We start from the raw sequence: 112204 nt of genomic DNA, 5'->3' as shown, positions 1-112204 counted from the left end.
CGGGCGATCGGTCGCCCCTCTCCGGCGCTGCCGAAGCCCGAGACGACCTGCGGCGAGTGCTGTCTGCCGGCGGGGCACCCGGTGACGACATCATCGACCGGCTGATCCTTCCTCTCGTCGAGCGCGCGGTGCCGGAGTGGCAGACGACCATGGACGCCGTGCTCGGCCTCCCCGAGATCAGTGACAGAATCGCGATCTCCGGCGGCGTGATCGCGGTCGGCACGCGTCTCGCCGCGATCGATCCGCGCATCGTCGCCGCGGGACTCTTCGCCGGCAGCTACGTGCCCCGGGCCACGTTCGACGACGCCCGCCGCGTCACGGTCCCGGTGCACGTGCTGCTGCAGTGGGACGACGAGGGCAACGACCGCCAGCTGGCGCTCGAGCTCTTCGACGCGATCGGGTCGACCGAGAAGACCCTTTTGGCGAACATAGGAGGGCACACCGGCGTTCCCGAGTCGGCGGGAGAGGACGCGGGACGGTTCTTCGCGCGGCACCTGCTGCCGTGAGAGGTGGAGGCGATCAGGCGGACATCGTTCGAATCGCCTCGCGGAGCAGCTGAACGGTCTGCGGACCGCCGTGCCCTTCGTCGGGGATCTGGACCAGATCGCTCGCCGGCCACGCGCGATGCAGATCGAACGGCACGGACATGCTGGAGCTGAGGTCTCGACGGCCGTGCACCATGAATCCTGGGATAGTCGCGAGCCGGTCGATGTGCTCCATGATGCCGGCGTCACCGAGGAAGCCGTGATGCGACCAGTAGTGCAGGATGAGCGTCGCGAGCTCGAGGCGTTTGCGCGGGTCCTCCCACCGCGGGTCGGGCACGAAATTCGGATCGAGCGACCCGTGCGTGTTCTCCCAGTGCCCCCAGGCGATCGCCGCGCGGTCCCGCACTCCCGGCGCAGGATCGGTGATGGCGCGGTAAAGAGCGTCGATCACGCGTTCGGAAGGGCGCGGAGCGGCCGCAGTCTCGAGTCGAGCCCACTCATCCGGGAACACTCGTCGCAGGTCCTGCGTGATCCACTCGACCTCTGACCGACTCGTCGTCGTGACGGCGCCGAGCGCGAGCCCGATGACGCGCTCAGGATGCAGCTCGGCGTAAGCGAGAGCGAGCGTGGAGCCCCAGGAGAGCCCCACCACGATCCATCGATCGAATCCGGCGTGCGCACGAAGCGCCTCGATGTCGTCGATCAACGTCTGAGTGTCGTTGTGCGCGAGCGCGCTGAGGTCGTCGGCGGCAGAAGGCGTGCTGCGCCCGCATCCCCGCTGATCGAAGGCAACAACGGTGTGCAGATCGGGGTCGAAGAAGGTGCGGTAGAAGTCGGAGATGCCAGAACCGGGCCCGCCATGGAGGAACACCGCGGGCGTGCGACCGTGTCCGAACTGCTCCCAGTACACGCGTACCCGTCCGGGCCGTTCGAGAAGGCCCTGTGTCGTCGCAGTCATGTCGTCGAGGCTAACGGTCGAGGGAGCGTCGGACGTATGACGATCGCCGCGAGATCAGTGATCGATCAGAACGGCGATGCGTGATCGCGGGAACCCCGAACTCCGCCCGAGCCTGTCAACCCCGTACGGCGTCGGACGCACACGCCCTAGCGTCACGCCATGTCAGCAGATCAGCGGGACGTCACCGCAGCCACCTCCCGGGCGGAGGACGGGTCCATCCGGGCGAGCGAACATGCGCGCGCGGGGTATTCGAAGCGCAATCTCTGGTCGGGATCCCTCTTCGGCGTCGGTCTCGTGGCATTCATCGACGAGGCCGTCTTCCACCAGCTGCTGCACTGGCATCACTTCTACGACCTTTCGACGACGGACATCGGACTCGTCTCCGACGGGTTCTTCCACGCGCTGAGCTGGTTCGCGACGATCGCCGGGCTCTTCCTGCTCGCCGATCTGCGACGCCGAGGGGCGTTCTGGCAGCTGCGCTGGTGGGGCGGTGTGCTGCTCGGGGCGGGAGCCTTCCAGCTCTACGACGGGCTCATCCAGCACAAGGTGCTGGGAATCCACCAGATCCGCTACGTTCCCGACCTCCTCGTGTACGACGTCACCTGGGGCATCGTCGCGGTACTCCTCCTCGCCGCCGGCGGCATCCTCACCGCCCGCACGCGTCGCAGCCGCATCTCGGTCGGGTGACCGTGCACGACCACTCCTCGGGGGCGGGGATCAGCTCGGACGTCATCCTCGCCCTCCCGTTCGCATTCGCCCTCGTCTTCTATGCCGCATGCGCGCTGGTGCAGTGGCGCCGCGGCCGGCCGTGGCCCTGGCAGCGCAGCGCCGCGTGGACGGCGGGAATCGTCGCGGCGGCGTCCGGCTTCATCGGGCCGGTCGCGGCGGCATCCCACGACGACTTCGTCGCACACATGTGGACGCATCTCCTGGTCGGCATGGCGGCGCCGCTGCTGCTCGTGCTCGGCGCGCCGATCACGCTGATCCTGCGGTCGATCGACGTCGGCGCCGCTCGACGCCTCTCGCGGGCCCTGAGAAGTTGGCCCGCTCGCTTCTTCACCGCCCCCGTGACGGCCGCGATCCTCACCATCGGCGGGATGTGGATGCTGTACGCCACCCCGCTGTACGCCGAGATGCAGGGCAGCGTCCTGGTGCACCTCGCGATCATGACGCATCTCCTCGTGGCCGGCTATCTCTTCACCGCGGCGATCATTCCCGTCGATCCGGCGCCGCATCGCGCCGGCTTCGCACTCCGGACGGTGGTGATGATCGTCGCGCTCGCGGCCCACGGCATCCTGGCGAAGACCCTTTACGCCCATCCCCCGGAGGGGGTGAGCACCGTCGACGCGCAGGCGGGGACCCAGCTGATGTTCTACGCGGGAGACGTCATCGACGCGGCGATCATCGTCATCCTCTGCGCGCAGTGGTACCGCGCGTCGGGGAGGGACCTGCGGCGGGCCGCGCGACGTTCGACGGTCGACGGTCACCGACCGCGAGTGCACGTCCATACAGCTGAGCGGGGCACCTACTCCCGGGGGTCGCGCTCCACTTCAGCCGGAACGTGATCAGGGAAGTCCGTTCCTCCGATGCCGCCCGGCCCGTAGAACGCCTCGACGAACTGCCGCGCATGCACCTCGAGCTCCGACCTCAGGATCCGGCCGGAGGTCGCCCCGATCGTGAATCCGTAGGTCCCGCCGGCCGGGCCGTTGAGCCACGTGAAGTCGTAGCTCGGTCCTCCGTCGGGTTGGCGTCGGTCGCCGACTCGAAACACCTCGCCCCTGACGACCACCTCGAACGGCTCCATCCCGCGATCTTAGGCTTTCGGTCCTCCAGCTGATCAGACCGCAGTGCATGGCAGGTGCGACGAGGAGCCGGCGATAGGCTCCGCTCATGACCATCCCGCACGACCCCGCGACGGGGACGGACGTGCCACCGCCGCCGTCGCCTGACGTCCGGCGGGCGTGGGACTGGCTTCCCGCGCAGGTCTTCGCCACCGGTCTCTCCACGTTCGTCGCGTGCGCGCTGTGGATGTCGATGTCCGATCTGTACTCGGAGGGTCTGCAGGTGGTCGGCCTCGGCCTGGGCGCGAGCGTGATCACGATCGCGGCGTTCCTCCTCGGCCTCCCGCTTCGTATCGCACCGCCGTTGCGTCGATGGTGGTTGCGCCACGGAATATGGCCGGTGATCGTGTTCCTGCTGGGTGCGGGCGGTCTCGCGGCGTCGTACGTCGTGGGTGACGCCGGGGCGTTCCATGTGCCCGCCGACGACATGTTCCCCGAGGCGAACGGCTACCAGCCGGACGGCCGCATCTTCATCCCGTCGCTGGCCGTCCTGGCTTTCGCGGCGATGCACCTGCTTCCGCCACGACGCCGCTTCCCGAACACCTTCTGAAGGGTCCGACCCCACGGAAGTTAATCCGGCGGGCGGTTGAGCTTTCCCGAGGGCATGCGGAACCCTTCTTGGCGCCCGCGTTGCCAAGTCTCGTAGAACCTGTCGTCAGGTCTTGGAAGCTAGCCGTACGTCACGGGTCGGTCCTCTTACAAGATACGCACGGTTCGCGTCGCTGCATCTTCTTGTGCTCACGTGAGACAGAATCGCGAGCAGCTCTCCACGCGCCGCCCGCAAGCTGGCGCCGCTCGCGACTGTCACGCGGAATGAAACGTGATGTCCGTGGTGCGGCATACGATTCGGATATTGCACTTCGAGGCCGAGCGGAGACCCTGATGCTGCTGAACTTCCAGACGCTCCCGTGCGCGTGTGGCGGCACCCGCATCCTCGGAGCGGCATGCCCGGACTGCGGCCGGACGCCACGCAGTGGCGAGGTCAACCGGTGGGTCGTGCACCGGCGGTCGGGTCTTACCCGCGTCGACGCGCTCCTCGAAGTGGAGCCCGACACCGCCGGGCACTCTGCCGACGACTGGAGGCCTACACTCAAGTCATCGCCGACTCGTCTAGTTGACGAGCTGCTCGCCGCGCTGATCGCCGCACTCTCCGACTTCTCTACCGCTCCGACATCAGAACCGGCCGTCAACGCTCTCGCAGACTCAATCAGAACAGTGCGCACCGCCCGCCACCATGCACTCCTCGCGGCACGACTGCGCCCGGGAACAGGGACGTGGACGGCCGCAGCAGAATCGATGACCCGCATCGATCGCGTGTGGGACGCGTATCGGGACGCGCTGACCGCAGACACCATGCTCGACGCGCAACAGCACGCCCGTCGCGCCCAAGGCATCCTGGACACGGTGCGAGGTCCGCTCACGGAAATGGCGGAACTGGAAGCGTTCGTGGGCGTCCTCAACGATGACTCGCTTTCCATCCCTGAGCGCATGTTCGCCGCCCTCAGCGCACGATACCCACACGTCACCCTCCCCCAGCTACCCGCCTACGGGATCTCCGCAACAGAGCGGGACCTCAACATCGCCGTAGGCACCAACTCCGGCATGTCTTACCTGCTGCTTCAGCCGATCGCCCGCGCGACGTTGAACCCCGATGTATTTCGGTCGAAGATCCTTCACGCCTCCGACGCCCTCACCCGCACCTCTCGTTTGCGTGAGATCGCAGGGATGGACGACGCCGTGCAAGCCCTCGCGGACACGTACCGGCTGATGGTGGAAGCGGCCATCGCATTCACCGCGATCCTTGCGGTAGAGAACGACGAGCGTGCCATCGCTCGCAGGTTCGGGAAACTGGCCAGCGAGATCTACGAAGCCTCCGCCCCCGTGCTCGCCTGGTACCGGCTGATGACAACCGACCGCACAGGCAGCGACACGTTCAACCGGGTCGCCGCCGAGGACGCGACGAAGCTCGCCGCGGACCTCCAAAAGGGACCCCTCGCTGCCGTGTTCGATGATGCAGCCCGATATCTTCGCCACGCGCCCGTCCACGGGCGAGCACTCGAGTTCGACCCGGATACCGGCGTCTTCATGATCACCCTCAAGTCTCACCGTGAGGTCGTCGCTCGGGCCGACTTCATCGACCGCGTGTACGCGTTCATGGAGACGGTGTTCGCGAGCACGTGGGCTCTGGGGAACGCGATCGATGTCGCTGGCATCGACGTCACCCTCAGCGACAGCGACGCCCTCTATATGGGGTTTACTCCGCTCGTACTCACCGCACTTGCCTTACCTGCCGCCGGTGACCTGACTGTCGTTGACCACAGCGAGGTGGACGACGGGTGGACGTTTCATATCGACGCGCGTGTGGACCTGCTCACCCCCGCACTGGTCGCCGCGGGCAATGCCGTCGGGCAGGTCGGCGAGATCCGACTCCTCGGAACCACCACCGAATCCATCCTCACCGTGCACTTGACTGACTTCTGGGCGTGGCAACGCGCTGAGGGTCACGCCCTGCAGATGAACGTCCTCGCGTTCAAAGCCAGTGCCGAACGTGACGGCCGCAGCATGCTTGAGCGCTCTGACGTCCAGTTCATGCTCGCCGTGTTCGGCATCGCTCTGATGGAGGGGGACGTGCGCACCATCATGCACCTACGACGCCTTCGAACCTGGGCACGCGAACGGGGATGGGCCGACGAGTCCACCCTCGCGGACCAGATCATCGCCACCCTCCGCGGCTCCACCCCAGCGGAACTGACCGCACGCCTTGTTCATCTCGCCCGCACCAGCACACAACCCCGCCTGCCGAGCACCCGTGCGGTGAGGGTCCTCGTCCCCCATAGACATGAGGGCGACCTCGCTCCGCGTCATAAAGTTCCGTGACCAAACCGTTGCATTCGTTATCTCGCCGTTATAGAGTGATCGCACGGTGAATGTTTGCTGTGGCATCCACCTCATGTGATTGCAGGACACTCTTGGTGCAAGGGACAAGGGCCGGTCGGGAGCCTCTCCGACCGGCCCTTTACTGTTGCCGTACTCTTTTCCCATGACCGATCGCAAGCTCGCCCTCGAGGCCTGGGAGAGCCTGTTCCGAGCGCAGCACGAGCTGTTCACCGAGATGAACGCCGACTTCGACCACTCCGACCTCGGGCAGGCCGAGTACGACGTGCTCCTCACGGTCACCCGCTCCCCCGACATGTCGGCGCGGCTGCGCGACGTCACCGCCAACATGCTCATCAGCCAGCCGAGCGTGTCCCGGCTCGTCGATCGCATGGTCAGCCGCGGCCTGGTCGAGAAGTGCCCCGATCCCGAAGACGGTCGCGGTGCGCTGATCCGGGCGACGGATGCCGGGGCCAGGGCTTTCCGCAGCGTCGCCACCGTGCACGGCCGGTCGATCGCCTCTCGGATGTCGGTGCTCGACGACGAAGAGCTGCGCACCCTGCGCGACCTGGCGCAGAAGCTCCGCGGGCGCTGACGCGCAGCATCCGCCCTTCGCCGCCGCGCGTCTCGCGGCATCCGCTTGCCGTCGTGCCCGCATGTAACGCAGGAGATCTCGCGTAACGAAGCCCCATGGGGGCCTGAGCTCCTTCATTACGTGCGATCTCCTCCGCAACCGCCCGAGACGAACCGCAACCGTCCCCAGGGGAATTCTCCCCGCGCGGTCACGAGCCGGTTTCTGGCATGGTGGAACCGAGTCCCGGCATCTCGCGCCGGGACCGCGGACCACCCCCTCGGGGGGACCAGGGAGGTCATCCATGGAGCTCGCCGGAATCGTCGGCATCCTCGTCATCGTCGGGATCGCGGTCGTCGCCGCCGTCGTCATCCTGCTCATCCTGCTGCTGTTCGCACGCAGCTGGATCAAGGTCGCTCGGGCTGACGAGGCACTCGTTATCTCGGGTCGCAAGCAGAAGGTCGCACGCGCTGTCATCGGCACCGACGGCACGACGCGCGATGAGATGTCGGAATCGCCCGTCACCGTCATCGTGAACGGCAAGTCGCTCGTCAACCCGATCACGCAGCGCCACGAGATCATCTCGCTGCGCTCGCGCCAGGTGTCGCTGAACGCCGAAGCGCAGTCGCTCGACAGCGTCACGCTCAACGTCGACGGCGTCGCGATCGTGAAGATCGGCTCCGACCCGATCCTCGTCCGCCGCGCCGCCGAGCGATTCGCCTCGCAGGACAAGGCGATCGAGCAGTTCACCACCGAACAGCTCGAAGGCGCCCTGCGCGGCATCGTCGCGACGCTCTCCGTCGTCGAGCTCATGCGCGAGCGCAAGAAGTTCTCCGACCAGATCGCTGCGGACGTCTCGCAGGAGCTCGCCGAACAGGGTTTGATCCTCGACTCGTTCCAGATCAAGGGCATCACCGACAAGGTCGGCTACATCCAGTCACTGGGTGCTCCCGAGATCCAGGCGAAGCGCCAGTCGGCCGAGATCTCGCAGACGAACGCCGACCGCGCGATCAACCAGAAGAACATCGCCAACCAGGAAGCCAACCTGGTCGAGCAGACCGCTCTCGACACCAACACGGCCAACGCCAACGCCGGCATCGGCCGTGCGCGTGCCGAGGCGGAGCAGGCCGAGCAGCTCGCCCGCGCCCAGGCGGAGCAGGCCGTGCTGCAGCAGCAGGCCGAGAACCGGCAGGCGCAGCTCGACGCCGACGTCAAGCGCGTCGCCGACGCGCAGCGGTACGAGGCCGAGACCCGCGCCCAGGCCGAGCTGTACACGCGCGAGCGTGCGGCGGAGGCCGCCGCGATCGAGCAGGTGAAGCAGGCCGAGGCCCGCACCCGCATCGCCGAGCAGCAGGCCCAGGCCGACAAGGCGAAGGCCGACGGTGAAGCGGCGGCCGCGATCGCCCGCGCGACCGGTGAGGCCGACGCGCTGCGCGCTCAGGCCGAGGCCGAGTCCGAGGCGCGTCGTCTGCGCGCGAACGCCGAGGCCGATGCGATCCGCGCCGAGGGTGAAGCGCGAGCCGCCGCCGTCGAGGCCGAGGCGAAGGCCATCGCGTCGAACCAGGACGCCTTCCTCTCGCAGCGCGTGCTCGAGACCCTGCCTGCCATCATGGCCGAGTTCGCGAAGGGCTACTCGACGATCGGCAGCGTCTCGATCATCGGCGGCTCCGGCGACGGCGCCTCCGACCTCGTGGGCGCCGACAGCGCCAAGGCGCTGAAGTCGGTGTTCGACAGCGTCAGCTCCGCCACCGGACTCGATCTCGCGTCGATCATCCAGGGCCAGGCCGTCGGGCGCGGTATCGGCGAGGGGGTGGCCGCGGCATCCTCTCCCGCTCCCGCCAAGCGCGAGCCGAAGCCCACCACGCCTCCGCCGCCCGCACCGCCGGCTCCCGCCGCGGAGTAACAGCACAGAACAGCGGATGCCGCGGCCGAACCGGTCGCGGCATCCGCTGTTCCGTGGGGTGTCGGTGCGTCACTTCCGGGGCCGACACGAGCACCCACCCCCCTGCACCGCGGAACAGCTCGACGCGGCAGACTGGACGGGTGACCGCCGCCTTCGACCTCGCCGCCATCGGCGCGGGACTGTCGTTCGCGGAGGCTCTCGGCGACCTGTCGCATGCTCTCGACGGCAGTCAGGCCGTCGTCGTGAGCGCCCCGCCCGGCACGGGCAAGACGACGCTCGCGCCGCCGTTGCTGGCGAACCGGTCGGCCGGACGCGTCATCGTGACCCAACCGCGCCGCGTCGCCGCTCGCGCTGCCGCCCGCCGCCTCGCACAGCTCGACGGCTCGGCTCTCGGCGACCGCGTCGGGTTCACGGTGCGCGGCGAGCGCACGGTCGGCCGGTCGGCCCGGATCGAGTTCGTCACGGCCGGGGTGCTGCTGCGACGGATGCTCGACGACCCCGGGCTCGACGGAGTGGATGCCGTGATCCTCGACGAGGTCCATGAGCGGGCCCTCGAGACCGATCTGCTGATCGGTCTGCTCTCCGAGGTGCGCGAGCTGCGCGACGATCTCTCGGTCGTGGCGATGTCGGCCACCCTCGACGCCGGGCGCTTCGCCGCCGTCCTCGGCACGGACGACGCGCCCGCTCCGATCGTCGACCACGACGTGCCCGCTTTTCCGCTCACCGAGCGCTGGGCGCCGAGCGCCGCGCCCCGTCTCGACGAGCGTGGTGTCACGTGGCCGTTCCTCGACCACATCGCGAACACCGCGGCGTCCGCAGCCCGCGACCTCCGCCGCGACGACCCTTCGGCCGACGTACTCGTCTTCGCACCGGGCGCCCGCGAGGTGAGGGAGATCGCCCGTCGCATCACCGCCTCCGCTGACGGGTTCGACGTGCGTGAACTGCACGGACAGATCCCGGCGGCCGAGCAGGATGCCGTGATCCGCGGCCGCACGTCAGGCGATCCGCCGCGGATCATCGTCACGACCTCGCTCGCCGAGTCGTCGCTCACCGTGCCCGGGGTGCGACTCGTGGTCGACAGCTGCCTCGCACGGCATCCGCAGCGCGACGCCGCGCGGGGCATGACCGGGCTGGTCACGACCGCCGCACCCCGCTCGTCCTGCGTGCAACGCGCCGGACGCGCCACGCGTCAGGGCCCCGGGACTGTGGTCCGCTGCGTCGACGAGCGCACCTACGCCGCCGCACCTGCCCGCCCCGCACCCGAGATCGCCGTCGCCGACCTCGCCGATGCCGCGCTGCTGCTCGCCTGCTGGGGAGCGCCGGGCGGGGCAGGCCTGCGGATGGTCGACCGACCGCCGGCCGACGGACTCGCCGAGGCGGTTACGGTGCTGCGGGGCCTCGGCGCTCTCGACGACGACGGTCGCGCCACCGACGAGGGACGCGCGCTCGCCCGAATACCGACCGACCCGCGTCTCGCTCGGGCGCTCCGCGACGGCAGCCCGCTGGTCGGTGCGCGCCTCGCCGCCGAAGTGGTCGCGCTGCTCGGCGGCGACCTGCGCGTCCCCGACGCCGACGTCGCACAGGCCCTGATCGCACTGCGCGGCGGCCGCACGCCGGATTCCCGCCGCTGGCGCAGCGATGCGGACCGCTTCGAACGGCTGGTGTCGCCGACACCCGGCATCCGCTCCGATCTCGACGGCATCGGTCTGGTGATCGCCCTCGCCTTCCCCGAGCGCATCGCGCAGCGCGTGGAGCGCACGGCCGACGGTGCGACGTTCCTGCTCGCGTCGGGAACCCGCGCGGGCGTGCGGGGTGCTCTCGCCGCGACCGAGTGGATCGCGGTCGCCGACGTGGCTCGCGCCTCGGGGCGCGCGGCGGCCGGCTCGGGCGCGATGGTGCGAGCCGCGGCCTCGCTCAGCGAATCCCAGCGCGAGATCGCCGCGAGCCACCTCATGACCGATCGCGTCGAGGCCGAGTTCGTCGGCGGCCGGGTACAGGCGCGACGGGAACGGCGCATCGGTGCGATCCTGCGGTCATCGGCACCGGTCCGGCCGTCGGTGGATGAGGGGCGGGATGCCGTGCGCCGAGCACTCCGCCGCGACGGGCTCGCGGTGTTCACCTTGTCGGAGGCGGCCGACACTCTGCGCCGTCGTCTGGCCCTCCTGCATCGGGAGCTCGGCGATCCCTGGCCGGATGTGTCGGATGCCGGACTGCTCGCGTCCCTCGACGCCTGGCTCGCGTCCGAGCTCGACGCGCTCGCGGGCGGAACTCCCGCCGGCCGGATCGACCTCGCGAACGCGCTGCGGCGGCTGCTTCCGTGGCCGGCGGCGACCCGGTTCGACGACCTCGCGCCGGAGCGCCTGGAGGTTCCGACCGGATCCCGCATCCGCATCGAGTACCCTCCGATCGACGACGACACCGCCCGCCCGGTCGTCGCCGTGAAACTGCAGGAGTGCTTCGGGTGGGCCGAGACGCCGCGACTCGTCGACGGCCGAGTCCCGGTGCTGTTTCACCTGCTCTCCCCCGCCGGTCGTCCGCTCGCCGTGACCGACGACCTGGCGTCGTTCTGGTCGGGGCCGTATGCGCAGGTGCGCGCCGAGATGCGCGGACGGTATCCGAAGCATCCGTGGCCGGAGGACCCGTGGGCCGCCGCTCCGACGCGGTGGACGAAGAACCGCGCTGCGCGCGAGTCAGGGTAGGGCTTTTCGGAACCGGCGCCGAGATGCATGCTCGAAGACCGGATGCATGCCCGACGGCCCCGTCACGACATGCATCTGCGCACCGGGCATGCACACGGGCGAGGAGCCGGGCCGCGAGGCTACGGCGTCCGACGGCGCAGGGTGAGCGATGCGAGCACCAGCGCACCGACGCCGAAGGCGACCACGACGAGGAGCGGCCGGTACACGTCCCAGCCCTCGTCTCCGGCGGCGACCGCGTTGATGGTGTCGATCGCGTAGCTGAGCGGCAGCCAGTCCGAGACCGCGTGGAGCACGTCGGGCATCTGATCGCGCGGCATGAACAGACCGCCGAGGATGATCTGCGGAAAAACCAGCAGCGGCATGAACTGCACCGCCTGGAACTCCGTCTGTGCGAACGCGCTCGCGAGCAGTCCGAGCGCCGTGCCGAGAAGGGCGTCGACGACAGCGACGAGACCCAATTGCCACAGCTCGCCGTCGATGTCGAGCCCGCACACCCCCACCGCGAACGACACCGTGATGACTGCCTGCAGCAGGGCCATGAGTCCGAAGGCGAGAGCGTATCCCAGGATGAAGTCGGCCTTGTCGAGCGGAGTCGTCATGAGCCGTTCGAGCGTCCCCGACCGCCGTTCCCGCAGCGTGGTGATCGACGTGATGAGGAACATCACGATGAAGGGGAACAGTGCGAGGATCGCCCCGCCGAACTGGTCGAACACGCCGTCCTGGTCGCTGAACAGCCATGCGAACAGGCCGACCAGCAGGCTCGGTGCGACGAGCATGAGCGCGATAGACCGCGGATCGTGGCGCAGCTGACTCAGCACGCGGCCGGCAGTCGCCAGCATCCTGCGTCCGTTCACTCCCCCGCCTCCCGTCGCTCGCGTCGAGTCGTCGGATGCCGCGGGGCGACGTGCGCGCGATCGTCCCTCTCGATCAGGGCGAGGAACGCCGCGTCGGGGTCGTTCGTGCCGGTGTCGTCGAGCAGCGCGGTCGGCGTCGTGTCGGCGACGATGCGACCCGACCGCATGAGCAGCAGACGGTCGCAGCGGATCGCCTCGTCCATCACATGGCTCGACACGATCATCGTCACGCCGCGCTCGGCGAGTTCGCGGAACAGCTGCCACAGTTCCACCCGCAGCACCGGATCGAGTCCGACAGTCGGCTCGTCGAGCACGATGAGCTCCGGCGAGCCGATGAGGGCCATCGCGAGCGAGACGCGTGTCGCCTGTCCGCCGCTCAGCGACTCGACGAGCTGCGAGCGCTGCGCCTCGAGCCCGACGTCCGCGAGCACGCGGTCGACGTCGGTCTTCGTCGCACCGAGTACGCGCGCCATATACGACAGGTTCTGCCGAACCGTCAGGTCGCCGTACACCGCGCCGCCCTGGATGCCGTAGGCGACGCGATGGCGCAACGTCCGCGAGCCGCCGGGTTCGCCCAGCACGGTCACCGTCCCCGAGCTGATGCGCTGGACTCCCACGATCGACCGCATCAGCGTGGTCTTGCCGCATCCGGACGGACCGAGCAACCCCGTGATCTGTCCACGAGGGATCGTCAGGTCGATGCCGTCGAACACCGTCGTGCTGCCGCGTCGCACGTGCAACCCTGCGACCTCGACCGCCGCTTCACCCGTCATGCGATGACTATGCTCCTGGCACCCCGACCCGGTCAACGGCCCGCGCGCCGGTCACCCGAGCAGATGTCGCAAATAGCGCGGCGGGTCCTGCAGGAACGACCGCCAGTGGTTCACGAGTTCCAGGTCCCGCCAGTCCGCCGAACGGATGCCCCACTCCCCGACCTCGAGGATCTTCGCCCCCGGCAGCGCAGCCAGCACCGGCGAGTGCGTCGCGCACAGCACCTGTCCGCCCTCGTCGACGATGCGCTGCAGCACCGCGATCAGGGCGAGCGTGGACTGGAACGACAGCGCGGCCTCGGGCTCGTCGAGGCAGTAGAAGCCCGGTTCGTCGAAGCGGCTCTCGAGCAGCGCGAGGAAGGATTCTCCGTGACTCATCTCGTGGAAGGGCACATCGGGCGCCCTCGTCGACGGGTTGTCTTCGAGGTACGTGTAGAACGAGTGCATCGTCTCGGCGCGCAGGAAGAAGCCCCAGCGGTTCGACCCGACTCCTCGCTGGAGCCGGAGCCATTCCGAGAGGGGAGACTCGGTCGGTCGCGTCGTGTGTCTGGCCTGCCGCGATCCTCCCTCGGGCGAGAGGCCGTACGCGACGGCGATCCCCTCCACGACCGTCGACTTGCCGCTGCCGTTCTCTCCGACGAGGAACGTCACCCCGGGGTCGAGATCGATGCCCTCGCGGAGCACCTGCGCCACCGCCGGGATGCTCGTGGGCCAGCGACCGTCGGGCTCGGGCGCGAACTCGTTCGGCCGCACCGCGACGATCGGCTGCTCACGCCTGCGCCTGCTGCCCGGCGCCCAGATCGACTCCATGCCCCCGACGCTACGTGCTGCGGCGGACATCAGCATCCTTCGCCTCGCCGCCCCCCCCATCTGCATGCCGTCCGCCCACCTGCATGCCAGGATCGGCCCATCCGGCCTGCACCCGTGTTCTCGGCATGCAAGCGGGCGCACGAAGCGCTCGCTCAGCACTCGATGACGTTGACCGCGAGGCCGCCCTCGCTGGTCTCCTTGTACTTCGTGGACATGTCCATGCCGGTCTGCCGCATCGTCTCGACGACCGCGTCGAGCGACACGTAATGACTGCCGTCGCCTCGCAGCGCGAGCCGTGCGGCGGTCACGGCGGTCGAGGCGGCGATCGCGTTGCGCTCGATGCACGGGATCTGCACGAGTCCGGCGATCGGGTCGCACGTGAGGCCGAGGTGGTGCTCCATCGCGATCTCGGCGGCGTTCTCGATCTGCCGGTTCGTGCCGCCCATGACGGCGGTGAGCCCGCCGGCAGCCATCGCGCATGCCGACCCGACCTCGGCCTGGCAACCGCCCTCGGCGCCCGAGATCGACGCGTTGGCCTTGAACAGCGAGCCCAGCGCCGTGGCGGTGAGCAGGAACCGACGGATGCCGCGTCGACGGTTCGCCTCGGCGACCGCGTCGGGGTCTTCGATCGCTCCGACCGCGACGAGTGACGCCTCGGCGCCGAAGCCGAGCAGGGCGCTGCCGACGAGTTCGCCGTAGGGTGTGACGGCGTTGCCCGCGCCGAGGCCGGAATCGGCGAGGAACCGCCACCAGTACATCGCGACGGCGGGGAGGATGCCGGCCGCACCGTTCGTCGGAGCCGTGACGACGCGTCCGCCTGCGGCGTTCTCCTCGTTCACCGCGAGCGCGAAGGCACCCAGCCATTCACCCGGGAGCTCGCGGTGCCCCTCGGATTCGACCTCTTCGAGCTGCTCCCTGATCAGGTTCGCCCGCCGCTTCACCTTGAGGATGCCGGGCAGGATGCCGTCGCTGTGGAGCCCCGCGTCGACGCAGCCCGACATCGCGTCCCAGATGGCGTCGAGTCCCGCCGCGACCTCCTCCTCGCTGCGCATCGCCGTCTCGTTGAGCCGCGCGACCTCGGCGATCGAGAGGCCGTACTCGTCGCACAGCGCCAGCAGCGATGCCGCGTCGGCGTAGGAGTAGGGCAGCGGGGCGGTGGCGAGCTTCGCGTCCTCCCCGTCGCGGCGGATGAAGCCTCCGCCGACCGAGTAGTAGGTCTCCTCAGCGACGGTCGAGCCCGCGGCATCCCAGGCCGTGATCGTCATCGCATTCGGGTGACCGGGCAGGCGCGTGCGCGGGGCGAACACGATGTCGTCCTTCGCGAACGCCACCTCGTGCGTGCCGTCGAGCAGCAGGCCGCCGCCCTCGGGAAAGTCCGTCCAGGCCGAACGCACGGCAGCCGGATCGCAGGTCTCGGGTTCGAGTCCGCGGAGCCCGGCGACGACGGCATCCGGCGTGCCGTGGCCGATGCCGGTGGCGCCGAGCGAGCCGAACAGGGTGCAGCCGACGCGGGCGACGCGGTCGATCGCGCCGGTGGCCGTGAGCCGCCTGGCGAACTCCAGAGCTGCCCTCATCGGCCCGACCGTATGGGAGCTGGAGGGTCCCACTCCGATGGAGAAGAGGTCGAAGGCCGAGACGTACGCTGTCACCCGTCCAGCGTACGTCGTCGGGCGGATGCGGTCGTCAAGCCCCTTCCCGCGGCGGCGAGCCCGGGGCATCCTGAATCCGTCCACCCACGCGAAAGGGATGATCATGAGCGACACCACACCCGAGCAGGACCCGGCCGCCGACCTCGACGGCGAGGCGCAGGCGCCGACCCCGACCCCGACGTCCGACGTCCCGGGCGAGTTCACCGCGACCGGTCCCTCCGTCGAGACTCCGACTCAGGGTGCGGGCGACGAGAACGCCACCGAAGGCCAGGCCGAGACCCCCGAGCAGGCGGAGTCTCCCGAGGACGCCGACCCCGAAGAGGTGCCGAGCACCGAGGAGCTGGAGGAGCCCAGCACCGAGAAGTCCCCCGGCGAGGAGCCGAAGGCTCCGAAGCGCGACGACCCCGAGCCCGACCACCAGGCGGTCGGGATCGGGGTCATCGACGGTCCGCAGACGGACCAGGACGACTGAGGCGGCTCCTACCCCACCTCGACGCCCGCGTTCCGGTCGCGAATCGTGCCGCCCCGAGGGCGCGGAGACGGCGCGAAGTGCGACCGGAACGAGCGTTGGCGACTACTCGACGAGCTTTCCCGTCGTGTCGACGTCGCGCATGAGCTCGGCGATCTCGTCGGGGATCGGCGGGATCTGCTCGTGCGTCACGCCCGTCTCGGGGCTCCACACGAGGTTGACCTGCAGCGTCGGGTCGGTGTCGGGGTAGTCGCTGCGGTTGTGGCATCCGCGGGTCTCACGCCGCTCGAGTGCCGCCTCCAGCGTGGCCCGCGCCGCGATCGCCGACGCCTTGAGGTCGAACGCGTGCGCGAGGTCCTGGAACCCGGCGATGTCGGGGTGGATGCCGATGTCCTCCATCCGCCCCTCGATCATGTCGAGGTCGGCAAGGCCCGCACGCAGACCCTCCTCCGACCGCACCACGCCCGCGTGCTCCGTCATCGTGTTGCGGATCGCCCGCTGCAGGGCGCGGACGTTCTCGTGGCCGTCGGCCGCGAGCAGGTCGTCGATCTCGGCGCGCGCCCGCGCCACGGCATCCGCCGACCGCCTCTGCGCGTCGAGACCCGCCGCGTGCGCCATCGCGGCCTGGCCGACGATGCGCCCGTACACGAGCAGCTCGATGAGCGAGTTGCCGCCGAGGCGGTTGGCGCCGTGCAGTCCGCTCGACGCCTCGCCGATCGCGTAGAGGCCGTCGACGTCGGTCTGGTGATCCTCCGAGCGCACCCACACGCCGCCCATCGAGTAGTGCGCAGTGGGCGCGATCTCGATCGGCTGGGCGGTGATGTCGAGCATCTGCAGCTCCATCATCGTCTGATAGACGCGCGGCAGACGGGTCATGATCGTCTCGCGTGGCAGGTGGGACACGTCGAGCCAGACGCCGCCGTTCTCGGTGCCGCGCCCCTCGGCGATCTCGGTGAAGGCGGCGAGCGCGACGCGGTCGCGGGTCGACAGCTCCATGCGCTCGGGGTCGTACTTCTCCATGAACCGCTCGCCGAGCGCGTTGCGCAGGATGCCGCCCTCGCCGCGCGCGGCCTCCGAGATCAGGGTGCCCGCCGCGTTCTCGGGCTCGAGGATGCCGGAAGGGTGGAACTGCACGAGCTCGGGGTCGCGCAGCCGCGCGCCGGCCTCGACCGCGAGGCGGAACGAGTCGCCGGTGTTCTCGTCGCGACGGGAGGAGGTGCGTCGCCAGATGCGGTTGTGACCGCCCGCGGCGAGGATCACGGCATCCGCGTGGATGAGGTAGCGCGTACCGTCGGCCTGGTCGAAGCCGTAGGCGCCGAACACGACGTTGTCTCTCACGAGGAGCCGCGTGATGTAGACGTTGTCGAGGATCGGCACCTCGAGCTGCTCGGCCTTCGCGACGAGAGTGCGCTGGATCTCGAGGCCGGTGTAGTCACCAGCGAAGGCGGTGCGGCGGAAGGTGTGCGCGCCGAAGAACCGCTGCGAGATGCGACCGTCGTCCTCGCGGGCGAAGTCCATTCCCCAGCGCTCGAGATCGCGGATGCCGCGCTCGGCGCCCTGCGTCACGATCTCGACCGTGTGCGGGTTGGCGAGCAGATAGCTCTCCTTGATCGTGTCGGCGGCGTGCTGCTGCCAGGTGTCGTCGGCGTCCATGGTGCCGAGCGCGGCGTTGATGCCGCCGGCCGCGAGCGAGGTGTGCGCGTCCTGACGCGGACGCTTGCCGACGGCGAGGACGTCGATGCCGTGCTCGGCCACCTCGATCGCCGCGCGCAGGCCGGATCCACCGGTCCCGATGACGAGGACCGTGGTGGAGATCTGCCGTTCGCGTGTGCTCATGCTCTCCACGCTAAGGAGGCGACCCTCATACCGTCCAATGCATAGTTCCACTGGTTTCGATAGACTGCGGGAATGAACCTGGAGCAGCTCCGCGGTTTCGTCGAGGTCGCCCGTCTCGGTCACTTCACGCGCGCCTCCGAGCACCTCCACCTTGCGCAGCCGTCGCTGAGTCGGCAGATCTCGACACTCGAACGCGAGCTCGGCGCCGAGCTGTTCCACCGCGCGCGGGGTCACATCGCCCTCACCTCAGCGGGAGAGGCGCTGCTCCCCCGCGCGCAGCGGATGCTGTCGGAGGCCGAGGCGATCCGCGAGGAGATGGGCGAACTCGTCGGGCTCAGACGCGGACGGGTGCGGCTCGGCGCGCCGCCCACCCTCTGCATCAGCCTCGTGGCCGAGGCGATCAGCTCCTTCCACGCCGCGCACCCCGGCGTCGACCTGCACCTCGACGAGAGCGGATCGCGGCTGCTCGTCGAACAGCTCGCCGTCGGCGCCGTCGACATCGCGCTGATCACCGAGTCGGAGGGGCCGCCGCCGTCGGGATTCAGCCTCAGCCGGATGCCGCTGCTCACCGAGGAGCTGGTGGTCGTCTCCGCGGCATCGCAGCCCCCGGTCGCGGTGACCCCCGCGATCGGGCTCGAGCACCTCGCGACCCTGCCGCTCATCGCGCTCGACGAGACCTACGAGCTGCGCGCGACGACGGATGCCGCCTTCCGGTCGGCCGGACTCACGCCGACCCACGTGCTCGAGGGCGCGGAGATGGATGCTCTGCTCCGCTTCGTCGAACGCGGAGTGGGCGTCGCGGTCGTGCCGGCCATGGTGCTGCTCGATCAGCCGGCGCTGCGGTCGGTGCGCCTGACCCACCCGATGATGCGGCGCACCGTGAGCCTGGCGCACCGCGCCGACGTCACCCCGGCGGTCGCCGTGGCCGCGATGCGCCAGGTGATCGTCGCCACAGCCGCCGAGGTCGCGCGCCGCGACCCCGCGATCACGAGCCTGCTCGACTGACGGCATCCTCTCCGCGACCGACCTGCAGGTCGAGAACCCGGATGCAGGGCGGGAAACCGTGTTCCGGCCCTGCATCCGCGCATCGGACCGACAGCTGGGTTCGGTCAGGCGAGCTCGTCGCGGAGGAGCGCAGCGCCCGCGCTGAGCGCGCTCAGCTTGCCGAGGGCCGCCGCACGCGGCAGCGGTGCCATGCCGCAGTTCGTGCTCGGCACGAGCTTGTCGGCATCCACGTAGGCGAGGGCCTCGCGCAGCACGTCGGCGACCTGCTCGGGCGTCTCGACGGTGTCGCTCGCGACATCGATCGCGCCGAGCATGACATTCTTCCCTCGGATGAGCTCGATGAGATCGAGGGGCACGTGCGAGTGCGCCCGCTCCAACGAGACCGTGTCGATGATCGACTTCCGCAGCAGCGGGAACGACTCCTCGTACTGACGCCACTCCGGTCCGAGCGTGGCCTTCCAGTCGGTGTTCGCCTTGATGCCGTAGCCGTAGCAGATGTGCACGACGGTCTCGGCGCGCAGGCCCTCCGCCGCGCGCTCCAGCGCCGCGACACCCCAGTCCTTCAGCTCGTCGAAGAAGACGTTGAAGGCGGGCTCGTCGAACTGGATGACGTCGACGCCGGCTGCCTCCAGCTCCCGCGCCTCCTGGTTGAGGATGGTCGCGAACTCCCACGCGAGCTTCTCGCGGCTGCGGTAGTGCCGGTCGGCCAGCGTGTCGATCATCGTCATCGGCCCGGGCAGCGCCCACTTGATGCGCCGATCGGTCTGCGCGCGGAGGAATCGCGCGTCGTCGACGAACACCGGCTTCTCGCGGCTCACCGCTCCGACGACGGTCGGCACGCTCGCGTCGTACCGGTCGCGGATGCGCACGGTCTCGCGCCGGTCGAAGTCCACGCCGCTGAGGTGCTCGATGAACGTGGTCACGAAGTGCTGGCGGGTCTGCTCGCCGTCGCTGATGATGTCGATGCCCCGGCGGGACTGCTCCTGCACGGCAGCGCGCAGAGCATCCTGCTTCCCTTCGGCGAGCGCATCGCCCTCGAGCTTCCAGGGCGACCAGAGGGTCTCGGGCTGCGCGAGCCACGAGGGCTTGGGAAGGCTGCCGACGATGGAGGTGGGGAGGAGCTTGTTCTCGGCGCTCACGCGGCCACCACCGGCTGCGAGACCTCGGTCACACGACCCGACGCCCACTGCGCCAGCAGCTCGCCGTGCGGTGCGATGAAGTGCTCCTGCGTGTGCTTCCCCTGGGCGAGCGCGAGGCGGCTGCGCTCCTCGCGGTCGTACCCGATGCGGGTCTTCGAGAAATCCTGCTGGTCGAGCGTCGGACGGTACACGCTCGCGGCGGCGGAGTTCGCGTTGTAGATCTCCGGACGGTAGATCTTCTGGAACGTCTCCATCGTGGCGATCGTGCCGATCAGCTGCAGGGGCGAGTAGTCGCCCAGCAGGTCGCCCTCGAAGTAGAAGGCGAGGGGTGCGACGCTGCCCGGAGGCATGAAGTAGCGCACGGTCAGGCCCATCTTCCCGAAGTAGGCGTCGGTGAGGGAGCCGTCGTCATCCTGCACGTACTCGACGCCGAGGATCGGGTGGTGGTTCTCGGTGCGGCGATACTCCTTGCTCGTCGAGACGCTGATGCAGATCACCGGCGAGGTCGTGAAGCGCTCGCGGTATGCCGTGGAGGCGAGGAAGCTCCGGAACAGCTTGCCGTGCAGGTCGCCGAAGTCGTCGGGAACCGTGAACCTGCCCGCCGCCTCCGCCGCGGCGGGGAGCAGGATGCTGAAGTCGTAGTCGCGCACGTAGGACGAGAAGTTGTTCCCCACGATCCCGTGATGGCGAACGCCTGTCGATCGGTCGACGATCGTGATGTCGAGCACTTCGAGCAGCGGGAACCGCTCGTCGTCACCTCCGTCGGCGAACTCGAGCGCCGCCGAGATGATGTCGAGCTCGAGCGTGTAGCGGTCCCTCGTCGGGTTGTCCCAGTGCGCGAGGTCGTTGAACCGACGGTCGATCATCGTCAGGGCGTTGCGGAGGTTCTCCTGACGGTGCTCGCCGCGGGCGAGGTTGGCGAAGTTCGTGGTGATGCGCGAGTCGGCGGACGGCGAGTAGTCCTCGTCGAAGCGCGTGGTGGTGATGTGGAACGTGAAGTCGTTCGCCATGAGCGGCCCATCTGTCAGAAGTCGGTAGCTCCATGGTGCAGTCGGATCGGACATATCGGGTAACTACCCCGAGCTATGCCGGGGTATAGTCTCCAGCTATGGCACGGGCATCCAGCGGCATCACGCTGCAGCAGCTCCACTACTTCGTCGAGGTCGCCGCGGAGGGGTCCATCAGCGCCGCCGCCGATCTCCTCTACGTGTCGCAGCCGACCATGTCCGCCGCGATGAAGGACCTCGAGGCGCGGGCTGGCCGCTCCCTCCTCCTCCGCTCGGCCCGCGGCGTCACCCTCACGGCCGACGGGGCCGAGTTCCTCGGGTACGCGCGACAGGTCACGGAGCAGGTCGCGCTGCTCGAGCAGCGCTACCTCGGCCGGCCGCCGTCTCGGCGCCTGCTCGGGGTCTCGGCGCAGCACTACTCCTTCGTGATCGACGCGTTCGTGCGGATGGTGAAGGCGAGCGGCGCGGCCGAGTACGAGTTCTCCCTCCGCGAGACGCGGACGTGGGACATCATCGAAGACGTCCGGACGCTGCGCAGCGAACTCGGCATCCTCTACCGCAACGACTTCAACCGCAGCGTCATCGACAAGCTGCTGCGCGACTCGGGCCTTGCGTTCCGCCCGCTCTTCCTCGCCGACCCGCACATCTTCATCTCGCGCAAGAACCCGCTCGCCGCGCGCGACCGGGTGACCCTCGACGACCTGGCCGGCCTCCCCCGCCTCACCTTCGATCAGGGCGCGAACAACTCGTTCTACTTCGCCGAGGAGATCCTGTCGACCCTGTCGAGCGCGCGGGAGATCCGGGTGTCGGACCGCGCGACCATCTTCAACCTCATGATCGGCCTCGACGGGTACACGATCTCGACCGGAATCATCAGCGACGACCTCGATCCCGAGATCGTCGCCATCCCGCTCGACGTCGACGAACGCATCGAGATCGGCTGGATCGGCCACTCCGCGATCCCGCTCACGGAGCAGGCGCAGCGCTACCTCGACGAGCTGCGCGCGGTCGTCGCCGGCTTCGGAGTCGAACTCCTCGGCTGAAGCGAGGCCTCCCGCCGGCGCGAGAGATCAGAAACGCACGGGAAGCAGGCGCTTCCCATGCGTTTCTGATCTCTCACCGCGGGATCCCCAGCGGGTCACGCCTCGACGGACACCTTCTTCGCCTCGGCCTTCGCCTGAGCGCGTGCCACGATGCGTCCGCGCACCGCGAGCACGAGGACGATGGCCAGGATCGCGTACAGGGCGATCGAGATCGGCCCCTGCACGAGCACCGAGAAGTCGCCGTTCGCGCTCATCGCGGCATCCCGCAGGCTGGTCTCGGCGAGCGGTCCGAGCACCATGCCGATGATGAGCGGTGCGAGCGGGTAGTCCAGCGCCCGCATGAGGAACCCGAGCAGCCCGATGCCCAGCAGCATGAGCAGGTCGAACACCGAGCCGCTCGTCGCGTAGATGCCGAGTGCGCAGAAGAGCGTGATCCCGGCGTACAGGTACGGACGCGGGATCAGCAGCAGCTTCGCCCACAGCATCGCGAACGGGAGGTTCAGGATGAGCAGAACGATCATCGCGATGAAGAAGCTCGCCAGCAGGGCCCACACGAGTTCGGGCGCGCGCTCGAACAGCAGCGGTCCGGGCTGCAGGCCGTACTGGCGGAAGGCGGCGAGCATGATGGCGGCGGTCGCCGAGATCGGCAGCCCCAGGGCGAGCAGGGCTCCCATCGCCATGCTCGTGGTCGAGTTGCCCGCGGCTTCGGGGGCCGCCAGACCGCGGATCGCTCCCGTGCCGAAGCTCGGGTGCGCTCGACGCGCGTCGAGCCTCTTCTCGAGCCCGAACGCCAGGAAGGTCGGGATCTCAGAGCCGCCCGCCGGCACGACGCCGAACGGCAGGCCGATCGCCGTGCCGCGGAACCACGCGGGAGTCGCTTCTTTGAACTCGGCCCGGCTGAGCCACGGCCGTCCGGACGGCTTGATGAGTGCCTTGTCCTTCATGTGCCGCTCGAGGCAGGCGACGTAGATGACCTCGCCGAGCGCGAGGATCGCCACGGTCACGGTGACGAGCGAGACGCCGTCGAAGAGGTTCGGCGATCCCATGGTGAAGCGCGGAGCTCCCGAGACGCCGTCGACGCCGATCACGGCGATGCCGAGGCCGATGAACAGCGAGGTCAGCCCCTTGATCACGTTGTCGGTGACGACCGACGAGGTGGCGACGAAGGCGAACACGGCGAGCGCGAAGAACTCGGCCGGTCCGAACCGGCTCGAGAAGTCGGCCAGCGCCGGAGCCAGGAAGACCACGACGATCGATCCGACGAAGCCGCCGATGAAGGCGCCGATCGCGGCGGTCGCGAGGGCTTGGGCCGCCCGTCCGCTGCGGGCCATCTTGTGGCCCTCGATCGTCGAGGCGATCGCCGACGCCTGGCCAGGGGTGTTCATGAGGATGCCCATGGTGGAGTCGCCGAAGAGACCGCCGAAGTACACGCCGGCGAACATGATGAACGCGGCCGTCGGTTCGAGCGAGAAGGTGACCGGCAGCAGCAGGGCCACCGCCATCGAGGAGCCGAGGCCCGGCATCACGCCGACCGCGGTGCCGAGCAGGCATCCGATCAGCACCCAGACCAGGTTCTGCCAGGTGAGGGCTCCGGCGAAGCCCTCCGCGAGAAGCTGCAGCGCGTCCATGTCAGAACCCCCATCCGAGAATGCCCGAGGGCAGAGACATGCCGAGCGCCATGTCGAACGCGATGTACGAGAGCGAGCTCACGGTCAGACCGACTACGAGGCTGAACAGCCAGCGGGTCGAGCCGAAGCCGCGGGCGATGCACCAGAACAGGAGCCCTGCGGCGATGATCCAGCCGAGGATGTTCAGCACGAGCGCGAAGACGAGGAACGAGCCCACCACCCAGGCGAGGGACTCCACGTCGACGCGGACCGTGCGGGGCACGGTCGCCTCCTCGGGCGCGGAAGCGGATGCCGGCGCGGCCGGCGACGCGCCCGGCGACGCCGAGACGGATGCGGCGGCGTGCGCCGCCGAGACGGATGCCGTGGCGTCGCCCTCCGCGCGATGCTCGCGCACGGCACCGACGGCGAGCACCGCGGCGAAGAGGTAGAGCCCGGCCGTGATCAGCGACGGGAAGAACTGCGGGCCGGGGAAGGCTGTCCCCTCCGGGACCTGCATCGTGAGGATGCCCACGAGCAGGTACGTCGCGAACGCGATGAGCACGGCCGGCATGGTGAGGTTCTTCAGCAGCGCCGCCGCCCGTCCTGGGCCTGCCCCGAACGCCAGCCGCTGCCCGACGACCGCGGACACCGCTGTCGGATTGCTCGATGACATCACAGCCCCATCTCTTCGTACAGCTGCTCGATGCGGGAGTGCTCGTCCGCGAGGAACGCGTCGAGGTCCTCCCCCGTGATGACCCGTTCGGTCCAGTGGTAGCGGTCGATCGCGTCCTGCCACTCCGGCGTCTCGATCGACTCGGTGATCAGGTCGCGCAGTCCGTCGACCTGATCCTCGTCGAGCCCTGCCGGCGCGGCGAGCATGCGCCAGTTGGTGAGCGAGACGTCGTAGCCCTGCTCCGCGGCCGTCGGGATGTCGATGCCGTCGACCGGCTCCTCTGCGACGAGGGCGAGTACCCGCAGACGCCCGGACTCGATCTGGTCGATGTTGTCGGGATAGCCGCCGGCCGCCGCCTGGGCCGTGCCGTTGAGGAGGGCCTGGATCGCCTCACCTCCGCCGTCCGACGAGATGTACGTCGTGTCGAGGGGGTCGATGCCCGCGCTGAGCGCGAGATCGGTCACGACGAGCTGGTCGAACGAGCCGCCGCCGGTCCAGGGGATGCCCTTCGGGTCCGCCTTCCACGCCTCGACGAGGTCGTCGAGCGTCTCGTACGGCGAGTCGGCCGGCACCACGATCACGTCGTACTCCTCGACGACCACCGCGAGCGGGGTCACGTCGTCGAGCGTCGCCGCTGAGCCGAACTGGATCGTCGCCGCCATGAGGCCGGTGCCTCCGACGAGGAGGTTGTTCGGCTGCCCTTCGAGCACCGAGACGTTGCCGAGGGCGATCGTGCCGCCGGCGCCCGGCATGTTCACGACCTGGACGTTGTTGACGAGCCCGTTCGCCTTCTGCGCCTGCTGCAGCTCGCGAGCCACTCCGTCCCATCCTCCGCCGGCCGCGGCCGGCGCGATGATGGTCATCGACGCGTGGATGTCCTGGCCGGCCGCAGCCGACGTGATGGATCCGAACGCGGCGATGCCGATCGCCGCAGCGGCGATCGTGCCGCCTATGACGCGGGGCAGGACCCGCATTCCCGATGGACTCGTCGCCATCATCGCCTCCTCATGCGGACATCGTTGTCGCCGCAAGACGGTTATTAGGATGGCAAGGGTCCGAGCCCGCGTCGCGTGCGCTCGGCTTTGTGCTCATAGATGCTCATGACGCTCAGAGACGAGCGGCGGAGGGCGATCCCGCGACGGAGAGGTGGTCGAGATGAGTGGCATCGGCGGCGCCCGCGCCGTACGTCTCGGCGTGCTCCTGCTGCCCAGCGTCATCGTGCTCGCCGCCGTCGGAGTGACGGCGGGGGTCGCGATCACGGCGCAGGAGCGCAGCATCCGCGCCGCCACGGCCGACCGCGTGCACGAGGTCGCTGCGAGCCTCGCCGTGCTGCCCGAGGTGCGCCGGACCCTGGAGTCGACGGTCGACAGCGGCGACGACGACGATCTGGCCGACGCGAGCGACCTCTCCGCCGCGACGGAGGAGCTGCAGCCGCTCGCCGACATCGTCGGGCAGGCGGCCGGGGTCTACTACGTGGTCATCACCGACGACGAGGGGGTGCGGATCACGCATCCCCTGCCAGAGGAGCGCGGAGTGCAGGTGTCGACCACGAACGAGTCGGTGCTCGCGGGCGAGGAGTTCCTCGGCACCGAGACCGGGCCGTCCGGCCGCTCGTTGCGCGCCAAGGTCCCCGTTCACGGCGACGGCGACCGGGTCATCGGCATGGTGGCGGTCGGCGTGCTGGAATCGAGTCTCTCGGCGCAGCGCGACGAGGCCCTCGGCGACCTCCTGCCGTGGATCATCGGGGCGCTCGTCGTGGGAACCCTCGCGAGCTCCGCCGTCGGCGCGGCGATCGAACGGCGCTTCCGCCGTCTCGACGAGCAGGCGGCCGAGCATGAACACGTGCGGCGCACCGCCACCGCCCTGCAGGAGCAGTCGCACGAGTTCAGCACCCGGCTGCACGTGATCCACGGGCTCATCTCGCACGGCGATACCGACGACGCACTCGCGTACATCGACGGCATCGTGCCCGTGCTCACCTCCGAGCGCCCGGCGGTCGGCGGTGCCGCGGTCATGGGCGCGGCGATCGAGGCGGTGCAGAATGAGCTCACGGCTGTGGGCGCACGGCTGGAGCTCGACGTCGACGACGACATCGCGATCGACGAGGGCGTGCTGCTGGTCATCGCGAACCTCTGCCGCAACGCGGGCGAGGCCGGCGCGCAACGGGTGCGATGCACCCTGAAGGAGCGCGGACGCACCCTGGTCGGCTCGGTCGAGGACGACGGACCGGGCATCGACCCCGCCGACGTCGAGCGCGTGTTCGCGCGCGGCTACTCGTCGAAGGCGGATCGCTCGGTCGGCGGTCGCGGCATCGGTCTCGACCTCGTGCGTCGCACGGTGGTGGCGCGCGGTGGCGCGATCGAGGTGGGGCGCTCGTCGCTCGGCGGCGCGCGCTTCGACTTCGAGATGGATGCCGCGCGATGAGCAGCATCCGCGTTCTCGTGGTCGACGACGACCCCGGCGCTCGTGCGCTGCACGGTCGGTTCATCGCCGAGACTCCCGGATTCGAGCTGGTGGGCACGGCCGGCACGGGTACCGCGGCACTCGCTCAGATCACCGACGACGTCGATCTGCTGCTGCTCGACATGCGCCTGCCCGACATCAGCGGCGTGGAGGTGCTGCACCGGCTCCGCGCCTTCGGCGCAGCCGGCCCGGACGTCCTCGTGATCAGCTCATCGCGCGACCAGGTGACGGTTCGGCAGGCGCTCGCGGCTCACGTCGTCGGGTATCTCATCAAGCCCTTCACGCAGGACGTGCTGCGCCGTCGCCTGGAGGAGTACGCCGCCCGACGCAGCGCTCGCCACGGCGACGAGCACGACCGGCCGCTCGCGCAGGGCGAGGTCGACCGACTGCTCGCCACCGGGACCATCCGACTGGGCGACCGCGCGCCCGAGCGATCCTCCACGCCCCCGCGAGAACGATCGGGCGGGCTGCCGAAGGGACTCGCGGAGATCACGCTGGCGCGCGTGATCGCGGCTCTCGACCCAGTGATCTCCCGGTCGGCATCCGACATCGCGGCGGCCTGCTCGCTCTCGCGCGCGACGGCGCGCCGTTACCTCGACCACCTCGTCGCGACGGGCGTGATCGACCTCGCGCACCGGTACGGCAAGCGCGGGCGCCCGCAGGTGCTCTACCGCCTCGCACCTTCGCCCGACGCGTGACGGCGGTCGTGGAAGAACCGGGGATGCAGAAATCCCCGCCGCAGATGCGACGGGGATTTCCGAGTGATGTGCGCCCGAAGGGACTCGAACCCCTAACCTTCTGATCCGTAGTCAGATGCTCTATCCATTGAGCTACGGGCGCTCCTGGACCGCTCAGCGGGCCGTAGAACAGCTTATAGCAGTCGTCAGGTGATTGCGAATCGAGGGGTCACTCGGCGCGTTCGGCGACCTTCTCCTGCTTCTTCTTCCGCTTCGCGCGGGCGCGCTGCTGCGACGAGAGGGCCTGCAGGTCGACGAGCCGCAGTGCCTGCATGCGCGCGTCGCGCATGCGCTCGTAGTCGGGGTCGTGATCGGGGCGCATGCCCTCGACGCGCAGACGACGGTCGAGGTTGTGGCGCACGTCCGACCAGGCCGCCGCGCGCGCCTCTTCGACGATCGCGCTCAGCGCCGCCTCGTCTTCCATCATCTCGCGGAGCCTGGTCGCGACGCCGTGCGACTGCTTCGCGCGACGACGCAGGTTGCGCACGTCTCGGTCGCGGTAGTCGTGAGTGCCGGACGGATCGGAGTGGCGCCCGCGGGCGCGTTTGCGGAGGGCGGTGAGGTTCTCCTCCGCCTCTTCCGACTCCTCGGCCATCGCCCGCAGCGCCTCGCGCGCGTCGGCGATGTACTTCTGCGTGTCGAACACGCCGCCCTCGGCGATCGTGCCGATGAGGATGTGGTTCTTCACGGCGAGGCGCGCCGCAGCGGTCGCGATCGCGACGCCTTCGGCGATGGCATCCGCAGTTCGTCCCACCGGTTCCTCCTCCCTTCGAGCGTACCGGTTTCACCCCTCGCGGCGGTCGGTCAGAATGGAGCGGAGCCCGGTCGCGCGACCCTCGTCGCGCGTACCGGTCCCGATCGGTGGAGGGCCGGAGGCGAGGATGCGACAGGGAGCCGTGGGCGCCGTGCGGCTCGTCGAGCGCGACGGCGTCCGCCTCGTGGAGAAGCGGATGGCGGACGCCGAGCGGCACCGCACCGAGGTCCGCGCGCTGCAGGCGCTGTCGCACATCGACGGCCTGCCGGCACCCGAGCTCGTCGAGGACGGGCCGGGTGCGATCCTCATGACGGAGATGCCGGGACGGCGCCTCGACGACGTCGACGCGGAGACCCGCCTCGCCGGGCTCAGGGCCTCGGCATCTCTCCTCCGCCGGCTGCACTCGGTCACCGCACCCGCAGGTCTCGCCCCGCGCCCCGACGATGAGGCTGTCATCGCCCGCTATCGAGGCTCCGACGCTCCGCCGCTGCCCCTCGTGATCCCGCGATCGTCGGGGCGGGTCTTCTGCCATGGCGACTGGACCGACGGCAACCTCCTCTCCGCCCAGGGCCGGATCACCGGGATCGTCGACTGGGAGGCAGCGCACGTCGGCGACCCGCTCCGCGAGCTGTCGCGCGCCGCCTGGGGCGCAGGCCGCAAGGACCCGCGATCGTCCGCGGCGCTGATCGACGCCTACGGGGCGGATGCCGACGAGGTTCACCGGTGGGACGCGATCCACGCCGCCGAGCTGTGGCTCTGGTTCGCCGAGGCAGGCCCACCCGAGTACCTCGCGCAGCTCACCGCCGAGTTGCGCGAGTGGGACTGCTGACTCAGCGCACCACGCCGACCCAGATGCCGGCGGCCCACGCCTGCTGGTCGCCGTTGCAGCCCACGGATCCCGGATACCCGCGCACGACGGCCATGCAGTTGGCGAGGAACTCCGGGTCGCCGCCGAACAGGGCGTCGTATGACCCGGAGGCGTTGAGCGAGCCCCACACCTGGAACTGGTAGATGTGCGCGAGCTCGTGCGCCATAGCCCAGTTCAGTCGGTCCGCGCTCCATCCGGCGATGTCGCCGCGGTACTTGATGTACCCGTTGCTGTTGGCGCAGGCGGGCGCCGTGCCACCCGCGCACGACGACGATTCGTACAGGCCGACCCCTGCTCCGCCGACTCTGTCGAGCGCGGCGCGCACGCGCGCGTAGCCGTCGGGTCCGCTCGACGACCAGGCGGGCCCCGTCGGGCGGGCGTATTGCGCCGCCTGCCACGTCGACACCTCCTCGCCCACCTTCTCGGCGAGCGCATGCACGGTCGCAGTCGCGGCGACGACCACCGCCGGGTCGGACCTCTCGGCGAGCACCGTCTGCTGCGCGGACTGCGCCGCCGCCCTGTGCGCGGCGGTGTCGACCTTGCCCTCGGCCGCACTGATCGCCGCGCTCAGCGACGCGATCTTTTGCACGAAGGCCGGACGCACCTCGAGCACCGCTGCGCGGTCGGCGGTGTCGCGTTCGGCGGCCTCGACCTGCCCCTGCAGGTGGTCGGTGCGCATCTGCGCGTCGTTCGTCTGCTGAGCGATCTTCCGCAGCTCGGCGACGGCCTCGCCCCGAGCGTCGTCGAGCGCGTCCGCCCGGCCGACGACGCCGGCCGCGAGCAGGACGGCGGCCACGACCGTGACCGAGAACACGCGGCGCAGCATCACGGGAGGAAGCCCGTGGAGTCGGTGAGCTGTGCGTCCTGCTCGGCGATCAACGCGCGCAGGCTCGTGAGCTGCTCAGCGAGATCGTGATTCGCGGCCCGAGCGGCGTCGAGATCCTCCTCGGCCCGCACGACCGCGGCCCTCACCTCGGCGAGCGCGGCGACACGTTGCTGGTCTGCGACCACGACGATCACCGCTCCACCGACGAGCAGCAGCCCTCCGACCACGACCGCGAGTCTGCGCATATCGCTCCCCAGACACGACGCACTTCCGGAACGATTCCGTACGCACAATATATCCAGGCGGATGGGCCCCGACTAGCCGATCGCGTGCGGCGCTGCACTGCGGAACCGTCGCAGTCTCAGACTGTTCAGCACGACGAAGACACTGGAGAACGCCATGGCGGCTCCGGCGAGCATCGGGTTCAGCAGTCCGAGCGCCGCGAGCGGGATCGCCGCGACGTTGTACGCGAGTGCCCAGAACAGGTTGCCGCGGATGATCGCGAGGGTGCGCCGCGCGAGACGGATCGCGTCGACCGTGCCCCACAGATCCCCGCGCACCAGGGTGAGATCCGACGCCTCGATCGCGGCATCCGTTCCCGTGCCCATGGCGATGCCGAGGTCGGATGCGGCGAGCGCGGCCGCATCGTTGACACCGTCACCCACCATCGCCACGACCTTCCCCTGCTGCTGCAGCGCCTCGACCTCGGCGACCTTCTGCTCCGGAAGCACGCCGGCGCGCACGGCACGGATGCCGACCTCCGCCGCCACGGCGTCAGCGGCGCGCCGGTTGTCGCCGGTGAGCAGCACGGGCTCGAGACCGAGGGAGCGCAGGGCGATGATCGCCTCGCGGGCATCGGGCTTCACGGCATCGGACACGACGAGCACTCCGCGGGCGCGGCCGTTCCAGGCGACCACGACAGCGGTGTGCGCACGACGCTCGGCGTCCTCGAAGGCGTCGAGCAGGGGACCGTCGAGCGACACCGACGCACCGGAGAGGACCCCGGACCGACCGACCGTGACCGGCACGCCGTCGACGAGGCCGGCGACGCCGCGTCCCTGGATGCTGCGGAATTCGCTGACAGCCGGAAGGTCGCCGAAGCGCTCCACCGCCCCGCGCACGATCGCTGCTGCGACGGGATGCTCCGAGGCGTCCTCCAGAGCAGCGGCGACGCGCAGCACCTGGGCCGCGTCCTCGCCGTCCGCCGGGATGACGTCGACGAGGGTCATGCGTCCGCTCGTCACGGTGCCGGTCTTGTCGAGCACGACCGTGTCGACACGGCGGGTCGACTCGAGCACCTCCGGTCCCTTGATGAGCACGCCGAGCTGCGCACCGCGTCCGGTGCCGACGAGCAGCGCCATCGGCGTGGCGAGCCCGAGCGCGCACGGGCACGCGATGATCAGCACGGCGACGGCCGCCGTGAACGCGGCGGCCACTCCTCCGCCGCCGATCAGCCAGCCGACGAGCGTCACGGCGGCGATCGCGAACACGATGGGCACGAACACAGACGAGAGCCGGTCGGCGAGACGCTGCGCCTCGGCCTTGCCGGACTGGGCTTGCTCGACGAGCCGCGCCATGCGCGCGAGCTGCGTGTCGGCCCCGACCCTGGTGGCGGTGACGGCCAGGCGTCCGCCGACGTTCACGGTCGCGCCGGTGACCGCATCACCCGCGCGCACCTCGACCGGCACGGACTCGCCCGTGAGCATCGACGCGTCGACGGCCGACGATCCCTCGCGCACGATTCCGTCGGTCGCGATCTTCTCGCCCGGCCGCACGACGAACACGTCGCCGACGACGAGGTGAACCAGCGGCATCCGCTCCTCCGCCCCGTCCCGGAGCACGGAGACGTCCTTCGCGCCGAGCTCGCCGAGCGCACGCAGAGCCGCCCCGGCGGTGCGCTTCGAGCGCTGCTCGAGGAAACGTCCGAGCAGCAGGAACATCGTGACGCCCGCGGCCACCTCGAGGTAGATGGTCCCGAGGCCGTCACCGCGCTCGATCGCGAACCGGAACGGATGCGTCATACCCCACATCCCCGCTGTGCCGAAGACGAGCGCGTACAGCGACCACAGGAACGCCGCCGAGACGCCCACCGAGATCAGCGTGTCCATGGTGACGGTGCGGTGGCGGGCGTTGAGCACAGCTGCGCGGTGGAACGGCCACGCCGCCCACGTGACCACCGGGACCGCGAGCGCGAGCGACGCCCACTGCCAGCCGGGGAACTGCAGCGCCTCGACCATCGCCATCGCGATGACCGGCACCGCGAGAGCCACGGCCACGATGAGCCGTCGGCGCAGCAGGACGTACGCCGGGTCGATCTCGTCGGGCGCGGTCTCGCGCGGCAGTGCCGCGGTGTAGCCGGTGCGCACCACCTCGGAGATGAGGTCGTCGGCGACCACGTCTCCCGCGACCTCGACGTGCGCCTTCTCGGTCGCGTAATTGACGGATGCCGTCACGCCGTCGATCCGGTTGAGACGCTTCTCGATGCGCGCGGCGCACGACGCGCACGTCATGCCTCCGATCTCGAGATCGTACGAGGCGAGCTGCTCGCTCATGGAGCGGATCAGGCGCGCGCGGCGCTGTACCCGGCCTCGTCGACGGCGGCCAGCACGGCGGCGTCGTCGAGCGGGGACTCGGAGGCGATGACGAGGCGACCCGATGCGGCGCTGACGTCGATGGCGCTGACGCCCGGCAGCTTCGAGACCTCGCTGCGCACGGATCCCTCGCAGTGCCCGCACGTCATCCCGGTCACGGTGTAGGTGGTCGTGGTCATGTCGATCCTTTCGTCGATGACATCTCCACTATACCCCCCAGGGGTATGCGAGGGGTCGCGATCAGACGGATTCGGCTCGGACTTCGAGGCGGCGCGCAGCGGACGCCACCGCGCTCGCGGTGTGCTGCGGGATCAGCACGCGCAGCGCCTCGGCATCCTGCGCCTCGACCGCTTCGAGGATCACCCGGTGCTCCTCGGCCGTCTCCACGAGGTCGTCGTGCTGGCCGAAGAGCCATTTCAGACGGGTCGCGAAGACGCCGACGAACTCGCCGATCATGTGGTTCCCCGCGAGGTGCGCCGCGACCTCGTGGAAGAGACTCGCCGCGATGCGCGCGCCCTCCACGTCACCGGCCTCGGCCGCGGCGAGCTCCTGCTCATAGACCGAGCGGAGCCGAGCGTGCCCTTCCGGCCGGCCCCGTTGCGCGGCGAAGACGAAGATCATCGTCTCGATCGCCTCGCGCACCTCTCCGTAATCCTGGAGATCCTGCCGCGAGAACTCACGCACGACCGCCCAGGTGCGCGGACGCGCCACGACGACCCCCTCGGAGACGAGCGTGCGGATCGCTTCGCGGACGGGGAGCCGAGAGACATTGAGATCCGCCGCGATGTCACGCTCGACGAGCCGCGATCCCGGGGGTCGCCGGCCCAAGACGATGTCCTCGCGCAGAATGCGCGTCACTCTCACCGACTCGAGTTCGCCGGCAGCCCCCACCTCCGCCATATCGGGATTGTCTCATCCGCGTGCCGGAGGGACAAGTTTGGTATCCCACCTTGCGCGGACATCGAGATCAGGGCAGGCGGTTCGCGATTGCGAGGTTCGCTCGCAGCTCGTCGGCGTTCTGGCGCACCACGTAGGCGGGGCGGTCGCGCTCGACGCGCCACGACTCGCTGAGCGGGCCGATGTTCACGGTGTCGAAGCCGAGCTCGTCGTAGAACCGGGTGACGAAGTCCACGGCATCCGCGTCGTCGCCGGCCGTTGCGAGGGCGCGACGGTTCGCCGTCCCCGCCGGAGCGCCGTCGGTCGTGATGTCGCGGGCCATGATGTGGTTGAACGCCTTCGCGATGCGCGAGGTGGGCAGCTGACGCTGCAGGAGCTCGGACGTGGTGGTCTCACCCTTGTCGAGCTCGTCGATGTGCCCGTCGCGCTCGAAGTAGTAGTTGTTCGTGTCGAGGACGATCTTGCCCGCCAACTCGTCGACGGGAAGGTCGTCGATCCGACCGAGCGGGATCGTGACCACTGCGACGTCGGCCGCCGCGGCCGCCTCGGGGGCGGTCGCCGCACGCGCCCTGTCACCCAGCTCCGCGATGAGAGGGGCAAGCGTCTCCGGCCCGCGCGAGTTCGCGATCACGACGTCGTAGCCGTGCGCCACCGCCGCTCGCGCGACCTGGCTGCCGATGTGTCCTGCACCGATGATTCCGAGAGTGGTCATGTCAGGGTCAACGTGTCGCGGCGAGGCCTATTCCGCGATGGAGAGCAGATACCTCTCCTCGACGCGTCGATAGCCGAGCCCTTCGTACAGGGCGATCGCGCCCGCATTCGCGCCGAACACGTGCAGCCCGACCGAATTCGCTCCGTGGTCTCGCGCCACCTGCTCGGCTGCGAGCATCAGTTCGCGCCCGTATCCCTTGCGCCGCTGGGACTCGGCGACCTCGATGTCGAGGATGAAGGCGTGCGGGCGACCACCCCTGCTGCGGAGGCCGACCCAGAGGATGCCGACCTCCTCGCCGTCGACCGTGGCAGTGAAGAGCTCCTGGCCCTCGGTCGCCACGCCGTCTGACAGCTCCTGGGCCATCTGCCGGTGCGACTCGACGCGGGCATCCTCGAGCGAGTACCGCCCCGAGGCGGCGAGTTCCTCGGCGAATGCGGATTCGGATGCCGCGGCGAACGACGGGTAGCGCTCGGCCGTCATCGGCTCGACCTGCACCGTGGACCCGCGCTCGCGGTCGGGCAGCGGCTCGAGCAGCATCTGGACCGATGCGCACGCGAATCCGCGCCCCTCGATGAACTCGCGGCTCACGGCGTCGGTCGAGTGCACCGAGATGCTGAGCCGGTCGACGCTGTGCCCGCGTCCCATCTCGACGAGGGCCGTGAACAGCGCGTCCTGGTGAGCAACCGTGGGCCTCCGTGAGAACGACAGATCGATGACCATCAGGATGCCGGAGATCGCGGCGAGCCACACCGTGCCCAGGTCCCGGTCGTCGTCGCGGATCGAGAGGATCACCGATGTCTGCGTGTCGGCTCCGTCGGGAAGGAGCTGATCGAGGAAGGCGTCAGCGTGCGCGACCGCGTCGTCGCCGACCAGCATCCCCGACTCCTGCCGAAGGGCGATGAGACGCCCCCTCGTCGCCGACCGCCAGTCGTCGAAGCGGTCGGGGTCGAGCGGCGTCAGCGAGAGGGCCATGCTCCCATCCTGCACCCGGGCGCTGTCGGTCTCGACGGCGCCGGCGTCAGCCCTTCTGCAGGGCGTCCTCGGCCGCGACCCACGCGAGCATCGCGCACTTCACCCGCGCGACGTAGCGCGAGACCCCACCGAGCGCCGCGGCATCACCGAGAAGCTCCTCATCCGGCTCGATCTTCCCGCGCGAGCGCATCGCCGTGCGGAACGCGTCGATCCGCACCTCGAGCTCCTGGACGGTGAGCCCTTCGGCGAGTTCGGCGAGCAGGGATGCCGACGCCTGCGAGATCGCGCAGCCGTGCCCTTCCCAGGCGATCGCCTCGACGCTGCCGTCGGCCGCGCGGTGCACCTGCAGGGTGACCTCGTCACCGCAGGTGGGGTTGATCTGGTGCGACTGCGCGGCGATCTCGTCGCGCAGTCCGAACCCGTGCGGCGTGCGCGAGTGGTCGAGAATGAGCTCCTGGTACAGGTTCTGCAGGTCGCTCATGCGCCCCTCCGGAAGAAGTCGATGGCTCCGGCGACGCCGGCGATGACGGCATCCACCTCGTCCTCGGTCGTGTAGAGATAGGTGCTCGCCCTGGTCGACGACGTGACGCCGAGTCGGCGGTGCAGCGGCTGCGCGCAGTGGTGGCCCACGCGCACGGCGATGCCGAGGTCGTCGAGGTACTGGCCGACGTCGTGCGAATGGATGCCGTCGACGTCGAAGCTCGCGAGGCCCACCCGCGGCAGGTCGATGCCGGCACCGAGCACTCGCACACCCTCGATCGCCGTGAGTCCGTCGACCAGGCGGCGGCCGAAGGCCGCCTCGTGCGCGGCGATGCGCGGCATCCCCACCGCGGAGAGGTAGTCGATCGCGGCGGCGAGCGCCACGGCCTGAGACACCCGCTGCGTCCCCGCCTCGAAGCGCTGCGGCGGCGGCAGGTACTCGGCCTCGGTCGTCGTGACGGTCGTGATCATCGATCCGCCGGTCAGGAAGGGCGGGAGCGCCTCGAGCAGCTCGCGGCGCCCGTAGAGCGCGCCGATGCCCGATGGGCCCAGCATCTTATGGCCCGACAGCACGGCGAAGTCGACGTCGAGCGCGCGCACGTCGAGCGGCAGGTGTGGCGCCGACTGGCACGCGTCGAGCAGCACGAGGGCGCCGGCTCGGCGGGCCATGGCCACGAGTTCGTCCACCGGGTTGATCACGCCGAGCACGTTCGACACGTGAGTGACGGCGACCAGGCGGGTGCGCTCGCCGATCAGCTCGGCGGCGGCGTCGAGCCGCAGCGCGCCGTCGTCGTCGAGCGGGATGACGCGCAGAGTCGCCCCCGTGCGAGCAGCCAGCTCCTGCCACGGGATGAGGTTCGCGTGATGCTCCATCTCGGTGGTGACGATCTCGTCGCCGGGGCCGATGCGGAAGCGCTCGGCGGCCGCTCCCCCGCGACCCAGTGATGCGTTCGAGATGCCATACGCGACGAGGTTGATGGCCTCGGTCGCGTTGGAGGTCCAGACGATCTCGCCCTCGTCGGCGCCGATGAAACGGGCGACCGTCGCACGAGCATCCTCGAAGACCTCGGTCGCCTCGGCGGCCAGGGTGTGCGCCCCGCGGTGCACGGCCGCGTTGAGCGTCGTCGCGAACTCCCGTTCGGCGTCGAGCACCGCGAGCGGGCGCTGCGATGTGGCACCGGAGTCGAGGTAGGCGAGCGGGTGCCCGTTCACCTCGACACCCAGGATCGGGAAGTCCTCGCGCAGGCGCCGCACCTCGGCATCCGTCAGCGGGGTGTCCGTCGCCGGGGCGATCACGTCGGAGGCAGAGGTCGAGCTCATCCTTCTAGCTTCTCATCCGGGGCCGTCGCGCGGGTCGCGCACTAGGCTCGCACCATGCTCAGCGCCGACACCCTCGCGACGTTCGTCGTCGCCGCGTTCATCATGGTCGTGATCCCCGGTCCGACCGTGCTGTTCACGATCGGGCGAGCGATGGCGCTCGGCCGGGCCGGCGGCTTTCTCAGCATCCTCGGCACCGCTCTCGGATCGGTCGTGCTCGTCGTGGCCGTCGCACTCGGCGTCGGCACGGTGATCGCGCAATCGGTCGTGCTGTTCACGATCGTGAAGGTGCTCGGCGCGGGGTACCTCGTCTTCCTCGGCATCCAGGCCATCCGGCACCGGAAGGATGCCGCGGCGATCGCGACCGGGCCCCAGCCGCGCCGCTCGGGCATCCGCCTGCTCGCCGAGGGATTCGTCGTCGGCGTCACCAACCCGAAGTCGATCGCGTTCTTCCTCGCGATCCTGCCTCAGTTCGTCGATCTGCATGCCGGATCCGTGCCCCTGCAGCTCCTCGTGCTGGGTGTGATCGTCGTGACCATGGGCGTCGCCTGCGACGCGATCTGGGTGCTGCTCGCGAGCGCCGCCCGGCAGTGGTTCGGGCGCTCGCCGCGTCGCATCGAGGCGATGGGCGCGACGGGCGGAGCGCTCATGATCGGAGTCGGCGCGTTCCTGCTGCTGTGGAGCGAGAAGCCCGCAGCGACCTGATCGGCGTCACATGCGGGCGTAGCGGGCGCGCACGATCGAGAAGACGCCGTATACGGCGAGTCCCGCACCGACGACCCACAGCACGACCCGTCCGGACGGCAGGTCCGTGAGGCTGCGCAGCGCGGCGTCGAGGCCCCTGGCTTTATCGGGGTCGTGCGTCCACGCGGCGACCACGAAAAGGGTGCCGGTCGCCGCGATCGCGATCCCCTTCGCGATGTAGCCGATCACTCCGAGCACGACGATCGGCGGCCGGCCCGCACCGGACGGCAGGTCGAGGGTCTTGCGAAACCCTGTCGTGAAGCCGCTCACCGCGAAGCCGATGCCGACGCCCACCACCGTGAGACCGACGGCGATCAGCAGCAGGACTCCCCCCGGTGCGCCGAGCAGGATCCCGCTGATGGTCTGCGAGGTCTTCTCCGATTCGGCCGTGCCGCCGAAGGCGTAGATGGTCGCGAGACCGGCGATCACGAGATAGGCCAGGGCGATGCCGAACAGCTTGATGCGCTGACCCCACTTCTTGACCTCGCCGCCCACGGCCACCATCCCGCTCACCACCTGCCACACCGCGAGTGCGACGAGAGCCGCTGCGACGACCGCGAGGATGAGACCGCCCACGGGCGTCGAGCGGATCTGCTGCATCGCGCCGTCCTGATCGGCATCCCCGCCGCCTCCGGATGCGATCGACACGGCGAGCGCTCCGATGATGATGTGCACGAGACCGACCACCACGTAACCGGCCCGGGCGATCCGCCGGAACGAGTCGGATCCTCGGGCCTCGTGCGCGGCGGACTTCGCTGTCGTCATCGATGCAGGATATCGCCGTCGGAGCGACGGCCCGGAGGGGCTTGATCCCGGCGGGATCATGCGGCAGTCATACCCGCTCGACCGGCTGTCGGAGGATCGTGCGCAACCGCTCGGGGGCCACTCGCCGGGCGTCGCTGAGGTAGATCTCGTGGTGGCGTCGGGTCATGCGGAGGCCGTTCTCGGGAATGAACTCGTCGTGCAGCTCGGCCAGCACGGGCGCTTCGTCGTCATACGATCCGATGTGCAGCGTCTGCACGCACAGTCCCTCGTCGAGCGTCTCGAGCCGCACCGACCGCAGCGCCGACAGGGGCTCCTTCTTCGCCGCCGCCTTGGCCTCGACCGTGTCGACGGCCGCCGCGAACATCTCGGCAGTGATCTGCTCGGGCACCATGATCATCATCGTCCACAGCCATTCCGACTTGTCGCGCTTCGTCGTGAACGACTCCTTGTCGGGCGCATCCCAGAGCCCTTCGAGCGGCATCACCACGACGTCGAGGTCGAGCTCGGCGCGGGCCGCGAACTTCAGCGTGTACGCGAGCGGGAACAGTGCAGCGACGGCATCCTTGTGTTCCTTCGCGGTATTGGGGTCTCCCGCGCCGTCGACCATGAGGTACTGCAGCGACGGCACCTCGACGATGCGGAACTCGCCCCGCTTCGCCTTGTACGCGTCGAGTGTCTTCTTCGGATCGATCGGCATCGCTGCTCCTCGCTGCTCGCATCGGCTGTGCGTTCATCGTGCCACGCGGCACCGACACCGGGCAGATGGGTCCACGGGCGGCTGGGCCCAACGCTGGCCATCCGCCGCCCGACGAGCGCGTTGCAGGTTCGGGAGTCGTGGACCGGACCAGAGTGGTCGCCTTCACGTCCTTCAGAAGCCTCGGAAACGATCCTCTCTTGCGCGGCCAGATACGGCGCTGCTGTTGGATGGTGAGATGAGCGCTCTCACCGACTACATCGAAGCCTGGAGAACGAACGATACGGATCGCATCGTCGCGACCGTCACCGATGACGTTGTGATCACCGAGAGCTTCGGGCCGGTGTACTACGGCCGTGAGCGAGTCCGGGAGCGGTGCGAGAAGTGGAACGAGGAAGGATCGCGCGTCCTGGACTGGACGATCACGCGCGAGTTCAGAGCGGGAGATCTCCTGATGGCCGAGTGGCGATTCGAGTACCACCAACACGGTCAGGACCAAGCCTTTCTGGGCGCGACGATCGCTCGCGAACGTGACGGCAGGATCGCTGAACTTCGCGAGTACGCCGGCACCGACGATCTGTACACGTGGGAAGGCGAGTGGAGGTAGAGGCACGGGACGCGGAAGCGAGCGTGAGTCTCATCCGATCGCCATGTCCGCCACATCATTCAGCACAGCATCCCGGGAGCGCCCGTACTTCGTGAGCACCTCTTGGGGAGAACTGATCAGGGCTTTCCACAGCGCCCAGGCAGCTCCTCGCAGCCATGCATCCTCCGGCAACTCCAGCCGATCGCGGAGGAGATCTCGTTCGCGCGAGTTGCAGCTCAACCATGCGAAGGCCAGGTCACAGGCCGGGTCACCGACGCACGTCTGTCCGAAGTCGATGAGCGCCGCCAGACGGCCGCTGCGATCGAACAGCATGTTCCCCGGGGCGACATCGCCATGGACCCAGACCGCCGGCTCGGTCCACACCGTGGCCACAGCCGCATCCCAAAGCGCAGAGCATCCGTCAGCGACACGTCCGGCGAGGAGGGGAAGTCGGTCTTGCACATCCTCACCGACCGCGCTGACGTGACAGCCGCGATAGGCAGAGGCACTCCCCGCCCATGGCCCTCCCGCCGTGTCGAGGGACTGCAACTCCCTCAGGGCGTCGCCCACGGTCATGATGGCGATCTGTCGCTCGTGCGGTTCCACAGCGGTCAGGGTCCGCCCCTCGATCCACTCGCGAACCGACCACGGTCGGTCGAAGGCCAGGGAGGGAGCGCCGGCCGCGACGACGCGCGGAGTCGCCACGCGAAAGCGGGATCCGAGGACCGCGAGGGTCTGCTCCTCACGGACCAGACCGGCGACGTAGCCGTCGGCGCTCGGGAGACGGACACTCATCCGATCGCCGAGGCGGAAGGTGCGGTTGTCCCAGCCCTGGACGTCCACCGGACGGATAGGCAACTTCGACCACTCGGGGAACTGTTCCGACACAAGGCGGCGAACCAACGAAGAAGTGATCTCTTCGGGAGCCGGCATCGCGCCAGCTTAGTCCGGCCTCGGCAGGGACATCGGGTGGAGCACGGGATCCCCGCCGCCCGCCCGACATCGAAAGTCACGCCGGCTCGACCGCCAACCACAGCTCACACGTGGCACTCGTGCCCGTGAACTCGAGGTAGCGGACGATCGACGGCCCTGGCCGCAGGCGCCACGGGTTCGAGGGGAACCACTCGGTCGCGGTCGCCGCCCAGAGGTTCTGCAGCGTTTCGGGGAACGGGCCGCTCGCGGTGAAGACCGCCCACGCGCCCGCGTCGACGCGCATCGCGTCGAGATCGGCCGGTACCTCGGCATCCGGCGGCACGGAGACTCCGTGCAGGTAGGTGAGCATCGTGCCCTGCGGTGCATTCGGCGGCGTGTCGCCGGTGACGGCGAGGATGCCGTTCGGCTCGGCGTCACTGAGCGCCTTGAGTCGCGCATGTTCTTCCGCGGGAATTCCCGCGATGTGCTCCTGGATCTGCGGATTGACCCCTTCGTGGATGAGCGGCACCTCGACGGCGTGGCCGACGATGACGAGCTCGGGTGCGGTGGTGATGGTGACGTCCATCGGACTTCTCCCTTCGACGCTCAGGCGGAACCGGAGCGTGGGTTGTGTGCGGAGAGGACCCCCGTCTCGGCGCGCATCCGCCGGAGCGATCCCGTGCACGGCACGGAACGCGCGGCCGAACGCCTCGACCGATCCGTAGCCGTGCCGCACGGCGACGTCGATCAGACTCGTCGCTCCTGCCGCCAGCTCGGCTCCCGCGAGCGTCATGCGCCGCCGACGAATGTATTCCGACAGGGGCATGCCCGCGAGTGCCGAGAACATCCGGCGCAGGTGGTACTCGGTCGTACCGTGCGATCGAGCGAAGTCGGCGAGATCCAGCTCGTCGCCGGCTGCCGCCTCGACCCGATCGACGAGGGCATTGAGCGTTCCGATCATGAGGTCCTCCTTTCCTCACCATCGTGCGGCTCGAGCGTATCCCTGCGCCCGATCATTCGTGCCCGATGCGATCAGGGCGATCAGGTGGAGGGAGAAGAGCTCGACCCCGATCCCCGAATCGACCGAGACTCTTCATGGTGCCGGTCAGCCGCACCCGGTGAGGGCCAGGCGACCAGATCTGCGAGACGGCGGAGCCCAGGGACGAGCATGGCCACTCGCAGGAGGAGATAACCCACCACCGTTCCAAGGACATTCGTGATGAGGTCATCGATGTCCGCGACGCGGCCGGGGCTGATGGTGATGTCGCCGATGAACTGGACGACCTCGATCGAGCCGCTCACGACAAGCCCGACGAGGGCTGTCTGCAGCCAGGTCGACGTGCGCAGGAGGAGTGGCGCAAGGATGCCGAGTGGCACGAAGAGCGCCACGTTGAGCGTCAGCCCGATCGGGTCGTCGACGAGGTCCTGGAACGGCACGATGCTGATCCAGATCCACCACGGCTTCTCATACTCGGAAGGACCGATGCTGAGGGGAAGGAAGGTGAAGTAGACCAGCGCCGCAAAGTAGACGGTCGCGGCGATACCGCTGAACAGCCGCAACGGGGTGAATCTGCCGCCCACTCGCAACCGCGACCACGTGAGCACGACGCCTCCGACGACCAGCGAGGCGATGACGACGAGATCCACGATTCTCACGGTGCGAGAACCTCAGCCGCGCTCGCCCGGATCGGCCAGCAGCTCGGCGAAAGCGAGCTCGGCCGCGCCGATCAGCAGGCGGTCCGCGCCGAGCGCCGCCGGTCGGATCTCGAGCCCGTCGGCGCTCTCCGTCATCGCCAGCGCGGCGACGTCGTTCACCAGTCGCTCTGCGCGCAGTTCGGCGAGCGTCGCGAGGAACCCGCCGAGCACGACGACCGACGGATTCAGCACGTTCACCGCATTGGCCAGCGCACTCGCGAGGACGCGAGCCTGCCGGGCCACCTCGGCTTTCACCTCGACGGACTCGGATGCTGTGAGCTCGCGGTCGAGCGTGTCATCGTCAGCCTGATCGAGACCGGCGACGTCGAGCAGCATCCGACGGCTGACCTCCGCTTCCAGCACCCCGTCCGTCGTCCTGCGATCGGCGTCATCGGTGATGCGCGGACGGTTCTGGCCGAACTCCCCCGCGTATCCGCCCGCACCCGTCACCGGGATGCCGTGGATGATGAGCCCGCCGCCAATGCCCGAGGCTCCTCCGTTGAGGTACACGAGGTCGTCGATTCCGAGCCCCGCTCCATAGCGGTGCTCGGCGATCGCGCCGAGCGTGGCGTCGTTGTCGACGACCACGGCGAGGCTCGTGGCGGCCCGCACGAGTTCTGCGAGTGGCACGTCGATCCAGCCCAGGTGCGGTGCATTGCGCACGACGCCGTCGCTCGCACGGACGAGCCCCGGCACCGCGATCCCCACGGCCTCGACGCGGCTGTCGGCCAGCTCATCAGCGCGCCAGGCCGCGATCCGATCGGCGACCACCGTGGCGACGACCTCCGGCGTGGGCTCGGCGTCGTTGTCGATCCGCTCGCGGACGAGGATGCTGCGGTCCAGTCCGACCGCGGCGATCTCGATCGCGTCGACCTCGGGGTTGACGGCGATCGCGACGACGCGCGACGACGCAGTGACGACGGGCGAGGGGCGCCCGACACGACCCGGCACCTCGGGCACGCGCTCGTCGACGAGTCCTCGGCGCACGAGCTCGGCGACCAGATCGGCGATCGTGGACCGGTTGAGTCCTGTGCGCTCCGTCAGTGCCGCGCGGGACTGCGCGCCCTCCTCATGAACGAGCCGCAGGACGCGCGCCAGATTGTGCGGGCGGGTTCCATTAGCGGGACTCGTCGGGGACGGCATCCCTTCACTGTAGGGGGTGGACGGCCCTTCCGTCATGAGATATGTTGTCAAACGCAACTTATTCGATGACCTGCACAGGAGCAGCCATGCCCACCCCCACCCGCGACGACAAGTTCTCTTTCGGCCTCTGGACCATCGGATACAACGGAGCCGACCCGTTCGGCGGCCCGACGCGTCCGGCGCTCGATGTCGTGCACGCCGTCGAGAAGCTCGCCGAGCTCGGCGCGTACGGACTCACCTTCCACGACGACGACCTCTTCGCCTTCCGATCGACGGATGCTGAACGTCAGACCCAGATCGACCGCCTCAAGGGCGCTCTCGCCGACACCGGCATCGTCGTTCCCATGGTCACCACCAACCTCTTCAGCGCGCCGATCTTCAAGGACGGCGGCTTCACCTCGAACGATCGCGACGTGCGCCGCTACGCGCTGCGTAAGGTGTTCCGCCAGCTCGACCTCGGCGCCGAACTCGGCGCCAAGACGTTCGTGATGTGGGGCGGTCGCGAGGGCGCGGAGTACGACTCCGCGAAAGACATCCGCGCCGCGCTCGAGCGCTACCGCGAGGCCGTGAACCTGCTCGGCGACTACGTGACCGACAAGGGCTACGACATCCGCTTCGCGATCGAGCCGAAGCCGAACGAGCCGCGCGGCGACATCCTGCTGCCCACGCTCGGCCACGCGATCGCGTTCATCGACTCGCTGGAGCGCCCGGAACTCGTCGGCCTCAACCCCGAGGTGGGCCACGAGCAGATGGCCGGACTGAACTTCGCCGCCGGTATCGCGCAGGCGCTGTACCACGGCAAGCTCTTCCACATCGACCTCAACGGCCAGCGTGGCATCAAGTACGACCAGGACCTCGTGTTCGGCCACGGCGACCTGCACAACGCGTTCGCGCTCGTCGACCTGCTCGAGAACGGCGGCCCCGGCGGCGTGCCTGCGTACGACGGCCCGCGTCACTTCGACTACAAGCCGAGCCGTACGGAGGACGAGAACGGCGTCTGGGACTCCGCGGCCGCGAACATGCGCACCTACCTGCTGCTGAAGGAGCGTGCCGCTGCGTTCCGCGCCGACCCCGAGGTGCAGGAGGCGCTGGCCGCCGCCCGGGTCGACGAGCTCTCGACGCCGACCCTCGCCGAGGGCGAGTCGTATGACGACTTCCTCGCCGACCGCAGCGCGTACGAGGAGTTCGACGCGAACGCGTACTTCGGCGGCAAGGGCTTCGGCTTCGTGCGTCTGCAGCAGCTCGCCACCGAGCACCTGCTCGGCGCCCGCTGATCGCCATGCCCCTCGTGCTCGGGGTCGACTCGTCGACCCAGTCCTGCAAGGTCGTCGTCGTCGACAGTGCGACCGGTGCGGTCGTCCGCACCGGTCGCGCCACTCACCCCGACGGGACCTCCGTCGACCCCGAGGCCTGGTGGGGCGCATTGCAGGAGGCGATCGCGCAGGCGGGCTCGCTCGACGACATCGCCGCCTGGTCGATCGGCGGACAGCAGCACGGCCTCGTCTCCCTCGACGCGCAGGGCCGCGTCATCCGCGACGCTCTGCTGTGGAACGACACCCGCTCGGCGGGAGCGGCGGCGGATCTGATCGACGAGTTCGGCGCGGCCGCGCTCGCGGTGCGGACGGGGCTGGTTCCGGTGGCGTCGTTCACGATCACCAAGCTCCGCTGGCTTCGTGACAACGAGCCGGAGAACGCGGCGCGCGTCGCCGCCGTCGCGCTGCCGCACGACTGGCTGACCTGGCGTCTGCGCGGCTTCGGCCCGGAGAACCCCGTGCTCGATGAGCTCGTCACCGACCGATCTGACGCCTCGGGCACCGGGTACTGGAACCCCGCGACCGGCGAGTACGACCGGGAGCTGCTCGTAGCGGCGCTCGGACACGATGCGATCCTTCCCCGAGTGCTCGACGCCGACGAATGGGTGACGGATGCCGCGGGGCGCCGCGTCGGCCCCGGTGCCGGCGACAATGCGGGAGCCGCGCTCGGGCTGGGCGCCCAGCCGGGCGACGTAGTGGTGTCGATCGGAACGTCCGGAACCGTGTTCGCCGTGAGTCGCGAGCCGGTGCACGATCCGGAGGGCACCGTCGCGGGATTCGCAGATGCCTCGGGTCTGTTCCTCCCGCTGATCGCGACGCTCAACGCGGCCAGGGTGGTCGACGTCACCGCCGCCCTGCTCGGAGTCGGCCACGAGGAGTTCAGCGCCCTCGCTCTCGCCGCGAGTCCCGGAGCCGGTGGACTGACCCTGCTCCCCTACTTCGAGGGCGAGCGCACTCCGAACCTGCCCGACGCGACCGCGACCCTGAGTGGGATGACGCTCGCCTCCACCACGCGCGAGAATCTCGCGCGTGCGGCGGTGGAGGGGATGCTGCGCGGACTCGGTGCCGGTCTCGACGCGCTTCGCGCCCTCGGCATCCCCCTCGAGCGGGCGTTGCTCATCGGTGGCGGCGCACAGTCGGAGGCCGTGCGCCGCATCGCACCTGAGGTCTTGGGGCTCCCTGTCGAGGTGCCAGAGCCGGGCGAGTACGTCGCGCTCGGCGCGGCGAAGCAGGCCGCAGCCACCCTCTCGTGACCGCCGGTCGTCGGCCACCTGCCCCAGGCCGAGCACCTCCCAAGGATATGTGCGCTTCCCGCGGCCGAATCCTGGGGATACGTCCGAGCGAAGAGCACATCTCCGAGCGAAGCGCCGTGACGTCCCCCGCGAGTCGTTGAGCGAGCGGAACGAGACGAAACGCAGTGACGTCCGTACGACGCCGCATGACTACGGTGGAACCGGAGGCGAAATGAAGATCCTGATCCCCGACACCATCGACCTGCAGCTGAGCGCGGACGTCGAGGCGGTCGTCTACGACATCGCGCGCGAGATCCCCGAGGAGCACCGTGACGCCGAGGTGCTCGTCGTCTGGCACAACTCCGGCGCCTGGCTCGAACAGGCCGCCGATCAACTGCCTCGCCTGCGGCTAGTACAGGCTCTGGCGTCCGGCGCCGACGTCGTCCTCCGGTCGGGCTTCGCCCCCGACGTGCGAATCTGCTCGGGGCGGTCGCTGCACGATGGGCCCGTCGCCGAGCACACTCTCGCCCTGATCCTCGCGGTCGTGCGTCGCCTCGACCGCCTGCGCGACGCGCAGCGGGATCACCGGTGGGACGAGGAGTTCAACGAGGAGCAGAGCGCGTCGGGAACCCGGGCGCAGTTCACGCTCTCAGGGGCTCGCGTCACCATCTGGGGCTTCGGCTCCATCGCCACGACTCTCGCCCCGGTGCTGCGGCAGCTCGGCGCCGACGTGCGCGGCATCGCACGCAGCGCCGGCGACCGCGCCGGTTTCCCCGTGCACGCGGATGCCGATGCCGACGCCGTGCTGGCCGACACCGACATCCTCGTCTCCCTGCTGCCGGCGACCGACTCCACGGCCGACCTGTTCGACAGCGCCGTCTTCGCTGCGCTGCCCGATGGTGCCGCCTTCGTGAACGTGGGACGCGGTGCGACGGTCGATGAGGCAGCGCTCGTCGACGCGCTGCGGTCGGGGCACCTCCGCGCCGCCGCGATCGACGTCGCGAAGGCCGAGCCGCTGCCGTCCGACGACCCGCTGTGGAGCGCACCGAACCTCTTCATCACTCCGCATGTGGCGGGCAACCGTCCGATCGGCGCCAGCGCGCTCATCGACGACAACGTCGCTCGCCTCGCCGCCGGAGACGCGCTCGTGAACCAGGTGCGACCGGCGTAGCATCCGAACCTCCAATCGGAGGTTTTCGCCGCGACCTGAGTATCATCGGGACCATGGCCGCTCCTTCCGACGACGACACCCGCAGTCCGGGGCGCTACGCGAAGGGCATCGCCCGCCGACAGGAGATCCTCGACAAGGCCATCGAGGTGTTCGCGAAGCGCGGGTCGAAGCGCACGAGCCTGCGGGCGATCGCGCAGGAGGTCGGCGTGACGCATGCGGCCCTGACCCACTACTTCGGATCGCTGGAAGAGCTGCTCGTCGCCGTGTACCGCGAATCCGAGCGGCGCAACGACACCGAGCATCCCGAGCCCTCCGGCCTGAGCCCGGCGATGATGATGCGCGTGTCGGCCGAGGAGAACCGCAACATCCCCGGACTCGTGCAGCTCTACTCGACGCTCGTCGCCAACGCGCTGGAAGAGGGACACCCGGCGGCGTACCAGTTCGCGACGCAGCGGTTCTCGCGCCTGCGCGAGCAGATGGCCGAGCGGGTGCGCGAGCTGCAGGCGTCGGGCGAGATCCGCAGCGACCTGGATGCCGTGCTCGTGTCGTCGCTCGTCATCGCCGCGTCCGACGGGCTGCAGACCCAGTGGCTGCTCGACCCGTCCGTCGACCACGAGGCCGCGCTGGAGATGCTCGACGCCCTGTTGGCCGGAGGGCACGACCCCCGCTGAGTGGTCCGCCCGCAGCATCCTTCTCCCGCCTCACATGGCACCTCCTGCCGTAATCTGCGCAGAATTCCCGCATCAGGTGCCAACTCAGTGGGCCAGGTAGGCCCAACCCGCGCCCAGTGTTCTCGCGACAGCATCCTCTTCCCGCCTCACATGGCACCTCCTGCCGCAATCCGCGCAGAATTCCCGCCTCAGGTGCCAGCCGAAGCCCGAAGACCGCGCACAGACGGGAGCGGGCCCGCCGGCGTGAGCCGACGGACCCGCAGCAACCGCATACGTCAGAGGGTGGCGACGAAGGGGTCGAAGCCCTCCGGAAGCAGCGGCACGGGTGCGACGGTGCTCTGGACCACGACGGTCGTGCCGGACTGCGCGGAGTCCTGCGCCGAGAGCAGCACGTCGAGGACGTGGTACCCGAGTTCGCCGGAGGCGACGTGCGGGCGCCCCTCGGCGATCGCACGCACCATGTCGAGCGCGCCGAGACCACGTCCCACCTCGATGTCGGCGTGCTCGACCTCGATCCACTCCTGCTGGAACGACATCCCGTCGCGGATGACGCCGAGCGGCTTCACGTAGGCGATGCGGCCGACGAAGGTGTTGGGATCCGGCAGGACGATCGTGCCCTCGGTGCCGTGGATCTCGACGATGCCGTGACGCTCGAGAGCCGAGTCGAAGCTCAGCAGGCTCTGCGCCTGCGCGCCACCCTCGAACGCGGTCACGATCTGGATCGTCGACGGCACCTCGACGGGGAAGGTCGTGCCCGCGAGCGGCCCAGTGTGGATCTCCCGCTCCTCGCGCGCCTTCGAGCCGACGGCCGCGACGCAGTCGACGGGGCCGAGCAGGCTGACGAGCGCCGAGAAGTAGTACGGCCCCATGTCGAGCAGCGGACCGGCACCCTGGGCGAAGAGGAACCCGGGGTTCGGATGCCAGAGATCGGGGCCCTGCGTCTGGAACGTCGTCTGCGCGAACAGCGGCCGGCCGATGACGCCGGCCTCGATCGCGCGGCGCGCGGCCTGGAACCCGGGGCCGAGCAGGGTGTCGGGCGCGGAGCCGATGCGCAGACCGGCAGCCTCGGCCTCGCGGAGCAGCAGCGCCGCCCCGTCGCGGTCGAGTCCGAGCGGCTTCTCGGTCCAGACGTGCTTGCCTGCGGCGATCGCCGCACGCGAGACCTCGATGTGCACGGCCGGGATGGTGAGGTTCACGACGAGGTCGACGCCGGGGTGGGCGAGCACGTCCTCTGCCGAACCGAACGCCGGAACACCATACTTCTCGGCCTGCGCCTGGGCGCGGTCGAGGAGCAGGTCGCCCACGATGAGCACCTCGGTGTCGGGGAACGACGAGAGGTTCTGCAGGTAGGTGTCGCTGATGACTCCGACGCCGATGATGCCGATGCCGACCGCGCTCATCGGGCGAAGCCTCCCTCGATGAGGAACGAGTAGCTCGCGGCGATGTCGGCGAAGACGTCACCCGGGGCGTTGTCGTACTCGATGACCGCGTACTTCAGGTCGGATGCCGCGTGCAGCGCCTCGGCGAGGGGCACGTCGCCGGTTCCGGCGTGACGCTGGTCGAGCGATTCGGAGCCGAAGCTCTCGGCGCCGGGGGCGAACGGGTTGCTCGCAGGAGCGACGCCGTCCTTGACGTGGGCGGCCACAAGACGGTCGCCGAGCAGCGACACGAGGCCCGTCACGTCCTGCCCACCGACGAGAGCCCAGTACAGGTCGAGCTCGATGGCGACGCGCTCGTCGGTGAGGGCTACGAACCGCTCGTAGGCGGTCTGGCCGTCGAAGTCGGCGACGAACTCCTGGGCATGGTTGTGGTACCCGACCTCGAGTCCGAACCCTGCAGCGGTCTCGGTGAGGGTGTTGAGCCGCTCGGCGATGTCGGTCACGCTCTCGAGCGTCTGCCAGCGATCGGTCGGCACGAACGGATCGATGACCGTCTTGATCCCGACCTTGGCGGCCGCTTCGAAAACGACCTCGGGCGCGGGCGTCGGGATTGACCCGTCCGGCGTCCACAGCTCGTCCGACAGCAACGGCGCGTGGCCGGTCGGCGAGGCGAGGCCCGAAGCGTCGAGAGCGGCGCGGATCTGGTCGGGGCGACCGACGAAGTCGAACGCCTCGACGTTGCGCAGCCCGATCGCGGCGAGCTTGTCGAGCGAGCCCTCCATGTCGGCGGAGAACTCCGCCGCGAGCGTGTACAGCTGGACCGATGCTTCTGGCAGGGCCACGGTGACCTTCCTTCGTAGTGCGGGAGCGGGCAGCACGTTCTGCCCGCGGTCAGACTAGCAGAAACCTCCACACGGAAGTAATGAGTGCGCGCTACGAGTTCGCTCACTCTCGGGTCACCGGATGCAGGGTGGACACCGACTCCGCAGAGGCGCATGCTGAACGCATGACGGCATTCGACAGCACCCACGCATTCAGCGGCTTCAGCGTCGACGACATCGATGCAGCCCGCGCGTTCTACGGCGACGTCCTCGGGATGGACGTGACCACCAACGAGATGGGATTCCTCGAGATCACGCTCGGTGATGGCGGCTCGATCCTCGTGTACGCCAAGCCGAATCATGAGCCGGCGAGCTACACGATCCTCAACTTCCCCGTCGATGACGTCGAGGCCGCGGTGGACGAGCTCAACGCGCGCGGCGTGGTCACGAAGATCTACGACGACCCGCAGCTCGGCACCGACCCGAAGGGCATCTCGCACGGTCAGCCGGGTCGCGGTCCCGACATCGCCTGGTTCAGGGACCCGGCCGGGAACGTGCTCGCCGTGCTCGCGCCGAACTAAGCGAGCAGTCGGTCGAAGGCCGCGTTCACCGCGGGGTCCACGCGCTGCAGCTCGGGATGCGCGTCGTGCCAGTCGATGATCTCCCGTGCTGCGGTGTGCAACCCGATCGTCGGCGCGAAGTCGGGCACGAGCCGGCGCACCTTGGTGTTGTCGAAGACGACCGAGTGGGCCATGTCGCCGGTCAGCTGCCCCGCGCGATCCGGCAGCTCCGCTTCGATCGCGCTGCTCGTGGCGTAGCCGAGACGCGGCTCGGCGCCGGCGGCGCGGCCCAGCATCCCGTAGATCTCGTTCCACGTGTAGACGAAGTCGCTCGTGATCTGGAACGTGTCGCCGTAGGCGAGCGGGTTGCCGAGGAGCCCGACGAACCCGACGGCGAAGTCGCGGGAGTGCGTGAGAGTCCAGAGCGACGTGCCGTCGCCGTGCACCACGATCTCCTCCCCGCGACGGATGCGATCGATCGCCGTCCATGCCCCGAAGGCCGGGATGGTCCACTCGTCGTAGGTGTGCGAGGGCCGCAGGACCGTGACCGGGAATCCGCGGTCACGATAGGCGGCCGTCAGCAGCTCCTCGCACGCGATCTTGTCGCGCGAGTACCGCCAGAACGGGTTGCGCAGCGGCGTCGATTCCGTGATCGGCAGGTGCGCGACCGGCTTCTGATATGCGGAGGCCGAGCTGATGAACACGTATTGTCCTGTGCGCCCCTCGAAGCGGTCGAGGTCCCGCTGCACCTGGTCGGGCGTGAAGGCGATCATGTCGGCGACCACGTCGAACTCGCGTCCGGCGAGTGCGGCGTCGACGGCCGCGTCATCGCCGATGTCGGCGGTCAGCACTTCCACACCCTCGGCGGCGCGACGCTGCGATGTGCCGCGGTTGAGCAGCGTCACCTCCATGCCGCGTTCCGCCGCCAGCGCACTCGCGGCTGACGAGATGATCCCCGTCCCGCCGATGAACAGCACCTTCGTCGCAGACATGTCGGTTCCCTTCCTGAAGCCCCGCGGACGGTCCCGGTCAGGGACGCAGGTCGATGTCGATGTCGTCGATCACGTCGATGCCCCATTCCATGGGCGGCGTCGTCGCACCACCGGCGTCCCGCCGGGGGAACCGGTGATGTGCGCGAAGGCGAGCGGCGTCCTCGGAGAAGTCGGGGTCGGCGCCCTCCGAAGCGCTCGGTCCCACGAGCACGTCGTTGCCGAGACCCACCACGAGCTCGGCGGTGTCCTCCTGACCGTTCACGAGGATCGGGATCTGCAGCGCATCCGACTCGCCCTCGTTCGCGATCGCCGCCGCCAGCACCACGAGGGCGTCTGCGACATCGTCGGTGGTGACCAGCTGCTGACCTGCATACGAGACGAGCTTCATGCCCACAGCTTGGCACCGGCTTCCGGTCTAGGTCTCGGGCTTGCGCGCATGCGGGTCGGTGTGTGACACGAACATGTAGTGCGCATGCGTCGGAGCGTCTTTCATGACGTCCAGACGCTGCCGAGAGCCTCCACCAGACGCTGCTCCGCGGCGATGAGGTGATCGCCGAGCAACGCCGCGGCCAGGTCGGCGTCGCCGGCCGCGACCGCATCGAGGATCGCCTCGTGCTGCTGTGCGATCGCGGCGGCTTCCAGCAGACGCCGGCCCTGCACCTGCGCCATGCACAGCCGCACCTCGTCGAGCACGCTGCGGTACATGCGCGAGGTGCGGTCGCTGCCGACCGCATCGATCAGTGCCGTGTGGAACCGCAGATCGGGGTCGACCGTCGCCGTGTCGGCGGCGGCGGGCATCGCGAGCAGCTCCGCATTGGCCGATCGCGCGGCATCCGGCGCCGTGCGGGTCTGCGCGAGCTCGCGCAGCGCTGCGCTCTCGAGCCGGATCCGGGTGCGGTACACGTCGCGAACCATCTCCGCGTCGATCGCGACGACCCGCGCGCTGCGGTGCGCGGTGCGCACCAGCAGTCCGGATGCCACGAGCTGCTCGATCGCGGCCTTCGCGCTCGGCCGCGCCACGCCGAACGTCGCCGAGACCTTCGCCTCGGTGAGCGCGGTGTCGGCGCCGATCTGCCCGCCGAGGATCTGGTCTCGCAGGCGGCGAGTGACGGCATCCACGACGCCGATGACCCCCAGGCGGTCCGCGGATTCGGAGGTCATGGCACCAGCGTAGAGGACGATAGGCTTCTCGGTAATCTTGTCTGACAATCTCGGCGAAGGAGCCTCATGCCCACCGCGCTCGCCCACCCGCTGTCCGACGACACCCTCGGATCGGAGACATCCGTGTCGGTGCGTTCCATCGACCGCTTCGCCCGCGCCCACGATGCCTCCCACTACCTGCTGATCCCGGATGCCGTGCTGACGCCGACCGATGCCGCCGGCGTCGCGCGCGCCTTCGCCGCCGTCCGGGATGCCGGCCGCACGATGACCTTCCGCTCCGGCGGCACGAGCCTCTCCGGGCAGGGCGTCTCGGGTGACATCCTCGTCGATACCCGCAGCGCCTTCCGCGGCATCGCCGTCGAGGACGGCGGCGAGCTCGTCCGCGTCGAACCGGGCGCCACCGTGCGCCAGGTCAACACCCGGCTCGCGCGGTACCGCCGCAAGCTCGGGCCCGACCCTGCGAGCGAGATCGCGTGCACGATCGGCGGCGTCGTCGCCAACAACTCCAGCGGCATGGCCTGCGGCACCACCGAGAACTCGTACCGCACGATCGACTCGCTGCTGCTGGTCCTGCCGAGCGGCACCGTGATCGACACGGGCGCGGCCGACGCGCTCGACGTGCTGCGCGAGCGCGAGCCGGCCATCGTCGCCGGTCTGCTCGACCTCCGCGACCGGCTCCGTTCCTCGCCCGCGCACGTGGCGATGGTGCAGCAGCAGTTCTCGATGAAGAACACGATGGGGTACGGACTCAACTCCCTCCTCGACTTCGACGACCCCGTGAAGATCCTCGAGCACCTCGTCATCGGCTCGGAGGGCACGCTCGCGTTCGTCGCCGAAGCCCGGTTCCGCACCGTGCCGGTGCTGCCCTGCATCGCGACCGGCCTGCTCGTCTTCACCACGCTCGCCGACGCGATGGCCGCACTGCCCGGCCTGGTCGCTCAGGGGCTCGCGACCGTCGAGCTGCTGGATGCCGCGTCGCTGCGTGTCGCGCAGGGGCTGAGCGATGTGCCGACGGCGATCGCCGACATCGACGTACGCGACCACGCGGCGCTGCTCGTCGAGACGCACGCCTCCGATGCCGACGAGCTGGATGCCGCGACGACCGCCGCTCTCGACGCGTTCGCCGAGCTGCCGCTCACCACCCCCGCGCGCCTCACAACGGACGCGGCCGAGCGCGCCTCGCTGTGGCACGTCCGCAAGGGCCTCTACACGGCGGTCGCCGGGGCTCGCCCGTCGGGCACGACGGCGCTGCTCGAAGACATCGTCGTCCCGGTCGACCGGCTGCTCGTCACCTGCCAGCGGCTCATCGAGCTGTTCGCCGTGCACGGCTACGAGGAGTCGGTGATCTTCGGGCACGCCAAGGACGGCAACGTGCACTTCCTCCTCAACGAGCGGTTCGACGACGGGGACAGCCTCGCCCGGTACCGGCGCTTCACGGCGGATCTCGTCGATCTCGTGCTCGCACAGGGCGGTTCACTCAAGGCCGAGCACGGGACCGGACGCATCATGGCTCCGTTCGTGCGGCGCCAGTACGGAGACTTCCTCACCGACATGATGTGGGAGATCAAGCATCTGCTCGATCCCGCCGGCATCCTGAACCCGGGTGTCGTGCTGTCCGACGACCCGGAGTCGTACCTGCACGACCTCAAGCGCGTGCCACGGGTGGAGAAGGAGGTCGACCGCTGCGTCGAGTGCGGGTACTGCGAGCCCACCTGCCCCAGCAAGGACATCACGCTCACGCCACGTCAGCGCATCGTGCTGCGGCGCGACATGGCGTGGGCCGAGGAGCAGGGCGACACGGCACTCCTCGCGGATCTGCGCGCCGACTACGACTACGACGGCGTGCAGACGTGCGCGGTCGACGGCATGTGCGCCGTGGCGTGCCCCGTCGACATCAACACCGGCGACCTCGTGCGCCGGCTCCGTGCCGAGGAGGCGTCGAAGATCGAGAACACGGCGTGGGATGCCGCGGCCAAGGGATGGGGCGTCGTGACGCGCCTGGGCGGGGTGGCGCTCACCGTCGCCGACGCCCTGCCTGCACCTCTGGCCCGCGGTGTGACGGCGATCGGTCGCGGCATCCTCGGTGATGACGTCGTTCCGCTCTACGATGCGGCGCTGCCCCGCGGCGGATCAGCGGCGCCGAAGCAGCAGAGCCCCGCCGACGCGGAGGTCGTGCTGTTCGGCGCGTGCGTCGGCACCATGTTCGGCCCGGAGGACCACGGCATCGGCTCCCGTGACGCCGTCCGCGCGCTGCTCGACCGCGCGGGGGTGTCGGTCGCGATCCCCGCCGATGCCGGTGGACTCTGCTGCGGCACCCCGTGGAAGTCGAAGGGACACCTGGCGGGGTACGAGCGCATGGTCGACCGCGTGCTCGCCGCCCTGTGGGATGCGAGTCGCGGCGGCCGGATCCCGGTCGTGTGCGACGCGGCATCCTGCACCGAGGGCCTGCGCGTGATGCTGACGAAGCGCGCGGAGGAGCATCCCGAGTACTCGGGCATCGTGATCGAGGACGCCACGACCTACGTCGCTCGAGAGCTCCTGCCGATGCTGACGGTCACCGAGAAGCTGCCGCGCATCGCGGTGCACCCGACGTGCTCGACGACGGCACTGGGAGCGAACGGCGACCTCGAGGCGATCGCGAACGCCGTCGCCGACGAAGTCTTCATCCCGGAGGGGTGGGGATGCTGCGCATTCGCCGGCGACCGAGGGATGCTGCACCCCGAGCTCACCGCGAGCGCCACCGCCGTCGAATCCGCAGAGGTCGCGGATGCCGAGCGCGCGGGCGGCGGCTTCGACGCGTTCGTCTCCGCCAACCGCACGTGCGAGCTGGGCATGAGCCGGGCGACCGGGAGGCCGTACCGGCATGTGATCGAGGTGCTCGAAGAGATCACCCGCTGATCCGCGCTGCCCGGATCGCTCGCGTCGATCACCGGCTGAAGAGCCGCTCGGTTGGCACCTCCCGCCGCAATTCTGCGCGGATTCCCGCAACAGGTGCCACCTGAGGCGGGTGTGTAACAGGCGTGGCCGCGGTGAGGATACAGACCGCGTTGATAACATTATCGACCGCGGATCGCTTTGATAATGTTATCAGCGTGCGTACAGCTCTCGACAATCCCTTCAGTCCCGGGTCCGACACCATCCCGGAGGTCTGGGCCGGCCGTATCGAGCAACTGAGCGACTGGCGCGACGTCGTACGTCCTCGCCGACTCGCGGGGCTTCCCGAACGCGGGCGCACCATTCTCGGCGAACCCGGGCTCGGGAAATCGAGCCTCGTGCGACGCATCGCGCAGGATGCCGCTCGCGCCGGCGACTGGGTCACCCCGCAGCTCCGCATCCCCGCGGGAGCGGACCCGTTGAAGCTCGTGGCAGAGGCGGTGCTCGAGCTCGCGAACTCCGCCGGACTCCCCTCATCACGGGAGAAGCGGATCGGCGACGCGATCGCCCGCGTCCAGGCGGTCGCGGTCTCGGGCATCTCGCTCACCCTGCGAGGCACGGACGGGCGCGAGCCCTATGCGGCGTTGACCGAGCTGCTCGTCGAGGTCGGGATCGCGGCGGTCGCGAACGGACGGGTCGTGGCGCTCATCCATATCGACGAAGTGCAGAACATCACCGACGAGAAGGCGCTCTCCCAATTGCTCATCGCGCTCGGCGATGCCCTGTCGCGTGAGATCGAGGTCGAGGTTCCCGGCGGTGCTCGAGTCAGGCGCTCGCTGCCGATCGCGGTCTATCTCACGGGCCTCCCGGACTTCGAGGACATGGCGGGTGCGCGCAAGGGGGCGACCTTCGCGCGGCGCTTCAAGACCACCACCCTTTCCGCCATCGACGACGAGGATCTCGCGGAAGCGCTGCAGGAGTTCGTGCTCGATGGATGGCGAGTAGCCGATGGTGATGGCGGGGCGGATCGAGTGCGGATGGAGCCCGCCGCAGCCGCGGCGATCGTCGATCTCTGCCGCGGTGAGCCGTTCCTGTTCCAGCTCGCCGGCGAACAGGCCTGGTACGCCGGCGGGACTCCCACCATCACGGCAGGGCAGGTGCGCCAGGGGTGGCGCGGCGCGCAGCGCGAGGCCGCATCCCATGTCGAGCGGATCCTCGAACGGCTCCCCGCTCGCGAGCGACAGCTTCTGCAGGCGATGGCCGACCTTCCCGCCGTGGAGCGCACCGCCACGCGCATCGCGGAGGCTATGGGATTCTCCAAGGTGACGGAGGTGGGGCCCACGGCCCAGCGCCTGGACACCGTGCGTGGCATCATCGACCGTGGCAAGCCGTACACATTCCGGCATCGAGCCGTCGAGGCGTACTTGACGAGCGACTGGCCGCGCAACTGACCCAGAACTCACATCCCCACTGACCGATAGTCTCCATGAGACCTAGACCTTAGGCCAGTAGAGGTTAGACAGAAGTAGCCCTACCGATTGGCTGATAGTTTAGCGGGCGGCCACAAAGTCTCCACACCGCCCCGCGGTCGTATGGGAAGGTAAGACGTCTCCAACGACGGAGCGAATGCTTCCGGCCGCTCTGGGGAACGGCGACGCGGGATGGGGATCCCACGACAGGACAGCATCCGCTCGCCCCCCGCACAGCGAAGCGAGATACCGCATCCCCCTCACGACCCGAACGTGAGGGGGATCGCTGTATCCGGCGCCGAACGCACGAATCCCCCGCCGAGGCGGGGGATTCGTTGTGCGGAGACGAGGGGATTTGAACCCCTGGTCCCCGTAAGGGGACTCCACCTTAGCAGGGTGGTGCACTAGGCCGGACTATGCGACGTCTCCAGGCACCCGCTCCGAGAAAGACCGGATGCACCTAGCCATCGTAACGGATCGTCAAGCATGTCACGAACCGGGCTCGCTCAACCTCGCGAGTCACGCCTCGAGCAGGCGAGCGGTAGCGGTCGCCATATGCACGGCCATGGCGGATGCCGCCGCATCCGGATCTCCTGCGCGCACGGCCGAAAGCACCGCCTCGTGCTCGGCGAGGGCGCGCTCGGCTTGCGCCCGGTCATGCACCGCCCGATCGGCGTAGACCTGCAGAAGCGAACGAACGACGTGCACGTGGTCGGTGAGGGTCTCGTTGCCAGCTGCTTCGGCGAGTACATGGTGGAAGTCGAGGTCTGCCTTGGCGAACGTGCCGAGGTCATCGATGCTGTCGCGCATGCGGGCGGCACTGCGTTCGAGTCGGGCCACGGTCGCGTCGTCCGCGCGAGACGCAGCGAGCCGGGCCACGAAGATCTCGAGCCCCTCGCGCAGTTCGAGCAGCTGCGCGGTGTTCCGCTCCCCGATCAGGAGCCCCCAGCGCAGGGTCTGCGGCAGCAGTTCGCTCGCCGACCCGCGCAGATATGTTCCAGACCCTGGCCGGACGTCTACGATCCCGAGGATCTCGAGAGCCGCGAGGGCCTCGCGCACGGCGGATCGCCCCACCCCCAGCGAAGCCGAGAGCTGCCGCTCCGGCGGCAGGCGCGCACCCGGTGCGATGGATCCGCCTGTGAACAGGTCGAGTAGCCGACGAGCGACCTCCGACACGGGAGAGCTCGAAGGGACGGCCGACAGTGCGGCGGCGATCTCGTCGACCGGTTCTCCGGGAAATGCGGGCATGTCTGCCAACATACCGGCGACGGGTTTCGAATTCGGGCTTGAAATTGGTCAACCGGTTGTGCAGTAGGGAGTGAGCATTCGCCAGGAGTGCGCGATCACCGTCGATGAGGAGTCATTGTGGACACCCCGCTTTCCGAAACACCCGTAGCCCGGTCAGCCATACGCAAGGTCGCCCTGCGACTCGTGCCGTTCGTGGCTCTGATGTTCTTCATCAATTACCTCGACCGCACCGCCATCGGCTTCGCGGCCCCGAACGGCATGAACGACGACCTCGCCTTGAGCGCCGCCCAGTTCGGCTTCGCCTCCGGCGTCTTCTTCATCGGCTACATCCTGCTGGAGGTGCCGTCGAACCTCGCCCTGCACAAGTTCGGGGCCCGCAAGTGGCTCGCCCGCATCATGGTGAGCTGGGGCGTCGTCGCACTCCTCTTCACCTGGGTGCAGAACTTCGAGCAGCTCGTCGCGCTGCGCTTCATCCTCGGCGTCGCCGAGGCCGGCTTCTTCCCCGGCGCGATCCTCTTCCTCAGCCTGTGGGTGCCGTCGCAGTACCGCGGTCGGATCCTCATGCTCTTCTACCTGGCGCAGCCGCTCACCACGGTCATCGGCGCACCGCTCGCCGGCGCGCTCATCCAGCAGCACGGCGCCTTCTTCGGCCTCGAGGGCTGGCGGTTCATGTTCATGGGTGTCGCGATCCCCGCGATCGTCGTCGGCATCATCGCCTGGTTCTACCTGAAGGACAAGCCGGCCGACGCGAAGTGGCTGACGCCGCAGGAGCAGACCTGGCTGACCGGTGCGCTCGAAGCCGAGCGCAAGACCACCGAGGCCGGCAGCGGCCATGTGTCGGTCAAGTACGCCTTCCGCAGCGGTCGCGTGTGGACGCTGTCCTTCATCTACTTCGGCTTCATCTACGGCCTGTACGCTCTCGGCTTCTTCCTGCCGACGATCATCGAAGGATTCCAGGAGCAGTCCGGCGTCACGTTCGATGTGCTGCAGAAGGGCCTCATCACGGCCATCCCGTACCTTCCCGCGGCGATCGTCATGTACTTCTGGTCGCGGGATGCCGGAAAGCGCGGCCTCAAGACGTGGCACATCGCCGCCCCCGCTCTCGCCGGTGCGGTCTCGATCCCGCTCGCCCTCTTCGCAGGCTCCCCTGCCGCCACGATCGCGGTCATCACGATCACCGCGTGCTCGATCTTCGCAGCGCTGCCGAACTTCTGGACGCTGCCGACGCAGTTCCTCACCGGTGTGGCCGCCGCCGCAGGTGTCGCGCTGATCAACACGGTCGGCAACCTCGCGGGCTTCAGCGCGCCGTACATCACCGGCGCGGTGCGTGACTGGACGGGAGGCTACGAGGTGCCGATGGTCATCGTCGGCGGATTCATGCTCCTCTCCGCGGTGCTCATGACCGTCCTCGCCCGTCGCGGTCGCACGACCGCCACGTCGCCCGACCTGTCGAGCGAGGCGGTCGGTTCGTGACTCGTCTCTGGAACGACCCCGCCGACTTCGCCGACGAGATGATCGACGGATTCGTCGCCGCGAACTCGCGCGCGGTGCGCCGGGTGCCCGGCGGGGTCGTGCGCAGCACGGTCATCCCCGAAGGACAGGTCGCCGTGGTGGTGGGCGGCGGGTCCGGCCACTACCCGGCGTTCGGCGGGCTGGTCGGCCAGGGTTTCGCCCACGGGGCGGCGATGGGCAACCTCTTCGCCTCTCCGTCGGCGCAGCAGGTCTACTCGGTCGCGAAGGCTGTCGATCGCGGTGCCGGGGTGTTCCTCTCCTACGGCAACTACGCGGGTGACGTGCTCAACTTCGACGCCGCCCAGGACCGGCTGCGCACGGAGGGCATCCCGACGCGAACCGTCACTGTGACCGACGACGTCGCGAGCGCCTCCCCCGACGAGAAGCACAAGCGGCGTGGCATCGCCGGCGATCTGACGGTGTTCCGCAGCGCCGCCGCAGCCGCAGAGGCCGGATACGACCTCGACGGCGTCGTGCGCGTGGCCGATCTCGCGAATGAGCGCACGCGGTCATTCGGGGTCGCGTTCACCGGGTGCACGCTGCCCGGCGCCCCCGCGCCGCTGTTCACGGTTCCCGCCGGCCGCATGGCCGTCGGTCTGGGCATCCACGGCGAGCCGGGCATCGACGAGACCGACATCCCCACGGCCGACGGCCTGGCGGACCTGCTGGTCGATCGTCTGCTCGCCGAGGTCCCCGACGGCGTGAGCGTCGAGGGCGCCCGAGTGGTTCCCATCCTCAACGGGCTCGGCGCCCTGAAGTACGAGGAGATGTTCGTCGTCTACCGGCGCATCGCCGAGCGGCTCGAGGCAGCGGGTCTCGTTCTCGTCGACCCTCACGTGGGCGAGTACTGCACGAGCTTCGACATGGCCGGCACGTCGCTGACCCTGTTCTGGCTCGACGACGAGCTCGAGCGTCTGTGGGACACCCCGGTCGACGCGCCCGCCTACCGGCGCGGATCGGTCGTCGCCGCCGCGCAGGCCGAGATCGCGGAGGTCGCCTCGGCCGCGGTCGACGAGATCACGCCCGGTGACGACGAATCCCGCACCCTCGCGCACACCGTGCGTGCGGCGCTGCAGGTGCTCGCCGACACCGTCGACGCGCACGTCGACGAGCTCGGCCGCATCGACGCGATCGCGGGTGACGGCGACCACGGCATCGGCATGCAGCGCGGCTCGCACGCGGCGCTGGATGCCGGCACCCGCGCGGCCGACGCCGGTGCGGGTGCGCAGACGACTCTCGCCCGCGCGGCCGACGCTTGGGCCGACAAGGCCGGCGGCACGTCCGGGGCCCTGTGGGGTGTCATCCTGAACTCTCTGGCCGCGCGACTCGGCGATGCCGGTCGACCGGATGCTGCGGCGGTCGCCTCGGGTGTCGCCGACGGCGTGCGAGGCGTGCAGTCATACGGCAAGGCCGAGATCGGCGACAAGACCATGGTCGACGCGCTCGTGCCGTTCACTACGACGCTCACCGAGGCGATCGACGGCGGAGCGGCGCTCGTCGATGCCTGGACGGGTGCGGCCGACGCGGCGACCCGCTCCGCGGCCGCGACCGCCGACCTGCTGCCGAAGATGGGCCGCGCCCGCACGCACGGCGAGCACGCCGTCGGCACCCCCGACCCCGGGGCGATCTCGTTCGCGCTGATCGTCACGGCCCTCGGCGAGCTGCTCGCCGGCACATCGACAAGCTCGGCGACCCACGCTGAGGGAATGGACGCATCATGACCGACCAGCTCCGCCTCGTGATCGGCAGCGACGACGCCGGATTCGACTACAAGGAGATCCTGAAGAAGGACCTCGAGAACAGTGACGGCGTCGCCTCCCTCGTCGACGTGGGAGTGGATGCCGATGGGCACACCGCCTACCCGCGCGTCGCCATCGCCGCGGCTGAGCTGGTCGCGAATGGCCAGGCCGACCGTGCCCTGCTGATCTGCGGCACCGGGCTCGGCGTCGCGATCGCCGCGAACAAGGTCGCCGGCATCCGTGCCGTCACTGCGCACGACTCGTTCTCGGTCGAGCGTGCCGTGCTGTCGAACAACGCACAGGTGCTCACGATGGGCCAGCGGGTCGTCGGCATCGAGCTCGCCCGCCGTCTCGTGCGCGAGTGGCTCGGCTACCGCTTCGACGAATCCAGCGCGAGCGCCGAGAAGGTCGCGGTCATCGACGAGTACGAGACGACCGGATCCTGCTGATGTCGCAGGTCACGGTCGGAGTGAGCCTGAAGACCTACTTCGGGCACGAACGCGCAACGCGCTGGTTCGACGAGGTCGCCGCGCGCGTGCGCGTCCACGACGCCGTCACCTCCGGTGCGGTCGAGTTGTTCATCACCCCGACCTATCTGCAGGTCCTCCCCGCCCTCGCCGCTTTCACGGGAACCCCGGTCCGCGTCGGCGGGCAGGACGTCTCGGGTGAGCCGGCCGGCGCTTTCACCGGCGAGGTGACCGCCGCGGAGCTCGCCGAGGTCGGGGCGTCGATCGCCGAGATCGGCCATGCCGAGCGCCGTCGTCTCTATGGCGAGACCGAGGAACAGACCGCATCGAAGACCCGCGCCGCCCTCGACGCCGGGCTCACCCCGCTGCTGTGCATCGGAGAGACAGAGCGGCAGCAGCCGGCGGATGCCGCGCACGTCGCGGTCGCCCAGCTCCAGTCCGCGCTCGACGGCGCCGCTCCCGGACGAGTGATCGTCGCGTACGAGCCGGTCTGGGCCATCGGCGCTCCGGAACCCGCTGGCCACGATCACATCCGCGTCGTCGCCGTCGCGCTGCGCGCCGCGCTCGACGCAGACCCCGCTCGCACCGGCTCGTCCGTGATCTACGGGGGCGCGGCGGGACCGGGGCTGCTGACCGGGCTCGGCGACGCGGTGGACGGTGTCTTCCTCGGACGCTTCGCCCACGACCCCGTCGCCCTCGTCACCGTGCTCGACGAGGCCGCGCAGCTCGCCGCCCTCCGAGGGGACGCATCGTGATCGGCCTCGGCACCTACGCCTATCTCTGGCAGCTCTCCGAGCGCGCATCCGAGCCGCTGTCGCTCATCGGGGCATTCGAAGACACCCGCGCGCAGGGGGTGGAGCTGTTCCAGATCTGCGACTACGCCCCCCTCGACCGCATGAGCGATGCCGAGCTGCACGACGCCGCGCGCGCCGCGCGTGACCTGGGCATCGCGATCGAACTCGGCACGAAGGGCATCAACCCTGAACACCTCAGCCGATTCCTCACCCTGGCCGAGGTGTTCGACGCCCGTCTGGTGCGCAGCATGGTCTACAGCCCCGACTGCCGCCCGACCCTCGCCGAAGCGGAGACATGGCTGCGCAGCAGCATCCGCTCCTTCGAATCCGCCGGGGTCACTCTCGCGCTGGAGACCTACGAGCAGCTCCCGACCGCCGACCTGGCCGCGCTCGTCGAACGGGTCGGCAGCCGCAACCTCGGGATCTGCCTCGACCCCGCGAACGTCGTGGCCCGGCTCGAGCTGCCGTCCGTATGCGTCGACCTGTCGGCACCGCTTGTGAAGAACATCCATGTCAAGGACTTCGCCTTCGCGCGTCAGGAGGGCTGGGTCGGCTTCACCTACTCCGGCACCGTCATGGGCACCGGCCTGCACGACTACCCCGCCCTGGTGACCGCCGTCCGCCCTCGCGAGCGCGGGATCAACGAGATCGTCGAGCACTGGCTGCCCTGGCAGGGGGACCCCGAGACCACCATCCGCACCGAGCGGGAATGGACCCGCACCACACTCGAATACCTGAGGAGCACATCATGAGCGACACGTCGACCACCACCGGAACCTACAAGATCGCCGTCATCGGCGCGGGCGGCAAGATGGGCATGCGCGTGTCCAACAACCTGGTGAAGACCGACCACACCGTCTGGTACGTCGAGAACTCCCCCGCCGGCCAGCAGCGCACGGTCGACGCCGGCCGCGAGCTGACCGACGCCGCCACCGCCGTCGCCGACGCCGACATCGTCGTGCTCGCCGTCCCCGACCTCGCCCTCGGCCCTGTCACGGCCGACCTCGTCCCCCAGGTCAAGAGCGGCGCGATCGTGCTCACCCTCGACCCCGCGGCCGCGTACGCCGGCCTCCTGACGACCCGCGACGATGTCATCCAGGCCGTCGCGCACCCGTGCCACCCGTCGATCTTCCTGCAGCGCGAGACGCCCGAGCAGTGGGCCGACACGTTCGGCGGCATCGCCGCCCCGCAGGACGCGATCGCCGCGATCGAGAGCGACGACGACGCGAAGAAGGCGATCGTCGAGGCCACGGTCCGCGCCATCTACGCCCCTGTCATCGACGTGCACTGGGTCACCGTCAAGCAGCTCGCGCAGCTCGAGCCGACGCTCGTCGAGACCGTCGCCTGCATGGTCGGCGACCTGCTCAACGAGGCGCTGCAGGAGACGATCAACACCATGGGCGTGCCCGAGGCCGCCGCGCGCAGCATCCTGTACGGGCACACCCAGGTCGCCCTCGCGAACGGCCTTCGCGGGGACAACCCGTTCTCCGACGCCTGCCTCATCGCCATGGACTACGGCCGTGAGAGCATCATCAAGGACGACTGGAAGAAGATCTTCCGCGACGACGAGCTCGACAAGAACCTCGCGCGCATGCTGCACCTCGACCACATCGAGCGCTGACAGGCCTCCCGTTGTCCTGAACCGGCAACGGGGCGCGCGTCATGTGCGACGCGCGGGGGCCGGCCCATTCTGTGAGGCCAGCCCCCGCGCCGGCGCTCTCCCGCCACGCCGGCGCGGCGTCAGTCCTGCGGCAGCGAGCCGGCGTTCGCACCGGCGAGCAGCTGCTCGACCTGCTCGTACGTCACGTCGACGCCGGGGAAGCCGATCAGCCGACCGATCGGGAACGACGCCATCATCTTCTGCATCGCCTCGTCGTTCGGCATCATGGACGCCGCCGAGGAGTCGGCTCCGGCGAGGCCCCCCATCAGCCCGCCCAGCGCTTCCATGACGATCGGACCGGCCACGGGGTGCGAGACCACGTCGCCGATCGACGAGTCCATCGTCAGCGGCAGCGAGACCTCGTCGCCCTCGACCTCGACGGTCACGGCGGAGCGGATGTCACGGCTCGACGCCGCCACCTCGACGGTGTAGTCACCGCCTTCGACGACCCAGCGGTCGACGCGCACGTCCCAGTACGCGAGGTCCTCCCGGCGCACCGTCAGCTCGACCGTGCGCGTCTCCCCCGCGGCGAGCGCCACCGACGAGAAGGCCTTCAGCTCGCGCGGCGCTCGCTGCACGGCGGACCGCACCGGAGCGACGTACACCTGCACGACCTCGCGCCCGTCGCGGTCGCCGCTGTTCGTCACGTCGACGCGCACGGTCACCTCGCCGCTGTCTGCGACGGACGCCGTCGCGGCGCCGTACGAGAACGTCGTGTACGAGAGGCCGTGCCCGAACGGGAACGATACGTCGAGACCCTTCGCGTCGTACCAGCGATAGCCGACGAGGATCCCCTCTCCGTAGCGCACATGGCCGAACTCTCCGGGAAAGTTGCCGTACGAGGGGTTGTCTTCCAGTCGCACGGGAACGGTCTCGGTGAGCTTGCCGGACGGGTTCACCGCGCCGAACAGCACGTCGGCGACCGCGCCGCCGCCCGCCTGGCCCAGCAGCCAGCTCTCGACGATCGCCGGAACCCGGTCGGCGAACGGGAGTGCGACGACGCCGCCGTTCGACAGCACGACGACGGTGCGCGGGTTCGCCTCGATCACGGCATCCAGCAGTTGGAGCTGCACGCCGGGGAGGTCGATGTGGTCGCGGTCGAAGCCTTCCGATTCCTCCGCCGCGGGCAGCCCGAGGAACACGACAGCCACCTCGGCGGCCTTCGCGACTGCGACGGCCTCGGCGCGCAGCTCCTCGGCGGAACGACCGGATGCCGCGACGGCACCGCCTTCCACAGCGAACCCGGCGGCGTACGACACGCGATCCCCGCCGACAGCGCGCATACCGTCGAGCGCGGTGTCGACGCGCGTCGGGTTGATGAGCGAGGATCCGGCGCCCTGGAAGCGCGGCTCGGTCGCGAACGCTCCGATGACGGCGATGCGGTGCTCGGGGGCGAGCGGCAGCAACCCATCCCCGTTCTTCAGCAGCACGATCGACCGTCCGGCCGCCTCGCGGGCGAGGGCGTGGTGGGCGTCGACATCGAGCGGCCCCTGCACGGCATCCCGCGCCCGCGCCTTGCCGACGAGGGCGATCGCGCGATCGGCGGCGACGTCGAGCACGCTCGCGTCGAGCTCGCCGGCCCGCACGGCTGCCACGAGCTGAGCATCCGTCCGCCCTCCCGAGGAGGGCATCTCGAGGTCGAGACCCGCGGCGACACCGGCGACACGGTCGTTCACCGCGCCCCAGTCCGAGACGACGAGGCCGTCGAATCCCCAGTCGTCTCGGAGCACCTGCGTCAGAAGCCACGGATCCTCGGACGCGTAGACCCCGTTGATGCGGTTGTAGGAGCACATGACGGTCCACGGCTGCGCATCCCGCACCACCCGTTCGAAGCCGCGCAGGTAGATCTCGCGCAGGGGCCGAGGGTCGACGTCGGAGCTCGCACGCATCCGATCGAACTCCTGGTTGTTCGCCGCGAAGTGCTTGAGCGACGAGCCGACCCCTTGCGACTGGATGCCGCGCACCGAGGCCGCCCCGAGGACGCCGGAGACCAGCGGGTCCTCGGAGAAGTACTCGAAGTTCCGTCCGCACAGCGGGGAGCGCTTGATGTTGACGCCGGGCCCGAGCACGACCGCCACGTCCTCGATCGCGGCCTCGGCGCCGATCGCGGCGCCGACACGCTCGACCAGCTCGGGGTCGAACGACGATCCGAGGCCGACGGCCGGCGGGAAGCACGTGGCCGGAACGCTGCTCGCGAGTCCGAGATGGTCGGTGGCGTCCGCCTGCTTGCGGAGTCCGTGCGGACCGTCGGTCAGCATGATCGACGTCAGCCCGACGCGGTCGATGGACTTGGTCGTCCAGAAGTCCGCGCCGCTGGTGAGCGACGCCTTCTCCTCGAGGGTGAGGTCGGATGCCGAGGTGTCGGTCATGGTCGTCCTTTCGCGGCGACGGCGGTGTCTTCCGAAAACCATACGACAGTCAGTATTGGATATCAAACCGCATTCAGGATTAGGGTCGGGGGCATGGCACGACGAGGTTCATACGCGAAGGGCGTCGCCCGGCGGCAGGAGATCCTGGAGAGCACGCTGGACGTCGTCGGACGCACCGGCTACCGCAACGCATCACTCAAACACATCGCTGAAGCCGTCGGAGTCACGCCCGCCGCGCTGCTGCACTATTTCGGCTCGAAGGAGGAGCTCTTCACCGAGGTGCTCCGCACGCGCGACGAACAGGACGAGCGCTCCCCGCGCATGCACGACCCCGTCGACGCGAAGGCGGCTTTCCTCGACGTCATCCGCCACAACACCGAGGTCCCCGGAGTCGTCGAGCTGTTCTCACGCCTGGCGGTGGACGCCGCCGATCCCGACCACCCGGCGCACGCGTACTTCCTCGAGCGCAGCGAACGGCTGCGGGGCAGCATCGCCGAGGCATTCCACGGCGATGCTGCCAAGCGGGCAGCTCTCGACGCCGACACCACAGCACGCGTCGTCCAGGCCGTCGCCGACGGCCTGCAGCTGCAGTGGATGGTCGACCCGTCCGTCGACATGGCAGGCATCCTCGAAGCCCTCATGGACGTGCTCTACCCGCCGACCGCGAGGTCCTGACCCTCGACTCTGCGCCGACGCAGGTCAGCGGACGTTGCCGTTGGAGCAGGTCTGCTGCGCCGCCGAGTTGCCCTTGATCGAGTTCGGAAGCGCGACGACGTTCGTCGGCTCCTCGGTCGCCGGCGCGGTCGCGGCGGGGTCCGGTACCGCCGGCTCCTGCGGCACCGGGTCGGTCACGACGACGCCGTCGTTCGCGGTGTTCTCATGCGTCACTTGCAGCTGAGCGTTCTCGTTGATCGCATCCCACATCGCCTGGGCGGCCGACTTGTTCGCGACGACCTTGTTCGGGTTGTCGGCGTCGGTCCCGGTCGGGTACTGCAGGAACACGATGTCCTCGAAGGGCACCGACTTCACGGCCAGCGCGATCTGCGCGATCATCGTCGGGTTGGCGAGCGAGGTGCTGGTCTCCATGTTGCTGAGGCCGGTGTTCGCGAGCTTGAGCATCATCGGGAAGTTCCCGAGGGTGTCGCTGCTGATGAGCTTGCGGACGAGGCTCGACATGTACTGCTGCTGGTTGCCGATGCGTCCGAGGTCACTGCCGTCGCCCACGCCATGACGAGTTCGCAGGAACTGCAGGGCCTGGAGCCCCTGAACCGTGTGCGTGCCCGCGGCCATGTCGAGGCCGGTGTACTTGTCCTTGATCGGATTGGCGAGGCACACGTCCACACCACCGATCGCGTTGGTGATCTCGATCACACCGCCGAAGGTGACCGACGCCGCGAACTGGATCTCCTGTCCGGTGAGCTGAGTGATCGTCTTCGCGACGCAGTTCAGGCCGCCGTCGGTGTATGCGGTGTTGAGCGGCTGCTTGCTCATCGCGGAGTGCATGTTGCCCTCGTCGTCCTCGCACGCAGGGATGCCGAGCATGAGGTCGCGCGGGAAGCTCACCACCGTGATGCGGCGCGGCTCCTCCGAGACATGCACGAGCAGGTTCACGTCGTTGAGCGTGCCCTCGGAGTCCGGACCGTCGCACCGCGCGCCGAAGTACTGCGCGTAGGCCTCCTCGCAGGTGTCGACGCCGGTGAGGAGGAGGTTGAATCCGCCCTTGTACTCGCCGATGTCCGGGGGAAGCTCCTCCGTGCCCTCCAGTTCGACGGCGTTCGCGCTCACGGTGCTCGTCAGGTCGTACGCGACGTATGCCGCGACACCGAGGCCGCTCACGAGGACGACTGCGAGGCCGATGGCGATGAACTTGAGGAGCTGGCTGACCGCACCCGGGGTGCGCTGCTGTCCGTGCCGTGCGAGCGTACGGCGGCGGCGGGTGTGGGGACTCACTCGGGGCCTTTCGGTTCAGCGTCTCGGTGCGGCGACACCGTGCTTCGAAGCGGAGGGTGTGGGATTCGAACCCACGAGACATCTCTGCCCACTGGTTTTCAAGACCAGCTCCATCGGCCGCTCGGACAACCCTCCCGACAGACGAATCCGCCGACAAGCCGTGAGTCTAGCCGAGTTCTATTCTCCCGCGCTGACCTGGGCGGCCGCTGGAAGCGTGTTCAGTGCATCGGCGAGTCCGCCGTCCTCGACGTCGGCGGTCGTCTCCCCCGCCGCGGCCTTCACCTCGTCGGGCGCCTGCCCCATCGCGACGGCGCGTCCACCGATCTCCTGCGCCCATGTGAACATGCCGATGTCGTTGCGGCCGTCTCCCGCGACGAGCACCCGGTCTCCGTCGAACCCGAGCCGTGTGCGCACGCGCTCGAGCGCGGTGCCCTTGTCGACGCCCTGCGGTGCGATGTCGAGCCACGCCGTCCAGCCGATCGCGTACGACACCTCGTTGAGACCCGCGTCGGCGACGAGACGGTGGAAGTCCTCTTCGTCGTGCCCCGGAGAGACGACCACGACGCGCGACACCGGCTCGGCGACGAGCTCCTCGAACCCGACCTGACGACCGCCGTCGAGCGTCCAGTCGTCGAGGTGCTCGGTGTAGAGACGCTGGCCGGAGGCGAGCTCGACCATGTACCGCGCTTCGGGCAGACGGGAGCGAAGCAGCGCGAGCACGGGTGACGCGTCGAACGTCTCGATGTGCCAGCGCTCCCACTCGGCTCCGACGCGGCGCATGGTGACAGCGCCGTTAGAGCACACCACGTACTCAGGCGTGAGACCCAGCAGGTCGACGTACCGCTCGGTGGCGTTCCAGCTGCGGCCGGTCGCGATGGTGACCTCGTGCCCGGCGTCGCGCAGACGCGCGACGGCCTCGGGCACCCCTGGACTCATCGACTCGTCCTGCAGCAGGATCGTGCCGTCGACGTCGAGACCGACGAGCCAGGAGGTCATGCGGTCGGCTCCAGCAGCTCGAGTCCGCCGAGGTACGGGCGCAGCACCTCGGGCACGCGGACGGATCCGTCTGCCTGCTGGTGCGTCTCGAGCAGCGCGACGATCCAGCGCGTGGTCGCGAGCGTCCCGTTGAGGGTCGCGACGGGCTGGGTCTTCGCCTGCTGCCCGTCCTCCGCCGCCGGACGGTGCCGCACGTCGAGGCGACGAGCCTGGTACGTCGTGCAGTTCGAGGTCGACGTGAGCTCGCGGAAGGCGCCCTGCGTGGGAACCCACGCCTCGATGTCGTACTTGCGCGCGGCACTCGATCCGAGATCGCCCGCCGCCACGTCGATCACGCGGTAGGCGAGGCCGAGCGAGGTGAGCATCTCCTCCTGCAGCGCGACGAGGCGCAGGTGCTCCGCCTCGGCATCCTCAGGGGTCGTGTAGACGAACATCTCGAGCTTGTTGAACTGGTGCACGCGGATGATGCCGCGGGTGTCCTTGCCGTGCGACCCCGCCTCACGCCGGTAGCAGGTCGACCAGCCGGCGTAGCGGAGCGGTCCGCGGCCGAGGTCGACGATCTCGTCCTTGTGATACCCGGCGAGTGCGACCTCGCTGGTGCCGACGAGGTACAGGTCGTCGTCCTTGTCGAGGTGGTAGACCTCGTCGGCGTGCTCGCCGAGGAAGCCGGTGCCCTGCATGATCTCGGGGCGGACGAGCGTGGGCGTGATCAGCGGGACGAAGTCGTTCTGCAGCGCCTTGTCGAGGGCGAGGTTCATGAGGGCGATCTCGAGCCGGGCGCCGATCCCCCGCAGGAAGTAGAACCGGGCGCCGGAGACCTTCGCGCCGCGTTCCATGTCGATCGCTCCGAGGATCTCGCCGAGCTCGAGGTGGTCTCGCGGCTCGAAGTCGAATGACGGCACCTCGCCCACGCGGCGCAGCTCGACGAAGTCCGCCTCGCCGCCGGCCGGAACGCCGTCGATCACGACGTTCTCGATGCGAGCGAGGGCGTCGGCCGCCTTCTCCGACGCCTCGTTCGAGGCCTGCTGCGCCTGCTTGACACGGTCGGCGAGATCCTTGACCTGCGCGACGAGCGCAGCCTTCTCTTCCTTGGGCGCCTTCGCGACCTGCTTGCCGAACGCGTTCTGCTCGGCCCGCAGCTCCTCGAAGGCGGCGAGCGCCGCACGGCGCGATCGGTCGGCCTCGAGTGCGGCGTCGACGGTGCCCTGGTCGTTGCCACGGGCGGCCTGAGAACGGCGGACGATCTCCGGGTTTTCGCGGAGGAGTGCGAGGTCGATCATCCACCAAGTCTATGGCGAGTCCGGAGCGCGTCAGCGCGGCGGGAGGCCGCTCCGCGCGGCGTTAGAGTAGCGCCATGACGAAGAGCTCTCCGGCCCGGCGACAGGCCGCTCTCGTCTACAACCCCATCAAGGTCGCCGAGAGAGATCTGCGCGCGCGCGTGCGCGACCTCTCCAAGGAGGCGGGGTGGGAGCACCCGGCGTTCTATCCGACGACGATCCAGGATGCCGGACAGCGCGCGACCGCCCAGGCGCTCGATCGCGGGGTCGACGTCGTCCTCGTCGCCGGCGGCGACGGGACCGTGCGTGCCGTCGCGGAGACCATCGCGGGCACCGGCGTGCCGCTGGCGATCCTGCCCAGCGGCACCGGCAACCTCCTCGCTCGCAACCTCGGACTCCCGCTCGCCGGGCCTGACGACATGATCAGGGCGGCGCTCGGCGAGTTCCGGCATCCGATCGACATCGGGTGGGCCCGCCTCACGCGCGAGAACGGCGGCGAGGAGGAGCATGCGTACGTCGTGCTCGCCGGCATGGGCCTCGACGCGGACATGATCGCGAACACCCGCCCGGACCTCAAGCGCTCGGTCGGCTGGATCGCCTACGTCGACGGCGCAGCCCGCTCTCTCGTGACCGCCGAGCCCTTCCGGGCGGTGTTCCAGATCGACGACGGGCGCCTGCACACGACCAAGGTCCACAGCATCCTCTTCGCGAACTGCGGCACGCTCCCCGCCGGGATCGCGTTGATCCCCGACGCGTCGATCACGGATGCCACGCTCGATCTCGCGGTGATCCAGCCGACCGGTGTGCTGGGCTGGTTGGGCGTGTGGCGGAAGATCTGGTGGGACAACTCGGTGCTGCGGCGGTTCCGCGCCGGACGGCGCGTGCTCGACCGGCGGGGCAGGGATGCGTCGGTGCACTACTTCCGCGGCACCGTCGCCGAAGCCGCAGCGAACCGGCCGACGCCCATCGAGCTCGACGGCGACGAGTTCGGCTCAGCCGTGCGCATCACCTGCCGAGTCGACCCGGGAGCCCTGCTGCTCGCCCTCCCGGCGGAGCATCCGATCTCGTCGCTCTGACGCTGGCCTGGCCGTGCCGTCCGTCAGCCGCGGACCTGCACGGTGCCGTCGAGCGAGTCGCCCACGAGCGTGAGCGTGAAGTCGTCGTCGTCGATCGCGTCGTCGTCGAAGGCGAGGATCGTCCCGCGGGGTGCCATGTCCTTCGTGCACATCCGCTCGGGGTCGGTCGCGAACGTCACCGTTCCTGTGTTGCCCGCGCCCTCGATGCTGTCGACCACGGGCGGGCAGCCCGACGAGCCCCACGTGAGCAGCACGAGCGAGGAGTCGTCGAACCAGCCTGCCGAAGGCGTGTACTCGGTGGGCGACCCCGGCGTCGCGGTGAAGGACGCGTCGCCGGCGAGGTCGACGTCATCCTGAAGCTCGCCGTAGGTCACGTTCAATGTGACGTCCTGCGTGGGGTCGACGCCCTCGGGGAGGGTGCCGAGGCTGGCGCGCTGCGTCATGTCAGCGGTGCAGACCTCATCGGCATCCGAATCGACGAGCGTCACCGTGACGGTCTGACCGTCGGCGCTCACCTCATCGACCAGGGGGACGCAGGTGGAGGAGCCCCAGGTCACGACCGCGAAGGACCGGCCCTCGTCGAGGATCGTTCCCTCCATCTCGTCGACCTCGTCGGAGGTGTTGGGACCGGACGACGGGTCGGACGTGGTCTGCCCGGCCTCGGCACCCGGCCCGATCGTGCACCCGGCGAGCAGCAGCGCGGCGGCGAGAGCGGACAGCGTGGCGGTGACGAGCCTGCGGGAAGTCATGCTCTCAGGCTAACCACGGCGAAAGTGCCCGGAAAGGACCGTTGACGAAGTGCGGCCGAGCCGTTACTGCAGCGCCGAGGTGAGGCGTGCGAGGTTGTCGAGCACCGTTGAGCGCAGCGGCTGCTGCATCCACTCGTCGAGCGTGAGCTCGCGGCTGAGCGACCGGTACTCGTCCTCGACCTCGCGCATCTCGGCGACGAACTCCTCGCCGCGCACGAGCATCGACACCTCGAGGTTGAGGCCGAACGACCGCATGTCCATGTTGCTGGATCCGATGACGGCGACCTGGTCGTCGATCGTGAGGCTCTTGGTGTGCAGGATGAACGGCTTGCGGTACATCCAGATGCGCACGCCTGCCCGCAGCAGCGCCTCGTAGTAGCTGCGCTGGGCGTGGTAGACCATCGCCTGGTCGCCCTCCTCGGAGACGAACAGCTCGACCTCGACCCCGCGGTCGACCGCGGCGGTGACCGCCAGGAGCAGCGCTTCGTCGGGCACGAAGTACGGGCTGACGATCATGATCTTCTGCTTGGCCGCATAGAGCAGGCCCAGGAAGAGACGCAGGTTGTTCTCGACCTCGAATCCAGGGCCCGACGGCACCACCTGGCAGTCGAGGTCGCCCGAGCCCGGTTCCGCGTGCGAGATGTCGATCTCCTGCAGCACCTCGTCGGTCTCGCTGTACCAGTCGCTGAGGAAGATCGCGTTGACGCTCAGCACGACAGGACCGTCGATGCGCACCATGAGATCGACCCAGTGCAGACCGCGCTTGATGTTCTTGGGCAGGTTGTAGGTCGAGTCCGTGACGTTCTGCGAGCCGAGGAACGCGACCTTGCCGTCGACCACGAGGAGCTTGCGGTGATTGCGCAGATCGGGACGCTGCATCCTCCCTCTGAACGGCTGCACCGGCAGCATGAGGTGCCAGTCGGCGCCCATGCCGTTGAGGCGCTTGATCGTGGCCCTGTAGCGCGGCTTCCACCTGTTCGCCCAGTGGTCGAGCAGAACGCGGACGTGCACGCCCCTCTCCGCGACCTCTTCCAGCGCGCGGAAGAAGTTGTCGGTCGATGCGTCGGACTGCAGGATGTAGAACTCGACGTGCACGTAGTCCTGCGCGGTGCGGATCGCGTCGGCCATGGCGTCGAGCGACTCCTGATACCCGCCGATCAGATGCGCGCCGTTGTCGCCCGAGATCGGCAGTGCACCGAGTCGGTGGTTCATCTCGACCAGGGGCGGGAACCAGCTCGGCGCATCGGGACGCAGGGTGCCGAAGTGCAGGTGCTCACTGGTCTCGGCGATGTACTCGTTGATCTGATCCTGCTTACGGCGACGTGCACGCGGCAGCCGCGGGTTCCCGATCAGGATGAAGAGGAAGACGCCCACGAAGGGGATGAAGAACACCGCGAGCAGCCACGCCATGGCGGCGGTCGGGCGGCGATTGCGCGGGATGACGATGATGGCGGTGATGCGGATCGCAAGATCGAGCAGCAGGAGGAAGCCGGTGATCCACCAGCCCCAGCTCTCGGTCGTCATCGCTCCCTCTCGGCCCGCAGCGGGGATCGCGGGGAGCGGATGCTCGACCCGGTGTCTTCGCTACACAGTAGCCGATGGGTAAGACGTCTCAGGGGCGCGGGGGCAGCCCCCGTGCGGCGCGCTCCTCGGCCTCGATGCGCGCGTGCACCTTGCGCTCGGTGCGGTCGAACCGAAGGATCCCGCGGAGCACGAAGAAGAACACGACGCTCACCCCGATGGTCGGGAGGATCGACCAGGCGACCGCGAGCCAGAAGTTCTCCATCCCTCCATGGTACGCGAGCCACCGTTCCTGCACATTCGACGACTCTGGGAGAACCGGTCCGGCGCCTGTGGAATCGCCCCGCAGCCCCCCGGCGGTCGACCACACTCGGCGCATGACCACCGTGCTCCACGCCTCCAGCTCCGCCGACTTCCTCCGCATCGTCCCGTCGCTCGCCGGCTTCACGCCGCGCGAGAGCCTCGTGCTTCTGCCCTTCCATGCGACCCGCACCACGGGAGCGATGAGGCTCGATCTCCCCCGCGGGGAGGCCGACCTCTCCGAGTACGCCGACACCGCCGTCGCCCTCGTCGCCAGGGTGGAGAGGACGGATGCCGTGGCCGTCGTCGTCTACACGGACGACGACGCCCAGGTCACGCGGGATGGCGTCGTGCTGCCGTTCGCGGTCGAGGTCGACGGGGTGCTCGCGTGCGCGTCGGACGCCGGACTCGACATCGTCGACGCGCTGTGCGTGACTCCGTCGGGGTGGGCGAGCTACCTCGTCGACGAGCCGGAACTCGAGGAGCTCGATCACGAGCCTGCCCCGCGAGTGCACGGGATCGGAGACGTGTCGGGCGACCAGTGCGCGGGTGCCGACCTCCCCGCGGCAGACTTCGCGGAGCGCGAGCGCGTCGGACGCGCGCTGCGGGAGATCACCGAACTGCTCGACAGCGACGCCGCGCCCTCGGTCCGCGACGACCCGCAGGCACTCGCGGCGGTCCTCCTGCTCGACGACGTCCCGGTGTTCTTCGAGGCCGTGCTGGCGATGCGCGAGGAGTTGCCGACCTTCGCGACGGCCGCGCTGCTCTGGTGCCTCGACAGGCCGCTGCTTCGCGATGTCGCCATCACGCAGTGGGCGACCGACATCGTCGGTGGCGTACGCACGCTCGACGCGCAACTGGAGTTCGCCGACGACCGCGCGGCCGTGCCCGACGATCTCGGCGAGGTGTTCCTCGGACACGGTCCTCGTCCCCATCCCGACCGACTCGAGCAGGCGCTGACGGTCGTCCGTGCCGCGGCGACCCGCGCGCCGCGCGCCTCCCGACCAGGACCCCTCACCGCAGCGGCCTGGCTCTCGTGGGCGCTCGGCCGATCCAGCCATGCCGGGAAGTACCTCGACATGGTCGGTGAGATCGATCCGGAGTACGGGCTCGCCAGGCTCCTCGCGACGATGATCGGCGCGGCGATACTGCCGGAGTGGGCGTTCCGTCGAGGAGAGACGGCCGCCTGAGTGCCGGTCCTACTTGACGAGCGGGAAGAGGATGGTCTCGCGGATGCCGAGGCCGGTGATCGCCATGAGGAGGCGGTCGATGCCCATGCCCATGCCCCCGGACGGCGGCATGCCGTGCTCGAGGGCACGGAGGAACTCCTCGTCCACGGGCATGGCCTCGACGTCACCGCGCGCCGCGAGCTTCGCCTGCTCGACGAAGCGCTCGCGCTGGATGACGGGGTCGACGAGCTCGGAGTACCCGGTCGCGAGCTCGAAGCCGCGGATGTAGAGGTCCCACTTCTCGACGACGCCCTCGATCGACCGGTGCTCGCGCACGAGCGGCGACGTGTCGACCGGGAAGTCCATCACGAACGTCGGCCGCACGAGGCCGGGCTTCACGAAGTGCTCCCACAGTTCCTCGACGAGCTTGCCGTGCGTGGCCTGCGCAGGCAGGTCGACGCCGTTCTCCTCCGCGAAGGCGATGAGGTCGTCGACCGCGTCCTGCGGGGTCACGGTGCGGCCGGAAGCCGCCGACAGCGACTCGTACATCGAGATGCGATCCCACTCGCCGCCGAGGTCGTACTCGGTGCCGTCGGCCCACGTCACGGTCGTCGAACCGGCGACGGCGATCGCCGCCTGCTGCACCAGCTCCTGCGTCAGCTCCGCCATCTGCCGGTAGTCGCCGTACGCCTGATACGCCTCGAGCATCGCGAACTCCGGGCTGTGCGTGGAGTCCGCGCCCTCGTTGCGGAAGTTGCGGTTGATCTCGAAGACCCGCTCGATACCGCCGACGACGGCGCGCTTGAGGTAGAGCTCCGGCGCGATCCGCAGGTAGAGCTCGGTGTCGAACGCGTTCGAGTGCGTGACGAACGGACGGGCGGAGGCACCCCCGTGCTGCACCTGCAGCATGGGGGTCTCGACCTCGAGGTAGTCGTGCCCGGCGAACGTCGCACGCAGACTCGCGTTGACCGCGGCGCGGGCGCGCACGGTGGTCCTCGCCTGCTCGCGCACGATCAGGTCGAGGTAGCGGCTGCGCACGCGCCCCTCTTCGCTCAGCTCGGCGTACGCGTTCGGCAGCGGGAGAATGGCCTTCGAGGCGATCGCCCATCCGTCGGCCATGATCGACAGCTCGCCGCGGCGGCTGGAGATGACCTCGCCGTGCACGAAGACGTGGTCGCCCAGGTCGACGTACTCCTTCCAGTCGGCGAGCGACTCCTCGCCGACGTTGGCGAGCGAGATCATCGCCTGGATGCGCGATCCGTCGCCGGCCTGCAGCGTCGCGAAGCACAGCTTGCCGGTGTTGCGGCTGAATACCACGCGTCCGGCGACGCCGACCAGCACGCCGGTCTCGGCCCCGGCTTCGAGGTCGCCGTACTCGGCGCGGAGCGCCGGGATCGCGTGGGTCACGGGCACGCCGACCGGGAACGCCCCTCCCCCGGCATCCGCGCGCTTCGCGATGAGTCGTTCGCGCTTGGCGAGGCGCACGGCCTTCTGCTCGTGCACGTCCTCGTCGGCGGCGTCGGTGGTCTGCTCGGGCGCGGCGGACGCGTCAGTCATTCGGGGCTCCTCGGAAAGTCATATCCAGTCTACCGAGGCCCGCGGAGCGTTCCCGAGCCGCTCGATCTCAGCGAGCAGGACCGAGCCTGGGTAGCCTCGAGGCATGGCAGCCACCCGCTACGCCCCCGCTCTCGCCGCGATCGCGTTGGGCGGCGCGGTCGCCCTCGCACCCGTGCCCGCCGCCACGGCGGCCGATGCGCCGCTCTCGTCCGATGCCGCACCCGCGTCGGTCGGAGCCGACGTCGACGACTTCTCCTACGCCTCCTGGGACGCCCGGTACGAGGTCGGTCTGGACGCCGAGGGACGTTCGCACATGCACGTGACCGAGACCTTGACCGCCCGCTTCCCCGACGCCGACCAGAATCGCGGCATCGTGCGGGGGCTGCCGACGAGCTACGAGAACGCCTGGGTCGATCCGCGGGTCCTCTCCGTCACCGACGAGCAGGGCGCGGCCGTCCCGTACGAGACGGACGAGGACGACGGTGTGCTGTACATCCTCACGGGCGACGACGACTACGTGCGAGGGCTCACCACCTACGTCATCGAGTACGAGATGCGGGACGTCATGCTCGCCGCAGAGAACGGCGTCGACGAGTTCTACTGGGATCTCCTGCCACTCGACAGCACACAGCCGATCGAATCGTTCCAGGCCGAGGTCGTCTTCGACCGCACGCTGACCGACCACCTCACCGGGAACGCCCGCTGCTACATCGGCTCCTCGGGCTCCACAGACGAGTGTCCGATCCTCCCTGGTGCCGACGGGTCGTCGTTCCGGGTGGAGCAGAACGCCCTCGCTCCGGGCGAAGGCGTCACCGTCGCGATCGGATTCGAGGCGGGCACCGTGACGCAGCCGACGGCACGGCAGCCGGATCCCGTGACCGACGTCGGGCCCGCGATCGCCGGAGTCGGCGCGCTGGGCATCTCCGTCGCCGGCTGGTTCGTCGTGGGGTCGTTCCGTCGCGCACGACGGCGCGCGACCGGCATCGTCGTCGCGCAGTACGACGTCCCCGACTCCTTGCCTCCCCTGCTGGCCGCGGCGATCATCCCGGGTGCGAAGGATGCCGTCCCCGCCGAGATCGTGCATCTCGCCGTCCGCGGCACACTGCGGATCGAAGAGGGAACGGATGCCGAGCAGCCCCGTCTTCGCCGACTTCCGGGCACGCGCATCCCCGATCAACTCGACGTCGAGGCTCTCGACGCCCTGTTCGCCGAGGCCGACTCAGACGGTGTGGCCGACCTGCCCTCGTCGAGCGAGACGTTCGCCGGACGCATGACCGCCCTCACGCAGCGGGGTGCGGCGGAGGCCGCCGCGCGCGGACTGACGACGAAGGCGCGGAGTCGTGGCGCGATGATCCTGCAGTGGATCGCCATCGCCGTGGTGCTCGTCGGATTCGGAATCGGACTGTTCGGGATCATCGCCGGCCGGGTCACAGCGATCCCGGCATTCGTCGCCGTCGTGTTCGGCGTCGTGCTCGTGCTGATCTCGAGCTTCTACGCCTTCTCGAAGCACACCGTGCTCACACCGGAGGGTGCGCGCGAGTACGAATACCTCCAGGGCGTCAGGGAGTTCATCCGCGTCGCCGACGCCGACCGACTGCAGATGCTGCAGTCCTACTCGGGCGCCGATCGACGTCAGGACGGCGGCGCCGACGTGATCGTCGTCTACGAGCGGCTGCTCCCCTACGCGATGCTCTTCGGCATGGAGGACGAGTGGGGCGCGGTGCTCGAGAAGGCGTACGCGTCGGCGCAGCGCGGGGCCGGATGGATCGGCGATCCGGCATCCCCGTTCTTCCGCTCCCAGCTCGCCGCGTTCGCGGTCACCTCGCATGCGGCGGCGACCTACTCGGCGCCCAGCGCGAGCACCTCCTCCAGCGCCGGCGGCTCCTTCGGCGGCGGGTTCTCGGGCGGCGGCGGAGGGGGCGGGTTCTCGGGCGGTCGCTGACCGGACGCTGCGGCCCTCAGAGCAGCGGCGACGGCCCGGAGGCGTCGCGCAGCGCACGCTCGACGGTCGACTGCACGAGCGCCGAAAGGAACCCACCGGCGTTCTCGACCCCGATCTGGCTGAGGCGGGAGGTGGACTGGGCGATGATCGAACGCGAGAACTCGGTGGCCGTCTGGATCGCGTCCGCATACGCGGCCCGGTCACCCTCGGCGATCACCACCGGTTCGCACCCCATCTCGACGGCGAGCGCCTGAGCGATCGGGAGCACCGCAGCAGGCGCGGTCACCGCCGCATAACCGGCCTGGAGCTGACGCAGGTCGATGGAGGTGCCCGTGAAGGTGATGGCCGGATGCACCGCGAGCGGGATCGCTCCTCGCTCGGCGGCGGGGCGCAGCACCTCGATGCCGTAGCCCGGGTCGGTGTGGAGGACGAGCTGGCCGATCTGCCAGCCGCCCACCTCGGCGATGCCGGCGACGAGCGACGGCAGCTGCTCGTGCGGAACGGCCACCACGACCAGCTCGCTGCGACGCACCACTTCGAGCGCGTCGAGCACCGGCACGTCGGGGAGCACCGCTGACGCACGGTCGTCGTCCGATCCGCTCGTGATCCCGGTGACGGCGTGACCCGCGCCCGCGAGGGCAGCGCCGATCACCGGACCGACGCGGCCCGCACCGATGACGCCGACGCCGAGCCGTCCGTCCCGGTTCGCTGGATCACTCACCGTTCGACGCCGGGGGTGTGGGTGGTGCCGGCGGCGGCGCGACTGGAGGCGGCGCAACCGGCGGCGCAACCGGCGGCGACGCAACCGGAGGCACAGGAGGCGGCGCAACCGGCGGCGACGCGACCGGAGGCACAGGAGGCGGGGCGACCGGCGGAACCGGCGGCTGACCCACAGGAGGCGGCGCGACCGGCGGAACCGGCGGCTGGCCCACTGGAGGCGGCGCGACCGGCGGAACCGGCGGCGCGCCTACCGCACGACTTGGACTGTCGAGATCCGCCAGGGCCGTGGCATCCGCGGCTTCGTAGGCGCCCCAGCGGTGCGTGTGGTCTTTCGCCGCCGCCTGAGCCGCTGCCGTGCTCACCCCGTCGAGCAGGAACAGCGCGTCCGGCATCTCGAGCGCCGAGATATACCCCGTGATGATGCCCTGAACCGAGTGGATCTGCGCACCGGAGACACGCTGCGCGCGATCGATCGGCCCCTGCGACAGCGAGACCCCCTGCAGACGGGCGAGCGGGAAGATCGCGAGCTTGCGCCAGATGACACCGCGACGCAGCAGCAGACCGAAGTCGGTGAGGACATAGCCCTGCCGCTTCCAGGAGATGGGGCGACGCCACCAGGCGCGACGGGGCATGGTCCGGTACGGATCGCCCTCCGTCGGGCCGAGGATGCCGTGCTCCCAGACCAACGGGATGTCGGCGACCGGCGCGTCCGGCATCACCAGGGAGAGCACCCGCTCGACGTCGGCGCGCTTGCCCACCGGGAGGACGACGTTGAACTGCTGAGCGCTGCCCGACTGCTGCTGCGCTGCGCTCTTGCCGCTCATGCGGTTGATCCGGACCGTCCACCACCCGAACGGACGCCACAGCAGCGACTGCGACACCTCGACAGCGAAGATCCGACCGGGGGGAAGCGTCTCGGTGACGGTCGTCAGCAGACCGTAGGTGATCCGGACGCCGTCGGGAGTCGGGGCGATCGAGTAGCGCAGCGACTTCGAGATCTGCGCCCAGGTGATACCGACCACGGCGATCACGAGCGGGATTCCGATGCCGAGACCCAGCCCGAGACCGATGAAGCTGCCGAGGGGCTCGCCGTCAAGCAGCGACCCGATCAGGATGCCGCCGAAGGCCACGAGGAAGATCACCCCGAAGAACACCAGCCAGAGCACGCTCGAGATGAGCTGCGAGCCGACGAGCCGCCCGGTCGGGATCTTGACGACGCTCTCGGGTTCGACATCGGACAGATCCACGCCGCTGATGAGACCGTTGACGCCCTCGTTCATCGAGCCGACGAGCTGGGCACGCGCGGATCCGGGCGCCGAGCCCGCGGCGTCCGCAGGCGGGTTCGGTGCGCCGGAGACCGCCGACCGGCGAGCGGCGCGGGCACCGGACGCGAGACGGAGGATGTCGGCGCGCACCGACTCCGCACGCCCCGTGGCGAGGTATTCGAGTTCGACGTTGGAGTCGGTGCCGGCTCCGACCACCTCGAGCTTCGCGAGCCCGATGATGCGCGCGGGGAACGGGCGGGTGAGGTTCACGCCCTGCACGCGGTCGAGTGGCGCGCGGCGATGCGAGCGGAACACGATGCCTTTGCGCACCTCGACATGGTCACCCGTGATGCGGAACTGGTGGAAGCGCCAGACGAACCAGAAGATCGCGACCAGCACGACGGCGAGTCCGAGCACACCGAGCAGCACGACGAGGATCAGGTTGTTGGCGAGCACCCACTCGACGGGGTCGCCGCCGCCGTACTGGTCGTAGTGGGCTTCCTCCGGCGTGAACAGGTCGACGAACCAGGCGATGAGACGGTCGCGCAGGTTGGCGATCGCGATTCCGGCGACGACGATCAGCGCCAGCCCGCCCTTGAAGAGCGGGGTGAGCGGATGCATCCGGTGCCACTCGCCATCGGCGAGAGTCGTCGACTCTCCCCGAGGGGGCGTGGACGCAGTGGGCGCGACGGGCGGCGGGAGCTGCGGCTCGCTCACAGGCCGGTCCGGCGGGTCTCGGCGACCTCGATGAGCGTGTCGCGCAGTGCCTCCGCGGCGGCCTGGGTGAGCCCGGGGATCTGCACTCCGGTGGTCGCCGCCGCCGTCACCATCTTCAGCTGAGCTACACCGAACGCCCGGTCGAGCGGGCCCTGAGTGATGTCGACGAGCTGCATGCGTCCGTAGGGCACCGCGATCATGCGCTGCCACAGGATGCCCTTGCGGAAGACGATGTCGTCGTCGCGCAGCATGTAGCCGATCGCCTTCGCCTGTCGAGGGAGGATGACGAGGGTGATCAGCGTGATCAGCACGATGACGCCGGCGGGGATCCACGCCCACGTCTGGTCCAGGACGAGCGCGAGCACCGCCGCCGCGATCGCGACGATCGCGATGAAGATCACGTTCTGCACGATCTGCGACACGACGTACCGCGGCGAGATCTGGTGCCAGACGCCGTCGAGCTCGAGACGCGCCTCGCTGCGCACCGTGCGCAGCGCCGTGTAGGTGCCGGCGTCGAGGGCCGCGAGGTCAGTGACCTCCGCCGAGTTCAGCGGGGCCGGGGTCCCCGGCTCGGTCTCTGGGTTCTGAGTCATCAGGATCCTTCGGCAGTGTGCAGAACTGTTCGGCGACGAGCGCGGCGACGGCGAGCACGACCGCACTCCCGATCAGCGCCAGCATCGCCACAGTCGACCCTACCGGGGGATCAACCGGCCGCGACAGGAGGAACGCGAGCAGCCCGGCACCGAAGCCGGCCATGATCGCGCCCAGCAGACTCGACGCGCGGGCGAGGGTCACGGCCCTCGTCGCGCGGAAGGGATCGATGCGGATTCCCTTGCGCACGCTCGCCCGCACCGGCCAGGCGAGCGACAGCGCGGCAGCGGCGATCAGCAGGAGCAGCAGCGGGAGCAGGAGTGACGGCGTGAAGGTCACGCGTCCCATCACGGTGAGCACATGGTCGAGCAGGAACCCCGCGCCGGTCGCGAGCAGCGCGAGGACGACGAGGACGCCGATCGACGTGCGCTTCATCCCTCATCCCGCTGACGAAGCGCGGCGGCGAGATCGGCCACGCGACCGTGGCCGGGAAGCAGTGCGTCGGCGTCGAGGTCGAGCCACGGGTCGAGCACGAAGAGCCGCTCGGCGGCGCGCGGATGCGGCAGTCGCAGCGCCTCGGCATCCGATGTCTCGTCGCCGAAGGCGATCAGGTCGAGGTCGAGGGTGCGGTCGCCCCAGCGCTCGTGGCGCTCGCGCCCGTGCTCCTCCTCGATCGCGTGCAGCATGCCGAGCAGCACCGATGGCGCCAGGCGCGTCGTGACCAGCGCAACCGCGTTCACATACGCCGGGGCGTCGGGGTCCGGGCCGTCGAGCCGCACGGCGACGGTCTCGTGCAGCGGCGAGAGCTGCACCTCCGACACCAGAGGAAGGCGGGCGATGCGCGCAGCGGCGGCGCGGATCGTCTCCTCGCGATCGCCGAGATTGGCGCCGAACGCGACGACGGCGACCGTCTCGGGACGCGGCTCGCGGGGGCCGGGCAGATCCGGCGGGATGGTCAGGTTGCGGCTCACGAGGTGACCTCCTCGAGGGGATGCCGACGTGCGCGGTGCACGGTCACGGACACGTCGGCGAACGTCAGCGGAATGGGAGCATGCGGCTTGTGCACGGTCACCGTCACAGTGTGCACGCGCTGGTCGTCGAGCGCGACCTCGGCGATGCGCTCGGCAAGGGTCTCGACGAGGTTCACCGGCTCCCCGCCGACCACGGCGGCGATCCTCTCCGCCAGCTCGCCGTAGTGCACGGTGTCGGCGACGTCATCGGATGCCGCGGCGGCGCCCAACGGCATCCGGAGTCGCACGTCGATGGTGAACTCCTGTCCGTCGCGGCGCTCGTGGTCGTAGACGCCGTGGCGGCCGAACACCCTGAGTCCGGTGAGGGCGATCTCGTCGAGCTCGGTCATGCCTCAGCCCTCCCAGGCGCGGGCGACGGCGAGGGCGTCGCGTGTGGCTTCGACGTGGTGTACGCGCACGGCCCATGCTCCGGCGCGCATGGCGAGGGCGCTCGTGACGGCCGTCGCGAGGTCGCGCCGACTCTCGCTGACCGAGCCGTCCTCGTCGGCCTGGAGGGTGTCGGCGAGGAACCGCTTGCGCGACGTGCCGACGAGCACGCGGGGACCCAGCGCGACGATCTCGTCGAGTCCGCGCAGCACCTCCCAGTTCTGCGCCCCGGCCTTCGCGAACCCGATGCCGGGGTCGAGGATGATGCGAGACGGCGCGATGCCCGCCGCGGCCGCCTCCCCCATGCGCTCCTGGAGCTCGCCGGCGACCTCGCGGGCGACGCGGTGGTATTCGGCCCGCGCGTACATGTCGTCGGAGAAGCCGCGCCAGTGGCCGATCGCGTAGTCGGCTCCGGATGCCGCGACGACGCCGCGCATGTCGGGATCGGCCAGGCCGCCCGACACGTCGTTGACGATCCGTGCTCCTGCCCGCACCGCGGCGTCGGCCGTAGCGGCGTTGATCGTGTCGATGCTCACGGGCACTCCGGCCTCGACGAGCCGTTCGATCACGGGGATCACTCGCTGCTGCTCGATCTCGGCGCCCACGCGCTCGGCACCGGGTCTGGTCGACTCGCCGCCGACGTCGAGCACCGTGGCTCCCTCGGCGCGCAGCCGCATACCGTGCTCGACGGCCCGGTCCACCTCGAGGTAGCGTCCGCCGTCGCTGAACGAGTCCGGCGTCACGTTGACGATGCCCCAGATGCCGGTCATGCCCGCGCCGCTCCGGTCGATGCGCCGATCAGGGCGATGAGCTCCGCACGGACGACGGCGTCGGTGTACTCGCCGCGCGCGGCGATCGTGAGGGTCGACGCCTCGGGCTGTCGTCCGCCGCGCATCGTGACGCAGCCGTGGCTGGCGTCGAGCACGACGAGCACGCCGCGGGCGTCGAGGTTCTCGGCGATGACGTCGGCGATCTGCTCGCCGAGGCGCTCCTGCACCTGCGGGCGCGTGGCGAGGATCTCGACGACCCGCACGAGGGCTCCGAGTCCGACGACCTGCTCGCCCGGGAGATAGGCGATGTGCGCGTGCCCGGCGAACGGCAGCAGGTGGTGCTCGCACACCGACCGGAAGCGGATGTCGCGCAGCAGCACCGCGCCGGAGGGAAGCGTGTCGGGAGCCGGTCCACGCGAGACGCTGATGGTGCGCGCAAGGGGCGCAGCGGCATCCTCGCCGACGCCGGCGAAGAACTCCGAGTACAGGTCGGCCATGCGCGCGGGCGTCTGCCGGAGCCCCGGGCGGTCGGGGTCTTCCCCGATCGCCTCGAGGAGCTCACGGGTGAGCCGCTCGATACGCGTCCTGTCGACGCTCACGGTCAGGCCGTCGCGGGGCGCGGGTTGGTCGCGGTCGACGGGCCCTGCTGCGTGCGGGGCGCGACGGACGGCTCCTCGACGGATGCGGCGACCGGCACGACCTTCTTCGGCACCTCGATGGGAGGCACGTCCGACACCGGGCGATCCTCGCTCGACAGCCAGAGCGGACGCTCGGGCAGCTTCCGCACCTCGGTGAAGATCTCCGCGATCTGATTGTGGTCGAGGGTCTCCTCCTCGAGCAGCGCGAGCGCGAGGCGGTCGAGAATGTCGCGGTTGTCGCTGATCACCTGGTAGGCCTCGTCGTGGGCCTGCTCGATGAGCGCGCGCACCTCGGTGTCGACGCGCTCCGCGACCTTCTCGGAGTACTCGCGGCCGCGGCCCATGTCGCGGGCCACGAACATGTCGCCGCCCTCGGAGCCGAGCTTGACCGGGCCGACCTCGGTCGTCATGCCGTACTCGATGACCATCTTGCGGGCGATCGACGTCGCCTTCTCGATGTCGTTCGAGGCGCCGGTCGTCGGGTCGTGGAAGACGATCTCCTCGGCGACGCGGCCGCCCATCGCGTAGGTGAGCTGGTCCTGCAGCTCGTTGCGCGTCACGGAGTACTTGTCGTCGAGCGGCAGCACCATCGTGTAGCCGAGCGCCTTGCCGCGGGGCAGGATCGTGATCTTCGTGACGGGGTCGGTGTAGTTCATCGCCGCCGCGGCGAGCGCGTGACCGCCCTCGTGGTACGCCGTGATGAGGCGCTCCCGGTCCTTCATGACGCGGGTGCGACGCTGCGGACCGGCGATGACGCGGTCGATCGCCTCGTCGAGCGCACGGTTGTCGATCAGCTGGGCGTTCGAGCGGGCCGTGAGCAGCGCGGCCTCGTTGAGCACGTTCGCGAGGTCGGCGCCGGTGAAGCCGGGGGTCTTGCGGGCGACGACCTCGAGGTCGACGCTCTTCGACAGCGGCTTGCCCTTGCTGTGCACCTCGAGGATCTTCTGACGACCCTTGAGGTCGGGGGCGTCGACGCCGATCTGACGGTCGAAGCGGCCTGGGCGCAGCAGCGCCGGGTCGAGGATGTCGGGGCGGTTCGTCGCCGCGATCACGATGACGTTCGCGTTCGGGTCGAAGCCGTCCATCTCGACGAGCATCTGGTTGAGCGTCTGCTCGCGCTCGTCGTTGCCGCCGCCCATGCCTGCGCCGCGGTGACGGCCGACGGCGTCGATCTCGTCGATGAAGATGATGGCCGGCGCGTTCTCCTTGGCCTGGTTGAACAGGTCGCGGACGCGCGAGGCGCCGACGCCGACGAACATCTCGACGAAGTCCGATCCGGAGATCGAGTAGAACGGTGCACCGGCCTCGCCGGCGACGGCGCGGGCGAGCAGGGTCTTTCCGGTTCCCGGAGGGCCGTACAGCAGCACGCCCTTCGGGATGCGGGCGCCGATGGCCTGGAACTTCGCGGGGTCCTGCAGGAACTCCTTGATCTCGTGCAGCTCCTCGATCGCCTCATCGGCACCGGCGACGTCGGCGAAGGTGACCGTCGGGGTCTCCTTGTTGACGAGCTTCGCCTTCGACTTGCCGAACTGCATGACCTTGCCGCCACCGCCCTGCATCGACGACAGCAGCCACCAGAACAGGAGGCCGAGCAGTACGAGCGGGAGGAGCAGAGACAGGATGCCGTCGAACCACGTCGCACGTGGCACGCTGTCGTTGAAGCCGTCCTTCGGGTCGGCGGCGTTGATCGCGGTGACGACCTCGTCGGCGCGCGCCTCGACATAGTAGAACTGGACCTTCTCGGAGCCCTCGAACGCCTTCGACAGCGTCATGTCGACGCGCTGGTCGCCGTCGGTCGTCACGACCTCCGCCACGGTGTCGCCGGCGAGCAGCTCCAGACCCTCCTGGGTGGTGATCTGCCTGGGGGCGCCGAGGTTCGAGATCAGCAGGAATCCGCCGAACAGCAGCAGACCGATCAGAGCGACGTAGATCAGCGGGTTCCGCGTGAGCTTCTTGACATCCATGGTCGGATCAGCGTATCGCGCGAGCCCTAGGTGACCGCTGTGCGTTCACCCACGGCGTACGGGTTCCGCCACCTCGGTCGTTGAGCGAGCGCAGCGAGACGAAACGCGGTGACCTCTCAGGAGTAGACGTGCGGCGCGAGCACCGCCACGTCCCGCAGGTTGCGGTAGCGCTCGTCGTAGTCGAGCCCGTACCCGACGACGAAGTCGGTGGGGATGTCGAAGCCGACGTACTTGCAGTCGATGTGGACCTTCGCGGCCTCCGGCTTCCGCAGCAGTGCGAGCACCTCGATCGACGCGGCGCCGCGCGATCCGAAGTTCTCCAGCAGCCAGCTGAGAGTGAGGCCGGAGTCGATGATGTCCTCGACGATGAGCACGTGCTTGCCGTTGAGGTCGGTGTCGAGGTCCTTGCGGATCTGCACCACGCCGCTCGACTTCGTGCTCGCGCCGTAGCTCGACACGGCCATCCAGTCCATGGGCGCGTGGAAGGGCAGAGCCCTCGCGAAGTCCGCCATCACCATCACGGCGCCCTTGAGGACTCCGACGAGGATGAGATCCTTACCCGCGTAGTCCTCGGCCACCTGGGCGGCCAGCTCGTCCAGTTTCGCGACGATCTCCTCCTCGGTGACGAGGATCTGTGCAAGGTCGTCCTGGATCTCCGCGGCGCGCATGGATCGATTTTAGGCGACGAAGGCGGATGCTCAGGCCGACGGCCCTGTCCACCCCCTCCCCGCTCGTCCTCGGCGCGCACTACCCTGGGCCGTGACACGGGCGACCGCCCCTGACGGAAGGAATCCCTGATGGCTCTCGACGACATCCTCAAGCAGGTCCCGATCGACGACGTCGCAGCGAAGCTGGGCGTCTCGCACGACGAGGCCAAGGCCGCGGTCGAGCAGGGGGGTGCGGTGCTGCTCAGCGGGCTCGCCAGGAACGCCTCGACGTCGGAGGGATCGTCCGCCATCGAGAACGCGTTGAAGCGTCACGAGGGCTCGACCGGCGTCAAGCGGGTCGACGACATCGATCAGAACGACGGCGGCAAGATCGTCTCGCACATCCTCGGCGCCGACGAGAAGAAGGTCACGAAGAAGCTCAACGAGTCGGAGGAGACGGCCGGCATCGACTTCGGCAAGCTGCTGCCGATCCTCGCGCCGATCGTCATGGGACTCATCGCGAACGCGACGAAGAGCAAGGACACCACCGCCGGCGGTCAGACGCAGTCGGGCGGCGGAGGTCTCGGCGATGTGATCGGCGGACTGCTCGGCGGCTCGAGTTCCGGCGGCTCGGGCGGCATCGGCGACCTGCTCGGCGGTGTCCTCGGCGGACTCTTCGGCAAGAAGTAGGAGAACCTCAGCGCGCCGTGAACACGATCCGCCCGCCGATGCGTCGCGCGGAGCATCCGGGCAGATCGATCGGGCCCTGACCCGCCCAGTCGGTCGCGAGGCGCGCGACCTCGACGGTCTGCAGGCGGGTGAGGCTGGCACCGAACTCGCTGTCGGCGACGAGGCGGATGATGCGGTTGCGCAGCGCGGCAGGGTTCGCGGCGAGCGCGGCGGCGCTCACCGAGATGCCCGCCTCGGCGTGCTCGACGATGTCCTCGATCGTCTCGTGGATCATCGCGTCGAACGCCTCGGCGTCCTCACGCAGCTGCTCCGCGGTGCGAGCGAGCGCCTCCGCGACGCCGGGCCCGAGCTCCGCCTCGAGCACCGGCAGCACCCGATCGCGTACCCGCACCCGGGCGAACCGCGGATCGGCGTTGTGCGGGTCGTCCCACACCTCGAGAGCGGATGCCGCGCAGAACGCGAGCGTCGTCTCGCGGCGCACGCCCAGCAGCGGCCGGATCCAACGGAGTCCTTCGTCGTCCATACGCACCGGCGCCATGCCCTGCAGGCTCGCTGCACCCGACCCCCTGGCCAGTCCGAGCAGCACGGTCTCGGCCTGATCGTCGAGCGTGTGCCCGAGCAGCACGGCCGCGGCACCGGCATCCGCCGCCGCATCTGCGAGGACTCGGTAGCGGGCATCACGTGCCGCGGCCTCCGGCCCGCCCTCCCCACCGACCTCGACGCGCACGACGAGGGCGCCGAGACCGAGCGCTCCTGCGGCCTCGGCCGCGCGCCGGGCGACGGCATCCGAACCCTCCTGCAGCCCGTGATCGACCGTGAGCGTTCCTGCTCGCAGACCGAGCTTCGGCGCTTCGAACGCGGTCGCCGCTGCCAGGGCGAGGGAGTCGGCGCCGCCGGAGAGGGCGACGACGACGGTCGAGCCCTCGGGCAGGTCGGCGAGCGCGGTGCGCACGGCGAGGCGGATCTCGGCGATGACGGGTGGGAGCGACGGCACGGTTCCACGGTAGATCACGGCGCCCGCCTCTCGCGTGGCCGCGGCCGCGCGTTCTAGTCTGGCGCCGTGGCTGATGACTCGTCGAGGTTCCGACCGGAGCGCTTCACCGCGTTCGTCGACGCGGTCGTGGCGATCGCGATGACGCTGCTGATCCTGCCGCTCATGGAGGCGGTGTCGGACGCGGCGTCCGGCACGCTCACGACCGCGGAGTTCTTCTCCGAGCACTCCGGGCAGCTCCTCAGCTTCGCGCTGAGCTTCGTGCTGATCGCGACCTTCTGGATCGGCCACCACAACCAGTACCGGGCCGTGGAGTGGATGACCGGTCCCCTGCTGTGGATCAACATCGCGTGGATGGTGACGATCGTCTGGTTGCCGGTGCCGACCGCGATGATCGGCCAGATGGCCACCGACGCACTGCAGACCCTGGTGTACATCGGGACGCTGATCCTCACGCAGGTCACGACCCTCGGCGCGTGGCTCTATCTGCAGAGGAACCCGAGTCTCACTACCGCGTCGCCGTCGACCCTGCGGGCCGGTGTGATCGGGGACCTGTCGGCGATCATCCTCTTCGCCATCGCTCTCGCGATCGCCCTGCTCCTCCCCGACCACAGCTACGCCGGGTTGTTCCTCCTGCTCGCGACCGGGCTCGTCACACGCCTGATCGATCGCGGTGTCCGGCGGCGGGATGCCGCTCGCGGGTAGGCTGGTCCGCGGCATCCACCCGTCTTTTCTGAGGAGCACACGCATGGGCGCACACGACGCCGTCATCGAGATCCCGCGCGGCAGCCGCGTGAAGTACGAAGTCGACCACGAGACGGGACGAGTGCACCTCGACCGCGTGCTCTACACGACCTTCGGCTACCCGGCCGACTACGGCTACTTCGACAACACGCTCGGCGAGGACGGCGACCCGCTCGACGTGCTCGTGCTGCTCGATCACGCCATCTACCCGGGCGTCGTCGTCGAGGTGCGTCCCGTGGCCGTGCTCAAGATGAGCGACGAGGCCGGCGGCGACGACAAGCTCGTGGCCGTGCTGTCGAAGGACCCGCGCTGGGCGCACATCCAGGACATCGACGACATCGCCGAGTACACGAAGAAGGAGATCGCGCACTTCTTCGAGCACTACAAGGACCTCGAGCCCAACAAGTGGGTCAAGGTCGACGAGTGGGGCAATGCCGCCGAGGCGCAGCGCATCCTCGACGAGGCGATCGCTCGTTTCGGCGAGCAGGGCCACTGACCCCGCGCCGTCTCTCACGACGAGAAGACCCCCGGTCCGCGCAGCGGCCGGGGGTCTTGTTCGTTGAGGGCGTCGAGCCTCAGACCGAGACGCCTCTGTCTGCCATGAAGGGGATGGGGTTCGTGTACCCGCCGTTGATGTACACCTCGAAGTGGAGGTGGCATCCGACGGACGCGCCGGTGTTGCCGGCGTACGCGATGACCTGACCCGAGTTCACCCACTGACCGCTTCGCACGGCGAAGCCGCCGTCGCGGATGTGCGCGTAGCCCGTCGCGACCCCGCCGCCGTGCTGGATGCGGATGTAGTTGCCGTAGTTGCCCCTGGGGCCGGCGTAGTCGACGGTGCCTGACTGGGCGGCGTAGATGGCAGCACCGCAACCGTTGGCGAGGTCCACGCCGTAGTGGTATCCGGAGCACGCTGCGCAGGGCTTCGGTCGCGGCCCGAATCCCGCGCTGCGGTGCCCTCCCTGCGGGCGAACCCAGCCGCCGGACCCCGGGGATCCGCCGGTGCCTCCGCCACCACCGCCGCCGTTCGCCGCCGCTGCGGCCGCAGCTGCGGCGGCCTCGGCCGCCTCGCGCCGCTTGCGCTCCTCTTCGGCGACGCGGACGCCCTCCTGGTAGCCGGCGACCGTCGTCGCGGTCTGGTCCTTGAGTGCGGCGAGCTGTGCCTGCATCGTGGCGAGGTTCGTGGTCTGCTCGTCGAGAGCCGCTTGAGCGGCCGCTGCCGCCTCCTGGGCGGCGATCATCTTCTGCTCGGCGATCTGCTGCAGCCGATCGCGCTCATCGCGCGCCACCTTGGCCTGGTCGCTCAGCGACTGGGCCGAGTTCCGGGCGGCGACGGCGTTGTCGTACATCGTCTGGTTGTACTGGTAGACCTTGTCCATCGACCCGAGTCGGGACAGCAGGTCGTCGGCGTCGTCCGCCGATTCGGAGAAGAACAGCTGGAGGGCCGTGTCGTCCCCGCCGTTGCGGTACAGCTGCGCGGCGAGCTGAGCCGCCTTGCGCGTGGCCTCGTCGGCGGCGAGCGCCTGCGCGTCGGCCTGCGCCTGCAGCGCGTCGGCGGCCGCGATCGCGTCGAAGTACGCCTGCTGGGCCGCGTCGAACTCGGCACCGGCCAGCTCGGCGGCGGCCTGCGTGTCGGCCACCTTCTGCGTGAGCGACTGGATCAGGCCCTCGATACGTGTGACCTCAGCCGCCTTCGCGTTCTGATTGCTCATGGCGCGCTGCACGTCGTCCCAGCTGGGATACGTCGCGGCGTAGGCGGCGGAGGTCGTCGCGCCGATGCCGAACGCGCTGAGCGCGACGACGCCGAGAGCGCCGAGACCCAACCCGAGCGCTCCGCGCCGACTGACGGAATCCTTCGACCAGAAGGCACGGCTCTCGGCCGACGTGGGCGCGCAGCCGCAGTCGTCGGACGCCAAAAGGCCCGCATCCTGGGGGAGATGCTTGTCGTTCACGCGGCCCCTTCCGCCGGTTTCACAGATGCCACACTAACAACAACCGTCACACCAGCAACAGATGCAGATCGGAGCGCGGGCGCAGCTCAGCGCCTCCCATCGTCCTACCGAACACGCCCGGGACGTGGGCGGCGCGCCCTCGATTCGCAATTTGCCTGAACGATCCCTTATGCTTGAGCGTCGGCAAGGAAGTCCCCCGGGACAGACTTCGGCCCCATCGTTTAGCGGCCTAGGACGCCGCCCTTTCACGGCGGTAGCACGGGTTCGAATCCCGTTGGGGTCACTCCATCCGATACAATTGAAAACAAGTATGGCCCTGTAGCGCAGTTGGTTAGCGTGCCGCCCTGTCACGGCGGAGGTCGCGGGTTCAAGTCCCGTCAGGGTCGCTCTGTGCGATTGGTCCTTTTCTCGGAGAGGGCCTTTCGTCTAGATGCGACAGGTTCGCCGGTCGCACGGCTCTGTAGCTCAGTTGGTAGAGCGCACGACTGAAAATCGTGAGGTCACGGGATCGACGCCCGTCGGAGCCACAAGGCTGATCATTACAATCAGTCCAGAAACCCTCGCCTAGCTTCTACATGGCGGGGGTTTTGCTTTGCCCTGGCGTGGTTGACGCCCTGCGCGGAAGACGATCTAACAGTCAGACACCCCGCGAAAACCCCGCACTTTCAAGACAGGCCCTTGAGCTGTTCCTCAAGGATCCTCGCCGGCCTGGCCCCGCCTTTCAAGGTGTTCATGTAGGTCCCCATCGTGAGGCTTGGGTCTTCGTCGCCGAGGTAGTCCGCAATCTCCGTAGCGGACAACCCCGCCCTGTCGAGGATCGTCGCGACCGTCTTGCGGAACGAGTGAGTCGACAGCTCGGGGTAGCCCAGATCCTCTCGGCTCTCCCGAATCTCCCGCTGCGTGTTCGAAGGTCCCTCAAGTCCATGCGCACAGTCGGGAAGAGCGCAGTCGTGAACTCGGCCAGGCGGTCGCGACGCCGCTCCAGCATTGCCATGGTCGCCACAGGAAGTGGAGTTACCCTCATCGACTTCTCGGTCGGATGCACCACGCTCCACCCCGGACACGGAAGAACCCCCGATTTCTCGGGGGCTTCCATGGCGGTGATGGTGGGATTTGAACCCACGGCAGTTCTCGCTCCCGGCCGACAACGACGGGTGGAATGCCAGGAGTTTTCGATCAACAGACCAGGACAGCATCGAGGCGCGAACAGAGGTCAAATACTCGTCAGCGCCGATCGGCGCATGATTTCAAGGCTTGGCGGACGCCCGGAGGATCTGCGGCTCGTGGAGTACCGGGAAATTGACCGAGCGCGTGATGAAACACTTGGCCGGGACCTCGAGGTGGAGGCGTCGGGCGGTTTCGATATCACTATTCGCGCTGACGGTCACCGTGGGGCGGAGAACGACTTGAACGAACTGGCCGCCGCCGTCAAGGTTCAGCGCCATTACGCCCCGCGCGTCATCGGTGTAGTCCAGGACGATCACGCCAGCGGTCGCGGCGAGGTGGAGGTACCAGAGCATGTGACACTGCGAGAGTGCTACCACTTGCAACTGCTCGGGATTCCAGCGCGTCGGATCGCCCCGGAAGGATGGATCTGAACTACCGGCAATAGGCTCGCGACCTTCGGCAGTGATCTCGTGATCGCGGTCATACCCGCGATACGATTTGGTTCCTTCTCCACGGTTTCCCGTCCAGGTGACGGTGACGTCGTAGAGGTGAGTGTTCATGAGCTCGTCCTTCTCTTTCATGAGTTTGGGAATTGAGGCGGCGGCGATGACGAGCCACGCGCCACTAGCCGGGCGTCCGCAGTGACGTGCAGCACAGGGGAACGTGGGTCCGTAAGAAGGTTGTGGAGATGACGAGCTGCTTCGTAGCCCTGCAATCGTGGCCGTTGTTGAACGGTGGTGAGATCGAAGAGCGCGGAATGGGGGTGCCCGTCTATTCCGGCCACGCTGAGATCGGGGATTTCACTGACTGTCGATCGCGAGGCGGCGAGCACCGCGAGCGCGAGTTCATCACATGCACCGATGATTGCTGTAGGCGGTAGCGTATCGCTATCGAGGGCGCTTCGAAATGCAGAGAATCCGACTTGTGTCCAATCCGAGCCGCGAACCGAGCGAAGGCGTGCGGGAAGGCCCGCCGATCGCATCGCCGCCTTGAACCCCTGGGCACGCGCGGTTCGCGCCGATGCGCCTGCTGACATGGTTGACGAGTCGACGAAGACAATCCGTTGATGCCCGAGCGAGATCAGGTGCTCCGCAATGGCTCTTCCGGCCGCGGCTTCGTCGATGCCAACCGACGGAGCTGCCGATGTTCGCGTTCCCACCGTCACGATTGCCGCGCCAGAAGACGCGAGATCGGTGGTCTCAGATGGGGAGGGGCACGTCCCCACCAGGATCACCCCGTCGAGTCGGCGTCGAGGGAGCGCGTGACGGAACAGCCGAGCGCGCGAGCCTGCGGTGTCTTCCCCGGAGAACAGGACCAGATCGTGGTCGATCTCGATCAGAAACTCTTGAACCCCGGTAGTGACCTCCGCCTCATACCAACCGTCAATTCTCGAGGTGAGCAACCCGATCATCCGCGTGCGCCCGGACGCGAGGCTCGCGGCCGACGAATCAGCGACGTAACCCAGTTCCGCTGCGACCCGGACCACCCGGTCGCGGATCTCTGTTGAGACGTAACGATGGCCATTGAGCGCGCGGCTCACCGTAGACTTCGACACTCCCGCGCGATGCGCGACATCGGAGATGGTGCTCACTCCGGAGCCAAACTGTCAGCGGCCGGCCGCCCCCTCGTGGCCCGGCGGCCGGTCCCGAACGTGACGGGAACGACCAGTACAGCGACAGCAATCAAGAACGCTCCGACGACCCACCCGGTCCCGGCTGAGACGGGTGACTCGCCGACGACGAGGGCCGACGGCACAATCGCTCCGAGGGAGACGACCAATCCGAGTACAGCGCCCGTGACGGCGAGAATCGCGCTCTCGATGGTGAGAATTCGCATGACCTGTCGCCGCGTAGCGCCGCTCAGACGAATCAGGGCGAGTTCACGCCGACGCGACAGAATCGTCACGCTGAGGGTGTTGATCACCGCTATCGCCGCGTACGCCACGGTGATCGCCACCATCAGGCCGTTGATGATCACTTGTGTCTGCGACCCGGGCGCGGCGATCCTGCCGATTTCACGCGGATTGACGAAATCGACGAGTCCATCAGCGGCGAACGCCTCGCGGAGAGCGCTATCGAGATCGGCCGGACTCACTCCTTCAGCAGCCGCGACCAGGACGGTGGAGGCAGCACGGGTGGTCGTGTGACCTGCAAGGAGGTCGGCAGGCATCAGGACTCGCTCATAGCCAACCCGATCGTCGAAGGTCGCAACGACCCGTAGCGCTTCGGCCGCTCCGTCTCCAAATCGCACACGGACCTCGTGCCCCACGGCTACACCCATCTGCTCGGCGATGTGGGCAGGAAGCGCGAGCGTTTTACCTGTGAGATCGTCCAGCGACCCCTGCTTCGATGTGTAATCCAACACGGCGGCGGAGCTGATACCGGTGAAGGTCCAGGGACGATCAGGGTGCGATGCGTCGTACGGTTCCTCGATCCATCCTCCGCTCGACACGAGCACGCCTGCTGCCTCAACTGCGGGGAGGTTGGCCGCTCGGTCAGCGATCTCTGCAGCTCGGCCCTGCACGTGCAGCACGACGTCCCCTCTCAGGGGAGCAACAGCGGCGGTTGTGGCAGCGTTCTGTTGGAGATTCTGGGAGGCGAGGTTCCCGACCCCGATGCCGATCACGAGAGCGACGCACGCCGTTACCGCACCCAACTGAGCCGCCCGGATCCGGACGCTGTCGGATGCCACAGATCCGAGGGAACCGAAGGCACCGCGGACCGGTCGACGCACCAGACCATTGACCGCTCGCAACCACATCGGCGCGAGCAGCGCAGCGGAGATGCTCCCGGCCAGGACCGCGGGTCCGGACGTCGCCGTGATGAGAGCCGGCGGCATGAGTCGGCTGATGATAGCGAGAGCGATCGCACCCAGCGCGAAGATCACGCCAAGAATGAAGCGGATGATTCCCAGCCGCCGCGGTGCGACGTCTGCCTCGCGGAGCGCGTCGATCGCCCTGGCACGTCGAACTGGCCGCGCTGCGGACGCCGCAGCCAGGAACAGCACGATAACAGGGGCGGTGATGGCTGCAGCGGCCGGGATGAGTCCGACCTCGAGACGCAGCGAGGGCGCGAAGAGACCCAGACTCGACACCGTACTGAACACCGCATGAGACGTGGGGATTCCGACAACTACACCGACGAGTACACCAAGGCATCCGACCACCATGGTTTCGATGACCGTCATTCTCCAGGCCTGACGACCGGTAGCACCTGTGGCACGGAGCAAGCTCAGTTCGCGCGCACGCTGGTGGACGGAAAGCGACACCGTGCCGGAGATGACAGTGGCGAGAACGACCAGCACGATGCCGGCGAAGACGGCGCCCGTGACAATTGCCGGCAAGCGTGAGGCGAACACTCCGTTATCTTCCGCGGCACCCTTGGAGGGTCCCTCCAGCACCACGACGCCGGAGAGCGTCTTGTGGATGTCTTCGCGAACCCGGCCTGCATCGGCACCCTGCTCCAGCTCTACGTGAACGGCATCGATCAGGGGTGATCTGGCGGCCTGTCGAGCCGTCCCTTCCGTGACGAACACCGCGTCCGGCGACGCCGCCGCTCCAACCACGCCGTCGATCGTGTAGTCGGATGCCGTGCCCGCAAGCGTGAGCTGCAGTTGCTGTCCAACCCCAACCGATAGATCCTCGGCAAGAGATTCACTGATCGCGATCGAGCTGTCGTTGCGCGGCAGGACGCCTTCGACCTCCGCGAAGGGTCCCGCGGCCGCAGATGCGGAGTTCTGCACGGTGACCGGACGGACCTGCCCGTTCTCGACCCCAATTTGTGCATCGATAAGCAGCACAGCAGACGCCGACTCGACCCCATTCACACCAGCGACGCTGTCGACAGCGCTCTCCTCGACTCGGTGCCGTTCGGGGAACGGTCTCAGATCCGTACTTTCGGAGCCATCCTCGGTGAGCATGACATAGTCAGGAGCCCCCATGACGAGCATGTCAGATTCGGTGAAACGGGTCGTCGGAGCCGACAGACGGATACCGGTCTCAAAGAAACTCCCGGCTACAAGCAGCAAGGTGGACCCAAGAAGCGCCGCCAGAAAGACCGCGATGAAGGCCGAGGTCCGATGGACGATGGAGGTGAGCGCCAAAGCCCACATCAGCGTGTGATCCTTGAGCCAGCGACCTCGTTGAGAGTCGATGCAACACGGGCGGGGGTCGGGGATTCGATCGTGGCGGCGATGCGACCATCAACGACGATCACTACGTAGTCGGCGGTCGAAGCAGCGATCGGGTCATGCGTGGTCATCAAAACGGTACGGCGGTGCTCCGACACTGCCGCCCTCAACAGACGAAGCACCTCTGCGGCTGTCTCAGTGTCGAGCGCTCCGGTCGGCTCGTCGGCGAAGATCACCTCCGCATGACTGGTAAGGGCTCGTGCGATCGCGACCCGTTGCTGTTGGCCACCCGAGAGCTCCCCCGGCAACCGATCCGCGCGGTCGTCCAGGCCGACCCGTCTGATCGCGTCAGCGACCGCCTGGCGGTCGATTCTGTCGCCGGATAACAGCATCGGGAGTTCGACGTTGCGCTGTACCGTCAGAGTAGGCAGAAGGTTGAAGGCCTGAAACACGAAGGCGGCGTGCCGGCGCCGAAATTTCGCGAGCGCGTCTTCCGACAGTCCGGCGAGCGGACGTCCCTCGAGATATACGCTCCCGGCGGTGGGGGTGTCGAGACCCGCAGCGCAGTGCAACAGAGTGCTCTTGCCCGATCCCGAGGGCCCCATGATCGCGACGAACGATCCCGTTCTGATCGCGAGGTCCACGCCTCGCAGGGCCGCAAACGGACGCGAGCCGGTGTCGAACACCTTCTCGATCCCGGTCAGCTCGATCGCCAAACCTGGGCGACCAGAGTCGGAGGTCGTAGCGCGTGGTCCCACGGAATCCTCGTTTCGCTTAATTGTGTGACCCATGAACAATAGCTGACTTTCCGCCGCGCTGTCGATACGCTTGAAGCGTGACATCTGAAGAACGGGGCGCGTTGCCGAGGTACCTGCGCCGAGCCTGGGGCGATCATCCGGCACCGGGAACTCGCGGCCGCCGCGCGTCACTCTCAATCGACGAGATCGTTACGCGTGCGGTCCTGCTCGCAGATTCCGACGGCATGGCAGCTGTCTCCCTCGTAAAGCTCGCTGCATCACTCGAGGTCACCCCGAATGCCCTCTATCGGTATCTCGAGTCGCGGGAAGAGCTCGACGTGCTCCTTCGCGAGCATGCGCTCGCCGAACCACCGACACCAGATCCGACGCTCCCCTGGCAGGAAGCCGTAAAGCGATGGGCTCTGCTTCTGCGTTTGCGCTATGCGGCCCATCCGTGGCTCGCCGATCTCACGTTGTCCGTGCCGATCACACCGCACGCCCTCGGCTGGCTCGAGGCACTACTCATCGCGCTCGACTCGAGCCCCATCCCACGAGATGATGTGTTGCGGACGGCCGTCCTTCTTGACGGCTACGTTCGGGAGCAATTCCTTACACAGCGGGACCTTTCTGCGTGGAGCAACGACGACACAGATCCGTCGCCCGACATCACCGGGGTCGTCTCGCGTCTTCTGGAGGCCCGAGGTCTGCACCGCGTCGCACTGCTTTTTCGCGAGGGCTCCTACAATGAGCCATCCGACTCAACCGGGGACCAGAACTTCGCATTTGGACTGGACCGGATTGTGCTCGGATTGGAGGCCGGCGCATCGCGCGGGCGCTGACGCGCGCAGCAGCCGAAAGGGAAGCCGGGTCGCCGCGGTATACTGCTCACGCGCACTCGACAGAGACCCATCGCTTGCCGAACTGCCGATCGTCCCTTCAACGCTCACGCAAGCCGAGCGCGTCGCACTATCGGAGAGTTTCTTGGACCTATCCGGGTGGAGCGGGCACTCGAACTCTGGCAGGGGCGATCGGCGAGCGCACCGGAATACCCGTGGATCGTCGCCTCTTGACTCAGCGGTGAGCGGCGTCAGCCGATCGAGGGCAATGGATCCGTTGATAAGATCGCCATCAACGTGGAGTCCGCCCATTCGCCGTTCCAGAGAAGCGTGTGCCGGGCCCGCCCTTCGACTTGGAAGCCGATCTTCTCGTATGACCGTCGCGCGGCAACGTTGAACGAATAGACGTCGAGATACACACGGTGAATCCCGATCTTGAACGCCCATTCGGTGACGGCCCGGCCGGCCTCCGTTCCGTAGCCCCGGCCCCGAGCAGCGGCCCCGGCGAGAACGATCCGATAGTTCATCGACAGGTTGCCCACGTCCAGATCGTTCAGCACAACCTCGCCGAGGTATGCGCCGGCGTCGTCGAAGATCGCGAAGTCTGCCCGATCGCCAGCCCCGGGAAGGCCCTCAAGATGCCGCAGAACTTCCCCGCGGGAGAACTTTCGATGCGTACCGGTCGACCGCATGGCCTCCTCGTCGGTGAGAGCCGAGAGAACGCCGTCGATATGCTGGGGGCCCAGCTGCTGAAGGGTGAGCCTGGCAGTGTGAAGTTCCGGCTGCGTCGCGAGCGCTTGCGCCACGGATGTCGCGCTCGCTGTCTCTTTCAGATTCATTTGGATGCTCTTCTTCCGGGGTGACCTTTTGCGGGATTATGCAACGCAGCGTCACTCAAAGGTTACTGTGCAACCCTCACACAATTGTCGCCCATGGTCAAGTTGCGCGCAAGTCTATGCGACGAAGCACGTCGATGATGAGGCGGTCACAGCCCCTCCGCGATCTCCTTGATCGCAGCGAGGCGGCGGTCCCATTGCGCGCCGAGCGCCCCCAGCCTCTGAGCCGTCGAGCGAAGTTCCGCGCCGATCACGCGAAACTTCACTTCTCGCCCGACCTTCACCGGTTCGACAAGGCCGACTTCCTGCAGCACCGTGAGATGCCGTGCAATCGCCTGCCGAGTCACTGGCAGCTGGGTGGCGAGAGCGGATGCCGATGCATCACCTTCGCCTAGCGCTACGAGGATGTTCCATCGCGTCTCGTCGCCTAGAGCAGCAAACACGGGGACCAGCACGTCGAGGGTCACGCGCGTTCGACCAGCGCGACGAGTTTGTCAAGCTCGCTGTCCCACCCCTGACGATGGAACTCCATGTTCGCCGCGGGATCCGAGGTCGCATCGAACCCGGTCTCCACGACAGTCAATCGGGTGCCGTCAGCTAGTGGTTCGAGCGTGAAGGTGAAGACCGTGGAGCGTTCGTCGACCTCGACCGGAAACTCACCGCTCGCACCATCGTTGCTCCATCGGTACGAGACGAGATGCGGCTCATCGATCGCCTCGATCCGTAGCGGGATGCTGTGTTGTCCAGGGAAGGTCAGCGAGCCTGTGGCCCCCACGCTGAAGCTGTCGAGCTTCGCACGACCGAACCACTGCGAGATGTTCTCAGGCTCGGTGACCGCCGCCCACACCTTCTCGATCGAGGCACTGATTCGGATCGTCCGACGAACTGTAAACTGCCGCTCGTCGATGAATGATGCGTTTTCGTCAGCCATGCTATCCATGATCGTCCTCTCTATAGTTCGCTGGCTCTTGACGTGAGCGGAGCGGATGCCGGGGCTGTGACGCGCAGGCCGCTGGTCGCCCAGGCCGCCCCGATCGCTACGATGGCAAGCACGATACCTGCGACCACAGCGAAGGTGACACTCCCGCCGTCGATTGCGGCGCCTCCAGCGAACGCGCCGAAAGCGATGCCGGCATTGACTGCCGAGGCCGGGAGTGATGCAGCGAGCGGTGCCCCCTGCCCGGCGAGGTCGCCGACTCGATGTTGCAGCGAGGGCGTCGTTCCCATTCCGAGGAGACCGATGCCGAGTACGGCGAGAGCGGCGATCCACGGGTTGCCGCCGCCAACAAGCATCAGCACGAGGGAGGCAGCGACGCCCACTGCGCCTATGATCAGCATCCGAGCGGCGTTGACATCGGCAAAGCGTCCACCGATGAACGAGCCGACCGTGGTCGCGACGCCGTACAGGAGGAGGTAGACGGTGACGACCGGACCGTCCACGCCCGCCGATTCGCTAAGCAGTGGCACAAGGTAGGTAATCGCAGCGAGCATTGCCGCAAAGGTGAGAAAGCTCACCGAGAGTACGGCGATCACTCGGGGCGCGAACGCATGACGAGCCTGACCGACGGCGCCACTGCCCGCCTCAGTCGGCACGGACGGCAGCAGGATCGTGACGAGAACCAGAATCATGGCTGCCGCGATAACCACCGCGAAGAACGCTCCTCGCCAACCAATCGCCTGACCGAGCAGAGTGCCGAGCGGGAGGCCGAGCGCGCTGGCAGTGGCGAACCCCGAGATGACTATCGACATCGCACGACCTGACCGCTCGGGGGCGACCACCGAGGTCGCCGTAACCATCGCTGCGGCAATGAAGAGCCCCTGGACGGCACCGATTACAACGCGAGCGATGAGGAATACCGGATAATCGGCGAAGAGCGCTGGCAAGAGGTTCGCCGCGAAGAAGACCGCGCTTGACACGATCAATAGATGGCGTCGGTCAAATCGCGTGCAGAGAAAGGCAAGGATCGGACCGCCTACCGCAAGGCCGAGGGCGTTGGCAGTCACGAGCCCACCCGCATCGGCGAGCGGAACGCTGAGATCGACGGCAATCAGATCGATCATCCCAACCACAAGCATCTCCGCGCAGCCCATAGTGAACGCGCCGGCGAATAGGACTGCAAGCACGGCGCGCGGGTGCCTGATTTTCGTGTACCTGGTCATAGTGGCCCTTCCGTAATGTGCAATTGCAGTGTTGCACATGGACCTTCCTAGACGCAACGCTCCAGTTGCACTTCACGGGTCATGTCCGGAGTTCCGGTCGTGCGATCCGGTCAAGGGAGGCACCAGAGATCACGCATGTGGGTCCGACATCATCGGCACCGGCTGACGGGGACGGCTCATGGTGTGCTCAAACCCGACCCGCGATGGTTCGAAGGCGTGGGCCGTGAACGGCACGCTGCCTCGGGCCCGCCCTCCGCCCGCTGACGATTCAGGAGGCGCTATCAAACCGGCGATGCTGGGAAGGAACGCCGCGCACCGTAGTACTCGATCTTGTCGTCGAGCACTGACAATGCTCGAGTGAGTCCATCTCTCCGAGCCTGAAGCGCCTCTCGCCGATCCCGAAGAAACTCCATGCGGTCGGCCGGTGCAGTCTCGGCGTCCAATATTTTCGCGAAGACACGCAGGTCGGAGATGCCGAGCCCTGCATCTCGCAAACAGGTGACGACGCCAATCCAAGCAATATCTGACGAGGTGAAGCGTCTGTGTCCGGCCGCATCCCTCGAGATCGGCCCGATGATACGTTCCCGTTCGTAGTACCTCAATGCATCCGGCGCGACACCGGAACTTGCACTTGCCTCAGCGATTGTCATCGTCATCGTCGCCGTTGCCAACTTCGGAGAGTTCATTCGGACAACGTTCCCATAGCGGATGACCGACCACCAGTCTCCGATGTGATCTTGTTGTACGGGTCGGACCAGGGAGTCCGGTCGACCGAGTTCAACCGACGTAGCGCATCAGCGGGGAGCCGAAGGGTCGCGGCCTCGAGCGCGGCATCGAGCTGATAAAGCTTGCTGCCTCCCAGGATTGGGTGAACGCCATTCGCTAGCAGCCACGCCAGCACCACTTGCCCGCGCGTCACGCCGATCTCGGATGCGACGTCGCCGAGAATCCGCAGCCGTGCGACATTGCCCGGCTGATCGTACACGTCTGGCACGCTCTTGTCCGGGTTGTCGTAAGCGCCGGAGAGAAGTGGACTGTACGCCCAGACTTCCATTCCTCGCTCCACCGCGAGATCACGATGCTCGTCGCTCAGAGGACCGAAACGGTGCACGACTCCCGGCGGCAAGGTGCCTGGTCGCGGTAGCAGGTAGCTCGTGCTGTGTTGTAGCGCATCGAATTCGCTGAAGCCGAGGCTCGCCTGGAGAGTTCGTGCGCTCTCGACCCGCCACGCCGGATGGTTGGAAGCGCCCACCCGCGCGACGACTCCTGCAACAGTCAACTCGCCCAGTGCACTCACGGTCTCCTCGAGCGACGCTGCCCGGTCCTCCTGGTGGATCCAAAGCAGGTCGACGTTCTCCACCCCGAGACGCATGCGGCTGCCGTCGAACGCCTTATGGATTGCAGAGGCGGATAGCCCCGCTCGGTGTTCCGGCCAGGATCCCGGCGCTGCCGGTTGAGCTCCGAGTTTCGTCGAGATCTTGACGCGGTCGCGCATCCCCGGCCGAGCTCGAAGCCAACGACCGATCAGGCGCTCGCTCTGTCCTCCCAGTCCACTGGAGTCCGCCCAGAACGAGTAGCAATCTGCGGTGTCTATCCAGACGCCCCCTCGGTCGACAAATCGGTCGAGAAGCGCGAAGGCATCCCTCTCCCCCACCCCGGTACCGAACATCATGGCTCCCAGCACGAGGCCGGAGTTGCTAGTTGTAGTGTGCATGAGCTCATGATTCAGGTTGGAGCGCGCTCCAAGTCAAGACTCTCTGCCTCGCGGCCAGGCTGGAGGACAACGCTCTTTATCTCTCCGTCAACCTCGTCGAGCCTTGTGCTGCGCCGGCATGTTGATTCGGATCGACTCCGCGCAAGACGACCGGCGCAGCGACGTAGAGCGGAACGTGCGTGCGACGTTATGTTGGGCATCTCACCAAGGCGGAGCACGGACAAGTGCTAAGACGTAGCGCCCAGCAGCCGCGGGTTACAACTTCACGGACGAAGCCTTCAAGGCCTACGTGAAGATGCGCCCGTCAGCCTATGAGGGCGTTGAAAAATCGGCAGACCCTCTACATTCAACGGGTCATTCTGCTGCTCGCATATCTACAACATCCGCTATTCCGCGACAACCCCTGACAACCCCTCCCCGAGAATCGTGAAGTCACGGGATCGACGCCCGTCGGAGCCACAAGGACCATCATTACAATGGTTCTAGAAACCCTCGCCTAGCTTCTACATGGCGGGGGTTTTGCTTTGCGCCGGTGAGGGGTGGAACCGCGCGCGAGCCGGACTCATGAGGTCCGTCGGCGTGTGAGCAGCGCGACCGCTGCCACGATGCCGGTGCCGACGACGGCGCCGCGCAGCGGCCTGGAGCGCCAGCCGCCCGTCGTCGGACTTGCTGCCGCCGGCGGGGAGAAGACCGTTCCCGAAGAGTTCTCCGGCTGGCTGCCGTGGAGCTCAATGTGCTCGACCTGCCATGACGCGAGCGCGTCGAACACCCGCGGTGCGAAGTCGTGCACGAGCAGGGTGCCGGTCTGCATCCGCCCCACGAAGGCGTTGTGTCGACGTCGGCGCGGCGCTCGTTCGATCGCCCGTGCGACCCGGGTCGGCGACACCGCGGGCGGCAACGGTCGGACCTTCCGCCCGCTGTAGTTCGCCGCATGTCGGAACACGGGGGTGTCTGTCGTCGCCGGAAGCACAACCCGCACCCGGATCCGGGAGCCGCGAAGCTCCTGCCGCAGGCATTCGGCGAGACCGAGCACTGCGAACTTGCTCGTGACGTAGGGGGAGATGGCCGGTGACCCCACCCGGGAGTACAGCGACGCGACCAGGACCAGGGTTCCGGCGCGTTGGCGCCGGAGATGCGGCAGCGCCGCCCTCACCCCGTGCACCTGGCCCATGAGGTTGGTTTCGATCACCTGTCGGAACACGTCCGAAGGCAGATCCTCGAAGCGCCCGTACGCGAAGACGCCCGCGTTGCCGACCCAGATGTCGATGCGCCCGAACGCCGCGATCGCGGCCGCGGCGAGCGCCTTCACCGCTGCCTCATCCGTCACGTCCGTCGGCACGACCAACGCTTCGCCACCGAGCTCGCGGCATTCCGCGGCGACGCTCTCCAGGGCGCTCGCGCGCCGCGACGCCACCACGACACGAGCTCCCCTGCGCGCGAAGCGCCGGGCCGTCTCGCGACCGATCCCGCTCGAGGCGCCGGTGATCACCACGACCTGTCGCTTGTCGCTCTTCCGTCCTCGTCGCATGCGGCGACAGTAGGAGGTGACGCAGCGCATCACTGCGCCCCTTGACAGATCGGCGCGGCGCCGAGGTCAGTGTGGTGCGAGGTCGGGCGCCGCCGCGATGCCGAATTCGCGTCGCAGCGCCGTGCGCGCCGCGAACCATCCCGGAAGGCCCGTGACGCCGGGCCCAGGGGCGGTCGACGCGGAGGCGAGGTACACCCCGGGGATCGGGGTGCGCCAGGGCTCGGCGCTGAATGTCGGCCGGGCGAACAGCTGCCAGAGGTTCGGCGCACCCGCCGCGATGTCACCGCCCGGGTAGTTGGGGTTGTGGCGCTCGACTTCGACCGCGCTCCGCGAGTGTGTCGCGAGGATCGTGTCCCGGAAACCGGGAGCGAAGCGCTCGATCTGCGCGATCACGGCCTCCCGACGGTCGGCGTCGCTGCGTGCGGGGACGTGCGTGTAGGTCCAGAGCGTGTGCTTTCCGTCGGGTGCCCGGGTCGCGTCGAACGTGGAGGGCTGCGAGACGAGCACGTACGGGCGCTCTGGCAGTCGTCCGCGGTTCACCTCGTTCTCGGCGGCCGCCACCTCTGCTCGCGTCCCGCCGACGTGCACGGTGCCGGCCCTGGCGAGCTCCGGATGCCGCCAGGGCACCGGCCCGTTGAGGGCGAAGTCGACCTTCGCCACGCCGCCGCCGTAGCGGAAGCGCTGCAATGCCCTGCGGTAGCGCGTCGGAAGCCGACGGCCGACCAGGCCGAGGAACGCGCGCGGTGTGACGTCGAGGAGCGTCACCGTCGCGGCGGGCAGGTCGGCGAGATCGGTGACGTCATGGTCCAGGATGACCTCGCCGCCGTGCGCTCGCAGGTCGTCGATCAACGCCGTGATGATGGACTGGCTGCCCCCGACGGGAATCGGCCACCCCTGGGCATGCGCGTACGTGGTGAGCGCGAGCCCCGCTCCCGCTCCGGCGATGCTCGGCTGAGCGAGGATCGTGTGCGCCGCGACTCCGGTGAGCAGTGCAGGCGCGACGTCTCCGCGAAATCTGGCGTTCCACATCGGCGTTCCCTGTTCGAGAGACCGCAGTCCGAAGGCGAGCGGGGTGCCCAGGCTGTCGGGCAGACGCAGGAGGGATGATCCTGTGAACCCGGCCACGTCGCTCGCACGCTCGACGAGCGGACGGAGCAACCGTTCGTAGGCCCTGCCGTCGATCCCCAGCTCGTCGCTCGTGCGATCGAGGTCGCGATACGCGATGCCGGCGCGCCCACCGTCGAGTGGCTGCGCGAAGGAGACCTCGGGCGTGACGAACCGGATCCGGTCGCGTAACCCGAACTCTCGGAAGAACCGCGACTCGAATGCCATCGGGTGAACCGCGGAGCACACGTCGTGATGAAAGCCGGGGAGCGTCAGCTGCCGAGTCGCCGCTCCCCCGCCCGGCTGGTCCGCGCGCTCGTACACTCGCACGCGCAGGCCGGCGCGCGCGAGCGTCACCGCCCCCGCGAGACCGTTCGGCCCGGCTCCGACGACGACTGCGGTATCCATCCCTCGATGATCCCCACAGCCCCGACGAGAGGTACGGGGGTTGACGCCCCCGCCGCGACGTGTCACCCCTCGCCTCCGAGCACCGAACGAGATCGCCGAAGGTCGTGTCGCGGGCGGTCATCCTCCAGGCGGATGCCGATACCTCCCTCGCCCGATGACGCGGCCCAGCGCTCGCAGCGAGGCTGTATGCATGAACGCACGAACGGCCCTCGCCGCCCCCGCCCTGATCGTCGCAGGGCTGCTGTCTCTCAGCGGATGCTCCGCGTACGACAGCCTCGTCCACAAGTACTCCACCTCGACGTTCGACGACGCGAACGCCTTCGACAGGAGTGCCGAGGTGGACGCTTCCTGGATTCCCGCCGATGCGACCGACATCGCGCTGAGGACGTCGACACTGGAGGATGCTGCGGACGCCGTCATCCTGCTCACGAGCGACTCTCCGCTCTCCGATGACTGCCGCGAGGTCGATCGGTACTCCGCTCCCTCGTGGGTGCTCGACGACGCCCCCGACCCGTACGAGGCCGAGAGCGTCTTCGCCTGCGGTGACTGGAGTGTGATCGAAGGGGACGGAGGATGGTTCGGATGGACCCCGAACTCGCCGGAGGAGCGGGCCGCCGCAACCGCCGCGGGCTGACGAGGAATCTCGCTCGACCGACGTCAGAGAGAGGGTTCCGGTCCCCCGTACCCGATTACGGAGGACCGGAGCAGCCGATGAGAAGGTCCGCAAGCGCACCCACCCCCGCAGTGCGCTCGAGACCGAGAGAAACCCGAGATCGCCGACTGGGCCGACCGACGCGGAGCGGCACGCATGCGGCTCGTTGTCATGCCAGCGTACGGATGCCGCCGGATCCCCGCTCATACAGGCCCGACCATTGACGCAGGCCTCCGCCCCTGATACGCGTGCCCGAGAGGCGCGACGTGCGAGACGGGCCATCGCTACGCTCGAAGCATGCTCGATACGCTCACCGGATTCGCCGTGGTGGGCGTCGCGATCGCGATCGGGTGGGTCGTCGGACGCGTCGATCTGCTCGGTCCGCACGCCCGGCACGTGCTCGGCCGGCTGATCTTCTTCGTCCTCTCTCCCTTCCTGCTCTTCACGGTGCTGGCGCACGCCGACGCGACGATGCTCTTCTCGTCGCTCCTCCCTGTCTCCGCGATCGCTGCTGTCGCCGTGATCGCGGCCTATGCGCTCGTCGCGCGGCTGTGGTGGCGGCGCCCGGTCGGAGAGACCCTGATCGGGGCTCTCGCCGCCGGACAGGTCAACTCGAACAACATCGGCATCCCGCTCTCGCTGTATCTGCTGGGCGGTGCGGCCTACCCCGCGCCGGTGGTCCTGATGCAGCTGCTGGTCTTCACGCCCGTCTCCCTGTCGATCCTCGACGCGGTGACGAGCGACTCGGTCTCCGTGGCGAAGACGCTGCGTCGCACCGCGACGAATCCGATCATCATCGGTTCGCTCCTCGGCACCCTCGTGTCCGTGTTCGACGTCGCTCTCCCGCCGATCGTGATGCAGCCGGCCCAGCTGATCGCCGATGCGGCGGTGCCGGTGCTGCTCATCAGCTACGGCATCTCCCTGCACGGCCAGCGCGTTCTCGGCGCGCGTGGTCACCGACGCGACGTGATCCTCGCGTCCGCCCTGAAGCTCCTCGTGATACCGGTGGTCGCTTGGGTCGTGGCGCAGTTCGTCTTCGGACTCTCGGCGCACGAGGTGCTGATCGTCGTGATCCTCGCCGCACTGCCGACCGCGCAGAACGTCTTCAACTACTCGCAGCGCTACGACGTCGGCGAGACCATCTCCCGCGACACCGTCTTCCTCACGACGCTCGGGTGTCTTCCGGTGCTGGTGCTCGTCATGGCGCTCCTCGGATGACCTGCCGGCGAGCGACGGCAGGCCCGTGCTGCGACGGCAGCCCCGTGCTGCGCGGCAGGCCCGTAGGTTGGTGACCGTGGACAATCCGCTCCTCCTCTTCGCGCTGGTGGCGGTCATCTTCGTGATCGCGATGCTGCTGCCACGCTGGATCCGCCGCTCATCGAGCTCGCGCGGTCGACGAGCCGGTCGGCGCTTCGAGGAGGATCAGCTCCTCGCCATCCTCGACGAGCTGGGCACGACCGTCGACCTCGCCATGGGGCCCGAGGGCGCTCGGCGACTCGTCGACGGCGTCGTAGGGCGGGATCCGCGCAAGTTCACGATCCTGGGCGACGGCGTCTACGGCATCCGCTTCATCGAGACCGACGACGCGATCGCGCGTCTCGTGCCAGCCGACGTCGGCGTGCGGCTGCAGATCGAGGAGTTCCGCGAATACCTCGGCCGCCCCAACACCGCCGGTTTCTGGAGGGACCTGCGGACCGGCGTCGTCGCCGCGGCAGCCGAGCTCGGGATCGAGCATGAGACGTCTCCGGTTCCGTCGCGGTTCGACCGCCGCGAGACCCCCGACCAGGGATGGCGATTGAGTCGTTGACGCCCGCGAAACCGGATGCACGAATCCGGCCGACGCAACTAGGCTGTGGTAGGTCGTCGATGCGCCCGTTCGGCCCTCGGCATCCGACAGCTCGCCACATCGCAGACCTCCGCGCTGCGACATGCGCCAGAAAGGCTGACCATGACTGACTCTCCCCAGAACGACCGCACTCCCGACTTCTTCGACAAGCTCATCGAAGACGCACCTCGTGAGCAGACCGGCGGCTTCACCGCCTCGTTCCGCGGCTACGACAAGGCGGAGGTGGATGCTGCGCTCAGCGCGCTGCGCAACCAGCTGCAGCAGGCCAAGGCCGACCTCGCCGACGCCGAGGCGCGCCACGAGGACGCCGTCGAAGCGGTGAAGGACGAGGAGCGCGAGGCCCGTGAGGCCCTCGAGGCCGAACTCGCCGCCGTGAAGGCCCAGGCCGCCGACGCCGAGCAGCAGATCACGACCCTGACGAACGAGCTCGTCGACGCGCCCCGCCCGGAGGGCGTCGAAGCCCCGTCGCGCGAGCAGTTCGAGGCGATCCTCCGCGTCGCCGAGGAGCAGGCCAACGTGCTGATCCAGAACGCCGCCGTGCAGGCCGATCGCCTCATGGCCGCGGCCCGCGAAGAGGTCACGCAGCAGCGCGCCGAGGCGGACGCCGACGTCGCGCGCATCATCGCGCAGGCGCAGCACGACGCCGATCAGGTGCGCCTGAAGATCGACACCGAGTACACGGCCCACCAGGCGACGCTGGAGCGCGAGGCCGCGCACGCGGCGGAGAAGGTGCACCAGGCATCGCAGGAGGCCACGGCCATCCGCACCGAGGCCGAGAAGGGCGCGGCTGCCCTGCGCTCGCTCGTGACGAGGGAGACCACGCAACTGCGCGCGGACGCCGAGCGCGAGGTGCGCGAGATGAACGCCCGCGTTCTCGAGTTCGAAGAGACCCTCACCCGCCGCCAGGACGATGCGCAGCAGGAGTTCCTGGTGCTGCACAACCAGGCGGTCTCGCACGCCGAGCGCATCACGACCGACGCCAACGAGCAGGTCACCGCGTCGCTCGAGCACGCACAGCGCATCTCGGCCAAGGCCGACGATTATGAGCGGCTCATGCGCTCGCAGGCCCAGACGATCGAGGCCGACGCCCAGGTGCGTGCCCGCGACACCCTGGACCGCGCTCGCGCCAAGTCGCAGAAGATCGTCGACTCGGTCACCCAGCACACGTCGACGGTGCTGCGCGACGCCGAGGACCACGCCCGCCAGCTGCGGTGGCAGCAGCAGCAGCTCGCCAGCTTCATGGCCGAGGTGCGCGAACTCATCCGCCCCGACGGCATCTTCAGCGACGAGCAGTCCGCCCCGGCGGCGCCCCTCGGCGGTGCGACGCTCGCAGATGACGAAGCCGATGACGACGCCGACGACGTCGTCGCGGCGGAGCTGGTCGCCGACGTGCCGGAGCCCGTCGAGGAGTTCCGCGGCGATGAGGCGCTGGACGACGAGATCCTCGACGAGGACGACGCGACGATCGACGGCAAGATCACGATCGAGGTCGTCGAGGCCGACGAGAACGCCTCGCGCTGAGCATCCGGCCGCACCGGGCCCTATCGCGGAGCCGTCCGTACCGGCAGTCTGGACGGATGAAAGACAGCGTGATCGAGGTCCGCGACCTCCGCAAGGCGTACGGCGCGTTCACGGCGGTCGACGGGATCAGCTTCGACATCCACCGCGGGGAGACATTCGCGCTCCTCGGGCCGAACGGCGCGGGCAAGTCGACGACGATCGAGATCCTCGAGGGGTACCGACACCGGACCTTCGGGGAGGTGCGGGTTCTCGGCGTCGATCCGCAGCGCGGCGGCCTGAGCTGGAAGGCCCGCCTCGGCATCGTGTTGCAGTCATCCGGTGAGGCCGGCAACTTCACGGTGCGCGAACTCCTGACCGAGTTCGCCGGGTACTACCCCGATCCGCGATCGGTGGACGAGGTGATCGCAGCCGTCGGCCTCGAACAGAAGCAGCGCACGAGAGCGGGTCGGCTATCGGGCGGCCAGCGGCGGCGCCTCGACGTGGCCCTGGGGATCATCGGGCGCCCGGAGCTGCTCTTCCTCGACGAGCCGACGACGGGGTTCGATCCGGAGGCTCGACGACAGTTCTGGGAGCTCATCCGCTCGCTCAAGGCGGAGGGCACCAGCATCCTGCTCACCACCCACTACCTCGACGAGGCCGCGCAACTCGGCGACCGCGCCGCCGTCATCGCGAACGGCCGCATCGCCGACATCGGGGCCATCGACGAGATCGGCGGAGCGGAGGCGCGCATCCCCGCCGTCCGCTGGATCGATGACGACGGCATCCGTCGCGAGGAGCGCACGCACTCCCCCGGCGCGCTCGTCGCCGACCTGATGCGCGACGGCGGCGAGCCGCGTGACCTCGAGGTGGTGCGACCGACGCTCGAGGACGTCTACCTCGACCTCATCCTCGAGCACGGCGCCGTCGACAAACGGGCACTGCTCGACGCGAAGGAGCAGTCATGACCACGCCCACCGCGCGATTCGGGGTGACTCGGACGGTGCGACTCGGCATCCGCCGCATCGGATTCGAGCTGCGTCAGTACTTCCGCGCCGGAGACCAGGTGTTCTTCACCTTCCTCTTCCCGACCGTGATGTACCTCATCTTCGCGACGGTCTTCACCGGTGACATCGGCCAGGGCGCCGACACGGTGAGCATGGCGACCTACTATCTTCCTGGGCTCG

At 68.9% G+C, this 112204-nt stretch carries 109 protein-coding genes and 6 tRNA genes (2 of these 115 only partly in view); 46 read left to right on the top strand and 69 right to left on the bottom strand.

Translation table 11 applies throughout. From position 1 onward, the window contains the following. On the top strand, positions 1–506 hold the 3' portion of the coding sequence (locus AUC47_RS00805; RefSeq protein ID WP_096713333.1) for an alpha/beta hydrolase. Its footprint begins 241 nt before the window's first position; the window shows 506 of its 747 coding nt (coding positions 242–747); its start codon lies off the left edge, out of view; its stop codon occupies positions 504–506. Between the two features lie 13 nt (positions 507–519). On the opposite strand, the gene AUC47_RS00800 is transcribed toward AUC47_RS00805, so the two are convergent. Then, positions 520–1443 carry an alpha/beta fold hydrolase gene (locus tag AUC47_RS00800; RefSeq protein WP_096713332.1) on the bottom strand — a complete coding sequence of 308 codons (924 nt, stop codon included), beginning with the start codon at positions 1441–1443 and terminating at the stop codon, positions 520–522. A 159-nt stretch (positions 1444–1602) separates the two neighbouring features. On the opposite strand from AUC47_RS00800, the gene AUC47_RS00795 reads away from it, so the two are divergent. Together AUC47_RS00795 and AUC47_RS00790 are read left to right on the top strand one after the other, a co-directional pair. Then, positions 1603–2130 carry a DUF2243 domain-containing protein gene (locus AUC47_RS00795; protein ID WP_096713331.1) on the top strand — a complete coding sequence of 176 codons (528 nt, stop codon included), beginning with the start codon at positions 1603–1605 and terminating at the stop codon, positions 2128–2130. Beyond that, the gene (locus AUC47_RS00790) at positions 2127–3008 is read left to right on the top strand and encodes a cytochrome c oxidase assembly protein (protein ID WP_096713330.1); all 882 of its coding nucleotides are present in this window, start codon (positions 2127–2129) and stop codon (positions 3006–3008) included. The genes AUC47_RS00795 and AUC47_RS00790 overlap by 4 nt, the downstream gene beginning before the upstream one ends. Here AUC47_RS00790 and AUC47_RS00785 read toward each other — a convergent pair. Then, positions 2969–3247: a hypothetical protein gene (locus AUC47_RS00785; RefSeq protein ID WP_096713329.1), complete on the bottom strand. Its 279-nt coding sequence runs from the start codon at positions 3245–3247 to the stop codon at positions 2969–2971. The two genes, AUC47_RS00790 and AUC47_RS00785, sit on opposite strands and share 40 nt — an antisense overlap. Before the next feature lie 86 nt (positions 3248–3333). On the opposite strand from AUC47_RS00785, the gene AUC47_RS00780 reads away from it, so the two are divergent. From AUC47_RS00780 to hrpB, 5 genes are all read left to right on the top strand, one after another. After that, the gene (locus AUC47_RS00780) at positions 3334–3834 is read left to right on the top strand and encodes a hypothetical protein (RefSeq protein WP_096713328.1); all 501 of its coding nucleotides are present in this window, start codon (positions 3334–3336) and stop codon (positions 3832–3834) included. Between the two features lie 332 nt (positions 3835–4166). Next, complete coding sequence (locus AUC47_RS00775; RefSeq protein WP_143740679.1) at positions 4167–6161, top strand: hypothetical protein; 1995 nt, start codon at positions 4167–4169, stop codon at positions 6159–6161. 163 nt (positions 6162–6324) lie between these two features. Continuing rightward, positions 6325–6753, top strand: coding sequence for a MarR family winged helix-turn-helix transcriptional regulator (locus AUC47_RS00770; RefSeq protein ID WP_096713326.1), 429 nt, complete (start codon positions 6325–6327; stop codon positions 6751–6753). Positions 6754–7033: 280 nt separating this feature from the next. Then, positions 7034–8632, top strand: coding sequence for an SPFH domain-containing protein (locus AUC47_RS00765; protein WP_096713325.1), 1599 nt, complete (start codon positions 7034–7036; stop codon positions 8630–8632). 140 nt (positions 8633–8772) lie between these two features. Continuing rightward, complete coding sequence (gene hrpB, locus AUC47_RS00760) at positions 8773–11331, top strand: ATP-dependent helicase HrpB (RefSeq protein WP_256999383.1); 2559 nt, start codon at positions 8773–8775, stop codon at positions 11329–11331. A 119-nt stretch (positions 11332–11450) separates the two neighbouring features. Here the strand turns inward: hrpB and AUC47_RS00755 are convergent, their stop codons facing one another. The 4 genes from AUC47_RS00755 to AUC47_RS00740 form a co-directional block, all read right to left on the bottom strand. Further along, positions 11451–12185 (bottom strand): ABC transporter permease, encoded by a 735-nt coding sequence (locus AUC47_RS00755; protein WP_179297469.1) that lies wholly within the window; start codon positions 12183–12185, stop codon positions 11451–11453. Further along, positions 12182–12958, bottom strand: coding sequence for an ABC transporter ATP-binding protein (locus AUC47_RS00750; RefSeq protein WP_096713323.1), 777 nt, complete (start codon positions 12956–12958; stop codon positions 12182–12184). The genes AUC47_RS00755 and AUC47_RS00750 overlap by 4 nt, the downstream gene beginning before the upstream one ends. 51 nt (positions 12959–13009) lie before the next feature. Next, complete coding sequence (locus tag AUC47_RS00745; protein ID WP_256999382.1) at positions 13010–13795, bottom strand: AAA family ATPase; 786 nt, start codon at positions 13793–13795, stop codon at positions 13010–13012. A gap of 122 nt (positions 13796–13917) precedes the next feature. Beyond that, the gene (locus tag AUC47_RS00740) at positions 13918–15414 is read right to left on the bottom strand and encodes an L-serine ammonia-lyase, iron-sulfur-dependent, subunit alpha (RefSeq protein ID WP_096713321.1); all 1497 of its coding nucleotides are present in this window, start codon (positions 15412–15414) and stop codon (positions 13918–13920) included. A gap of 103 nt (positions 15415–15517) precedes the next feature. Here AUC47_RS00740 and AUC47_RS00735 point away from each other — a divergent pair, with 103 nt between their 5' ends. Continuing rightward, the gene (locus AUC47_RS00735; RefSeq protein ID WP_143740678.1) at positions 15518–15886 is read left to right on the top strand and encodes a hypothetical protein; all 369 of its coding nucleotides are present in this window, start codon (positions 15518–15520) and stop codon (positions 15884–15886) included. A gap of 102 nt (positions 15887–15988) precedes the next feature. Here the strand turns inward: AUC47_RS00735 and AUC47_RS00730 are convergent, their stop codons facing one another. Further along, positions 15989–17719, bottom strand: a complete 1731-nt coding sequence (locus AUC47_RS00730) for an L-aspartate oxidase (RefSeq protein ID WP_096713319.1) — start codon at positions 17717–17719, stop codon at positions 15989–15991. A 72-nt stretch (positions 17720–17791) separates the two neighbouring features. Between AUC47_RS00730 and AUC47_RS00725 the strand changes: the two genes are divergently transcribed. Beyond that, positions 17792–18724, top strand: coding sequence for a LysR family transcriptional regulator (locus AUC47_RS00725; protein ID WP_096713318.1), 933 nt, complete (start codon positions 17792–17794; stop codon positions 18722–18724). 104 nt (positions 18725–18828) lie between these two features. Here the strand turns inward: AUC47_RS00725 and AUC47_RS00720 are convergent, their stop codons facing one another. Next, on the bottom strand, positions 18829–19863 hold the full coding sequence (locus AUC47_RS00720; RefSeq protein ID WP_096713317.1) for a methionine synthase: 1035 nt from the start codon (positions 19861–19863) through the stop codon (positions 18829–18831). After that, a complete protein-coding gene (locus tag AUC47_RS00715; RefSeq protein ID WP_096713316.1) occupies positions 19860–20873 on the bottom strand; it encodes a putative oxygenase MesX in 1014 nt (337 codons plus the stop codon). The genes AUC47_RS00720 and AUC47_RS00715 overlap by 4 nt, the downstream gene beginning before the upstream one ends. 98 nt (positions 20874–20971) lie before the next feature. On the opposite strand from AUC47_RS00715, the gene AUC47_RS00710 reads away from it, so the two are divergent. Further along, positions 20972–21913, top strand: coding sequence for a LysR family transcriptional regulator (locus AUC47_RS00710; protein WP_096713315.1), 942 nt, complete (start codon positions 20972–20974; stop codon positions 21911–21913). A gap of 95 nt (positions 21914–22008) precedes the next feature. Here the strand turns inward: AUC47_RS00710 and AUC47_RS00705 are convergent, their stop codons facing one another. From AUC47_RS00705 to AUC47_RS00695, 3 genes are read right to left on the bottom strand one after another with little or no spacing between them, the layout of a single operon-like run. Continuing rightward, positions 22009–23541, bottom strand: a complete 1533-nt coding sequence (locus AUC47_RS00705) for a tripartite tricarboxylate transporter permease (RefSeq protein WP_096713314.1) — start codon at positions 23539–23541, stop codon at positions 22009–22011. Between the two features lies 1 nt (position 23542). Further along, on the bottom strand, positions 23543–24196 hold the full coding sequence (locus tag AUC47_RS00700) for a tripartite tricarboxylate transporter TctB family protein (RefSeq protein ID WP_096713313.1): 654 nt from the start codon (positions 24194–24196) through the stop codon (positions 23543–23545). Next, positions 24193–25191: a tripartite tricarboxylate transporter substrate binding protein gene (locus AUC47_RS00695; RefSeq protein WP_096713312.1), complete on the bottom strand. Its 999-nt coding sequence runs from the start codon at positions 25189–25191 to the stop codon at positions 24193–24195. The genes AUC47_RS00700 and AUC47_RS00695 overlap by 4 nt, the downstream gene beginning before the upstream one ends. Positions 25192–25348: 157 nt before the next feature. Here AUC47_RS00695 and AUC47_RS00690 point away from each other — a divergent pair, with 157 nt between their 5' ends. Further along, the gene (locus AUC47_RS00690) at positions 25349–26617 is read left to right on the top strand and encodes a sensor histidine kinase (protein ID WP_096713434.1); all 1269 of its coding nucleotides are present in this window, start codon (positions 25349–25351) and stop codon (positions 26615–26617) included. Next, on the top strand, positions 26614–27354 hold the full coding sequence (locus AUC47_RS00685; RefSeq protein WP_096713311.1) for a response regulator: 741 nt from the start codon (positions 26614–26616) through the stop codon (positions 27352–27354). The genes AUC47_RS00690 and AUC47_RS00685 overlap by 4 nt, the downstream gene beginning before the upstream one ends. 69 nt (positions 27355–27423) lie before the next feature. Here the strand turns inward: AUC47_RS00685 and AUC47_RS00680 are convergent. Then, positions 27424–27496: transfer RNA gene (locus tag AUC47_RS00680), tRNA-Arg, on the bottom strand. 66 nt (positions 27497–27562) lie between these two features. Continuing rightward, the gene (locus AUC47_RS00675; RefSeq protein WP_096713310.1) at positions 27563–28147 is read right to left on the bottom strand and encodes an asparagine synthase; all 585 of its coding nucleotides are present in this window, start codon (positions 28145–28147) and stop codon (positions 27563–27565) included. A 127-nt stretch (positions 28148–28274) separates the two neighbouring features. Between AUC47_RS00675 and AUC47_RS00670 the strand changes: the two genes are divergently transcribed. Beyond that, the gene (locus AUC47_RS00670) at positions 28275–28976 is read left to right on the top strand and encodes a phosphotransferase family protein (RefSeq protein ID WP_179297468.1); all 702 of its coding nucleotides are present in this window, start codon (positions 28275–28277) and stop codon (positions 28974–28976) included. A gap of 1 nt (position 28977) precedes the next feature. Here the strand turns inward: AUC47_RS00670 and AUC47_RS00665 are convergent, their stop codons facing one another. From AUC47_RS00665 to AUC47_RS00625, 9 genes are all read right to left on the bottom strand, one after another. Further along, the gene (locus tag AUC47_RS00665) at positions 28978–29841 is read right to left on the bottom strand and encodes a hypothetical protein (protein WP_096713309.1); all 864 of its coding nucleotides are present in this window, start codon (positions 29839–29841) and stop codon (positions 28978–28980) included. Further along, positions 29841–30086, bottom strand: a complete 246-nt coding sequence (locus AUC47_RS00660; protein WP_096713308.1) for a hypothetical protein — start codon at positions 30084–30086, stop codon at positions 29841–29843. The genes AUC47_RS00665 and AUC47_RS00660 overlap by 1 nt, the downstream gene beginning before the upstream one ends. Positions 30087–30158: 72 nt before the next feature. After that, entirely contained in the window at positions 30159–32393 is a 2235-nt protein-coding gene (locus AUC47_RS00655; protein WP_096713307.1) for a heavy metal translocating P-type ATPase, read from the bottom strand. Positions 32394–32401: 8 nt separating this feature from the next. Further along, positions 32402–32611 carry a heavy-metal-associated domain-containing protein gene (locus AUC47_RS00650; RefSeq protein WP_096713306.1) on the bottom strand — a complete coding sequence of 70 codons (210 nt, stop codon included), beginning with the start codon at positions 32609–32611 and terminating at the stop codon, positions 32402–32404. Between the two features lie 61 nt (positions 32612–32672). Further along, complete coding sequence (locus AUC47_RS00645; RefSeq protein ID WP_096713305.1) at positions 32673–33332, bottom strand: GntR family transcriptional regulator; 660 nt, start codon at positions 33330–33332, stop codon at positions 32673–32675. A gap of 67 nt (positions 33333–33399) precedes the next feature. Beyond that, positions 33400–34041, bottom strand: coding sequence for an NADPH-dependent F420 reductase (locus AUC47_RS00640; RefSeq protein WP_096713304.1), 642 nt, complete (start codon positions 34039–34041; stop codon positions 33400–33402). Between the two features lie 27 nt (positions 34042–34068). Continuing rightward, positions 34069–35013: a GNAT family N-acetyltransferase gene (locus AUC47_RS00635; RefSeq protein ID WP_096713303.1), complete on the bottom strand. Its 945-nt coding sequence runs from the start codon at positions 35011–35013 to the stop codon at positions 34069–34071. Between the two features lie 46 nt (positions 35014–35059). Next, a complete protein-coding gene (sufU, locus tag AUC47_RS00630) occupies positions 35060–35494 on the bottom strand; it encodes a Fe-S cluster assembly sulfur transfer protein SufU (RefSeq protein ID WP_096713302.1) in 435 nt (144 codons plus the stop codon). Further along, on the bottom strand, positions 35491–36813 hold the full coding sequence (locus tag AUC47_RS00625; RefSeq protein ID WP_096713301.1) for an aminotransferase class V-fold PLP-dependent enzyme: 1323 nt from the start codon (positions 36811–36813) through the stop codon (positions 35491–35493). Before AUC47_RS00625 ends, sufU begins: the two co-directional genes overlap by 4 nt. A 54-nt stretch (positions 36814–36867) precedes the next feature. Between AUC47_RS00625 and AUC47_RS00620 the strand changes: the two genes are divergently transcribed. After that, positions 36868–37515: a LysE family translocator gene (locus AUC47_RS00620; protein WP_096713300.1), complete on the top strand. Its 648-nt coding sequence runs from the start codon at positions 36868–36870 to the stop codon at positions 37513–37515. 6 nt (positions 37516–37521) lie between these two features. Here AUC47_RS00620 and AUC47_RS00615 read toward each other — a convergent pair whose 3' ends face one another. After that, positions 37522–38319, bottom strand: coding sequence for a DUF1206 domain-containing protein (locus AUC47_RS00615; RefSeq protein WP_096713299.1), 798 nt, complete (start codon positions 38317–38319; stop codon positions 37522–37524). Between the two features lie 67 nt (positions 38320–38386). Next, entirely contained in the window at positions 38387–39016 is a 630-nt protein-coding gene (locus AUC47_RS00610) for a GyrI-like domain-containing protein (RefSeq protein ID WP_096713298.1), read from the bottom strand. A 235-nt stretch (positions 39017–39251) separates the two neighbouring features. Between AUC47_RS00610 and AUC47_RS16625 the strand changes: the two genes are divergently transcribed. Further along, complete coding sequence (locus AUC47_RS16625) at positions 39252–39620, top strand: nuclear transport factor 2 family protein (protein ID WP_179297467.1); 369 nt, start codon at positions 39252–39254, stop codon at positions 39618–39620. Positions 39621–39650: 30 nt separating this feature from the next. Here AUC47_RS16625 and AUC47_RS00600 read toward each other — a convergent pair whose 3' ends face one another. The 4 genes from AUC47_RS00600 to AUC47_RS00585 all read right to left on the bottom strand — a co-directional run bounded on the left by AUC47_RS00600 (position 39651) and on the right by AUC47_RS00585 (position 43349). After that, the gene (locus AUC47_RS00600; protein WP_096713297.1) at positions 39651–40532 is read right to left on the bottom strand and encodes an aminoglycoside phosphotransferase family protein; all 882 of its coding nucleotides are present in this window, start codon (positions 40530–40532) and stop codon (positions 39651–39653) included. A gap of 76 nt (positions 40533–40608) precedes the next feature. Then, entirely contained in the window at positions 40609–41472 is an 864-nt protein-coding gene (locus tag AUC47_RS00595) for an AraC family transcriptional regulator (protein WP_096713296.1), read from the bottom strand. 80 nt (positions 41473–41552) lie between these two features. Beyond that, on the bottom strand, positions 41553–42167 hold the full coding sequence (locus AUC47_RS00590; protein ID WP_096713295.1) for a VanZ family protein: 615 nt from the start codon (positions 42165–42167) through the stop codon (positions 41553–41555). Between the two features lie 12 nt (positions 42168–42179). After that, on the bottom strand, positions 42180–43349 hold the full coding sequence (locus AUC47_RS00585; RefSeq protein WP_096713294.1) for an ROK family transcriptional regulator: 1170 nt from the start codon (positions 43347–43349) through the stop codon (positions 42180–42182). Between the two features lie 86 nt (positions 43350–43435). Here AUC47_RS00585 and xylA point away from each other — a divergent pair, with 86 nt between their 5' ends. From xylA to AUC47_RS00565, 4 genes are all read left to right on the top strand, one after another. Further along, a complete protein-coding gene (gene xylA, locus AUC47_RS00580) occupies positions 43436–44623 on the top strand; it encodes a xylose isomerase (protein ID WP_096713293.1) in 1188 nt (395 codons plus the stop codon). A 5-nt stretch (positions 44624–44628) separates the two neighbouring features. Further along, complete coding sequence (gene xylB, locus AUC47_RS00575; RefSeq protein WP_096713292.1) at positions 44629–45915, top strand: xylulokinase; 1287 nt, start codon at positions 44629–44631, stop codon at positions 45913–45915. Between the two features lie 211 nt (positions 45916–46126). Beyond that, a complete protein-coding gene (locus AUC47_RS00570; protein WP_096713291.1) occupies positions 46127–47065 on the top strand; it encodes an NAD(P)-dependent oxidoreductase in 939 nt (312 codons plus the stop codon). A 53-nt stretch (positions 47066–47118) separates the two neighbouring features. Then, positions 47119–47736 (top strand): TetR/AcrR family transcriptional regulator, encoded by a 618-nt coding sequence (locus AUC47_RS00565; RefSeq protein ID WP_096713290.1) that lies wholly within the window; start codon positions 47119–47121, stop codon positions 47734–47736. Between the two features lie 275 nt (positions 47737–48011). Here AUC47_RS00565 and AUC47_RS00560 read toward each other — a convergent pair whose 3' ends face one another. Both AUC47_RS00560 and AUC47_RS00555 read right to left on the bottom strand, forming a co-directional pair. Next, positions 48012–49136: a Gfo/Idh/MocA family protein gene (locus tag AUC47_RS00560; protein WP_096713289.1), complete on the bottom strand. Its 1125-nt coding sequence runs from the start codon at positions 49134–49136 to the stop codon at positions 48012–48014. Then, the gene (locus AUC47_RS00555) at positions 49133–49957 is read right to left on the bottom strand and encodes a sugar phosphate isomerase/epimerase family protein (RefSeq protein WP_096713288.1); all 825 of its coding nucleotides are present in this window, start codon (positions 49955–49957) and stop codon (positions 49133–49135) included. The genes AUC47_RS00560 and AUC47_RS00555 overlap by 4 nt, the downstream gene beginning before the upstream one ends. A gap of 164 nt (positions 49958–50121) precedes the next feature. Here AUC47_RS00555 and AUC47_RS00550 point away from each other — a divergent pair, with 164 nt between their 5' ends. After that, entirely contained in the window at positions 50122–50517 is a 396-nt protein-coding gene (locus AUC47_RS00550) for a VOC family protein (RefSeq protein ID WP_096713431.1), read from the top strand. On the opposite strand, the gene AUC47_RS00545 is transcribed toward AUC47_RS00550, so the two are convergent. The 3 genes from AUC47_RS00545 to AUC47_RS00535 form a co-directional block, all read right to left on the bottom strand. Beyond that, entirely contained in the window at positions 50514–51488 is a 975-nt protein-coding gene (locus AUC47_RS00545; RefSeq protein ID WP_096713287.1) for an NAD-dependent epimerase/dehydratase family protein, read from the bottom strand. The two genes, AUC47_RS00550 and AUC47_RS00545, sit on opposite strands and share 4 nt — an antisense overlap. A gap of 37 nt (positions 51489–51525) precedes the next feature. Further along, a complete protein-coding gene (locus AUC47_RS00540) occupies positions 51526–51876 on the bottom strand; it encodes a hypothetical protein (RefSeq protein ID WP_096713286.1) in 351 nt (116 codons plus the stop codon). A gap of 101 nt (positions 51877–51977) precedes the next feature. Beyond that, the gene (locus AUC47_RS00535) at positions 51978–52649 is read right to left on the bottom strand and encodes a GntR family transcriptional regulator (protein ID WP_096713285.1); all 672 of its coding nucleotides are present in this window, start codon (positions 52647–52649) and stop codon (positions 51978–51980) included. Between the two features lie 66 nt (positions 52650–52715). Between AUC47_RS00535 and AUC47_RS00530 the strand changes: the two genes are divergently transcribed. Both AUC47_RS00530 and AUC47_RS00525 read left to right on the top strand, forming a co-directional pair. Next, positions 52716–55547, top strand: coding sequence for an FAD-binding and (Fe-S)-binding domain-containing protein (locus AUC47_RS00530; protein ID WP_096713284.1), 2832 nt, complete (start codon positions 52716–52718; stop codon positions 55545–55547). A gap of 194 nt (positions 55548–55741) precedes the next feature. Continuing rightward, a complete protein-coding gene (locus tag AUC47_RS00525) occupies positions 55742–56974 on the top strand; it encodes an ATP-binding protein (protein WP_096713283.1) in 1233 nt (410 codons plus the stop codon). 358 nt (positions 56975–57332) lie between these two features. On the opposite strand, the gene AUC47_RS00520 is transcribed toward AUC47_RS00525, so the two are convergent. Next, positions 57333–57421 (bottom strand) — tRNA-Ser (locus tag AUC47_RS00520). Between the two features lie 90 nt (positions 57422–57511). Then, positions 57512–58240, bottom strand: a complete 729-nt coding sequence (locus AUC47_RS00515) for a FadR/GntR family transcriptional regulator (protein WP_096713282.1) — start codon at positions 58238–58240, stop codon at positions 57512–57514. 201 nt (positions 58241–58441) lie between these two features. Here AUC47_RS00515 and AUC47_RS00510 point away from each other — a divergent pair, with 201 nt between their 5' ends. Genes AUC47_RS00510 through AUC47_RS00485 form a run of 6 tightly spaced genes read left to right on the top strand, consistent with a single transcriptional unit; the run spans position 58442 to position 64373 of the window. Continuing rightward, positions 58442–59713: an MFS transporter gene (locus tag AUC47_RS00510; RefSeq protein WP_096713430.1), complete on the top strand. Its 1272-nt coding sequence runs from the start codon at positions 58442–58444 to the stop codon at positions 59711–59713. Further along, on the top strand, positions 59710–61473 hold the full coding sequence (locus AUC47_RS00505; protein ID WP_096713281.1) for a dihydroxyacetone kinase family protein: 1764 nt from the start codon (positions 59710–59712) through the stop codon (positions 61471–61473). The genes AUC47_RS00510 and AUC47_RS00505 overlap by 4 nt, the downstream gene beginning before the upstream one ends. Beyond that, on the top strand, positions 61470–61940 hold the full coding sequence (locus AUC47_RS00500; RefSeq protein ID WP_096713280.1) for a ribose-5-phosphate isomerase: 471 nt from the start codon (positions 61470–61472) through the stop codon (positions 61938–61940). The genes AUC47_RS00505 and AUC47_RS00500 overlap by 4 nt, the downstream gene beginning before the upstream one ends. Continuing rightward, positions 61940–62713: a triose-phosphate isomerase family protein gene (locus AUC47_RS00495; protein ID WP_096713279.1), complete on the top strand. Its 774-nt coding sequence runs from the start codon at positions 61940–61942 to the stop codon at positions 62711–62713. The genes AUC47_RS00500 and AUC47_RS00495 overlap by 1 nt, the downstream gene beginning before the upstream one ends. Beyond that, positions 62710–63504 carry a sugar phosphate isomerase/epimerase family protein gene (locus AUC47_RS00490; RefSeq protein ID WP_096713278.1) on the top strand — a complete coding sequence of 265 codons (795 nt, stop codon included), beginning with the start codon at positions 62710–62712 and terminating at the stop codon, positions 63502–63504. The genes AUC47_RS00495 and AUC47_RS00490 overlap by 4 nt, the downstream gene beginning before the upstream one ends. Further along, positions 63501–64373, top strand: coding sequence for a phosphogluconate dehydrogenase C-terminal domain-containing protein (locus AUC47_RS00485; protein ID WP_096713277.1), 873 nt, complete (start codon positions 63501–63503; stop codon positions 64371–64373). Before AUC47_RS00490 ends, AUC47_RS00485 begins: the two co-directional genes overlap by 4 nt. A gap of 119 nt (positions 64374–64492) precedes the next feature. Here AUC47_RS00485 and AUC47_RS00480 read toward each other — a convergent pair whose 3' ends face one another. Continuing rightward, a complete protein-coding gene (locus AUC47_RS00480; RefSeq protein WP_096713276.1) occupies positions 64493–66781 on the bottom strand; it encodes a glycoside hydrolase family 3 C-terminal domain-containing protein in 2289 nt (762 codons plus the stop codon). A gap of 93 nt (positions 66782–66874) precedes the next feature. Between AUC47_RS00480 and AUC47_RS00475 the strand changes: the two genes are divergently transcribed. Continuing rightward, a complete protein-coding gene (locus AUC47_RS00475) occupies positions 66875–67456 on the top strand; it encodes a TetR/AcrR family transcriptional regulator (protein WP_096713275.1) in 582 nt (193 codons plus the stop codon). A gap of 24 nt (positions 67457–67480) precedes the next feature. Here AUC47_RS00475 and AUC47_RS00470 read toward each other — a convergent pair whose 3' ends face one another. The 4 genes from AUC47_RS00470 to serS all read right to left on the bottom strand — a co-directional run bounded on the left by AUC47_RS00470 (position 67481) and on the right by serS (position 71007). After that, complete coding sequence (locus AUC47_RS00470) at positions 67481–68731, bottom strand: LCP family protein (RefSeq protein ID WP_096713274.1); 1251 nt, start codon at positions 68729–68731, stop codon at positions 67481–67483. 50 nt (positions 68732–68781) lie between these two features. Continuing rightward, positions 68782–68866 (bottom strand) — tRNA-Ser (locus tag AUC47_RS00465). Positions 68867–68908: 42 nt separating this feature from the next. Further along, on the bottom strand, positions 68909–69727 hold the full coding sequence (locus tag AUC47_RS00460; RefSeq protein ID WP_096713273.1) for an HAD family hydrolase: 819 nt from the start codon (positions 69725–69727) through the stop codon (positions 68909–68911). Then, a complete protein-coding gene (serS, locus tag AUC47_RS00455) occupies positions 69724–71007 on the bottom strand; it encodes a serine--tRNA ligase (protein ID WP_096713272.1) in 1284 nt (427 codons plus the stop codon). The genes AUC47_RS00460 and serS overlap by 4 nt, the downstream gene beginning before the upstream one ends. A gap of 74 nt (positions 71008–71081) precedes the next feature. On the opposite strand from serS, the gene AUC47_RS00450 reads away from it, so the two are divergent. Beyond that, positions 71082–72080: a diacylglycerol/lipid kinase family protein gene (locus AUC47_RS00450; RefSeq protein ID WP_096713271.1), complete on the top strand. Its 999-nt coding sequence runs from the start codon at positions 71082–71084 to the stop codon at positions 72078–72080. 23 nt (positions 72081–72103) lie between these two features. On the opposite strand, the gene AUC47_RS00445 is transcribed toward AUC47_RS00450, so the two are convergent. The 3 genes from AUC47_RS00445 to AUC47_RS16620 all read right to left on the bottom strand — a co-directional run bounded on the left by AUC47_RS00445 (position 72104) and on the right by AUC47_RS16620 (position 74615). After that, positions 72104–72829: a hypothetical protein gene (locus AUC47_RS00445; protein ID WP_096713270.1), complete on the bottom strand. Its 726-nt coding sequence runs from the start codon at positions 72827–72829 to the stop codon at positions 72104–72106. A gap of 63 nt (positions 72830–72892) precedes the next feature. Then, positions 72893–74353: a cardiolipin synthase gene (gene cls, locus AUC47_RS00440; protein ID WP_096713269.1), complete on the bottom strand. Its 1461-nt coding sequence runs from the start codon at positions 74351–74353 to the stop codon at positions 72893–72895. Between the two features lie 88 nt (positions 74354–74441). Next, positions 74442–74615, bottom strand: coding sequence for a hypothetical protein (locus AUC47_RS16620; RefSeq protein WP_179297466.1), 174 nt, complete (start codon positions 74613–74615; stop codon positions 74442–74444). Positions 74616–74727: 112 nt separating this feature from the next. Between AUC47_RS16620 and AUC47_RS00435 the strand changes: the two genes are divergently transcribed. Beyond that, on the top strand, positions 74728–75840 hold the full coding sequence (locus AUC47_RS00435) for a DUF4192 family protein (protein ID WP_096713268.1): 1113 nt from the start codon (positions 74728–74730) through the stop codon (positions 75838–75840). 9 nt (positions 75841–75849) lie between these two features. Here AUC47_RS00435 and lysS read toward each other — a convergent pair whose 3' ends face one another. Beyond that, positions 75850–77376 carry a lysine--tRNA ligase gene (gene lysS, locus AUC47_RS00430; RefSeq protein ID WP_096713267.1) on the bottom strand — a complete coding sequence of 509 codons (1527 nt, stop codon included), beginning with the start codon at positions 77374–77376 and terminating at the stop codon, positions 75850–75852. Positions 77377–77479: 103 nt separating this feature from the next. Here lysS and AUC47_RS00425 point away from each other — a divergent pair, with 103 nt between their 5' ends. Continuing rightward, positions 77480–79318 carry a DUF2207 domain-containing protein gene (locus tag AUC47_RS00425; protein WP_096713266.1) on the top strand — a complete coding sequence of 613 codons (1839 nt, stop codon included), beginning with the start codon at positions 77480–77482 and terminating at the stop codon, positions 79316–79318. A 16-nt stretch (positions 79319–79334) separates the two neighbouring features. On the opposite strand, the gene AUC47_RS00420 is transcribed toward AUC47_RS00425, so the two are convergent. The 10 genes from AUC47_RS00420 to hpt all read right to left on the bottom strand — a co-directional run bounded on the left by AUC47_RS00420 (position 79335) and on the right by hpt (position 88048). Continuing rightward, positions 79335–80039 (bottom strand): DUF2520 domain-containing protein, encoded by a 705-nt coding sequence (locus tag AUC47_RS00420; RefSeq protein ID WP_096713265.1) that lies wholly within the window; start codon positions 80037–80039, stop codon positions 79335–79337. Beyond that, positions 80032–81924, bottom strand: coding sequence for a PH domain-containing protein (locus AUC47_RS00415; protein WP_256999379.1), 1893 nt, complete (start codon positions 81922–81924; stop codon positions 80032–80034). Before AUC47_RS00415 ends, AUC47_RS00420 begins: the two co-directional genes overlap by 8 nt. A gap of 92 nt (positions 81925–82016) precedes the next feature. After that, the gene (locus tag AUC47_RS00410; protein WP_096713263.1) at positions 82017–82613 is read right to left on the bottom strand and encodes a PH domain-containing protein; all 597 of its coding nucleotides are present in this window, start codon (positions 82611–82613) and stop codon (positions 82017–82019) included. Beyond that, complete coding sequence (locus AUC47_RS00405) at positions 82549–83046, bottom strand: DUF3180 family protein (protein ID WP_096713262.1); 498 nt, start codon at positions 83044–83046, stop codon at positions 82549–82551. The genes AUC47_RS00410 and AUC47_RS00405 overlap by 65 nt, the downstream gene beginning before the upstream one ends. After that, positions 83043–83582, bottom strand: a complete 540-nt coding sequence (folK, locus tag AUC47_RS00400; RefSeq protein WP_096713261.1) for a 2-amino-4-hydroxy-6-hydroxymethyldihydropteridine diphosphokinase — start codon at positions 83580–83582, stop codon at positions 83043–83045. The genes AUC47_RS00405 and folK overlap by 4 nt, the downstream gene beginning before the upstream one ends. Further along, complete coding sequence (folB, locus tag AUC47_RS00395; protein WP_096713260.1) at positions 83579–83971, bottom strand: dihydroneopterin aldolase; 393 nt, start codon at positions 83969–83971, stop codon at positions 83579–83581. The genes folK and folB overlap by 4 nt, the downstream gene beginning before the upstream one ends. Before the next feature lie 3 nt (positions 83972–83974). Beyond that, complete coding sequence (folP, locus tag AUC47_RS00390; protein ID WP_096713259.1) at positions 83975–84778, bottom strand: dihydropteroate synthase; 804 nt, start codon at positions 84776–84778, stop codon at positions 83975–83977. Continuing rightward, entirely contained in the window at positions 84775–85377 is a 603-nt protein-coding gene (gene folE / locus AUC47_RS00385; RefSeq protein WP_096713258.1) for a GTP cyclohydrolase I, read from the bottom strand. Before folE ends, folP begins: the two co-directional genes overlap by 4 nt. Before the next feature lie 2 nt (positions 85378–85379). After that, positions 85380–87380, bottom strand: coding sequence for an ATP-dependent zinc metalloprotease FtsH (gene ftsH / locus AUC47_RS00380; RefSeq protein WP_096713257.1), 2001 nt, complete (start codon positions 87378–87380; stop codon positions 85380–85382). Positions 87381–87496: 116 nt separating this feature from the next. After that, on the bottom strand, positions 87497–88048 hold the full coding sequence (hpt, locus tag AUC47_RS00375; RefSeq protein WP_096713256.1) for a hypoxanthine phosphoribosyltransferase: 552 nt from the start codon (positions 88046–88048) through the stop codon (positions 87497–87499). A gap of 129 nt (positions 88049–88177) precedes the next feature. Here hpt and AUC47_RS00370 point away from each other — a divergent pair, with 129 nt between their 5' ends. Continuing rightward, positions 88178–88717, top strand: coding sequence for a DUF937 domain-containing protein (locus tag AUC47_RS00370; protein WP_096713255.1), 540 nt, complete (start codon positions 88178–88180; stop codon positions 88715–88717). Positions 88718–88724: 7 nt separating this feature from the next. Here AUC47_RS00370 and tilS read toward each other — a convergent pair whose 3' ends face one another. Further along, positions 88725–89711 carry a tRNA lysidine(34) synthetase TilS gene (tilS, locus tag AUC47_RS00365; RefSeq protein ID WP_096713429.1) on the bottom strand — a complete coding sequence of 329 codons (987 nt, stop codon included), beginning with the start codon at positions 89709–89711 and terminating at the stop codon, positions 88725–88727. A 66-nt stretch (positions 89712–89777) separates the two neighbouring features. Between tilS and AUC47_RS00360 the strand changes: the two genes are divergently transcribed. Together AUC47_RS00360 and ppa are read left to right on the top strand one after the other, a co-directional pair. After that, entirely contained in the window at positions 89778–90413 is a 636-nt protein-coding gene (locus tag AUC47_RS00360) for a TMEM175 family protein (RefSeq protein ID WP_256999378.1), read from the top strand. A 43-nt stretch (positions 90414–90456) separates the two neighbouring features. Continuing rightward, positions 90457–90948 (top strand): inorganic diphosphatase, encoded by a 492-nt coding sequence (gene ppa, locus AUC47_RS00355; protein ID WP_096713254.1) that lies wholly within the window; start codon positions 90457–90459, stop codon positions 90946–90948. A 79-nt stretch (positions 90949–91027) separates the two neighbouring features. Here ppa and AUC47_RS00350 read toward each other — a convergent pair whose 3' ends face one another. Further along, complete coding sequence (locus tag AUC47_RS00350) at positions 91028–92404, bottom strand: M23 family metallopeptidase (RefSeq protein ID WP_179297465.1); 1377 nt, start codon at positions 92402–92404, stop codon at positions 91028–91030. Between the two features lie 210 nt (positions 92405–92614). Between AUC47_RS00350 and AUC47_RS00345 the strand changes: the two genes are divergently transcribed. The 3 genes from AUC47_RS00345 (at position 92615) to AUC47_RS00335 (ending at position 92931) form a co-directional block, all read left to right on the top strand. Then, a tRNA-Glu gene (locus AUC47_RS00345) sits at positions 92615–92687 on the top strand. A 29-nt stretch (positions 92688–92716) separates the two neighbouring features. Then, a tRNA-Asp gene (locus AUC47_RS00340) sits at positions 92717–92790 on the top strand. A 68-nt stretch (positions 92791–92858) separates the two neighbouring features. Beyond that, positions 92859–92931, top strand: a tRNA-Phe gene (locus AUC47_RS00335). A 720-nt stretch (positions 92932–93651) separates the two neighbouring features. Here the strand turns inward: AUC47_RS00335 and AUC47_RS00330 are convergent. From AUC47_RS00330 to AUC47_RS00315, 4 genes are read right to left on the bottom strand one after another with little or no spacing between them, the layout of a single operon-like run. After that, entirely contained in the window at positions 93652–94131 is a 480-nt protein-coding gene (locus AUC47_RS00330; RefSeq protein WP_096713427.1) for an OsmC family protein, read from the bottom strand. 17 nt (positions 94132–94148) lie between these two features. Continuing rightward, a complete protein-coding gene (locus AUC47_RS00325) occupies positions 94149–95162 on the bottom strand; it encodes a LacI family DNA-binding transcriptional regulator (RefSeq protein WP_096713252.1) in 1014 nt (337 codons plus the stop codon). Continuing rightward, complete coding sequence (locus tag AUC47_RS00320; RefSeq protein ID WP_096713251.1) at positions 95159–97681, bottom strand: FtsX-like permease family protein; 2523 nt, start codon at positions 97679–97681, stop codon at positions 95159–95161. Before AUC47_RS00320 ends, AUC47_RS00325 begins: the two co-directional genes overlap by 4 nt. Continuing rightward, a complete protein-coding gene (locus AUC47_RS00315) occupies positions 97681–98415 on the bottom strand; it encodes an ABC transporter ATP-binding protein (RefSeq protein ID WP_256999377.1) in 735 nt (244 codons plus the stop codon). The genes AUC47_RS00320 and AUC47_RS00315 overlap by 1 nt, the downstream gene beginning before the upstream one ends. A 119-nt stretch (positions 98416–98534) precedes the next feature. Here AUC47_RS00315 and AUC47_RS00310 point away from each other — a divergent pair, with 119 nt between their 5' ends. Next, positions 98535–99275 (top strand): TetR/AcrR family transcriptional regulator, encoded by a 741-nt coding sequence (locus AUC47_RS00310; protein WP_143740676.1) that lies wholly within the window; start codon positions 98535–98537, stop codon positions 99273–99275. A gap of 248 nt (positions 99276–99523) precedes the next feature. Here the strand turns inward: AUC47_RS00310 and AUC47_RS00305 are convergent, their stop codons facing one another. The 8 genes from AUC47_RS00305 to AUC47_RS00270 form a co-directional block, all read right to left on the bottom strand. Continuing rightward, entirely contained in the window at positions 99524–100111 is a 588-nt protein-coding gene (locus tag AUC47_RS00305; protein ID WP_096713249.1) for a GNAT family N-acetyltransferase, read from the bottom strand. Positions 100112–100257: 146 nt separating this feature from the next. Continuing rightward, a complete protein-coding gene (locus AUC47_RS00300; RefSeq protein WP_256999376.1) occupies positions 100258–100575 on the bottom strand; it encodes an ArsR/SmtB family transcription factor in 318 nt (105 codons plus the stop codon). Beyond that, positions 100572–101039, bottom strand: a complete 468-nt coding sequence (locus tag AUC47_RS00295) for an SRPBCC family protein (protein ID WP_256999375.1) — start codon at positions 101037–101039, stop codon at positions 100572–100574. Before AUC47_RS00295 ends, AUC47_RS00300 begins: the two co-directional genes overlap by 4 nt. 20 nt (positions 101040–101059) lie before the next feature. Next, positions 101060–102307, bottom strand: a complete 1248-nt coding sequence (locus AUC47_RS00290) for an MFS transporter (RefSeq protein ID WP_256999374.1) — start codon at positions 102305–102307, stop codon at positions 101060–101062. A 242-nt stretch (positions 102308–102549) separates the two neighbouring features. After that, on the bottom strand, positions 102550–102954 hold the full coding sequence (locus tag AUC47_RS00285; protein WP_256999373.1) for a MerR family transcriptional regulator: 405 nt from the start codon (positions 102952–102954) through the stop codon (positions 102550–102552). After that, on the bottom strand, positions 102951–103982 hold the full coding sequence (locus tag AUC47_RS00280; protein ID WP_096713246.1) for an aldo/keto reductase: 1032 nt from the start codon (positions 103980–103982) through the stop codon (positions 102951–102953). Before AUC47_RS00280 ends, AUC47_RS00285 begins: the two co-directional genes overlap by 4 nt. A 562-nt stretch (positions 103983–104544) precedes the next feature. Continuing rightward, a complete protein-coding gene (locus AUC47_RS00275; protein WP_179297464.1) occupies positions 104545–105510 on the bottom strand; it encodes an SDR family oxidoreductase in 966 nt (321 codons plus the stop codon). Positions 105511–105576: 66 nt separating this feature from the next. Beyond that, positions 105577–107022, bottom strand: coding sequence for a phytoene desaturase family protein (locus AUC47_RS00270; RefSeq protein WP_096713244.1), 1446 nt, complete (start codon positions 107020–107022; stop codon positions 105577–105579). A 190-nt stretch (positions 107023–107212) separates the two neighbouring features. Between AUC47_RS00270 and AUC47_RS00265 the strand changes: the two genes are divergently transcribed. From AUC47_RS00265 to AUC47_RS00240, 6 genes are all read left to right on the top strand, one after another. Continuing rightward, the gene (locus tag AUC47_RS00265) at positions 107213–107656 is read left to right on the top strand and encodes a hypothetical protein (protein ID WP_096713243.1); all 444 of its coding nucleotides are present in this window, start codon (positions 107213–107215) and stop codon (positions 107654–107656) included. A gap of 315 nt (positions 107657–107971) precedes the next feature. Further along, positions 107972–108892, top strand: coding sequence for an AEC family transporter (locus tag AUC47_RS00260; RefSeq protein ID WP_096713242.1), 921 nt, complete (start codon positions 107972–107974; stop codon positions 108890–108892). A gap of 76 nt (positions 108893–108968) precedes the next feature. Beyond that, positions 108969–109481, top strand: coding sequence for a hypothetical protein (locus AUC47_RS00255; protein ID WP_143740675.1), 513 nt, complete (start codon positions 108969–108971; stop codon positions 109479–109481). A 141-nt stretch (positions 109482–109622) separates the two neighbouring features. Next, a complete protein-coding gene (locus AUC47_RS00250) occupies positions 109623–111041 on the top strand; it encodes a cell division initiation protein (protein ID WP_096713240.1) in 1419 nt (472 codons plus the stop codon). Between the two features lie 56 nt (positions 111042–111097). Continuing rightward, positions 111098–111985, top strand: coding sequence for an ABC transporter ATP-binding protein (locus tag AUC47_RS00245; RefSeq protein WP_096713239.1), 888 nt, complete (start codon positions 111098–111100; stop codon positions 111983–111985). Further along, positions 111982–112204: the beginning of an ABC transporter permease gene (locus tag AUC47_RS00240; protein ID WP_096713238.1), read on the top strand. The gene runs 605 nt beyond the window's last position; 223 of the gene's 828 nt are visible here — the first part of the coding sequence; it begins with the start codon at positions 111982–111984; the stop codon falls past the right edge of the window. Before AUC47_RS00245 ends, AUC47_RS00240 begins: the two co-directional genes overlap by 4 nt.

The sequence above is a fragment of the Microbacterium sp. SZ1 genome, assembly GCF_002362255.1.
GTDB lineage: Bacteria > Actinomycetota > Actinomycetes > Actinomycetales > Microbacteriaceae > Microbacterium.
Note: the sequence above shows the minus strand (reverse complement) of the source record. Positions and strands in the feature narration are given on the sequence as shown.

Excerpts from the sequence above, each read along its gene's own strand:
- AUC47_RS00800 (WP_096713332.1), bottom strand. The coding sequence starts at position 1,443 with ATGACTGCGACGACACAGGGCCTTCTCGAACGGCCCGGACGGGTACGC.
- AUC47_RS00795 (WP_096713331.1), top strand. The coding sequence starts at position 1,603 with ATGTCAGCAGATCAGCGGGACGTCACCGCAGCCACCTCCCGGGCGGAG.
- AUC47_RS00785 (WP_096713329.1), bottom strand. The coding sequence starts at position 3,247 with ATGGAGCCGTTCGAGGTGGTCGTCAGGGGCGAGGTGTTTCGAGTCGGC.
- AUC47_RS00780 (WP_096713328.1), top strand. The coding sequence starts at position 3,334 with ATGACCATCCCGCACGACCCCGCGACGGGGACGGACGTGCCACCGCCG.
- AUC47_RS00775 (WP_143740679.1), top strand. The coding sequence starts at position 4,167 with ATGCTGCTGAACTTCCAGACGCTCCCGTGCGCGTGTGGCGGCACCCGC.
- AUC47_RS00770 (WP_096713326.1), top strand. The coding sequence starts at position 6,325 with ATGACCGATCGCAAGCTCGCCCTCGAGGCCTGGGAGAGCCTGTTCCGA.
- AUC47_RS00765 (WP_096713325.1), top strand. The coding sequence starts at position 7,034 with ATGGAGCTCGCCGGAATCGTCGGCATCCTCGTCATCGTCGGGATCGCG.
- AUC47_RS00750 (WP_096713323.1), bottom strand. The coding sequence starts at position 12,958 with ATGACGGGTGAAGCGGCGGTCGAGGTCGCAGGGTTGCACGTGCGACGC.
- AUC47_RS00745 (WP_256999382.1), bottom strand. The coding sequence starts at position 13,795 with ATGTCCGCCGCAGCACGTAGCGTCGGGGGCATGGAGTCGATCTGGGCG.
- AUC47_RS00735 (WP_143740678.1), top strand. The coding sequence starts at position 15,518 with ATGAGCGACACCACACCCGAGCAGGACCCGGCCGCCGACCTCGACGGC.
- AUC47_RS00730 (WP_096713319.1), bottom strand. The coding sequence starts at position 17,719 with ATGAGCACACGCGAACGGCAGATCTCCACCACGGTCCTCGTCATCGGG.
- AUC47_RS00725 (WP_096713318.1), top strand. The coding sequence starts at position 17,792 with ATGAACCTGGAGCAGCTCCGCGGTTTCGTCGAGGTCGCCCGTCTCGGT.
- AUC47_RS00715 (WP_096713316.1), bottom strand. The coding sequence starts at position 20,873 with ATGGCGAACGACTTCACGTTCCACATCACCACCACGCGCTTCGACGAG.
- AUC47_RS00710 (WP_096713315.1), top strand. The coding sequence starts at position 20,972 with ATGGCACGGGCATCCAGCGGCATCACGCTGCAGCAGCTCCACTACTTC.
- AUC47_RS00705 (WP_096713314.1), bottom strand. The coding sequence starts at position 23,541 with ATGGACGCGCTGCAGCTTCTCGCGGAGGGCTTCGCCGGAGCCCTCACC.
- AUC47_RS00695 (WP_096713312.1), bottom strand. The coding sequence starts at position 25,191 with ATGATGGCGACGAGTCCATCGGGAATGCGGGTCCTGCCCCGCGTCATA.
- AUC47_RS00690 (WP_096713434.1), top strand. The coding sequence starts at position 25,349 with ATGAGTGGCATCGGCGGCGCCCGCGCCGTACGTCTCGGCGTGCTCCTG.
- AUC47_RS00685 (WP_096713311.1), top strand. The coding sequence starts at position 26,614 with ATGAGCAGCATCCGCGTTCTCGTGGTCGACGACGACCCCGGCGCTCGT.
- AUC47_RS00670 (WP_179297468.1), top strand. The coding sequence starts at position 28,275 with ATGCGACAGGGAGCCGTGGGCGCCGTGCGGCTCGTCGAGCGCGACGGC.
- AUC47_RS00665 (WP_096713309.1), bottom strand. The coding sequence starts at position 29,841 with ATGCTGCGCCGCGTGTTCTCGGTCACGGTCGTGGCCGCCGTCCTGCTC.
- AUC47_RS00660 (WP_096713308.1), bottom strand. The coding sequence starts at position 30,086 with ATGCGCAGACTCGCGGTCGTGGTCGGAGGGCTGCTGCTCGTCGGTGGA.
- AUC47_RS00655 (WP_096713307.1), bottom strand. The coding sequence starts at position 32,393 with ATGAGCGAGCAGCTCGCCTCGTACGATCTCGAGATCGGAGGCATGACG.
- AUC47_RS00650 (WP_096713306.1), bottom strand. The coding sequence starts at position 32,611 with ATGACCACGACCACCTACACCGTGACCGGGATGACGTGCGGGCACTGC.
- AUC47_RS00645 (WP_096713305.1), bottom strand. The coding sequence starts at position 33,332 with ATGGCGGAGGTGGGGGCTGCCGGCGAACTCGAGTCGGTGAGAGTGACG.
- AUC47_RS00640 (WP_096713304.1), bottom strand. The coding sequence starts at position 34,041 with ATGACCACTCTCGGAATCATCGGTGCAGGACACATCGGCAGCCAGGTC.
- AUC47_RS00635 (WP_096713303.1), bottom strand. The coding sequence starts at position 35,013 with ATGGCCCTCTCGCTGACGCCGCTCGACCCCGACCGCTTCGACGACTGG.
- sufU (WP_096713302.1), bottom strand. The coding sequence starts at position 35,494 with ATGAGCGACCTGCAGAACCTGTACCAGGAGCTCATTCTCGACCACTCG.
- AUC47_RS00625 (WP_096713301.1), bottom strand. The coding sequence starts at position 36,813 with ATGAGCTCGACCTCTGCCTCCGACGTGATCGCCCCGGCGACGGACACC.
- AUC47_RS00620 (WP_096713300.1), top strand. The coding sequence starts at position 36,868 with ATGCTCAGCGCCGACACCCTCGCGACGTTCGTCGTCGCCGCGTTCATC.
- AUC47_RS00615 (WP_096713299.1), bottom strand. The coding sequence starts at position 38,319 with ATGACGACAGCGAAGTCCGCCGCGCACGAGGCCCGAGGATCCGACTCG.
- AUC47_RS00610 (WP_096713298.1), bottom strand. The coding sequence starts at position 39,016 with ATGCCGATCGATCCGAAGAAGACACTCGACGCGTACAAGGCGAAGCGG.
- AUC47_RS16625 (WP_179297467.1), top strand. The coding sequence starts at position 39,252 with ATGAGCGCTCTCACCGACTACATCGAAGCCTGGAGAACGAACGATACG.
- AUC47_RS00600 (WP_096713297.1), bottom strand. The coding sequence starts at position 40,532 with ATGCCGGCTCCCGAAGAGATCACTTCTTCGTTGGTTCGCCGCCTTGTG.
- AUC47_RS00595 (WP_096713296.1), bottom strand. The coding sequence starts at position 41,472 with ATGATCGGAACGCTCAATGCCCTCGTCGATCGGGTCGAGGCGGCAGCC.
- AUC47_RS00585 (WP_096713294.1), bottom strand. The coding sequence starts at position 43,349 with ATGCCGTCCCCGACGAGTCCCGCTAATGGAACCCGCCCGCACAATCTG.
- xylA (WP_096713293.1), top strand. The coding sequence starts at position 43,436 with ATGCCCACCCCCACCCGCGACGACAAGTTCTCTTTCGGCCTCTGGACC.
- xylB (WP_096713292.1), top strand. The coding sequence starts at position 44,629 with ATGCCCCTCGTGCTCGGGGTCGACTCGTCGACCCAGTCCTGCAAGGTC.
- AUC47_RS00570 (WP_096713291.1), top strand. The coding sequence starts at position 46,127 with ATGAAGATCCTGATCCCCGACACCATCGACCTGCAGCTGAGCGCGGAC.
- AUC47_RS00565 (WP_096713290.1), top strand. The coding sequence starts at position 47,119 with ATGGCCGCTCCTTCCGACGACGACACCCGCAGTCCGGGGCGCTACGCG.
- AUC47_RS00560 (WP_096713289.1), bottom strand. The coding sequence starts at position 49,136 with ATGAGCGCGGTCGGCATCGGCATCATCGGCGTCGGAGTCATCAGCGAC.
- AUC47_RS00550 (WP_096713431.1), top strand. The coding sequence starts at position 50,122 with ATGACGGCATTCGACAGCACCCACGCATTCAGCGGCTTCAGCGTCGAC.
- AUC47_RS00545 (WP_096713287.1), bottom strand. The coding sequence starts at position 51,488 with ATGTCTGCGACGAAGGTGCTGTTCATCGGCGGGACGGGGATCATCTCG.
- AUC47_RS00540 (WP_096713286.1), bottom strand. The coding sequence starts at position 51,876 with ATGAAGCTCGTCTCGTATGCAGGTCAGCAGCTGGTCACCACCGACGAT.
- AUC47_RS00535 (WP_096713285.1), bottom strand. The coding sequence starts at position 52,649 with ATGACCTCCGAATCCGCGGACCGCCTGGGGGTCATCGGCGTCGTGGAT.
- AUC47_RS00530 (WP_096713284.1), top strand. The coding sequence starts at position 52,716 with ATGCCCACCGCGCTCGCCCACCCGCTGTCCGACGACACCCTCGGATCG.
- AUC47_RS00515 (WP_096713282.1), bottom strand. The coding sequence starts at position 58,240 with ATGCCCGCATTTCCCGGAGAACCGGTCGACGAGATCGCCGCCGCACTG.
- AUC47_RS00510 (WP_096713430.1), top strand. The coding sequence starts at position 58,442 with ATGTTCTTCATCAATTACCTCGACCGCACCGCCATCGGCTTCGCGGCC.
- AUC47_RS00500 (WP_096713280.1), top strand. The coding sequence starts at position 61,470 with ATGACCGACCAGCTCCGCCTCGTGATCGGCAGCGACGACGCCGGATTC.
- AUC47_RS00495 (WP_096713279.1), top strand. The coding sequence starts at position 61,940 with ATGTCGCAGGTCACGGTCGGAGTGAGCCTGAAGACCTACTTCGGGCAC.
- AUC47_RS00485 (WP_096713277.1), top strand. The coding sequence starts at position 63,501 with ATGAGCGACACGTCGACCACCACCGGAACCTACAAGATCGCCGTCATC.
- AUC47_RS00480 (WP_096713276.1), bottom strand. The coding sequence starts at position 66,781 with ATGACCGACACCTCGGCATCCGACCTCACCCTCGAGGAGAAGGCGTCG.
- AUC47_RS00475 (WP_096713275.1), top strand. The coding sequence starts at position 66,875 with ATGGCACGACGAGGTTCATACGCGAAGGGCGTCGCCCGGCGGCAGGAG.
- AUC47_RS00460 (WP_096713273.1), bottom strand. The coding sequence starts at position 69,727 with ATGACCTCCTGGCTCGTCGGTCTCGACGTCGACGGCACGATCCTGCTG.
- serS (WP_096713272.1), bottom strand. The coding sequence starts at position 71,007 with ATGATCGACCTCGCACTCCTCCGCGAAAACCCGGAGATCGTCCGCCGT.
- AUC47_RS00450 (WP_096713271.1), top strand. The coding sequence starts at position 71,082 with ATGACGAAGAGCTCTCCGGCCCGGCGACAGGCCGCTCTCGTCTACAAC.
- AUC47_RS00445 (WP_096713270.1), bottom strand. The coding sequence starts at position 72,829 with ATGACTTCCCGCAGGCTCGTCACCGCCACGCTGTCCGCTCTCGCCGCC.
- cls (WP_096713269.1), bottom strand. The coding sequence starts at position 74,353 with ATGACGACCGAGAGCTGGGGCTGGTGGATCACCGGCTTCCTCCTGCTG.
- AUC47_RS16620 (WP_179297466.1), bottom strand. The coding sequence starts at position 74,615 with ATGGAGAACTTCTGGCTCGCGGTCGCCTGGTCGATCCTCCCGACCATC.
- AUC47_RS00435 (WP_096713268.1), top strand. The coding sequence starts at position 74,728 with ATGACCACCGTGCTCCACGCCTCCAGCTCCGCCGACTTCCTCCGCATC.
- lysS (WP_096713267.1), bottom strand. The coding sequence starts at position 77,376 with ATGACTGACGCGTCCGCCGCGCCCGAGCAGACCACCGACGCCGCCGAC.
- AUC47_RS00425 (WP_096713266.1), top strand. The coding sequence starts at position 77,480 with ATGGCAGCCACCCGCTACGCCCCCGCTCTCGCCGCGATCGCGTTGGGC.
- AUC47_RS00415 (WP_256999379.1), bottom strand. The coding sequence starts at position 81,924 with ATGCATCCGCTCACCCCGCTCTTCAAGGGCGGGCTGGCGCTGATCGTC.
- AUC47_RS00410 (WP_096713263.1), bottom strand. The coding sequence starts at position 82,613 with ATGACTCAGAACCCAGAGACCGAGCCGGGGACCCCGGCCCCGCTGAAC.
- AUC47_RS00405 (WP_096713262.1), bottom strand. The coding sequence starts at position 83,046 with ATGAAGCGCACGTCGATCGGCGTCCTCGTCGTCCTCGCGCTGCTCGCG.
- folB (WP_096713260.1), bottom strand. The coding sequence starts at position 83,971 with ATGACCGAGCTCGACGAGATCGCCCTCACCGGACTCAGGGTGTTCGGC.
- folP (WP_096713259.1), bottom strand. The coding sequence starts at position 84,778 with ATGACCGGCATCTGGGGCATCGTCAACGTGACGCCGGACTCGTTCAGC.
- ftsH (WP_096713257.1), bottom strand. The coding sequence starts at position 87,380 with ATGGATGTCAAGAAGCTCACGCGGAACCCGCTGATCTACGTCGCTCTG.
- hpt (WP_096713256.1), bottom strand. The coding sequence starts at position 88,048 with ATGCGCGCCGCGGAGATCCAGGACGACCTTGCACAGATCCTCGTCACC.
- AUC47_RS00370 (WP_096713255.1), top strand. The coding sequence starts at position 88,178 with ATGGCTCTCGACGACATCCTCAAGCAGGTCCCGATCGACGACGTCGCA.
- ppa (WP_096713254.1), top strand. The coding sequence starts at position 90,457 with ATGGGCGCACACGACGCCGTCATCGAGATCCCGCGCGGCAGCCGCGTG.
- AUC47_RS00330 (WP_096713427.1), bottom strand. The coding sequence starts at position 94,131 with ATGAACACTCACCTCTACGACGTCACCGTCACCTGGACGGGAAACCGT.
- AUC47_RS00320 (WP_096713251.1), bottom strand. The coding sequence starts at position 97,681 with ATGTGGGCTTTGGCGCTCACCTCCATCGTCCATCGGACCTCGGCCTTC.
- AUC47_RS00305 (WP_096713249.1), bottom strand. The coding sequence starts at position 100,111 with ATGAATCTGAAAGAGACAGCGAGCGCGACATCCGTGGCGCAAGCGCTC.
- AUC47_RS00295 (WP_256999375.1), bottom strand. The coding sequence starts at position 101,039 with ATGGCTGACGAAAACGCATCATTCATCGACGAGCGGCAGTTTACAGTT.
- AUC47_RS00290 (WP_256999374.1), bottom strand. The coding sequence starts at position 102,307 with ATGTGCAACACTGCAATTGCACATTACGGAAGGGCCACTATGACCAGG.
- AUC47_RS00285 (WP_256999373.1), bottom strand. The coding sequence starts at position 102,954 with ATGAACTCTCCGAAGTTGGCAACGGCGACGATGACGATGACAATCGCT.
- AUC47_RS00280 (WP_096713246.1), bottom strand. The coding sequence starts at position 103,982 with ATGCACACTACAACTAGCAACTCCGGCCTCGTGCTGGGAGCCATGATG.
- AUC47_RS00275 (WP_179297464.1), bottom strand. The coding sequence starts at position 105,510 with ATGCGACGAGGACGGAAGAGCGACAAGCGACAGGTCGTGGTGATCACC.
- AUC47_RS00270 (WP_096713244.1), bottom strand. The coding sequence starts at position 107,022 with ATGGATACCGCAGTCGTCGTCGGAGCCGGGCCGAACGGTCTCGCGGGG.
- AUC47_RS00265 (WP_096713243.1), top strand. The coding sequence starts at position 107,213 with ATGAACGCACGAACGGCCCTCGCCGCCCCCGCCCTGATCGTCGCAGGG.
- AUC47_RS00260 (WP_096713242.1), top strand. The coding sequence starts at position 107,972 with ATGCTCGATACGCTCACCGGATTCGCCGTGGTGGGCGTCGCGATCGCG.
- AUC47_RS00250 (WP_096713240.1), top strand. The coding sequence starts at position 109,623 with ATGACTGACTCTCCCCAGAACGACCGCACTCCCGACTTCTTCGACAAG.
- AUC47_RS00245 (WP_096713239.1), top strand. The coding sequence starts at position 111,098 with ATGAAAGACAGCGTGATCGAGGTCCGCGACCTCCGCAAGGCGTACGGC.